89 protein-coding genes and 5 pseudogenes (2 of these 94 only partly in view) are annotated in these 115,343 nt (G+C 46.2%); 52 read left to right on the plus strand and 42 right to left on the minus strand.

Annotated features, from left to right (window positions below):
• From IPJ02_02320 to smpB, 7 genes and pseudogenes are all read left to right on the plus strand, one after another.
• On the plus strand, positions 1-194 hold the final stretch of the coding sequence (locus IPJ02_02320; protein MBK7374428.1) for a pyridoxal-phosphate dependent enzyme. It extends 1,180 nt beyond the left edge of the window; only the last 194 of its 1,374 coding nucleotides appear in the window; its start codon lies off the left edge, out of view; its stop codon occupies positions 192-194.
• A 1,101-nt stretch (positions 195-1,295) separates the two neighbouring features.
• Positions 1,296-2,354: a class I fructose-bisphosphate aldolase gene (locus tag IPJ02_02325; protein ID MBK7374429.1), complete on the plus strand. Its 1,059-nt coding sequence runs from the start codon at positions 1,296-1,298 to the stop codon at positions 2,352-2,354.
• Positions 2,355-2,462: 108 nt separating this feature from the next.
• A pseudogene (locus IPJ02_02330) lies at positions 2,463-3,373 on the plus strand (acetyl-CoA carboxylase carboxyltransferase subunit beta).
• Between the two features lie 68 nt (positions 3,374-3,441).
• Positions 3,442-5,043 carry a PKD domain-containing protein gene (locus tag IPJ02_02335; protein MBK7374430.1) on the plus strand — a complete coding sequence of 534 codons (1,602 nt, stop codon included), beginning with the start codon at positions 3,442-3,444 and terminating at the stop codon, positions 5,041-5,043.
• 23 nt (positions 5,044-5,066) lie between these two features.
• Positions 5,067-5,744 (plus strand): gliding motility-associated C-terminal domain-containing protein, encoded by a 678-nt coding sequence (locus IPJ02_02340; protein MBK7374431.1) that lies wholly within the window; start codon positions 5,067-5,069, stop codon positions 5,742-5,744.
• A gap of 158 nt (positions 5,745-5,902) precedes the next feature.
• Entirely contained in the window at positions 5,903-6,268 is a 366-nt protein-coding gene (locus IPJ02_02345; GenBank protein MBK7374432.1) for a glyoxalase, read from the plus strand.
• 80 nt (positions 6,269-6,348) lie between these two features.
• Positions 6,349-6,804 carry an SsrA-binding protein SmpB gene (gene smpB / locus IPJ02_02350; GenBank protein ID MBK7374433.1) on the plus strand — a complete coding sequence of 152 codons (456 nt, stop codon included), beginning with the start codon at positions 6,349-6,351 and terminating at the stop codon, positions 6,802-6,804.
• 92 nt (positions 6,805-6,896) lie between these two features.
• Here smpB and IPJ02_02355 read toward each other — a convergent pair whose 3' ends face one another.
• The 3 genes from IPJ02_02355 to IPJ02_02365 are packed head-to-tail and all read right to left on the minus strand — an operon-like array spanning position 6,897 to position 9,203.
• Positions 6,897-8,336 carry an L-serine ammonia-lyase gene (locus tag IPJ02_02355; GenBank protein ID MBK7374434.1) on the minus strand — a complete coding sequence of 480 codons (1,440 nt, stop codon included), beginning with the start codon at positions 8,334-8,336 and terminating at the stop codon, positions 6,897-6,899.
• A gap of 15 nt (positions 8,337-8,351) precedes the next feature.
• Positions 8,352-8,846 (minus strand): FKBP-type peptidyl-prolyl cis-trans isomerase, encoded by a 495-nt coding sequence (locus IPJ02_02360; GenBank protein MBK7374435.1) that lies wholly within the window; start codon positions 8,844-8,846, stop codon positions 8,352-8,354.
• 18 nt (positions 8,847-8,864) lie between these two features.
• The gene (locus IPJ02_02365) at positions 8,865-9,203 is read right to left on the minus strand and encodes a hypothetical protein (GenBank protein ID MBK7374436.1); all 339 of its coding nucleotides are present in this window, start codon (positions 9,201-9,203) and stop codon (positions 8,865-8,867) included.
• A gap of 344 nt (positions 9,204-9,547) precedes the next feature.
• Here IPJ02_02365 and IPJ02_02370 point away from each other — a divergent pair, with 344 nt between their 5' ends.
• From IPJ02_02370 to IPJ02_02395, 6 genes are all read left to right on the plus strand, one after another.
• Positions 9,548-10,459, plus strand: a complete 912-nt coding sequence (locus IPJ02_02370) for a hypothetical protein (protein MBK7374437.1) — start codon at positions 9,548-9,550, stop codon at positions 10,457-10,459.
• Between the two features lie 22 nt (positions 10,460-10,481).
• Positions 10,482-11,156: a lysoplasmalogenase gene (locus IPJ02_02375; protein ID MBK7374438.1), complete on the plus strand. Its 675-nt coding sequence runs from the start codon at positions 10,482-10,484 to the stop codon at positions 11,154-11,156.
• Positions 11,153-11,563 (plus strand): SET domain-containing protein-lysine N-methyltransferase, encoded by a 411-nt coding sequence (locus IPJ02_02380; protein ID MBK7374439.1) that lies wholly within the window; start codon positions 11,153-11,155, stop codon positions 11,561-11,563. Before IPJ02_02375 ends, IPJ02_02380 begins: the two co-directional genes overlap by 4 nt.
• Before the next feature lie 50 nt (positions 11,564-11,613).
• Complete coding sequence (locus IPJ02_02385; GenBank protein MBK7374440.1) at positions 11,614-12,642, plus strand: hypothetical protein; 1,029 nt, start codon at positions 11,614-11,616, stop codon at positions 12,640-12,642.
• A gap of 167 nt (positions 12,643-12,809) precedes the next feature.
• Entirely contained in the window at positions 12,810-13,247 is a 438-nt protein-coding gene (locus tag IPJ02_02390) for a hypothetical protein (protein MBK7374441.1), read from the plus strand.
• Positions 13,229-13,537 carry a cyclase gene (locus tag IPJ02_02395; GenBank protein MBK7374442.1) on the plus strand — a complete coding sequence of 103 codons (309 nt, stop codon included), beginning with the start codon at positions 13,229-13,231 and terminating at the stop codon, positions 13,535-13,537. The genes IPJ02_02390 and IPJ02_02395 overlap by 19 nt, the downstream gene beginning before the upstream one ends.
• A 33-nt stretch (positions 13,538-13,570) precedes the next feature.
• Here IPJ02_02395 and IPJ02_02400 read toward each other — a convergent pair whose 3' ends face one another.
• From IPJ02_02400 to IPJ02_02415, 4 genes are all read right to left on the minus strand, one after another.
• Positions 13,571-14,284: a CPBP family intramembrane metalloprotease gene (locus IPJ02_02400; protein MBK7374443.1), complete on the minus strand. Its 714-nt coding sequence runs from the start codon at positions 14,282-14,284 to the stop codon at positions 13,571-13,573.
• A 361-nt stretch (positions 14,285-14,645) separates the two neighbouring features.
• Positions 14,646-16,283: a chaperonin GroEL gene (gene groL, locus IPJ02_02405; protein MBK7374444.1), complete on the minus strand. Its 1,638-nt coding sequence runs from the start codon at positions 16,281-16,283 to the stop codon at positions 14,646-14,648.
• A 125-nt stretch (positions 16,284-16,408) separates the two neighbouring features.
• Entirely contained in the window at positions 16,409-16,714 is a 306-nt protein-coding gene (locus tag IPJ02_02410; GenBank protein ID MBK7374445.1) for a co-chaperone GroES, read from the minus strand.
• 228 nt (positions 16,715-16,942) lie between these two features.
• A complete protein-coding gene (locus IPJ02_02415; GenBank protein ID MBK7374446.1) occupies positions 16,943-17,095 on the minus strand; it encodes a T9SS type A sorting domain-containing protein in 153 nt (50 codons plus the stop codon).
• 3,042 nt (positions 17,096-20,137) lie between these two features.
• On the opposite strand from IPJ02_02415, the gene nusB reads away from it, so the two are divergent.
• The 5 genes from nusB (at position 20,138) to IPJ02_02440 (ending at position 23,219) form a co-directional block, all read left to right on the plus strand.
• Positions 20,138-21,070 (plus strand): transcription antitermination factor NusB, encoded by a 933-nt coding sequence (gene nusB / locus IPJ02_02420; protein MBK7374447.1) that lies wholly within the window; start codon positions 20,138-20,140, stop codon positions 21,068-21,070.
• Positions 21,071-21,093: 23 nt separating this feature from the next.
• Positions 21,094-21,531, plus strand: a complete 438-nt coding sequence (locus IPJ02_02425; GenBank protein ID MBK7374448.1) for a DUF1573 domain-containing protein — start codon at positions 21,094-21,096, stop codon at positions 21,529-21,531.
• Positions 21,532-21,587: 56 nt separating this feature from the next.
• Complete coding sequence (gene yajC, locus IPJ02_02430) at positions 21,588-21,911, plus strand: preprotein translocase subunit YajC (protein MBK7374449.1); 324 nt, start codon at positions 21,588-21,590, stop codon at positions 21,909-21,911.
• A gap of 246 nt (positions 21,912-22,157) precedes the next feature.
• Complete coding sequence (locus IPJ02_02435; protein MBK7374450.1) at positions 22,158-22,754, plus strand: dephospho-CoA kinase; 597 nt, start codon at positions 22,158-22,160, stop codon at positions 22,752-22,754.
• A gap of 105 nt (positions 22,755-22,859) precedes the next feature.
• Positions 22,860-23,219 (plus strand): cupin domain-containing protein, encoded by a 360-nt coding sequence (locus IPJ02_02440; protein MBK7374451.1) that lies wholly within the window; start codon positions 22,860-22,862, stop codon positions 23,217-23,219.
• A 165-nt stretch (positions 23,220-23,384) separates the two neighbouring features.
• Here IPJ02_02440 and IPJ02_02445 read toward each other — a convergent pair whose 3' ends face one another.
• Together IPJ02_02445 and IPJ02_02450 are read right to left on the minus strand one after the other, a co-directional pair.
• A complete protein-coding gene (locus IPJ02_02445; protein MBK7374452.1) occupies positions 23,385-26,516 on the minus strand; it encodes an FG-GAP repeat protein in 3,132 nt (1,043 codons plus the stop codon).
• Complete coding sequence (locus IPJ02_02450) at positions 26,513-27,430, minus strand: FG-GAP repeat protein (GenBank protein ID MBK7374453.1); 918 nt, start codon at positions 27,428-27,430, stop codon at positions 26,513-26,515. The genes IPJ02_02445 and IPJ02_02450 overlap by 4 nt, the downstream gene beginning before the upstream one ends.
• Before the next feature lie 495 nt (positions 27,431-27,925).
• On the opposite strand from IPJ02_02450, the gene IPJ02_02455 reads away from it, so the two are divergent.
• From IPJ02_02455 to IPJ02_02470, 4 genes are all read left to right on the plus strand, one after another.
• Positions 27,926-29,425, plus strand: coding sequence for an NAD(P)H-hydrate dehydratase (locus IPJ02_02455; protein MBK7374454.1), 1,500 nt, complete (start codon positions 27,926-27,928; stop codon positions 29,423-29,425).
• Positions 29,426-29,539: 114 nt separating this feature from the next.
• Complete coding sequence (locus IPJ02_02460) at positions 29,540-31,957, plus strand: sodium-translocating pyrophosphatase (protein MBK7374455.1); 2,418 nt, start codon at positions 29,540-29,542, stop codon at positions 31,955-31,957.
• Between the two features lie 384 nt (positions 31,958-32,341).
• Positions 32,342-32,728, plus strand: coding sequence for a BlaI/MecI/CopY family transcriptional regulator (locus tag IPJ02_02465; protein ID MBK7374456.1), 387 nt, complete (start codon positions 32,342-32,344; stop codon positions 32,726-32,728).
• Positions 32,729-32,763: 35 nt separating this feature from the next.
• Positions 32,764-34,215, plus strand: a complete 1,452-nt coding sequence (locus IPJ02_02470; protein MBK7374457.1) for a M56 family metallopeptidase — start codon at positions 32,764-32,766, stop codon at positions 34,213-34,215.
• 84 nt (positions 34,216-34,299) lie between these two features.
• On the opposite strand, the gene IPJ02_02475 is transcribed toward IPJ02_02470, so the two are convergent.
• The gene (locus tag IPJ02_02475; GenBank protein ID MBK7374458.1) at positions 34,300-35,334 is read right to left on the minus strand and encodes a type IX secretion system membrane protein PorP/SprF; all 1,035 of its coding nucleotides are present in this window, start codon (positions 35,332-35,334) and stop codon (positions 34,300-34,302) included.
• 93 nt (positions 35,335-35,427) lie between these two features.
• Positions 35,428-41,793 (minus strand): PKD domain-containing protein, encoded by a 6,366-nt coding sequence (locus tag IPJ02_02480; GenBank protein MBK7374459.1) that lies wholly within the window; start codon positions 41,791-41,793, stop codon positions 35,428-35,430.
• Between the two features lie 783 nt (positions 41,794-42,576).
• Here IPJ02_02480 and IPJ02_02485 point away from each other — a divergent pair.
• Positions 42,577-43,047: a hypothetical protein gene (locus IPJ02_02485; protein MBK7374460.1), complete on the plus strand. Its 471-nt coding sequence runs from the start codon at positions 42,577-42,579 to the stop codon at positions 43,045-43,047.
• Between the two features lie 329 nt (positions 43,048-43,376).
• Positions 43,377-44,408: a T9SS type A sorting domain-containing protein gene (locus tag IPJ02_02490; GenBank protein MBK7374461.1), complete on the plus strand. Its 1,032-nt coding sequence runs from the start codon at positions 43,377-43,379 to the stop codon at positions 44,406-44,408.
• 263 nt (positions 44,409-44,671) lie between these two features.
• On the opposite strand, the gene IPJ02_02495 is transcribed toward IPJ02_02490, so the two are convergent.
• Together IPJ02_02495 and IPJ02_02500 are read right to left on the minus strand one after the other, a co-directional pair.
• On the minus strand, positions 44,672-45,055 hold the full coding sequence (locus IPJ02_02495; protein ID MBK7374462.1) for a hypothetical protein: 384 nt from the start codon (positions 45,053-45,055) through the stop codon (positions 44,672-44,674).
• 129 nt (positions 45,056-45,184) lie between these two features.
• Positions 45,185-46,465, minus strand: coding sequence for a T9SS type A sorting domain-containing protein (locus IPJ02_02500; GenBank protein MBK7374463.1), 1,281 nt, complete (start codon positions 46,463-46,465; stop codon positions 45,185-45,187).
• A 946-nt stretch (positions 46,466-47,411) separates the two neighbouring features.
• On the opposite strand from IPJ02_02500, the gene IPJ02_02505 reads away from it, so the two are divergent.
• Positions 47,412-47,873, plus strand: a complete 462-nt coding sequence (locus IPJ02_02505; protein MBK7374464.1) for an LEA type 2 family protein — start codon at positions 47,412-47,414, stop codon at positions 47,871-47,873.
• A 34-nt stretch (positions 47,874-47,907) separates the two neighbouring features.
• Here IPJ02_02505 and IPJ02_02510 read toward each other — a convergent pair whose 3' ends face one another.
• On the minus strand, positions 47,908-48,288 hold the full coding sequence (locus IPJ02_02510) for a copper chaperone (GenBank protein MBK7374465.1): 381 nt from the start codon (positions 48,286-48,288) through the stop codon (positions 47,908-47,910).
• A 20-nt stretch (positions 48,289-48,308) separates the two neighbouring features.
• Positions 48,309-48,944 carry an orotate phosphoribosyltransferase gene (locus IPJ02_02515; protein ID MBK7374466.1) on the minus strand — a complete coding sequence of 212 codons (636 nt, stop codon included), beginning with the start codon at positions 48,942-48,944 and terminating at the stop codon, positions 48,309-48,311.
• Positions 48,945-48,987: 43 nt separating this feature from the next.
• Here IPJ02_02515 and IPJ02_02520 point away from each other — a divergent pair, with 43 nt between their 5' ends.
• Positions 48,988-49,617, plus strand: coding sequence for an NUDIX domain-containing protein (locus IPJ02_02520; GenBank protein MBK7374467.1), 630 nt, complete (start codon positions 48,988-48,990; stop codon positions 49,615-49,617).
• 42 nt (positions 49,618-49,659) lie between these two features.
• Here the strand turns inward: IPJ02_02520 and IPJ02_02525 are convergent, their stop codons facing one another.
• The 10 genes from IPJ02_02525 to prfB all read right to left on the minus strand — a co-directional run bounded on the left by IPJ02_02525 (position 49,660) and on the right by prfB (position 58,049).
• Positions 49,660-50,094 carry a hotdog fold thioesterase gene (locus tag IPJ02_02525; protein MBK7374468.1) on the minus strand — a complete coding sequence of 145 codons (435 nt, stop codon included), beginning with the start codon at positions 50,092-50,094 and terminating at the stop codon, positions 49,660-49,662.
• Between the two features lie 18 nt (positions 50,095-50,112).
• Positions 50,113-50,589: a pantetheine-phosphate adenylyltransferase gene (gene coaD / locus IPJ02_02530; GenBank protein MBK7374469.1), complete on the minus strand. Its 477-nt coding sequence runs from the start codon at positions 50,587-50,589 to the stop codon at positions 50,113-50,115.
• Positions 50,590-50,713: 124 nt separating this feature from the next.
• The gene (locus tag IPJ02_02535) at positions 50,714-51,643 is read right to left on the minus strand and encodes an aspartate carbamoyltransferase catalytic subunit (protein ID MBK7374470.1); all 930 of its coding nucleotides are present in this window, start codon (positions 51,641-51,643) and stop codon (positions 50,714-50,716) included.
• Positions 51,644-51,808: 165 nt separating this feature from the next.
• Positions 51,809-52,318 carry a bifunctional pyr operon transcriptional regulator/uracil phosphoribosyltransferase PyrR gene (pyrR, locus tag IPJ02_02540; GenBank protein ID MBK7374471.1) on the minus strand — a complete coding sequence of 170 codons (510 nt, stop codon included), beginning with the start codon at positions 52,316-52,318 and terminating at the stop codon, positions 51,809-51,811.
• Positions 52,319-52,408: 90 nt separating this feature from the next.
• A complete protein-coding gene (locus IPJ02_02545) occupies positions 52,409-52,612 on the minus strand; it encodes a hypothetical protein (protein ID MBK7374472.1) in 204 nt (67 codons plus the stop codon).
• Positions 52,603-53,013, minus strand: coding sequence for an isoamylase early set domain-containing protein (locus IPJ02_02550; protein MBK7374473.1), 411 nt, complete (start codon positions 53,011-53,013; stop codon positions 52,603-52,605). Before IPJ02_02550 ends, IPJ02_02545 begins: the two co-directional genes overlap by 10 nt.
• Positions 53,014-53,030: 17 nt before the next feature.
• Positions 53,031-54,665 carry an L-glutamate gamma-semialdehyde dehydrogenase gene (gene pruA / locus IPJ02_02555; GenBank protein ID MBK7374474.1) on the minus strand — a complete coding sequence of 545 codons (1,635 nt, stop codon included), beginning with the start codon at positions 54,663-54,665 and terminating at the stop codon, positions 53,031-53,033.
• A 60-nt stretch (positions 54,666-54,725) separates the two neighbouring features.
• Positions 54,726-55,724: a hypothetical protein gene (locus IPJ02_02560; protein ID MBK7374475.1), complete on the minus strand. Its 999-nt coding sequence runs from the start codon at positions 55,722-55,724 to the stop codon at positions 54,726-54,728.
• Between the two features lie 183 nt (positions 55,725-55,907).
• A complete protein-coding gene (locus IPJ02_02565; protein MBK7374476.1) occupies positions 55,908-56,852 on the minus strand; it encodes a hypothetical protein in 945 nt (314 codons plus the stop codon).
• 107 nt (positions 56,853-56,959) lie between these two features.
• Positions 56,960-58,049, minus strand: a protein-coding gene (gene prfB / locus IPJ02_02570) for a peptide chain release factor 2 (GenBank protein ID MBK7374477.1) whose coding sequence is annotated in 2 segments (ribosomal slippage) — positions 56,960-57,988 and positions 57,990-58,049 — 1,089 coding nt in all. Because the reading frame shifts where the segments join, the coding sequence is not laid out codon by codon here.
• 207 nt (positions 58,050-58,256) lie between these two features.
• Here prfB and IPJ02_02575 point away from each other — a divergent pair.
• Together IPJ02_02575 and IPJ02_02580 are read left to right on the plus strand one after the other, a co-directional pair.
• Positions 58,257-60,704: a gliding motility-associated C-terminal domain-containing protein gene (locus tag IPJ02_02575; protein MBK7374478.1), complete on the plus strand. Its 2,448-nt coding sequence runs from the start codon at positions 58,257-58,259 to the stop codon at positions 60,702-60,704.
• A 409-nt stretch (positions 60,705-61,113) separates the two neighbouring features.
• Positions 61,114-61,380 carry a hypothetical protein gene (locus IPJ02_02580; protein MBK7374479.1) on the plus strand — a complete coding sequence of 89 codons (267 nt, stop codon included), beginning with the start codon at positions 61,114-61,116 and terminating at the stop codon, positions 61,378-61,380.
• 73 nt (positions 61,381-61,453) lie between these two features.
• Here the strand turns inward: IPJ02_02580 and IPJ02_02585 are convergent, their stop codons facing one another.
• Positions 61,454-61,996, minus strand: coding sequence for a YceI family protein (locus IPJ02_02585; protein MBK7374480.1), 543 nt, complete (start codon positions 61,994-61,996; stop codon positions 61,454-61,456).
• Positions 61,997-62,022: 26 nt separating this feature from the next.
• A complete protein-coding gene (locus IPJ02_02590; protein ID MBK7374481.1) occupies positions 62,023-62,481 on the minus strand; it encodes a hypothetical protein in 459 nt (152 codons plus the stop codon).
• A 311-nt stretch (positions 62,482-62,792) separates the two neighbouring features.
• Here IPJ02_02590 and IPJ02_02595 point away from each other — a divergent pair, with 311 nt between their 5' ends.
• The 3 genes from IPJ02_02595 to IPJ02_02605 all read left to right on the plus strand — a co-directional run bounded on the left by IPJ02_02595 (position 62,793) and on the right by IPJ02_02605 (position 65,249).
• Positions 62,793-63,611, plus strand: a complete 819-nt coding sequence (locus IPJ02_02595) for a hypothetical protein (protein ID MBK7374482.1) — start codon at positions 62,793-62,795, stop codon at positions 63,609-63,611.
• Positions 63,601-64,206, plus strand: coding sequence for a hypothetical protein (locus IPJ02_02600; protein MBK7374483.1), 606 nt, complete (start codon positions 63,601-63,603; stop codon positions 64,204-64,206). Before IPJ02_02595 ends, IPJ02_02600 begins: the two co-directional genes overlap by 11 nt.
• 65 nt (positions 64,207-64,271) lie before the next feature.
• On the plus strand, positions 64,272-65,249 hold the full coding sequence (locus tag IPJ02_02605) for a YitT family protein (GenBank protein ID MBK7374484.1): 978 nt from the start codon (positions 64,272-64,274) through the stop codon (positions 65,247-65,249).
• 1 nt (position 65,250) lies between these two features.
• On the opposite strand, the gene IPJ02_02610 is transcribed toward IPJ02_02605, so the two are convergent.
• The 4 genes and pseudogenes from IPJ02_02610 to rnr all read right to left on the minus strand — a co-directional run bounded on the left by IPJ02_02610 (position 65,251) and on the right by rnr (position 71,879).
• Positions 65,251-65,877, minus strand: coding sequence for a LysE family translocator (locus IPJ02_02610; GenBank protein ID MBK7374485.1), 627 nt, complete (start codon positions 65,875-65,877; stop codon positions 65,251-65,253).
• Between the two features lie 15 nt (positions 65,878-65,892).
• Positions 65,893-66,910, minus strand: a pseudogene (locus IPJ02_02615) (Smr/MutS family protein).
• Between the two features lie 206 nt (positions 66,911-67,116).
• A complete protein-coding gene (locus IPJ02_02620) occupies positions 67,117-69,057 on the minus strand; it encodes an amino acid permease (GenBank protein ID MBK7374486.1) in 1,941 nt (646 codons plus the stop codon).
• Between the two features lie 762 nt (positions 69,058-69,819).
• A pseudogene (gene rnr, locus IPJ02_02625) lies at positions 69,820-71,879 on the minus strand (ribonuclease R).
• A gap of 217 nt (positions 71,880-72,096) precedes the next feature.
• Here rnr and IPJ02_02630 point away from each other — a divergent pair.
• The 10 genes and pseudogenes from IPJ02_02630 (at position 72,097) to IPJ02_02675 (ending at position 82,517) form a co-directional block, all read left to right on the plus strand.
• Positions 72,097-73,353, plus strand: coding sequence for an MFS transporter (locus IPJ02_02630; protein MBK7374487.1), 1,257 nt, complete (start codon positions 72,097-72,099; stop codon positions 73,351-73,353).
• Positions 73,354-73,371: 18 nt separating this feature from the next.
• Positions 73,372-73,677 carry a phosphoribosylpyrophosphate synthetase gene (locus IPJ02_02635; protein ID MBK7374488.1) on the plus strand — a complete coding sequence of 102 codons (306 nt, stop codon included), beginning with the start codon at positions 73,372-73,374 and terminating at the stop codon, positions 73,675-73,677.
• A gap of 29 nt (positions 73,678-73,706) precedes the next feature.
• Positions 73,707-75,095, plus strand: coding sequence for a Gfo/Idh/MocA family oxidoreductase (locus IPJ02_02640; protein ID MBK7374489.1), 1,389 nt, complete (start codon positions 73,707-73,709; stop codon positions 75,093-75,095).
• An 89-nt stretch (positions 75,096-75,184) separates the two neighbouring features.
• Entirely contained in the window at positions 75,185-76,219 is a 1,035-nt protein-coding gene (locus IPJ02_02645) for a N(4)-(beta-N-acetylglucosaminyl)-L-asparaginase (protein ID MBK7374490.1), read from the plus strand.
• Between the two features lie 90 nt (positions 76,220-76,309).
• Entirely contained in the window at positions 76,310-77,047 is a 738-nt protein-coding gene (locus IPJ02_02650; GenBank protein ID MBK7374491.1) for a copper homeostasis protein CutC, read from the plus strand.
• Between the two features lie 140 nt (positions 77,048-77,187).
• Positions 77,188-77,528, plus strand: a pseudogene (locus IPJ02_02655) (GIY-YIG nuclease family protein).
• Positions 77,529-77,607: 79 nt separating this feature from the next.
• The gene (locus IPJ02_02660; GenBank protein ID MBK7374492.1) at positions 77,608-78,246 is read left to right on the plus strand and encodes a hypothetical protein; all 639 of its coding nucleotides are present in this window, start codon (positions 77,608-77,610) and stop codon (positions 78,244-78,246) included.
• On the plus strand, positions 78,195-79,571 hold the full coding sequence (locus IPJ02_02665) for a hypothetical protein (GenBank protein MBK7374493.1): 1,377 nt from the start codon (positions 78,195-78,197) through the stop codon (positions 79,569-79,571). The genes IPJ02_02660 and IPJ02_02665 overlap by 52 nt, the downstream gene beginning before the upstream one ends.
• A 59-nt stretch (positions 79,572-79,630) precedes the next feature.
• The gene (locus IPJ02_02670) at positions 79,631-81,433 is read left to right on the plus strand and encodes a beta-galactosidase (protein MBK7374494.1); all 1,803 of its coding nucleotides are present in this window, start codon (positions 79,631-79,633) and stop codon (positions 81,431-81,433) included.
• A gap of 1 nt (position 81,434) precedes the next feature.
• Entirely contained in the window at positions 81,435-82,517 is a 1,083-nt protein-coding gene (locus IPJ02_02675; GenBank protein ID MBK7374495.1) for a phosphoglyceromutase, read from the plus strand.
• Positions 82,518-82,542: 25 nt separating this feature from the next.
• On the opposite strand, the gene IPJ02_02680 is transcribed toward IPJ02_02675, so the two are convergent.
• Complete coding sequence (locus IPJ02_02680) at positions 82,543-83,571, minus strand: aminoglycoside phosphotransferase family protein (GenBank protein ID MBK7374496.1); 1,029 nt, start codon at positions 83,569-83,571, stop codon at positions 82,543-82,545.
• A 51-nt stretch (positions 83,572-83,622) separates the two neighbouring features.
• Here IPJ02_02680 and IPJ02_02685 point away from each other — a divergent pair, with 51 nt between their 5' ends.
• Positions 83,623-84,141, plus strand: coding sequence for a hypothetical protein (locus IPJ02_02685; GenBank protein MBK7374497.1), 519 nt, complete (start codon positions 83,623-83,625; stop codon positions 84,139-84,141).
• Here the strand turns inward: IPJ02_02685 and IPJ02_02690 are convergent.
• The 5 genes from IPJ02_02690 to IPJ02_02710 all read right to left on the minus strand — a co-directional run bounded on the left by IPJ02_02690 (position 84,136) and on the right by IPJ02_02710 (position 90,321).
• Positions 84,136-84,849, minus strand: coding sequence for a DUF2071 domain-containing protein (locus IPJ02_02690; GenBank protein ID MBK7374498.1), 714 nt, complete (start codon positions 84,847-84,849; stop codon positions 84,136-84,138). The two genes, IPJ02_02685 and IPJ02_02690, sit on opposite strands and share 6 nt — an antisense overlap.
• The gene (locus IPJ02_02695; protein MBK7374499.1) at positions 84,850-86,124 is read right to left on the minus strand and encodes an NAD(P)/FAD-dependent oxidoreductase; all 1,275 of its coding nucleotides are present in this window, start codon (positions 86,122-86,124) and stop codon (positions 84,850-84,852) included.
• A 138-nt stretch (positions 86,125-86,262) separates the two neighbouring features.
• Entirely contained in the window at positions 86,263-87,162 is a 900-nt protein-coding gene (locus tag IPJ02_02700; protein MBK7374500.1) for a PorP/SprF family type IX secretion system membrane protein, read from the minus strand.
• A gap of 19 nt (positions 87,163-87,181) precedes the next feature.
• Entirely contained in the window at positions 87,182-89,251 is a 2,070-nt protein-coding gene (locus IPJ02_02705; GenBank protein MBK7374501.1) for a gliding motility-associated C-terminal domain-containing protein, read from the minus strand.
• The gene (locus IPJ02_02710; protein ID MBK7374502.1) at positions 89,248-90,321 is read right to left on the minus strand and encodes a hypothetical protein; all 1,074 of its coding nucleotides are present in this window, start codon (positions 90,319-90,321) and stop codon (positions 89,248-89,250) included. Before IPJ02_02710 ends, IPJ02_02705 begins: the two co-directional genes overlap by 4 nt.
• Before the next feature lie 174 nt (positions 90,322-90,495).
• Between IPJ02_02710 and IPJ02_02715 the strand changes: the two genes are divergently transcribed.
• The 3 genes from IPJ02_02715 to IPJ02_02725 are packed head-to-tail and all read left to right on the plus strand — an operon-like array spanning position 90,496 to position 97,406.
• Positions 90,496-93,561: a gliding motility-associated C-terminal domain-containing protein gene (locus IPJ02_02715; protein MBK7374503.1), complete on the plus strand. Its 3,066-nt coding sequence runs from the start codon at positions 90,496-90,498 to the stop codon at positions 93,559-93,561.
• Positions 93,562-93,618: 57 nt separating this feature from the next.
• Positions 93,619-94,254, plus strand: coding sequence for a response regulator transcription factor (locus IPJ02_02720; protein MBK7374504.1), 636 nt, complete (start codon positions 93,619-93,621; stop codon positions 94,252-94,254).
• Between the two features lie 35 nt (positions 94,255-94,289).
• On the plus strand, positions 94,290-97,406 hold the full coding sequence (locus tag IPJ02_02725; GenBank protein ID MBK7374505.1) for a HAMP domain-containing histidine kinase: 3,117 nt from the start codon (positions 94,290-94,292) through the stop codon (positions 97,404-97,406).
• Here the strand turns inward: IPJ02_02725 and serA are convergent.
• Positions 97,384-98,622 (minus strand): phosphoglycerate dehydrogenase, encoded by a 1,239-nt coding sequence (gene serA, locus IPJ02_02730; GenBank protein MBK7374506.1) that lies wholly within the window; start codon positions 98,620-98,622, stop codon positions 97,384-97,386. The genes IPJ02_02725 and serA overlap by 23 nt on opposite strands.
• Positions 98,623-98,674: 52 nt before the next feature.
• Here serA and IPJ02_02735 point away from each other — a divergent pair, with 52 nt between their 5' ends.
• From IPJ02_02735 to IPJ02_02755, 5 genes are all read left to right on the plus strand, one after another.
• Entirely contained in the window at positions 98,675-99,943 is a 1,269-nt protein-coding gene (locus IPJ02_02735) for a beta-lactamase family protein (protein MBK7374507.1), read from the plus strand.
• Between the two features lie 410 nt (positions 99,944-100,353).
• A complete protein-coding gene (locus tag IPJ02_02740; GenBank protein MBK7374508.1) occupies positions 100,354-101,199 on the plus strand; it encodes a TonB-dependent receptor plug domain-containing protein in 846 nt (281 codons plus the stop codon).
• The gene (locus IPJ02_02745; GenBank protein ID MBK7374509.1) at positions 101,187-103,553 is read left to right on the plus strand and encodes a TonB-dependent receptor; all 2,367 of its coding nucleotides are present in this window, start codon (positions 101,187-101,189) and stop codon (positions 103,551-103,553) included. Before IPJ02_02740 ends, IPJ02_02745 begins: the two co-directional genes overlap by 13 nt.
• A gap of 25 nt (positions 103,554-103,578) precedes the next feature.
• Entirely contained in the window at positions 103,579-105,207 is a 1,629-nt protein-coding gene (locus IPJ02_02750) for a SusD/RagB family nutrient-binding outer membrane lipoprotein (protein MBK7374510.1), read from the plus strand.
• A gap of 20 nt (positions 105,208-105,227) precedes the next feature.
• Complete coding sequence (locus tag IPJ02_02755; protein ID MBK7374511.1) at positions 105,228-106,001, plus strand: DUF4397 domain-containing protein; 774 nt, start codon at positions 105,228-105,230, stop codon at positions 105,999-106,001.
• 145 nt (positions 106,002-106,146) lie between these two features.
• Here the strand turns inward: IPJ02_02755 and IPJ02_02760 are convergent, their stop codons facing one another.
• Positions 106,147-107,421 (minus strand): spore maturation protein, encoded by a 1,275-nt coding sequence (locus IPJ02_02760; protein ID MBK7374512.1) that lies wholly within the window; start codon positions 107,419-107,421, stop codon positions 106,147-106,149.
• A gap of 195 nt (positions 107,422-107,616) precedes the next feature.
• On the opposite strand from IPJ02_02760, the gene ychF reads away from it, so the two are divergent.
• Together ychF and IPJ02_02770 are read left to right on the plus strand one after the other, a co-directional pair.
• Positions 107,617-108,714: a redox-regulated ATPase YchF gene (gene ychF, locus IPJ02_02765; GenBank protein ID MBK7374513.1), complete on the plus strand. Its 1,098-nt coding sequence runs from the start codon at positions 107,617-107,619 to the stop codon at positions 108,712-108,714.
• Between the two features lie 131 nt (positions 108,715-108,845).
• Positions 108,846-110,023 (plus strand): annotated as a pseudogene (locus IPJ02_02770) (MFS transporter).
• 124 nt (positions 110,024-110,147) lie between these two features.
• On the opposite strand, the gene IPJ02_02775 reads toward IPJ02_02770, so the two are convergent.
• The 3 genes from IPJ02_02775 to IPJ02_02785 form a co-directional block, all read right to left on the minus strand.
• Positions 110,148-112,370: a CRTAC1 family protein gene (locus IPJ02_02775; GenBank protein ID MBK7374514.1), complete on the minus strand. Its 2,223-nt coding sequence runs from the start codon at positions 112,368-112,370 to the stop codon at positions 110,148-110,150.
• A 194-nt stretch (positions 112,371-112,564) separates the two neighbouring features.
• Positions 112,565-113,821: a fasciclin domain-containing protein gene (locus IPJ02_02780; GenBank protein ID MBK7374515.1), complete on the minus strand. Its 1,257-nt coding sequence runs from the start codon at positions 113,819-113,821 to the stop codon at positions 112,565-112,567.
• Between the two features lie 40 nt (positions 113,822-113,861).
• On the minus strand, positions 113,862-115,343 hold the 3' portion of the coding sequence (locus IPJ02_02785) for a TonB-dependent receptor (protein MBK7374516.1). The gene runs 1,290 nt beyond the window's last position; the window shows 1,482 of its 2,772 coding nt (coding positions 1,291-2,772); its start codon lies off the right edge, out of view — the gene reads right to left on this strand; the stop codon is at positions 113,862-113,864.

The raw sequence follows: 115,343 nt of genomic DNA on the forward strand, positions 1-115,343 counted from the left end.
ACAACCCCGACATTAAAACACAAACCGTTGGCTCCGTCATGGAAAAAGCATACCCCGAAGTGGCTTTTGAGACCCCGGTGGAGCGGTTAAGCACCTATATCACCAGGGAGAACGGGGCGGTTTTGAGCAAGGATGAAAGCGGGGCTTTTCACATTGTTACCAAATACGACATCATCCAGAGCCTGAGCAAATAAACGGGCCCGGGATTTTACGATAGGTTCAAACCCTTTACAGTGCTGCATCTGACCGGTGCAGCACTTTTCATATGTAAAAATACCACCATCCCTGGTTCGTAGAACTACGATTCATTTTTTAGTAGCTATCCCACCCGGGAAAATGAATATATACGATTGCGACAGTAATTATATAGGCCTGAAAAAAGAGCAATACCGCTCTAGTACGGGAAAACTATCTGTTGCATCTTTGTATCAGAAGTTGATTGATAAGATTAAATATCAATCGTTATCCAAGATCCTGACTAAAGCCAAAGAATTCTATCCAATACTTGTAAAAAACCACAAACGATCCAGTATCAGTCAACTTCTTTTAAATTTTAAAACCAAGATCTTTAAAACCAATATTCGCTTTAAGTTCTTTATCCCGATGAAAGACCACAGGTTTCTAAGTATTTGAAAAAACCAATATCCACTGCCTATGCTGTAAAAAGCGACGATGGCAAAGAAAGACCGAAAGAAACCAGTATCCACCGCCACTGCCGTAAAAAGCAATGGTAGAAAAACCAAAGAAAAACCAATATCCAGCCTATGCCGTAAAAAGCGATGATGGCTAATTTGAAGAACACTGAAACCAGGATTAAATTATTACGGAGCCACTGCTAAAATAAGGTAACCCCCTTAAGGAAGCAGATCCAATGAAATCCTGATGAAAACCAACTACCGTGCTTGGTTGGTTTAACAAATTAAACTTCCACAGTTATTTGATACGTCAAAAGGCTGTGGAAGTTTTTTTATTCCCCAGACTTCCCTTCCTGGTTTTACAGCATGATCCTTAGTAATACACCTGCCCCGGATTATATTACCAAAAGAATCATTTCGCTGGTACTGTAGCAGGCTGCTGGATGCTCCTGCTTATTTCTAAAAACTCATTGAAAGCTGTTTTGAACTAATGCACCCTTGAACCACATAGGACATAGGTAACATAGAACAACACAAGCTGGTCAATATAAACCTATGGGTTCTATGTTGCTATGTGGTTCAAAATGATAAATACCTAATTTTCCCGATACTTCTCATTAAGCACATTTTATATTAAATTTGCCCAAAACCAAAACTTATATGGCTAATAAAAAAATCATTGAACTACTGGGCAACCAGGCCGATTCATTGCTGAATCATGAATGCAAGACCATTACCAGTAAAGAGATATCCTCCCCCGGCCCGGATCATGTGGATGAGACCTGGAGCCTGAGCAACCGGAACAATCAAACCCTTAAGAGTTTACAGAACATTTTAAATACCGGCCGTCTTGGCGGAACAGGATATGTTTCTATTTTACCCGTAGACCAGGGAATAGAGCACAGTGCAGGCGCTTCTTTTGCACCCAACCCCGTTTATTTTGACCCGGAGAATATTGTGAAACTGGCTATAGAAGGCGGATGCAATGCCGTTGCTTCCACCTTCGGTGTGCTGGGCATCGTAAGCCGCAAATACGCCCATAAGATCCCGATGATGGTGAAGATAAACCACAACGAATTCCTGAGCCTGCCCAATAAATTCGACCAGATCATGTTCGGCAAAGTAAAAGATGCCTGGAACATGGGTGCAACAGCCGTGGGCGCCACCATTTATTTCGGCAGTGCGGAAAGCACCCGCCAGATCCAGGAAGTAGCCACCGCTTTTGAAATGGCTCATGAACTGGGTATGACAACCGTTCTCTGGTGCTACCTGCGCAACAACGGGTTTAAAGTGGATGGCGTGGATTATCATACCGCAGCCGACCTCACCAGCCAGGCCAATCACCTGGGTGTTACCATACAGGCCGATATCATCAAACAGAAATTGCCAACCAATAACGGGGGGTATAATGCCACCAAACACGGTAAGACATCTCCCCTTGTTTATTCTAAATTAACCACCGATCACCCGATCGACCTTGCCCGTTACCAGGTAGCCGGTTGCTACATGGGCCGCGTGGGCCTTATTAACAGTGGCGGTGAAAGCAAAGGCGCCACCGACCTGGCTGAAGCAGTCACCACAGCCGTGATCAACAAACGTGCAGGGGGCATGGGATTGATCAGCGGACGTAAAGCCTTCCAGAAGCCGATGAAAGACGGTGTTGAGTTGCTGAATAACATACAGGATGTATATTTGGATAAGAGTATCACCATTGCATAAGCATATCATGGTCGTTTAAGTCGTTTCAAATCGTTGCAGCGTTAAATGACTTAAACAGCTTTAACGCCTGAAACGTATTAAACGGTTTTAAACGATTTAAACGGTTTTATGAAAAAAGAAGAAGACTTTGATGCCAGCCTTGCCGGTGAAGAGGGATCTGCGGAGGAGAACAAGAGCAACTGGTTCAAAAGAATGAAAAAAGGTATTCTAACGTCAACCAAAGATAAAAAAGATGCTCCCGAGGGTTGTGGTCCAAATGCCCATCCTGCAAATATACCTGTACCGTTTCTGAATTGAGGGAAAATAAATTCGTATGTCCCAAATGCGAATACCACCACCGCATCGGCAGTGAAGAATATTTTGAGATCCTGTTCGATAACAACGAATACACCGAACTCTTTGCCAACATCCGGTCAAAGGACTTCCTTCATTTTGTTGACCTTAAGCCCTACGATAAGCGGCTGGAGGAAACCTACGCCAAAACGGGTATCCATGATTCCATGACCGTGGCACATGGTAAAATTGGCGGTCATGACCTGGTGGTTGCCTGCATGGATTTTGAATTCATCGGCGGAAGCCTGGGAAGTGTGATGGGTGAAAAGATAAGCCGGGGATGCGATTATTCCATGCAACATAAGATCCCGTTCATGATCATCAACAAAAGCGGCGGTGCCCGAATGATGGAAAGCGCTTTTTCACTGATGCAACTGGCAAAAACATCCGGTAAATTATCGCAGCTGAGCGATGCCAGAATACCCTATATCTCTTTATGTACCGATCCGACCTTTGGTGGCACCACCGCCTCCTTTGCCATGCTGGGTGATGTGATCTGTGCCGAACCCAGCGCCCTCATTGGTTTTGCCGGCCCGCGGGTAATTAAAGAAACCATCAAAAAAGACCTGCCCGAAGGTTTCCAGCGCAGCGAATTCTTACTGGAACACGGCTTTCTTGACTTTATCATTCAACGCAAAGACCTGAAAGAGAAATTGGCTAACTTGTTGCTGCTCTTTAAAGGATGACCGGTACCTGCAGCCGGTAATATGGATCGGGAAAAAACGTTTAACTGCAGTAGCCCATACCTGAAAATATGCTGCTGAAAAAAATCCTCATACCTGTATTTCTTGTTCTGATCCCGGCAGGTAAGCTATATGCACAAACACCCTGCACTACCCTGGGCCAAAATCCCTCAACGGCGTTTCCGGTATGCGGCACATCCACCTTTTTCCAGGACAGCGTACCCATCTGCAGTTCCAATAGCCTGTATGTTCCCGGTTGCTCGGTTTGGGGAGATTCATCTACCATTTATCAAAATAAAAATCCCTATTGGTATAAGTTCACCTGCTTTCAAAGCGGCACGCTTCATTTTTTAATAACGCCCAACGATCCCAATGAGGATTACGACTGGCAGTTGTATGATGTAACAGGACACAATCCGGATGATGTTTACACAGATACTACCTTGATCGTTTCCGGCAACTGGTCGGGTACCTATGGACCAACAGGCGCCAATGATACCGGGCTTAACTACATCGCCTGCGCTTCTTTGCCGGAAGCCCTGTTTTCAACATTTGCATTAAGCCCGGATCTCATCCAGGGACATAATTATCTTTTACTCGTCAGTCATTTTTCAGATACGCAACAGGGATACTCCCTTTCCTTTGGCGGGGGCACTGCCGTTATTACGGATACCATTCCGCCGAATGTGGTAAATGCCAACCGGGCCAGTTGCGATGCAACGCAACTCATGGTAAAGCTGAATAAGAAAATGAAATGCAGCAGCCTGGCAGCGAACGGCTCCGATTTTGTCATCACTCCTCCTTTGGCAAACCTGGTCTCCGCAACAGGCATCGGATGTACAAATGGATTTGACATGGATTCTGTTTTGCTGACTTTCAACCAGCCACTTCCCTTTGGCAACTACAACCTGGTTGTGCAAAACGGGAACGATGGAAATACAATACTCGACATATGCGATAATGGTGTTCCGGTGGGCGGGATCATTCCTTTTACGATCCTGTCGCCCCTGCCTGTTCCATTAGACAGCCTTCAGCATAACCCGTGCAGCACCGATTCATTGATATTGATACTGCCCGATTCTGTTCAGTGCAGTTCCGTTGCTGCGGATGGTTCCGACTTTTTTATCACCGGCAGCTACCCGGTGAACAGCATCAATGCCGTTCCGCTTTACTGTGCAAATGGATTAACAACCCGGATCATCATCCGCCTTTCTGCCCTGATGCTGCAACCCGGCAATTTCCAGGTTGTGTTGCAGGCGGGCAGCGACGGAAATACATTGCTCAGTAAATGCGATACCCCATCGGTTGCAGGGTCATTCGTTCCTTTCAGCATCTTACCAAAACCGGTCGCAAACTTCGCCATACCCGGTTCTGTTTGCCTGCCCGATGCTTTTGCAAACTTTACAAACCTTTCTACCATTGCGGATGGGACCGAGAACCTGTTTCAATACCTCTGGGATTTTGGTGACCCTGCAAGTGGCGTAAACAATTCATCAACAATCAGAGACCCAATACACCGGTATAACGCAGTTGGCCCTTACATTGTGAACTTACGGGTAACCAGCAATGGCAGCTGTATAAAGATACCAGCATTGTTTTCAATACTATTCATCCGCAACCCAAAACCAATTTCGGTTTCAGCAAACCTGCCATTTGTATCGGGGATGCTATAACCATAACCGATTCAACAAACAGCATGGATGGCATCACCGTTCAATGGAACTGGGACCTGGGAGATGGATCAATAAGAAATACACAAAACGTTACGTACACGTATCCATTGCAACAAACATATACGGTAACATTACACAGCATGAACAGTCATGGTTGCTATAGCGATACGTTATCCAGGTCAATAACGGTTTATCCTTATCCAACCGTAAATGCAGGTCCCGACAGGGTTGTATTAGCCGGCGGACAGATCACCCTTCTCTCCCGGTCAACCGGCAATGACCTGCAATACCTGTGGACACCCGCCACGTATCTGAGCAGCCAGACCATACCCGATCCAAGATGCATTGCCCCGCTTAATGATATGACGTATACACTCACCGTAGTATCTGCCGGCGGATGTACTGCTTCGGATGATGTATTTGTAAAAGTGCTGAAGATGCCGAGGATACCCAACACGTTCACGCCAAACAACGACGGCATCAATGACCTTTGGGTTATACAGTATTTAGAAGATTATCCCAACAACCACCTGCAGGTATTCACCCGGGCCGGCCAGTTGGTATTTGAAAGCCGTGGTTATTACAAAGCATGGAACGGAACCTACAAAGGCAAGCCACTCCCTCACGATACCTATTATTATAGACTGGAGCCGGGAAGCGGAAGGGAACCGGTGACGGGATATGTGACGATCATTAAATAGATTTGCCCGGACCTTTATCGATCATCCGTATTAAATGGGAAAAAAAGCAAAAGACATAACAAAATTTCTCCGCCCCGGTTTGTGAACCACGAACCGGAAAAAAAATGAAATGGTTCGTGAAGACAGGAATCAAGACAAGGAAAATAAAACTACACAACATGCAACACAAAGCCATATCGATCCGCCCATTCATCGGAGCCGAAAACTTTGAACTGTCCAGAAGTTTCTACCGAGACCTGGGTTTCGAGGAAATCGTTTTGTTTCATAACATGTCTTATTTCAAAACGCAGGGATTAGGCTTTTATTTGCAGGATGCTTATGTGAAGGACTGGATAGATAACACGATGGTCTTTCTGGAAGTTGAAAATGCAGAACAGTATTGGAATGAACTTTTAGCGTTGGATCTAACGAATAAATATAAGGGAGTCAGGTTAACTCCTCTACGGCATGAAGCCTGGGGAAAAGAGTGTTTCCTGCACGACCCATCCGGAATTCTCTGGCACGTTGGCGAATTTACCAGGTAAGCGAACTCCGCCGTTGTTGGACAGTGAGCGTAGCCAGACTACCGGCCCGCAACCGGCAGCATTGCTACAAACATGTACCTTTGCACAAAAACACCCCATTGGAAATTTCGAACCGGAAGGCATACCATGATTACTTTTTTGAAGCTACGTATACGGCCGGGCTGGTACTTTCCGGTACCGAGATAAAATCATTACGGGCAGGCAAAGCCAGTTTTAACGACAGCTATTGCGTTTTTAATAAAGGCGAGCTGTTTGTAAAAAGCCTGCACATATCTGAATATGCATTCGGCACCTATACCAACCACGAACCCATGCAGGAACGGAAACTGCTGCTGAACAAACGGGAACTGCAGCGGCTGGAAGCAAAAACAAAAGAAAAGGGATACTCCATCATACCGCTCCGGATCTTTCTTGCTGAATCAGGTTATTTTAAAATGGAGATCGGACTGGGCAAGGGCAAAAAGAACTACGATAAACGGGAATCCATCAAGGAACGGGAAACGGACAGGGATATCAAGAGGAAGTACGGAGTGTAGGCCCGGTTTGAGGTTTGTGGTTTGTGGTTGGGTGTATGCAGGTTATACAGCTTTTCAATTCATTTTACTCTTTTCAACCACAAACCACAAATCTAGCATTCCGATAAACTCAACGGCACATTCACCGCCAGTCCCCCATCGGCCGTTTCCTTGTATTTGCTGTTCATATCAAGCGCTGTTTCCCACATGGTCTTTATAACGCCGTCTAAACTTACTTTGGCATAATCGGGCGTGCTTTGCAAAGCCAGCTGGCTTGCCGTGATCGCTTTTATGGCACCCATCGTATTCCGTTCAATGCAGGGAACCTGCACCAGCCCGCCTATGGGATCGCAGGTCATGCCCAGGTGATGTTCCATGGCGATCTCGGCAGCCATCAGCGCCTGCCGTTGTGTGCCGCCCATGCATTCGGTAAGCGCTGCGGCGGCCATGGCACTGCTCACGCCGATCTCGGCCTGGCAACCACCCATGGCAGCAGAAATGGTGGCTCCCTTTTTAAATATGCTGCCCACTTCGGCCGCCGTCAGCAAGAACTGGATGATCCTATCGTCTGTGTTCTCCCGGTTGCTATCCGGACAGAAAGCAATATAATACTGAAGTACAGCCGGTATCACACCAGCAGCGCCGTTTGTTGGTGCGGTAACCACCCTTCCAAAACTGGCATTCTCCTCATTAACGGCAAGGGCAAAACAACTTACCCAGTCGAGTATATACGTGAAATCGTTCCCCCCTTCCTTTATGATCTTCAGCCAGCTGTCGTAATCAGCATAGGATCTTCCGGCCGTTAGTTTCTTATTCAACCCTGCCCCTCTCCGTTTTACCTGCAGGCCGCCGGGTAAAATGCCTTCGGCATGACAGCCCCGGTAAATACATTCCTTCATCACACGCCAGATGTTCAGCACGCCTTCCTTTGTTGCTTTCTCACCCCGCCATGCATGTTCATTCTCCATCACCACATCGCTGATGTTCAAACCGGTCTTCATACACCAGTGAAGCAATTCATCGGCGGTATTAACAGGAAAAGGAAGATGCACATCAGAACCTGGATGCTGGTCCTCTCCCTCCTTAACAACAAAACCACCTCCCACTGAATAATAGGTTTCTGCAAGGCATTCACCATTGGAAAAATTCACGAGAAAACTCAACCCATTGGGATGGAACGGCAATGATTCACCCATTAAGAACTCAATATCCTCTGCCGGGTCAAAATCAACCTCATGTTTTCCGGCCAGCACCAGTTTTTTCATATGCCGGATGTCGGAGATCTTTGCGTTGATATTGTTCACTTCAAAAGTAACAGGATCATCGCCACACAGGCCAAGCTGAACAGCTACGTCCGTTCCATGTCCCACGCCTGTCTTAGCCAGGGAACCATATAATATCACCCGCAGTTCTCTTACATCCTGCAGCGATCCCTTTTGCAGGAGGCTTTCTGTAAACCGTTGTGCAGCACGCCAGGGCCCGAGCGTATGGCTGCTGGAAGGCCCTACGCCAATCTTAAACATATCGAATACCGAAATGGCTTCGTGGCTCAAGGAAAAGGGATTTAATTATTGAACGTCCATTAATTGAATAACAAATACGAGGATTGAATTGCCGGGAACGCTTCCTGATCCCTGGCTGCCATATCCCAGGGAAGGAGGGATATAAAGGTTGATCGATCCTGTCTTCTGTATCAAAGGGATCCCTTTTTGCCAGCCGGGTATCAGTTGTCCCAGGATGAAAACAGCACCGTTCAGGTTTTCGTCAAATTTTGTTCCATTGGTAAGATAGCCTGAATATTTTACCATGATCCTTGAACAAAGCGAAGGATTTAGCCCGGAACCGGGGGCGGTAATCTCGTAGAAAAATCCACTGGGATGCTGTACCGCAGCCGGGTGATTGGCATTAACATAAGCCTGCAACGTGGCGATCTCTGATGCAGGGGCTACTATATTAGATCCCGCAAATCCGCAGCCGGTATTGTCATCAGTAGATTTTGAGCATCCTCCAAAAATAAAGGGCATGGCCAGTAAGGCAATCGTGTAAAGTTGTTTTCTGTTCATTGATTTTATTCTTTGTGATTATTTGTTTTCCGTTTCTTTTTCAGTTGCCCTGCTTTTCAGTTCCCGGTAAAGCTGTTCATTCGTCTCCCACTTATAATGCATACGGAAGTATGCAAAAAAAAGGATACAGATGAACAATGCGACCAGGATGGTCATGAATGTACCGGTTGATGTACCGGAGATCCGGGTATACCATTCCGGTAAAAATATGCGTACCGTAAAAATCAGTAATATGACCGGAAGGCTGAACATGATGGCCATGGGCAAACCAGTCAGCAGCTTGGATCGTACGCTGCTTAGTTTCTCTCTCTCCTGCTCCCAGTACACAATAAACTGTCTGTCCTTTTCCGTTATCATGCTGCAAAACTAATGCAATTTGGGTAATGAAACGGCTGGAACCACACAGGCACCAGCAATACATCGCTTTTAATTACCGCCTTTCGTGTTCTTCTGTGTTTCAACCTGAATTTGGGTAGTGTATCAGTTTGAAAAAATAAATGTCAGCCTTTGTCATCCTGAGCTTGTCGAAGGGTGTCGAAGGCGATTTATCAGTACGATCAGCTTCGACATCCCGATAGCTATCGGGACAGCCTGACAGGATTTGTGGTTCAATATTTTCAACCTGATACAGTACCTGAATTTGCAGTCGCTTTGATATGTAGCGAATATCTTGTAGGTTTGTTACGCTTAACTTTCTACCAATGAAGATAGAACAACTGCTGGTTCAGCATTTTTACAAACAACGGGAAGTCACGTTGCAGGGAATCGGCACGTTTACCCTCTCCCCCGACTTTGTGTTTCCCACGGAGAATGATAAAGATGCTGCTATTCCCGACAATGCCATTTCTTTCCGGTACAACTCCCGGGCAGCAGAAGATGACGGACTGATCAGTTATATCGTTGAGCAGACACGTAAGATGCGGCCACTGGCTGCTGCTGACCTTGATTCATACCTGGTACTTGGCAAACAGTTCCTGAACATCGGAAAACCTTTCAAGATCGAAGGACTTGGGTTATTGCTCAAAAACCAGCAGGGCGAATATGAATTTGCGCAGGGGCAGAGTATCCAGGCAAAAGCCGAAGAAGCGCCTGCTGCTGCACTGAAAGAGAAATTTGAAGAGGACGATATCTCATTCGCTTCCGAAAGCAAAAGATCACCCGTCAGTAAAAAAGGACTGATGATAGCAGCCATCATTGCAGTTGCCGGGATTGCCGGTGCGGCTGCATGGTATTTTTTCATGAGGGATACTGAACCGGCGGCCATCGAAACAGTAAAAGAAGAACCGGTTCTGAAACCGGAAACCGACACGGCTAAAACGGTTGCCTTTATACCTGATTCATCACTGGTAAAAAAAGACTCTGTCATTGCTGCTGTTCCCCCCCCGGTATCGAATGACGGGTATGCGTTCAAAGTGGTGTTCCGGGTGATGAGCAGGACCGGCGCCCTTAAAAAGAAGGACGAACTGAAGAAAGCCAATGTGATCATGTACACAACCGACTCTGTTCATTATAAACTGGCCGAAGGTTTTAACCGTCCGCTCAGCGATACCACCAGGGTAAAGGATTCACTCAGGATATTTTATGCCTTCCGGACCTTCATCGAATTAAAATAGCCAACCCCGTGAATCCCAGATAATGCATCAGCCCATTCAAAAAAAAATAACGCTTGCTTTCGGGGTGCTTGCCCTGATGGACATCACCGGCATACTCATTGGGTCAGAACGCCTGCATTTCGTTGCAAAACCCCTGCTCATTCCCGCCTTGCTGCTGTTGCTTTATTTTACCAAAAACCCGGCAGGACGAAAAGGTCTTTTAATGACCGGGCTTGTATTTTCCTGGATGGGTGATGTGCTGCTGATGTTTGAATCAAGAGATGCCCTGTTCTTTATCTTCGGGTTGGTCTGTTTTTTGACCACCCATATTTTCTATATCATTTATTTTTTGCAGATCCGTTCTGCAAAAAATTCGTTGCTGAAAAAGCAACCGGTATTGATCCCGGTCGTTCTGGGGTATGGGATCACGCTTGTCTGGCAGTTGTATCCACACCTGGGCGACCTGAAACTTCCGGTCATGGTTTATGCAGCCGTCATATGCAGCATGCTGCTCTGCAGCCTGCATGTTTTTTTGAAAGTGAACCGGAAAGCCGCCTGGTATTACCTGGCCGGCGCCACATCCTTTGTTGTATCCGACTCCTTACTGGCAGTAAATAAATTCTACCAGCCCTTTGCATACGCCGGCGTTTTCATCATGCTTACCTATTGTGCGGCCCAATATCTTATTGTACGGGGATATATCGAACAGAAATCATGACCAAACAGGAATTACTCCACGAACTTTCAGCCAATACCTGGGTGATGCTGAAACCCTCCCCCATTGAAGGCATCGGTGTATTTGCCATACGGGATATTCCCAAAGGCTGCCGGGATATGTTTGGCAAACCCGACGCAGCCGGTGAATGGATGACCGTAGCCAAAAAGGAGATCGAAGACCTGCCCGTACATGCGCAATTCCTGGTAAGCAATTATTGCCTCTACGATGCGGAGAATTATTTCATACCGGCCAATGGATTCAAGAAAATGGATGTTTCCCTTTTCATGAATCACAGCGATACCCCCAATATCATCTCCATCAACGATGGCGAATTCTTTGAAGCCATCCGGGACATCAGGCAGGACGAAGAACTGGTGATTGATTACGGAGAAATCGTGGAGGGATAGTGACTGCGAGGCAATGTTGAACAAGTAACTGTTAACTGCCCATTTATGAAATGAGACCATCAGCAAAAAACATATTACTGGCTGTTATTTCACTTGGAGGGGCTGCGGTTATCTGCCAGTTCCGGGGCGATGCCTTGGAAGAAAAACTGAGGCAGTCGCTGTACCGGTTAACAAATGATTCAATACCCAATTATGCAAAAACACTTGTGGATGAAAAAGGGATCCCCTATGTTCATTATGCCGGCAATAAGGAAATAAACCCCGGCAAGCAGTACAATCCCACGATCGTCGGCAATTATGCCATTGATTATTATGAATCGCTGCTAAAGAAAAAAGATCCGGTCACCGAAGAGCAGTTCATCCATTGCATAAATTGGCTGCTTGGCAATATCCGTATAAAGGGAAACTATGCATTGTATGAATTCAACTGGAAACAGCCATTTTATGATTCCGTGGCTGTGCCATGGACATCGGGCATGACATCGGGCCGTGCCATCGAGGCATTTACAGCCGCCTATGCACGTTACAGGAAACAGGAATACCTGGATGCAGCCAATTTGCTGCTAAGGGGATTCTATCAACCCATCCGGTCCGGCGGGTTTACCTACAAAGAGCCGCCGGGCTGGTGGTATGAAGAGTTTGCAGACAGCAACATGCACACCCCGCGAATACTGGATGGGCATATCTATGCACTGACAGGCGTGTACAAATTCTGGCAGCTGACCAAAAAGGATTCAGCCTGGTTCGTGGTGCAACAGGGTATCCTCGCTTTAAAACATAACCTGCCGGCTTATGATGCCGGGAACGGCTGGAGTTATTACGATCGTTATCATGCTGTTTCCGATAAGACCTACCACATACTGCTTACCGGCCAGATGAAACAGCTTTGGGAAATTACAAAAGATCCGCTTTTTGCCCATTATTACCATGCCTGGCAAAAGCCACTCAACAAGCCATATGTTTACCGCATCATCAGCGAAAAGAACCGCTCCGGGCTTATCCTGTACTTTCTGCTGGGCAGCCTGCTTTTTACTGTTTTGTATTTCCTGTACCAACGGATAATAAAGCGGGATACATAAAGTAAAGTGGATCCGGTGGCCATTCATCCTCTCACCGTTCATTAATTCCTGGTTCCCGGCGCTGTTAATTTTGAATTCACTGGCATTCGTTTTATATTTAAGGTCACTAACCCCTTCCTTTTACTCCGCCCCTTTATTATTTTATCAAAATCAAAACAGTAAAAAAAATGAAGCAATTCAAGTTTTTGATGCCGCTTGCTGTTGGAGTAAGCATGACGGCTCTTCTTTTCTCCTGCAATCCGGGAGAAGAAAAAAAAGCAGAAGAACAAGCAAAGGATACCACTTCAGCCAAAGCTCCTGAACCACCCGCTGCGCCAGCCAAGCCGGTTAATCTAATGACCGTTATTGCCAAAGTAGCGAATTTTCAAAAATGGCTGCCCGACTATGAGTCACACGATTCCATACGTCAGTCTTTTGGTCTGCATAATTTCAGTATTGCAAGAGGTGTAAAAGACAGCAACATGGTAATGGTTGTTTTAAGAATGGATGACGCAGTCAAAGCAAAAGAATTTGCCGCCTCTCCCGACCTGAAAGCAAGGATGAAAAAGGAGGCGTGGTTGGTGCGCCTGAACTCAGCTTCCTCGACATGCAGATGCTGGATATGACCCCTTCCACAAGTACACGGGTGCTGGTAAAGCATAAGATTAAAGACTGGGATGCATGGAAAAAAGTATTTGATGCCGACAAACCTAACAGAACCAATGCCGGCCTTACTGACCGTGCACTCGGATATGAAGCAGGTGACAACCACATGGTATCAATGGTATTCCTTGTTTCGGATATGAAAAAGGCCGATGACTTCTCCAAATCAGAAGCACTTAAAAAGAAAATGGAAGAAGCCGGCGTGGAAGGCCCTCCAACTTTCTTCTATTATAACCAGGTTAAAAAATATTGAGGCTTTGGTATCTGTCAATGAAAGCTGTTGGTTTTAGCCAGCAGCTTTTTTATTATCCGGGGTAGCCTGTTTCATCCGCCTCAACAGGAAAAAATTGATCAGCATGGCGCTCAGCATAGGAAGGAGCAAGATGCAGAAATAAACAAAATAACCAACCGAAACCTCCGGCACCGGTTTTACCTGCACCAGCAACTGGTTGCCGATAATGGTCTCAGAAAAGACCACACTTCTTGTCAGGTTCCAGCCAAGGTGAATGGCAATGGGGAAATACAGCGAGAAGGTCTTTGCATATGCATAGGCATACAATAAACCCATGACCCCGGTAGTAATAAAAACGATCAGCATCTGTACGGGGTTACCGAATACCTCAAACGAGAACCAATGGTAGATACCGAAGGAAATTGCCGAGATGATGATGGCCTTTGCGGCACCCAGTTTTTTGACCAGGATATACATCAGTGCCCCGCGGAAGATGAACTCTTCAAACAGAACCGATTTAATATTCCACCAAATACCGTTGAAGATAAGGGCAGCACTAAGCGCTGGATTCAGTTGCCATTGCTGCCTGGCAAAAAGCATCCGCATTAAAAAATCAGAGGCACAGCACAGGGCAGTAATGATGAATAACAGGGCAAAACCGGTCAACCGGCTCCGGGTGGGATAAAATCCCAATACGCCCAGCCCTTTTTTCTCAAAAAGCCAGATGAGCAGCCAGGAAACGAGAAGCTGAATGATGATGCCGAGCATGATACCGGGGGTTTACTGCAGGTGAAAATAATAAAATATGCCCGGTTCATATTTACGAATGGCCAGGCGGGGGCGCCAGACAAAAAAGATCCCCCTTGCATTTTACAAGAGGGCTCTTCTTAAAGGACCACGAACGGGTTGTTATCCCAGTGGTCGTCAACCTTATACCCGAGTAATTTTCTGAAATAACGATACAAATGTTTCCAACTTACTTTCATAGGTTTTCATCATTTTAATGTTAAACAATATACCCTAAGAATTTACATCAAAAGCCCCTCCTGCACTGCTGCAGGAGGGACTTTATATTTTGAGGTTCGACCCCTTTCAACGATTTGAACGGGTTCAACGTTTTAAACGTTGCTTAATATCCTCCCATTCCGCCCATATCCGGTGCACCATGGCTGTGCGGCGCTTCTTCTTTTGGCTTATCGGCTATTACACATTCTGTTGTTAACAGCATGCCGGCAATAGAAGCTGCATTTTCCAAAGCTACCCGGCTTACTTTGGTCGGGTCAATTACGCCCGCCTTGAATAAGTTCTCGTATACTTCGGTCCTTGCATTAAAACCAAAATCCCCTTTACCTTCCTTGATCTTCTGTACCACGATGGAACCATCAATGCCTGCATTGGAAGTGAGGCAACGGATGGGCTCTTCCAAAGCACGGCGAACGATTGCCATACCGGTTTGCTCATCAGCGATCTGTCCTTTTACTTTTGGTTCCAGGCTTGCAACGGCACGGATATAAGCAACACCGCCTCCGGGAACAATGCCTTCTTCCACAGCTGCCCTTGTTGCATGCAGCGCATCGTCAACACGGTCTTTCTTTTCTTTCATTTCTGTTTCAGTGGCAGCGCCAATGTACAATACAGCAACTCCGCCGGCCAGTTTGGCCAACCGCTCCTGCAGTTTTTCCTTATCATAATCAGACGTGGTGGTTTTGATCTGTGCTTTGATCTGTTCAACACGGCCAACGATGGCTTTCTTTTCTCCTTTACCGCCTACTATGGTCGTATTATCCTTATCAATGGTTACGGATGAAGCCTGGCCCAATGCGTTCAACTGAACGTCTTCTAATTTGTTACCCAGTTCTTCGCTGATCACATCACCCCCGGTAAGGATCGCAATATCGGTAAGCATTTCTTTCCGGCGGTCACCAAAGCCCGGCGCTTTAACGGCAGCCACTTTAATAGTGCCACGCAGTTTATTTACAACGAGGGTTGCCAGTGCCTCCCCTTCCAGGTCTTCGGAAATGATCAGCAACGGCCGGCCGCTTTTTGCAACAGCTTCCAAAACCGGGAGTATATCCTTCATCGTGGAAATCTTTTTATCATAGATCAGGATGTAGGGATTCTGCAGTTCAGCCTGCATCTTCTCACTGTTGGTCACAAAGTAAGGACTGATATAACCACGGTCGAACTGCATGCCTTCCACGATATCAGAAGTGGTATCCGTTCCCTTGGCTTCTTCTACGGTAATAACACCTTCCTTACCCACTTTACCAAAGGCCTCTGCGATCAGTTTACCGATGGTCTCATCGTTGTTGGCAGAGATCGTTGCTACCTGCTGGATCTTCTTACTGTCATTTCCAACAGCCTGGCTTTGTTCTTTCAAACTTGCCACAACAAGACTTACCGCCTTGTCGATACCCCTTTTAAGGTCCATGGGATTTGCACCCGCAGCAACCATTTTCAGGCCTTCGCTGATGATACTTTGCGCAAGGACGGTAGCAGTGGTAGTACCATCGCCCGCCTGGTCAGCTGTTTTAGAAGCCACTTCCTTTACCATCTGGGCACCCATGTTCTCAATGGGGTCTTCCAGTTCAATTTCTTTGGCAACGGTAACGCCGTCCTTGGTTACAGTGGGTGCACCAAATTTGCGTTCCAGCACTACGTTACGGCCTTTGGGGCCCAGGGTTACTTTTACGGCATTGGCCAGCGTATCAACGCCTTTCTTCATTTTATTCCTTGCTTCAATATCGAAGAATATCATTTTAGACATAGTAGATCATTTTGAGTTTTTAGTTAATTGAGATTTGATTCATGATGCAGGATACATGATACCGGATGGCTCTTTTAAATTTCAGGGCCTTACCCTGTATCCGGTATCCCGGATCGGTTTTACTATCAGCCCACCTTCATCAAAATATCAGAAGAGCGCATCATTAAGAGATCCTCTCCTTCCAACGTGATTTCTGTGCCGGCATATTTTCCATATAATACAACGTCACCGGCCTTCTGCTTGACAGGAATGATATTCCCTGTTTGCTCTGCATATTTCCCGGGTCCAACTGCAACAACGGTCCCTTTTTGTGGTTTCTCTTTAGCAGAATCAGGAATAATAATACCACCAGCTGTTTTTGTTTCTGCAGCAGCAGGTTTTACGAGCACCCTGTCATCGTACAACTCGTAATGAGCATTTTTTTTAGCCATAAATGTATAGTTTGATTTTGTTTAAAAATAAGACAGCCGTTTTTTAACGGGTGGCAAAGGTACAGCCATTTTTGTACCAAATGAACTAATTGGCACTTATGTCAGTATTCCTTTCCTGCTGTCAGGTAGCGGGTAATTAAAGCAGACAATTTTTCACTTCCCAGGATCTTAATAAAAAGGGCCACCCATACTGGCGGCCCTGGCAAAAATGGCACTGGTTTAAGAACATTATTCCTTTAATACCCTGCCGGTATATTTCTTTCCATTGATCAGCGCCTCCAGGATGTAGATCCCCTTGCTTAATTTTCCTGCAGGTAACATGAACCGTACCTGCTGCTGCCCGGCATTGAATTTCTGTACCGCCATAAGCCGGCCCGACATATCAAGCAATCGCAATTCTCCGCCGGTATCGGGTACCCGTACAAACCGTACCGGATGTCATTCCTGAACGGGTTGCCCATTACCAGCATATCCTGCTGCAGGCCCGGTGGCTTAATGAGTACAATATTACTGAGCCTGGCCTGGCCGTCCATATCAACACTCCGCAGCCTGTAATAATTCTTTTCTGTCAAGGGCTCCCTGTCCAGGTAACTATACTGCCGCTGTTCCGAACTGTAGCCTGCTGCAGGCAGGGTGGCGATTTTCCTGAAACCGATCCCGTCCAATGATTTCTGCAGTTCAAACTGTTTGCTGTTTAATTCTGCAGAAGTGCTCCATTGCAATAAAGCATTTTTGCCCTGGAGTGTTCCTTTGAATTCTGTAAGCGTTATGGGTACTACACCTAAACTCAAAAAAGTTGACCACATAGCATAGCCATGCGTACCAACCAACAGTTTGCCGTCAGACGTACGTAAAGCCATACTGGTCACTACCGCATTCCCTATCTCGGAGGCCGCTTCCTGTGTCCAGCCCGGCGTACCGGGAAATGAACTTCCTGCCATGTATAGCCCAACGGAAGTGCCGACATAATATTCCGCCGGCAAATTGGGTGCAGCATGTATTATGGAACTTCTGAATGAAGGCAAAGTAAGGGTTCCTTCCACATTGGTCCAGGTTGGTACAGCAGCGTTGGCATTGCCCGTCCACCATACATTTCCTGTAATACTATAATTTGATAACGTAACCAGAACCGTATCATCATTACGCGGATTCACAGCAATACTACTGATATTACCTGCCGGGAATGATCCGCCGGTAATATCAACCGGGGCCGTACCAGCGGCTACACCCGTGGGGTCATCAAGCCTGAAAACCCGTCCGTTTGATGTGCCAAAGAACAGGCTGGAGGTAGATGCACTATAAGTACCCCTGGTAAGCGCTATTGCCGTAATGTCGTTGGCAGCTCCAACAGCAGTAGCTATGCCTGTCATGGAGGTCCACGTACCGGATGTTACCGTAGAAGCAGAAGTGGTCCGGTACAATGCATTGTCGTTGGCATAGTACAATCGCTGCGTATTATCGGGGTCAAGTTTGAAAAGGGTAACAAATAATCCTGAATTAGTTTCCCCGGTCGGCGTGATGGCAGCATCCACGGATCCAATGGCAGTTGTGGATGCCCTCCGGTTGATAAACCCGGATTGTGATCCTACATATTCATATTGAGTTCCGGAGATCAGGTCTGTAAGCCCCACCGACACTCCATCGCCACCCCATGCCATTTCATAACTCGTTCCTGTGCCGCCAATATTTCTTGTTGAGCCGTTGTCCTGGGCGCCGCCAATGACCTTTGTATTGCCCAGCCGGGGATCAACATCCACATAATAATATTGATAGGTGCGGTAACCGATATTGATTTGTGTCCATACCACCGTGCCTGCAGTAACATCAGTAGTACGTTGAATACCGCCATCATTGCCGCAAAGCATGATCAAAGGGCTTCCGGGTTGAAAAGTAAACGAATGGATATCCGGGTGAGAAGCCGAATACAACGCATAATTGGCCGAACTTGCATATCCCCCGATCCTTGTCCAGGTAAGCCCGGCATCGGTTGACCTGTAGGCATTGGTACCGCCAATAAAAACAGTACCCGAAGCATCTGGTTTTACTGCCACCACCAGGTCGTACCCTCCCTGCACCGCAAAGGGATCATTACCGGCAAGGCAGCCGGCATCATTGGGTAATGTGGCTGAAAGGTTGGTCCATGTTCCGCCTATGTCATCCCAGCGGAATAATTCTGCCTCAACCGCTGCACCCGGGCATCCAGGACTACCAGTAGTATAATAAAGTGCATAAACCAGGTTTTCGCTGCTGGGAGCAATACCCAGCACCACCCTGCCATAAGCCCCTTCTGCATTCCATCCTGCCGGTGATCCCCCGGCACCGGCACCGGCGATCTGCGTCCAGGCCCCAACATCTCCGGATGTTGGTCCGGGAGGAGATGCCCAAACCCCATCAACCGTGGCAGAGTTTGTTCCGCCAAATGCAGCATACAACCTGCCGGTACTTGTAACCGCAATATCTGTGAACTGCCCCGATGATGCCAGGGTTCCCGATAAAACGGTTGTCCAGGTAGTTCCCCCGTCCACAGAACGCCTTATTGTAGCAGGACAGGCTATATAAACATTGCCGTCTGTAGGATCCACGATTACTTTATTTATGAAATCCTGGGCCACCGAAAATGTTTCCAATGCAGACGTATTGGAACTGGCAAGCCTGGTCCATGTTTCACCATTATCGGTGGATTTATATACGCCATTACCCGAATAAAAAGCGCCGCTGGCCCCCGCAGAATTACCCGATGCTTCACCCACCCCATAATACCAGGTGTCCTGGAAACCAACACGGGTATCCTGGGCCAGGCTGGTACAACTGAAATGCTCGCCTGTAGGGCTTTTCCGTACCCATGTAGCGCCGTTATCGGTTGATTTATAAACACCCCCGCTAACTCCGCCTGCCAGGATAACCTGGTTGGAGGTACCATTATACCTTACGTCATAGGCAATGGTCCGGGTACGCCCCCCCAGGTTCTCAGGCCCCTGGAAGCTGTATGTATTAAGGGCTATGATCCCATTTAACTGTTGGTTGGCCAATATCGCCCTTGCCTGTTCCCGTTCGGCTTCATAAATACCTTCAGGAATTGTGCCGGTGACCGGGTTCTTTACCATATTGAATTCATACAGCATCGCCCCTTCATAGTCGGTGTATGCATTTTCCAGGTTTACGTTTTGGTTACTATTGGCTATATCTTTTGTATTGTTCTGGCAGGAAGCCAATAACAGCATGACTGGTAATACCAGGACCATTATTTTAAATTCAGTTCTGTAAAAATGAATTTTCATAGCTGGGTGTATTAGGTGAACGAAAGGAATATCAATCAAATTAAGAAAAAAAGCCATCAACAGCAACAGGCAGGGCCAAAAGATTGTCACATTTTATTCTCTTCAAATTTCACTTATCTTCGCTGCTTTAAACCAGTTCTTGATCATGATCAGCAGAAGAAATATCCGGGTAAAAGTGATGCAGACCCTGTACAGCATCGACAGCATGAACGGAGAAGTGAAACCCGGAGAAGAGGTTGCCATCCTCACCAAAAAAATTGAACAGAGCCGCCAGCTTTTTACCTACCTTCTTTATTTTATCACGGAAGTGGCCCGCTATTCCGAGACCGATGCCCGCCAGAAAGCTTCCAAACACCTGCCTACAGCGCAGGACCTGAACGTAAATACCAAGATCGCCGGCAACGAACTGCTGTGGAAGATCCTCGAAGAACCCTCTTACAAAAAAGCGGTGACGGAACTGAAGCCCGGTAATATCGTAGATGCCGAACTGCTTAAGAAGATATACCAGCAACTGGTGGCCTCCCCCGAATATGCCGGATACATAGAGCAGCAGAGCCGGGATAAGAAGCCGGAAAAGGAGATACTGGAATTCATCTTCACCAACCTGATGCTCCCCAACGAAGATTTCATCAGTCACGTGGAGGAACATTTCATAAACTGGGATGATGATGCAGAGATGATGAACCAGCTGGTGCTTAATTACCTGCAGAAACCGCCGCATTATAACATCACGGAAATGCTCAGTGCCGATAAATGGGAATTTGCCAAAGGGCTGCTGCAGACCGTGCTGGATAAAAAAGACCTGAGCATGGAGCTGATTAAGCCCAAGCTCAAGAACTGGGATGCCGACCGGATCGCTGCACTGGACCTTATCATACTGCAGATGGGCGTGTGCGAATTCTTATTCTTTGAAACCATCCCCACCAAGGTCACCATCAACGAATACATAGACCTTGCCAAAGAATACAGTACGGTGCAAAGCGGGCAGTTTGTGAACGGGCTGCTGGATAACATACACAAGGAACTCACCGCCCAGGATAAAATACAAAAGAAGAGTTTTAAAAACAGTACTTTATAAAATACATTTGCAATAAAACGGAGATGAAAAAAATCTTACTGGTCATATGTTGCGGGCTGATCCTGCTGTCCTGTGATTTTCGCCGCAAGGACAAGATCGCCGACGACAGCGCAAAACTTACCGAACAGGCGCTGAAGGATTCCACCACGGTTCAGATCATTGACTCTTCCTATAATTTTGGCACGGTTACCGACGGGGAAAAAGTGGAATACAGTTACCGGTTCAAAAACACCGGGACCAAACCACTGGTCATTATCAATGCTACTGCCAGTTGCGGTTGCACAGTACCCCAAAAACCCGAAAAACCGATCCTGCCCGGTGAAACAGGTTTTATTAAAGTGGTCTTCGACAGCAAGGGAAGGGTTGGGCAGGCACATAAGACCATTACCGTAACTTCCAATGCAAACCCCGGTTTCCCCGAACTGCAGCTTAGCGGCGACGTGCTGGGCAAGATGAAATAAAAAATAACTTTTAAATCAAATAAACAAACAACATGCAACTATTAAGTATTTTACTGATGACACCGGATCCGAGCGGGAAAGGAAGCAGTATGAGCACCATTATCATGATGGGATTGATGATCCTGGTATTCTGGCTGTTCATGATCAGGCCGCAGGCTAAAAAAGCAAAGAAGCAAAAAGAATTCATCAACAACCTGCAAAAGGGCGATAAGATAGTGACCATTGCCGGCATTCACGGCACCGTGAACAAGATCAACGACGATGGTACCACCCTGGTACTGGAAACCAGTCCCGGCAGCTACATCAAAATAGAACGCAGCGCCATCAGTATGGAATGGACGGCCAATATTAACAAGCCGGCTGCTGAAGAAAAGAAATAGGCCGCAGATTAATACATCTTTTCCGGAATTGAAGTTTAACTTCGGTTCCGGATTTTTTGATACCGGATACCGGATACCGGATACCGGATACCGGATACGGGATGCAGGATACTGGATCAACCAATTAACGGATTAACCAATTAACGGATTAACGGATAACAGATACCCAACTAACAGATTAACGGATAACAGATAACCAACTAACAGATTAACGGATAACAGATAACCAATTAACAGATTAACAATATGCTTCGTATAGGCCTCACAGGCGGCATCGGCAGTGGTAAAAGTACAGTAGCCCGGGTATTTGAAGTACTGGGTGTGCCGGTTTACTATGCCGATGATGCTGCTAAAAGGATGATGAACGAAGATGAAGAACTGAAAGAAAAGATACGGCAGCAGTTTGGCGAAGCTGTTTATACAGATGGGAAACTGAACCGGAAACTGCTGGCAGAGATCGTCTTTAATGCGCCTGAAAAACTGAACCAGCTGAATGCCCTCACGCATCCTGCCACCATTGCCGATGCAGAACGCTGGATGCAAAGCCAAACAATGCCTTATTGCATAAAAGAAGCAGCGCTCATTTTTGAAAGCGGCGCCCAGGAACATCTTGACCATGTGATCGGCGTTACTGCCCCTGCCCCGTTGCGCATACAACGTACCATGCTCCGTGACGGGATCACCCGGGAAGAAGTGATGGCAAGAATGGATAAGCAAATGGACGAATCCATCAAGATGAGGCTTTGCAGGTTCGTACTGGTGAATGATGAACAGCAACTGCTGCTGCCACAGGTGCTGGAACTACATGAAAAATTATTATTATTGGAAAAGAAAGATAAATGATTTTAAAAAGACCTTCAAAACTTAAGGGTACCGGCCCTTCTCCTTTGGAGTTCCTTGCAAAGGAACGAGCGATAGCTCTTGGGGTGAGATCTAAAAACAAGTAAGATGGAAAAGGTAAACCTGGCTGAAAAATTCAGCCTGATCAGCGATTACTGCAATCCCCGCATCATTGGTGAACTGAATGGACAGCATGTGAAAGCGGTAAAATTAAAAGGAGAATTTGTATGGCACAGTCATGAACAAGAGGATGAATTATTCCTGGTTGTAAAAGGTACATTCAATATGGAACTTCGGGATAAGACCGTTACCATCCATGAAGGAGAATTCTTTATTGTACCCAGGGGTGTTGAACACCGGCCCGTGGCTGAGGAAGAAGTGCATATTCTCTTATTTGAACCGGCAGGCACGGTCAATACCGGCGAAGTGGAGAATGAACTGACAAGGACGAAGCTGGAAAGGATATAGTAAATGAATAACGAACAAGGAACAAGGAATGACGAATGTTGAAGTGATCCCGTTCCTTGCCTGCCTGCCGGTAGGCAGGTTCAACATTCACCCTCTGCCTCGTCCCGGTCTCTGACCGGGATGCCCTGGTCCTGAGTTTTAAACTCAGCAAAACTGTTCAGTTTTTTACTGAATCACCAGCCGGTAGCTCTCCTTCGCTCCATCTCCCGACAGACTCACTACATACATTCCTCTTGCAAGGTCCTTAGTTGAAAGCAGAACCTGGTTACGCCCGTTTTGCAATATTCTGTTCACGTTAAGCACAAGCTGGCCCTGCATATTGTAAATACTTATCGCCACACTGATGTTATTTGCTGAAGCATGAATATTCAACCCGGCATCTGCACCAGCCATCACCGGGTTAGGTGCAATAAAGGATCTTACTATTTTACTTCTGCTGAGTGTGATCGTTTTAGTATAAGACAGATCTCCGCTTATTTCTTTCAATTTCAACCGATAGTAGAGCAGTTCGTGCTGTACATTTTTATCCATGAATGAGTAATCAGCCCGGCTGCTTCCAATACCTTTTGCTGCCAAATCTCCGGCTTCGGTAAAGTTTATTCCGTCCGTACTTCTTTCCACAATGAAGGTCTGCATGTTCACTTCGTTGCTTGTGATCCATTTCAACTGCACATCAGCTGCATTGATGAACTGTCCATTGAATGAAATAAGTGTGATGGGCAATGGCACCGAGTTCATACCATAAGCGCCCATGGTATACCCGGCCGGGTAGCGCCAGGGGCCGTACACCTGGCCAGTGATGGCCGTTGCCTTATCGTATTCCACCCTTGTCCGGACCTTATTGTTTCTGCTGCCCACTTTCTGCACATTGCTTTTCAGTTCAACACCAGCAATGCCAAGGTCTGAAAACGATGACTGTTTATCCAAAAAGGCCGTGCTGTTGGTAATGGGGCTACCACTGAAGGGTACACCTTGCTTCTTTACCTCCCAAACCAGTCTGCCTTTTACCCTGCCTAAGGGCGCTTTTGTATATAATCCTGTTCCAAATAAATTGGGTTCAGTAATATTAAAATGTTGAATGGGTGTAACTAAATCGGTATTATATAACCGGAGATTATTTCTTTTGCCCCCTCCATTATTACCGGGAAATACAAAAGTGGTGCCCTGTCCCCCCAGGTCGTTGTTATAAAGATATGCTCCCACAATGACATCGCTATATCCATCCCCATTTACATCTCCTGCCCCCGCTACTGAATAGCCCATATTAGCATAGTTTAGATTCCCTTCCAATTGTGTTTGAATGGTTGTTCCGATGCCTGCAGGACTGCCGTGGAATAAAAAGGCGGCTCCCTCATCTGTTTGTCCATTTACAAAAAAGTTTGCTCCGACAATAACATCGCTATATCCGTCTCCATTCACATCTCCTGCCGAAGCCACAGAAATACCCATTTGGGTGGAACTTTGACCATTTTCTAATTGAGCTTGCCTAGTTGTATTTATACCGGTAGTGCTGCCATGAAAGATAAAGACAGCTCCTAAATTAATTGCCCCTACAATAACATCGCTATAACCATCCCCGTTCACATCGCCGGCTGAACTTACACATTGACCCATTTGAGCCAAAACCTGATTACCCTCTAATTGGGCTTTTACCGTAGTAGAAATACCAGCAGCGCTACCATGGTATACAAAGGCTGCGCCTTCGTCAGATTGTCCATTGTCAAACCAATTTGCTCCAACAATCACATCACCAAATCCATCGCCATTTACATCACCAGCACCTGCTACACTAAGTCCAAAATGAGCACCGGCCTGGTTAATTTCTAATTGGGTCTGAATAGTAGTAGTAATACCAGTAGCGCTGCCATGGTAAACAAAAGCGCCTCCTTCCTGGCTTTGCCCGTTAGTAAAATAAAACTCACCCAGAATCACATCACTGTAACCATCCCCATTTACATCTCCCGCTGATGCCACGTCAAGGTTAATTATCCATGAACCAAATACATTTGTTAGCTGAGTTTGAACTGCATTGACCACACCAGCAGCACTGCCATGAAAAACATAGGCGGCACACCCTCCCGGAGTAGCTTGGGGTGCTGAGACAATCACATCACTGTAGCCATCTCCATTTACATCCCCGGCAGATGCAACACTTGATCCAAAAAATGCATTTGCCACATTAATTTCCAGGGTTGATTGTATAGTACTATTTAAGCCAGTAGCGCTACCATGATACACAAAAGCTACACCTTCATTTGTTTGCCCGTTAGTAAAATAGCGGGCTCCTACAATTACATCACTATATCCATCAGCATTTACATCTCCTGCGGACGCCACAGAATATCCTGTTTGTGAGATTTGATTATTTTCTAATTGTGCCTGCAAAGTTATACTAAGCCCACTTGGGTTGCCGTGGTAAACAAAAGCGGCACCCTCGTTAGGATTGCCATTGTCATAGTTGGGTGCACCAACAATCACATCGCTATACCCGTCACCATTCACGTCGCCAGCAGAAGCCACAGAATTTCCAAACTGAGCGTCTATTTGGTTACTTTCTAATTGCGCTTGTATAATATTCGTAATCCCGGTAGCGCTTCCAAAATAAACAAATGCGGCCCCTTCATTCGATTGTCCGTTGTCATATTGAAAGGCTCCCACAATCACATCGCTGTAACCATCGCCATTCACATCGCCTGCACATGCTACTGACTTTCCTAATCTTGCATCAGCCTGATTCAATTCTATCTGAGTTTGTATAGTTGTGATAATTCCAGTAACTGAGCCGTGAAAAATAAATACAGAGCCTTCATTACTTTGCCCGTTGCTGTAATAATCAGCACCAGCAATTACATCACTATAACCATCTCCATTTACATCGCCTGCGGATGCAACGGATTGACCCATATGAGCAAAAACATTATTACTCTCTAAAATTGTTTGTATAACAGTAGTAATGCCTGTGGCACTACCATGGAATATGAATGCGGCCCCTTCATTAGCTTGTCCATTGTCATATGACCATACTCCAACAATGGCATCACTATAACCATCGCCATTCACATCGCCTGCACAGGCAACAGAAGTGCCCATATCATCACCAGCATTATTGCTTTCCAACACCGTTTGTACGGCAGGAATAATACCTGCAGCACTGCCATGATAAACAAAAGCAGCGCCTTCATCACTCTGGCCATTATCAAAACCAACTGCTCCTATTATTATATCACTATAACCATCCCCATTTACATCACCTGCGGATGCCACTGATCTGCCCATGGCTGCTAACGACTGATTCATTTCCAATTGCGCCTGAATGGCAGTATTAATACCGGTTGAAGAACCATGAAAGACAAAAGCGGCTCCTTCCTGACTCTGACCATTTGTATAATTGTCGGCCCTACAATAACATCACTGTAACCATCCTTATTTACATCCCCTGCCGATGCAACTGATATACCGAAATTAGATTGAGTGGTTTGATCACATTTCAGGTATGCCTGTACTGTGGTACTAATCCCGGTAGCCGAACCATGAAAAATAAAAGCTGCGCCGGGTTGAAATGGCGGTACCGGATTGGAATATAAATATGCCCCTACAATCACATCGCTGTAGCCATCCCCATTCACATCTCCAGCAGAAGCTACTGAATAACCCAAAAAGGCGTTTGTTTGATTAATTTCTAATTGTGTTGATGCTGTTGTGCTTAAAGGGTCAATGGTAATTGGATAGGCTGCATCTTTAGCATTCACTTCAATTTCAAAACCATCATGCTTTTTATTTACCGCAAACCTTGCAGCCAGCTCTTTATTATTAGCATCCCAAACCTTTAAACCATTATAGGTAATTTTTTTATCATGCCCGTTCCGGGTTGCTTTGGCGAAATGGATTTCTTTATCATGAACCTTATTAATAAACCAGCCGGGAGAGGTTTGAAGTTTAAGGTTTAAGGTTTGAGGTTCATCCTTTTGAATTTTACCTTTTGAATTTTGAATTACCGGTTCTTTGTTGATGATGAAGTTTTGCCGTATACCTTCGGAAGTATTGATATATTCACTCTTAAAATCATTGTTATGGTTGAACTGAACCGTCTTTTGGTTAAGAGAAACAATGGCATCGTTTGAAGGTGAATATACCTGCTTATTATTGACAAAAACACCGAGTGTTTTTAGTTCCAGCCTCCACTTACCGGCGCTGACGTTTCGTGGCGCCAATGTAAATGTGTTGGGTGTATAAAAAGAACGCAGGTTGTTTCTGCGGTTGGGAGATGCATAGGTTTTGGTAGCTTCATCATATTTGATTTCGTATTCCATTTCCTCAATACCCTTCATTGCCTGGGCATACCAGTTGCTTTGCTTTAAAGCGGCCGTATCGGATGATATATCTGTTGGCTTGCCCTTTTCCCCAAAAGGAGTTGTTTGCCTGTCAAAATGAAAAAATGCCTTGGGGATACAGTTCCACTGCAGGCAATAAACAACTGTCAGAAACGGGAATAGCCGCAAGTAGTAAAACACCTGCCAGTAAAAATCTATACTGCATGGCGCCCTGTTTGTACGATGAAGAAAGTAATCTGAGGATAATGGAAAAAAACTGTTCCTAAGATAAACAATTACTTACAAAAGTAAAAGTTATTTTTAAGAAGAGCTGTACCTCTCGTACTCAGCGGACAAATTGTGCAATAAAACTCTTTAGTTTCGTAACTTTAATACATGAAAATCTTTTCCGCCGGGCAGATAAAAAAATGGGATGCCTATACCATCGCCCATGAGCCCGTTGCCTCCATCAACCTGATGGAACGGGCTGCCAGCGCCTGCTGCAAATGGCTGATCGGGAAAAATTTTGGGCTGTTTCATTTCCGCATCTTCTGCGGCAAGGGCAATAATGGCGGCGATGGACTGGCCATCGCCCGGATGCTGCTGGAACATCATTGCAACGTAACGGTCTATATCCTTGAATTTGGCAAATCGGGTACGGATGATTTCCAGACAAACCTGGAAAGGCTGCACGGGGTAAGCACCGATATTCACTTTATACAATCCGCAGAATTTTTTCCCGCAATAAATAATACAGACATTGTTATTGATGCCCTCTTTGGCACCGGCCTGAATAAACCACCGGAAGGAATAAGCAAGGAACTGGTGGAGCATATCAATCGCAGTAATGCCAGCATCGTTTCCATCGACCTGCCATCGGGTTTGTTTGCCGACAAAAGTTCAAAAGGCAATGCCGTTATCAACGCCACCATCACCCTCTCCTTTCAAAATCTTAAGCTGGCTTTTCTGTTACCGGAGAATGAAGACCATTGCGGTGAAGTGCACCTGCTGCATATCGGCCTGCACAATGATTTTGAAAACACAGAGCCCGCTGTTTTTGAATGGGTGGATAAACCGATGGTTCAGTCCATTTACAAACCAAGAAAGAAATTCGCCCACAAAGGCACATTCGGCCATGCCGCCCTGTTATGCGGTTCTTATGGAATGATGGGTGCAGCTGTATTAAGCGCCAAAGCCTGTTTGAGAAGCGGGGTTGGCAAACTCACCGTTATTATTCCTGAATGCGGGTATGATATCCTGCAAACAGCAGTGCCGGAAGCCATGTGCATGGTGGAAGATGAAAAATATCTTTTGTCGGCGCCCGGCATTGATAAATACAATGCCGTTGGTATTGGCCCTGGTATTGGGATACATCCCACCCACGCCAATTTACTGAAAGAAGTTTTTCAAAAACTGAACAAACCCATCGTGATCGATGCGGATGCACTGAATGTGATCGCAGAAAACAAGCCCTTGCTGAATTCGATTCCGCCATTGTCCATCATCACCCCACACCCCAAAGAATTTGAAAAGCTGTTTGGTAAAACAGAAAATGATTTTGACCGGCTGAAACTGGCATTGCAAAAATCTAAAGAGCATAATATCTATATAATCCTGAAAGGCCACAACAGTTTTATAAGTACTCCTGTTGGAAAAGGTTATTTCAACAGCACGGGTAACCCGGGTATGGCCACTGCCGGCAGCGGCGATGTACTTACAGGAATACTTACCGGATTGCTGGCGCAGGGTTATTATCCTCATAATGCCGCATTATTTGGCGTTTACCTGCATGGGCTGGCAGGAGATATCGCAGCAGAAAAATATGGCCAGGAGGCGATGATCGCTGGGGATATACCCGATTGCCTGGGAAGCGCATTTGACCAGCTAAAAGGATAACCTGCCCGGAAACTGCTTTCCCGCTGTAATTCATTGCAATAAAACCACCTATTCTGTGTGTTTTTGCCCCTTTTACCCTATTTTTGCCGTCCAAAATTCAGAACAACTATACTTATGGACAATTTGATTTACCTGGTTCCGGCAATGGGTGTTTTAGGCCTGTTGTACACATTTGTAAAATTCATGTGGGTATCCAAACAGGATGCAGGCACCCCCCGTATGCAAGAGATCAGCAATTACATTGCAGAAGGTGCAATGGCTTTCCTGAAAGCTGAATGGAAGGTTTTAGGCTATTTTGTTGTGATCGTAGGCATCCTGTTAGCCGTAATGGCGCAGGCAAACCCTCACTCCCATTGGAGTATAGCCGTGGCATTTGTAATTGGTGCAGTACTGAGCGCTACCGCAGGTTATATCGGGATGAAGGCAGCTACCAAAGCAAACGTACGCACAGCACAGGCAGCACGTACCAGCCTCAGCAAAGCACTGAATGTATCCTTTACAGGCGGTGCCGTAATGGGTGTTGGTGTTGCAGGCCTGGCCGTACTTGGACTGGGTGGATTATACATTGTATTGAAACAGATCTTTGCTCCGCACGCAGCAATGGGCGACAAAGAAATGCTGCAAACCATAGAAATATTGACCGGTTTTTCATTGGGCGCCGAATCCATCGCTTTATTTGCCCGTGTGGGTGGTGGCATTTACACCAAGGCTGCCGACGTAGGTGCCGATCTTGTTGGTAAAGTAGAAGCAGGTATCCCGGAAGATGATCCCCGTAATCCTGCAACCATTGCAGATAATGTGGGTGATAATGTGGGAGACGTTGCAGGCATGGGTGCCGATCTGTTCGGTTCATACGTAGCAACCGTGCTGGCCACCATTGTTCTTGGTCAGCAGACCGTAGTAGTTGGCACGGATGTACTGGGTGGGTTCTCTCCTATTGTTCTGCCAATGCTTATCGCCGGTGTAGGTATTTTATTTTCGATCGCTGGTACCTTGTTTGTCCGTATCAGCGATAGCGCAGGGATCAATACAAACTCCGTCCAGAAAGCGCTGAACATGGGTAACTGGGGCTCCATGATCTTAACGGCCTTTGCCGCTGCAGGATTGGTATACTGGTTACTTCCCGAACAAATGAGCTTACGTGGAGTTCCATTCACCAAATGGGGTGTATTGGGTGCAATTGGTGTTGGTTTATTAGTAGGTGCATTAATGAGTGTTATCACTGAATATTATACAGCCATGGGCAAGCGCCCGGTGTTGAGTATCATCCGCCAGTCTTCTACCGGTCACGCCACCAATGTGATCGGCGGTTTAGCCATCGGCATGGAATCTACTTTCCTGCCGATATTGGTATTGGCAGGCGGTATCTGGGGCTCGTATGAATGTGCCGGTTTATACGGTGTGGCAATTGCAGCCGCAGGTATGATGGCAACTACGGCCATGCAACTGGCCATTGATGCATTCGGGCCTATTGCAGATAATGCAGGTGGTATTGCTGAGATGAGCGAATTACCGGCTGATGTTCGTGAAAAGACCGACGTACTGGATGCCGTAGGAAATACAACAGCAGCAAGTGGTAAAGGATTTGCCATTGCTTCGGCTGCTCTTACAGCGCTGGCATTGTTTGCGGCCTTTGTAGGCGTGGCAGGTATCAGCGGTATTGATATTTATAAAGCAAATGTTCTTGCCTGCTTATTTGTGGGTGGAATGATCCCTTTCATATTTTCCTCCCTTGCTATACGTGCAGTGGGTGAAGCAGCCATGGCAATGGTGGAAGAAGTCCGCCGCCAGTTCCGCACGATCCCGGGTATCATGGAAGGAACAGGAAAACCTGAATACGATAAATGTGTGGCCATCTCTACTCAGGCTTCTATCAAAAAGATGATGTTGCCCGGCGCTATTGCGATCATTTCTCCCCTGATCATTGGGTTTATGCCGGGCCTGGGTGCAGAAGCATTGGGCGGTTTTCTTGCAGGCGCTACTGTCAGTGGTGTATTGATGGGAATGTTCCAGAACAACGCCGGTGGTGCATGGGATAATGCAAAAAAATCTTTTGAAAAAGGGGTGGAAATAAATGGCCAGATGTACTATAAAAAATCAGAGCCGCACAAAGCGTCTGTAACGGGCGATACCGTGGGCGATCCCTTTAAAGATACATCAGGCCCGTCCATGAACATCCTGATCAAATTAATGAGTATAGTGAGCCTGGTCATTGCCCCTACCCTGGCTGGTATGAATGATAAAACTGCATCGCATGATAACAGGACCCAGGTGATCAGGGAAGTTTCCATTGTAAAAGGAGACAGTACTCAAACAATGACGGTTACTGCAGATGCAATGCCGGCTGATAAATTGGTTGATGCCCTGGCAGCTGATAAGCTGATCGAGAAAGATAATTTTTCCCTTTCCTTATCAAAAGGCAAATTAACCCTGAATGATAAAGAACAAACAGAAGAAGTTACTGCCAAATACAAGGCATTGATCGATGCGCTGGGTGGTGCTGAGCTGAATATCAAAAACACCAGAAAGTAAGTTCAACAACATGATTAATGGAGCCCTGCTGTAAAACAGCAGGGTTTTTCATTTTAAGAATGATCCGGGATACAAGATGCAGGATGCACTCAGTAATTTGAAGGTATCTTTGAAGATTATATTCAGTATTCAGTATTCAGTATTCAGTATTCAGTATTCAGTATTCAGTATTCAGTATTCAGTATTCAGTATTCAGTATTCAATATTCAATATTCAGGATACAGTATCCAGCATCCTGTATCCTGCATCTTGTATCCTGTATCCTGTATCCTGCTTCCTGCTTCCCGCATCCTGCTTCAAAAGTTAATTCCCCCTAAAAATTACACAAGCGGATTTGGTAATTACAAGTAAATTCGTACATTGCCTTACGAAAATACTCGTACTATGACATTGATCAAGAATACAAAGCCCACCGAAAGCGAACTGGAGATACTCCAGGTATTGTGGAATGAAAAGGCAGCCACGGTGCGTACGGTGCACGAAGAATTGTCAAAAACAAAGGATTCGGGGTATACCACTACCCTCAAACTCATGCAGATCATGTTTGAGAAAGGCCTGGTTACCAGGGACGACAGCAGCAAAACACATATTTACCAGCCTGCTGTAAGCCGTGAAAAGACCCAGAAACAGTTCCTGAACAAAATGATCGACACCCTGTTTTCAGGATCATCTTCCGACCTGGTAATGCAGGCTTTGGGAGGACATGATGCCAGTGCCGAAGAGCTGGAAAAGATCCAGCAACTGATAAACCAGCTCAAAAAAGAGAAATAAGTTTAAACACCTAAACGATAAAACTGCTTCCGGTTATGGCCCAGTTTTCTTACAGTTTCTGCATGGCAATGTTGCACAGTCTCTGGCAGGCTGCACTGCTGATGCTCTTGTACCTGGTTGCAGATAAAGTACTGCTGCGGAATAATTCCCCGCTTGCAAAAAGAAATTTCCTGTTTGGCATTCTTCTTTCACAGTTATTGCTGTTTGTGATCAGCTTTTTCATCTACTATACCGGCAACAGCAGTTACGGTACTTTTTCGGAGATCACAAACAGGATCACGGCATTGGCCGGTACCGGGAATATGAAATTACTTACCCCCTGGATCTTCAGCCTCTACCTGCTGGTGACCGTGTATAAACTGGTAAGGTCCATTTATTCATGGTTCAGTTTCAAACAACGGTATCACTCCGGGCTGCAACGGCCAACAGTTGATCTGAAACTTTTCACCGAAATGAGAGCGCAGCAGTTTGGCATTAAGAAGAAAGTAAAACTCTGGTTCAGCACAACGATCAATACACCGGTCACTTTTGGATTCTTTAAACCGGTCATTTTATTGCCGGTTGCCCTGGTCAGCAACATCAGCATACAACAGGCGGAAACGCTTATCCTGCATGAGCTGACACATATCCGCACAAACGACTACCTCTTCAACTGGCTTTTGATATTTGTAAATACCCTCTTCTTTTACAACCCCATTATTACAGGACTGTGTAACCGGATACGGATGGAAAGGGAAAAGAACTGTGATATGAATGTGATGGCTTTTGAATATTCACCTGTACTTTATGCCGAAACCCTGTTGCAGGCAGAAAGGATCAGGCAAGGGGTACCTGTGTTTCAGCTGGCAGCGGTAAACCGGAAAGAACATTTGCTTGAACGCATCCGGTTTTTTTCCCGGGAAGTGGATTTTAACCGGTCCATGCGCTTTAACATCATCACGCCGATAACGGGTTTGCTGCTGCTGATCTTCTTTTCATCAGCTGTATTATTCCGGTCAGGCAATACCCCGGAAGACAATCCGTCATTCAATACGGTTACCTACCTGCCGTTCAACAGCATGGAACTGGCAGGCACTGAATATACAAATAACCCCGTTATCGCTGCCGGTGATCTGCAGGCGTTGATGAACGAAACGGAAAAGCAAAAGCCGGCTATTGAGAAAAGGATAAAAGAAAATGAATCACTCACCCGGTCCATTCAAAAAGAAACAGAGGCATTGGTTACAAAGCAGGCCGCACAGGATCTTATTATACCCGTTTCAGTAACGGATAATGACGGCTCCAAGCATATAATCATTACAGAAGAAAGTTCAGGCGCTGATAAAACAGCCTCCATGAGAACGTACAGCCTGCGTTTTGAGAACGGGGAATGGATCCTGGAGCCCGAATGGAATATTTCGGCCAAAGAGATCCCCGAAGATTCGCTTATCAAAAAGATGGACAGCAGCGGCGGCAAGATGAAAAGGATATTACCTGCACAACAATAATAAGTAGGGAAAATAAATTAATGAAGAAGCCGTAGTTAAAAACCACGGCTTTCTTTTTTATTGTAAGGCAGATCTGAATTCCATTTACCATGCACAGCGTGGGCAGGTCTCTTTGTATTTGTTCCCCAGGATGAAGCCGATCATCACTTCATGCGTACCCTTGGTATAGGTTTGCAGGCGTGACGTGGTTGCGTGCTCGTACGCATAGCTGATGTTGAACGTATTGGAAACATTCACACCGATCATACCGGAATAGCCGGCCACCAGGTCGGCAAAGCGGTAACTGCCCCCTATCCACAAAAAATCCTCGTACTGTAGTTTTACATTGGCGTGAAGGCCCAGCAACTGCGGCTCCCAGTACTGCACCATTACAGAAGGCATGGCCGTGATCTGTTCGGTGAGTGCAAACTTATAACCGGCTGTTCCAAAATAATTCAGTGTGTAACTGGAACCATATTTATCATTGGTAACAAATCTTGCCTTTCCGGGTATGATGTTTAGAACGGATACCCCTATAAAATAACGGGCAGAATACAACCAAAGCCCGGCCCCTATCTCAGGCTTTATCTTTTTTATTTCACCATTACTTATTCCAATGGCAGGATCATTGGGATCCAGGTTTCCCCATTCAATTTTTGAACGGTCTAAATTAACACTGGTGATCCCTGCGCTGAGGCCGGCCGACAAACTTGTTTTTGCCGTTAACGGCCTGTGGTATGCATAGTTGGCGGCAATGGACCAGCGGTTGATATACCCGGTCTTGTCGTTGATGGCAGTAAGGCCAATGCCATGGTGCGGCTGCGATACAGCATACTCATCCCAGGCCTTGGGCCCGGCAGGGTTTTGTCCTGGCATGGCATAGGAATTGGCTCCCGTACGGAAATCCCGTTTACCCAACGGGCCATGAATGCTTAAATACGTAGTTACCGGTGCGCCGGTGATCCCCGCCCACTGGTTGCGGTAGCTCAGTTTTACATCGGTATAATTCTCTATACCGGCAATGGCGGGATTAAGAATATAATTGTTCAGGATATACTGTGTATAGAATGGTTTGGCCTGTGCTGAAGCCACGTGGTTTCCCAGGCAAACAATGATCAGTATGAGTAAAATTTTCTTCATGGCTTTCAGTTTATTTTCACGTTGGTCGCTTTATACTTTATTTGATAAAGATGATCATGCAGCAAAACAGGGTTTCGCTGCATGATCAGTTTGCTACTTGATGATCGTTACATAGCCGGTGAGCGGGTCACGGCCATTGCCTGGTTCGATAATGTAATAGTATGTATCAAATGGCAATGGTTTTCCCTTAATGGTCCCATCCCATGGCGTGTTGTACCCTCTTGATTCAAACACCAACTGCCCGGTCCGCGTGAATACCTGCACCCGGTTATCCGGGTATGTATTCAGGTAATCGATGCGCCATGTATCGTTGATACCGTCATTGTTTGGCGTAAACGTGTTTGGTATTTTCGGGAACTTCAGCAGTTTCACAAACACATCATCGCTCCGCGAACATCCTCCCCTGGCTGTTACCATAAGGGTATAGGTCATATCCGTAAGTGGTTTGATCACCTTAACCTTTTCGATCCGGTTATCCTGCAAATACTGGTTCGGTGTCCACAGGAACTGCATATCGTTGCCCCATACAACAGGTGAAAGTACGATCTGCCCGCCTTCCAGTACATACCGGTCGGGACCTGCATTAACATGTGGATACGGGTACACGGTGAACTGTTTGGAAACCGTATCACTGTTGCAACCCTGGCTGTTTATGGAGTACATGACCACGGTATACGTAATGGTATCCGTATACGTGTAGGTTACCGTATTGGTGGTCCGTATCGATCCGTCTCCCATATCCCAATGCCATTGGTTTACGATGCCGTCTTTACCATCGGTGATGTCGGTGAACGTAACATTATCACCGATACAAACACCCGGCTTATTGATCGTGAAGTCGGCCTTGGGCTGCGGATGAATGTTGTTGACCACGATGACCGTATCATGAGCACAACCAATACCCGAAGGGGTAAGTGCTGCCGTACTTGTTACCGTTAGTCTTACATTGAACGGACCAGTACCTGAATACCAGTGACTCGGGTTGACACCGGTTGATGTATTGGCAGCCCCGCTTAATGGCTCATCAAAGTTCCATAAGTAGGTCATGCCACTGCCATCCGGCATCACAGAACTGTTGTTGAATGTTACGATGGCGTTCGGTATACAATAGCCGGGTTTGTCAACTGCAAAATTCGGAACCGGGTATGGGTTCGATTTGATCGATCCGGCAGCATTCGCTGTTAAGCAACCATTGCCCGTGGTGATGATGGAATAGTTGAATGTGGGTCCTCCAACCGTTGTGGTTGGTGTTCCGCTGATGGTCAGTGTATTTCCGGTAACGGTATATGTTACACCGGCAGGAAGACCTGTTACAGTTGCACCGTTGGCGCCCCCGCCTAATGTATAGGTGATGGGTGCAATGGCACTGTTCACGCAAACGGATTGATTGGTGTTGCTGCCGGTATTCAATGAAATGGTATGATCGGGCTGAACTGTAATGGAACCACTTGCATTGGCCACTATACAGGTATTACCGGTTGTTACAATATTGAATGCAAAAGGCGATCCTGTTGTTGTGGTTGGTGTTCCGCTGATGGTCAGCGTAGTACCCGCCACCGCATAGTTAACTCCTGCCGGCAAACCGGTAACCGTGGCGCCCGTAGCACCACCACCCAATGTATATATTATCGGGGCCAGGGCAGTATTGATACAAACCGACTGGTTATCGTTGGCTGAAGTTAATGTGATGATATGATCCGGGTTAACCGTTACAACCTGCGAAGTACTCCTGCTGTTGCAACCATAGGCCGATACATTATACATGGTCACCGTATAGTTGCCTGGCGCCGGGAACAGGTGCGTGAATGTAGAACCCGGTGCATGGTTCTCAATGGGTGAGCCATCTCCAAAATCCCATACGGTATTGGCAAGCACCACGGTAGCAGGCGCTGTAGATATATCCGTGAAGGAAGCCGGAGTGGTTTCACATGCAGGTGATACATAGGTGAAGTTAGCAATCGCCGTGTCCAGTACCCGGATGGTATTGCTCATCGTATCCACACAACCACCCGTTGCAGATGTATACGTATAAAGGATCGTATGAACGCCGATACCGGCTGCAGCAGGATCGAATATACCTGTTGCAGAAACACCCGGGCCGCTGAATACGCCTGTACCCGGTACACCGCCTGTTTCGCTGGCCTGTGTTATCTGGAACGGTGGTACAAAATAACAGGCATCCGGCATGGCATTGAACTGAACCAATGGCGCCGCATTGACCGTTATGTTTGCAAGCCGGTCATTTACACACACACCTCCTGAATATGCCCGGTACCGGATGGTGAATACCCTCGTTAAAGGCGCCTGGAAATTTGGATACAGGTGCCGGTAAACCTTACCGGTGAACGGACTGTTATCAACATCGAATACAGCCGGGAAGTTCACATTATCCCAGTAGATCTCGATCTTGGTGATCACGCCCGGGAAAACGGTAGATGCCTCAACTATAGCCACTGAATCATTGGCACACAACGTAGTTGGATTATTAACAGTGAAGTTTGCTACCGGGAAGCTTCCGTTCACGGTCAACACCTGCATGATCGTATCCCGGCAACCCAGTGCACTGGTAACGATCAGTTCCACATTATAACTACCAACAGCGGTATAACTGTGCTGCGGATTTTGTAAAGTGGATGTATTCAATGGGCCGGAACCCGGGTCACCGAAATTCCAGTTCCAGGCGGTTATGGTTCCGGCAGCAATTTTACTGGTATCTATGAACTGTGCATAGGTATCGCTCAAACAAACTTCTGGTAAAATAAATCCTGCTTCTGGCCGGTCGTTGATCGTTACGGGAATATTTGCTACCGGGTTGCTTACACAACCATTATCGGTAGTAACGCTGAGTGTTACATTATACGTTCCCGCAGCGGCAAATACATGCGTCGGGTTCTGTAAAGCTGATGTATTCAAAGGTCCTGATCCGGGGTCTCCGAAATTCCAGGCCCAGGCATTTATGGCCCCTGCATTGGCAACGGAGCCGTCTGTAAATGTAATGGTCCTTGTTTCACAACTTGGCGTGGTGAACGTGAAGTTTGGTGTTGGTAATGGATGAACGATCACAACCGCAGAACCCGTTTGTGCCTGGCTGCAGGTTTCAGGTGTTCCATCCTGCACCCCAACCAGGTTATAGGTGAACGTACCGGCAACATTCGTAGGTACTGCAACCGTTACCGAATTACTGGCAACCGTGGTTACTGTTTGAACCGGGCCGCCATTGATCGTATAACTGAATGTATAGGGCGCTGAAGTATTTGCACCCGTAAATGTAATGTTGGGCGAGGGTGCATTTAAACATACGGCTGTTGTTCCGCTGATCGTTGCAGTAGGTAATTGGTTTACGGTCACCACGGCTGTACCCGCTTGTGCCTGGCTGCATGCGTTGGCGCTTCCTTCCTGTACACTCACCAGTGAATACGTGAATGTGCCCGCAACGTTTGTCGGAACAGGAACTGTTACCGAATTACCGGCTACGGTGGTAACAACCTGGTTTGGCCCGCCGTTAATTGTATACGTGAATGTGTATGGCGCTGTTCCTACAGCTCCCGTGAACGTAATATTTGGTGAAGCCGCATTCAGGCAAACGGTGGTGGTACCGGCAATGGTTGCAGTAGGCAATGGATCTACCGTTACCACCGCAGAGCCCGTTTGGGCCTGGCTGCAGGTGGTGCTGCTGCCATCCTGTACACTTACCAGGGCGTACGTGAATGTACCCACTACAGTTGTAGGTACGGCAACCGTTACCGAGTTACCGGCAACCGTGGTTACTGTTTGGATCGGGCCGCCATTGATCGTATAACTGAATGTATATGGCGCAGTGGCATTTGCACCCGTAAATGTTATGTTCGGTGAAGGGCCGTTCAAACAAACCGTGGTCGTTCCGCTGATCGTTGCTGTGGGCAAAGGATTTACGGTTACCACCACAGAGCCTGTTTGCGCCTGGCTGCAGGTGGTGCTGCTGCCATCCTGCACACTTACCAGGGTATAGGTGAATGTACCAACAGTACCTGTAGGTACGGCAACCGTTACGGAGTTTCCGGCAACGGTAGTTACCGTTTGAACCGGGCCGCCATTGATCGTATAACTGAATGTGTAGGGCGCAGTGGCATTTGCTCCCGTAAATGTAATATCTGGCGAAGCTGCATTCTGACAGACCGAAGTAGTGCCACTTATACTTGCTGTTGGCAATGGATTAACTGTAACCACTGCTGAACCGGTTTGTGCCTGGCTGCAGGCCGTACTGCTTCCATCCTGTACGCTTACCAATGTATACGTGAATACTCCAACCGTGTTGGTGGGAACTGCAACAGTAACTGAATTACCAGCTACCGTAGTAACCGTTTGAACCGGGCCACCGTTTATTGTATAACTGAACGTATAAGGCGCTGTTCCGGTTGCACCGGTAAACGTAATATTGGGTGAGGCGGCATTCTGGCATACGGCCGTAGTGCCGCTTATGTTTGCCGTGGGCAATGGATTTACGGTTATGGTAACCTGTTGACCTGTTACCGTATTTACACACAAGGCAGACCCGGTAGTTCTCACACTGTCCAGCGTATAAACAAATATACCGGCTGCAGTGGTGGGCGCAGTGATCGTTGCTGATGTACCACTTGGGCCTGGGCTGCTGACATTTAAAGCAGGTCCCCCATTTATGTTGTAATAAAAAGTATAAGGTGCCGTGCTGGCCGAACCGGTAAATACAATGACCGGATCAGGGGTTGAGTTCTGGCATACAGCAATGCTTCCATCAATGATCGCAGATGGCAATGGTAATACGGTTACCTGGTGAGAGACTGTATCCGTTAAACAACCCGGTGTTGTAATAGCAGTATATCTTACCGTGTACGTTCCGGGTGCTGTAAATGTATGCAGCGGGTTTCTCACTATAGAATTATTTGCAGCTCCGCTGGCAGGGTCGCCAAAATCCCACCAGAAAGCATAGGTTGCCTTGGGGATCTGCGGGGTGGTTTCCGTGAACTGGTAAGGTTCGGCTACGCATTTGCCTGCTGTCCAGTTGAAGTCGGGTACCGGTGGAGATGATATCTGCAGATCAAAATCAATATCCTGTGCATTACCGCAACCATCGGGGTTTGCACTGTTATAAGCAGTGATGGTAACAGGATATGTTCCCACAACTGCAAAATTATACAAAGTAGGAAGTGAATACCAGTAAATGGTCTTTCCGCCAACCACCGTTGTTGAATCGGGGCCTCCCACACCGGGTACACAGGTGCTATATATCTGCGTGGGTGGCGTTGCTGGCGGACCAGGAAGCTGGCTTAGATTCCATTGAATGGAATCTGCACAATAAGGCAGTGATACCTTAAAGCGGAATGGCGCTCCTGTGCATACAGAAGGGGTCTGTTCAATTCCATACTGTGTTTGAACCAATATCTGCTGGTAAAGGTCTTTAATGTTTGTACCCGCGTTATACCCGTAAGACTCCGCATTGCCAAAACCATAGGCGATGGCATTGAAGCCTGAATCGGAACGTATGATATGTGCACCGGGTACAACATTGAGCCGGAGATAAGAATAATTAGGATCCTGGGGATGGGGCACAAAACCGCCCCAGGGAATGCCGTCAAATGTAAATGAACTGATTCCCGTTCCCCCGGTGGGGATCACCACGTTGACCCAGTGCGTGGAGATACCGAAATTCGGTGTGGCATTCCATAATACGGTGTTTATATTCTGTTCAACAGCGCTCAGGTAGATCACTTCAGGATCGCCGGGGTTTCCGTTTCCGCATGCCCCCTGCGAAGTAAAATACTGGGCCACCATGATCGGCTTATCGGCCTCGATCATCTGCGGCTGGTTGGTGGCTGCTATCTCATAATAGAACCCTGGAATTATTGTAGGAATTCCATTGATCAGCACATTGGTGGTTGGGTCAGGCACACATATCCGGTAAATATTATTTGCCTGGTTCCCCCCTGCCGGTGCAGTAAGGTATTTTTTACCCCATGCTGATTTGGGTACCGATTGTACCATATAGTTATCGGAAGAAGAACTGTTGGCATTACAGGTGATACTGATCCGGCCACTGCCTGAGAATACAGCTATTCTTTTACAACCATTACCCGTGCTTACGCTCCTGATGGCTGACCCGGTAAGATCCACTGCCGTAAAAGGATTGGTATTTGGTGGTGGGCCGCCACCGGTGAGCACACCCATTACATTATAGATCTGGCCCTGTGTCAGGGTTACTGTATAGGTAGTTCCCGCTACCCATCCCCCGGTGGTAACAACCCCCGCAATATTAGCCTGGGGGGTGATCTCGACCGTGGTGGTGCCGGTATCGGTGGCAATCACATAAAACCAGCAATTCGCATTGTTGGAATTTGACCAGTTCTTATAATTGACCGAATAATATTCTTTGCCCAGTGTATTGGTGGGATACAAGATAGTGGCGCCGGATACACTCTGGTTGTAGTTATGCGCATAAGCTACCATTGGTTTATCGCTTGTAACATGTATGCCGTTATTAGAAATACCCTCAGTGAGTAGTCGTGCATCCTGAGCCGGAGCCTTTGGGATTGGTGCTGAGGGCGTAACATTGTTACCTGCTCCTGTTGTGAGGCTTTGTGTATACCCAAGAGCAGGAATAGAGATTGTAATATTTGTGACCTGGTCTGTAGCAAAGTACAAAACCATATCCTGACACCCCCCCGGTATCGGAGTTCCGGTTTGAGGGCAATTCCCTGTATTTGTCATTTGCTGGTGATAACCATAGCCAAGCCAAAAATCTTTTCCCTTATTACTAAAGTCCTGAGCCGAGGCATAAAAAGCAAAAATTATGGGTAAAGAGAGAAGTACAATTTTTCTCATGTTGTTTGGTATAAAATGAGTTATAATAAAAATCTGACCCGTTTACGGGATGCTTACCTGGGGGGAAATGTTGCCTACGTAGGATATTAGAAATTAACAGGTTTTACACAGGGAGGATTGTCAAATATAAGCAAAAACTACATAAATAAAAACAAATCAATCCTAAAATTGGGGTTTATTTTAAGTTTTTATGGATAAGCTAATAGCCTAAAAGTCTGTACTTAAGGATGTATTTCTAAAAGCCTGTCACATCCTTAATTTTGGGAATTTAGTCTCTCTCCATTTCATTTATGCCCTCGTCTCATTTACAGTTTCGGGGATGATAATAGAAGATAATATTTGTATACATTAAAAAATATCGTTACTTTAATATTTTAAGAAATTTTTTATACTCCAAATAAAACAGTTATGAAAAAAGTCACTTTGATTTTTATGACCCTGATTTTCTTTCAACTTTCCTATCCACAAAATTTAAAACGAATGACTGCTTCAGTTGGTACAACCAATGGAGCAGGACTGTGGACGGTTGATGTTGAGCAAATACCTGATGAAAATGCAAGAGTAATTGCCTACAACTATGTCTACTATTCTACGGATTCTGTAAAAGTATCCCTTGTAAAATTTGATCAAAATGGTAATATCCTTTTTAATAAAAGTTTTTCATTGCCATCTGCAAGTATATATTGCCAGCAAATTTTGTATTACAATAACGAAATAAATGTATTGTTTTGTGTCAGGGATAATCCAACTACACCTTTAATCTATAAAACTGTAGTCGCGAAAATAAACAAGACCACAGGAAATCTCATTTCAGCAGAATTATACGCCGGTTTTTTTGATAATTCTGTTAATCATACCCTTGCACTGCATTTGAAGTAAGTGCCAGTTCTGTTGGAATTATTGGCTATGGTTATACTAATGATAATGGGCTAAATGTTCAAGGGAAAGCATATTTTATTTTTAAAAATACACAAGCATCAGGTTTTTATAAAGCATGGCAGCTGCACAAGCCCATTAAGCCTACTTCCATTTTTTATCCAACAAACATAGGCATTTGCCATTCGTTATATGATCCGAATAATGGATCGCCGATTAATAACATAGATTTTGATTTTACAGGTATTTACGAAGAATTGGATGACAATAGCTCACGAAAAGGATATTACAATTATCACCAGCAAACAAATTCATCTACATCAGATTCAAGAATGGCATTTAAAGTTGATAATACTTCTCCTTTAAATGTACATATAGGTTATTGGGATGGAATTCTCTATTGTTGGGGTCAAAACTTTAATAATTACCCTACTGTAGGATTTGGAGATCTTTTTTATGGAAGATTTGCATGGAATAGCACATCTACATTTAAAACTTACCACAATCCATACTTTGAGTTTTTAACCTCTACAAAAGGAACCTATTGGAGCAATCCTGGAGACAATTTTTTCCCCTTTTGTGGCGGATATGAACCAGCAGATCCCAATCAGGCTGGCTATGTAAACGGAAAGCTAGGATATAATACTAACCCGGAAGAAATGATTGAGAACTCAAAATACCATTTAAATGTTGATTATTTCCAACCCAATTATCATGTTGGAATTGATAAATATACTTCTTCTGGCAAAATTTCAGGGATAGCCAATAGAGTGGGAAATACTGCTGACAAGTTCTACTATTTTTATGAAAATGATGAAATTTGTAGCGACCCGATTTTATTTGATGAGGATGATAAAGTGTTTGAAAGCAATGTTGATAATTCTTTCCGTGTTTCCGAAATGCCTCTTACTATAACTTCTTTTTCAATTGAAGTATCTAATGGTCCAACTCTTTCTGCAGAAGATATTTGTTTTGACACATATTTAATTAAAAACGGTGTAGCTCAGAATCATTATTCAGATCTAAGTTATTTACGACCTGAATTACCTATTAACATAAATTCATGGGAAAATAATGATTACCAAGATAAATTAATATCAGTGATTACTAAGCCACAAAGCATCGTTTTACCCCAAAGTAAACTATATCCAAACCCCACTTCTGATAAAATTCTTTTAGAATCTGGAAAAGAAATGATAAATATGTTTCAAATCATTGATTCAAAGGGGAAAATCATTGTAGCTAAAAGCAATATAAATAAAACCTCGATAAGCATCGATATGAGAAATTTTAGCAAAGGCATCTACTTTGTAAGATATTCTATTAGTGGTGCTATTAAATCAGAGAAAATAATATACCAATAATTTTTTTCTTGACGAGTTTTTCTTATGGATGACTCCATCCTTTTATGGGCCATAATATGCAATTAGTAAGTACTGGTTTTGTTTAACTGATCAATAATTGACAGGGTATTAAGACTTATTTAGGTATAAAAACAAAAAAGCCGCATAGAAATGCGGCCTTTGTTAAGAATCTTTCGATTCTGTAACCCCCAAAGAAAACTTCGTAAACCAAGCACTAATGTTTATCTGCCGGGGGCAGGCTTTAAACGTGGTTCAGGGCTTTATTATTTTGTTGCGGTTAAAAATTCGGTGTTTATTTCTTTTTCACTCCTGTCAACCGGGATCAACCGGTAACCCAGGTTCGACTCTCCCCTTTTTCTCATCTTGGCCTTGTACTGGTACCGGTTTGCACCCTGGCGGGGATCAGGACCCAATACGAGGGCAATGGTCTTATACCGGCTCCCATCCTCACTGCGCTGTACCTGCCAGTAATTTGCTTCCACCAGTCCATCGGTCTGCCAGTCAATAATAAGTTGTTCGTTCTTTTCATATACGCTGAAATTGGTAATGGTTATTTTTGAATTGGCTGCTGCAGGCTGGGCCTGTGTTTTACCAAACACCAGGGCAGTGATCATAAGCAGGCAGGTTATTCTTTTTATCGTTTTCATTGTGTAACATTTTATACTTTTCAAATGCCATAGGATAAATGCTTTACAACGAATAGTGGATCTTTAAAAATGGAAGCTGACAGTTGAACACCACCAGCTTCCGGAAAACTGGTTTAGGGTACGGGGTACTTAGTTCCTGATAACACGCTGGTTATCGATCACGGTACCATTCATGACCAGCTGGGCAATGTACATTCCCGCAGCCAGTCCATTAAGGCCATCAACCTGTATGTTGTTGTAGCCCTTACTTATTGCAGATTGTTTGGATAACAAAGTTTGACCCTGGTTGTTGATGATGCGGATCTGTGCGGTGCCGGATCCCGTTGCATTGAAACGGACATTCAGATTCGCAACGAATGGGTTGGGAGATACCTGCATGGTTACCCCGGCCTTTGCCTGCAGTTTCACCGCCAGCACTTTGCTGTAGGTTGCTTTCCCGTCCAGGTCTATCTGTTTCAGGCGGTAATAGGCCACCGGTTTCCCATCCAGGTCCGATGTAAGATCCTTGAACTGGTAGCTCTTACCGGTTCCGTTCACCGGGAATCCATCCAGCGCCAGCCCGATCGTTTTGTACGTATTCATGTCCAATGACCGCTCCACTTCAAAATGGCTGTTGTTGACCTCATTGGCAGTGATCCACTTAAGTAAAACGGATTTATCGTTCACCACTGCATCAAAAGAAAGGTAGTTTACCGGCAAGGTTCCGCCGTTTGGCATGGTAATATTTGCAAAATAACCACAGGAATACCTGTTCTTAAAATCATGGGTGGCGTCAACCCTTGTACCGATCCTTACTTCATTGACCTTATCCTTATTGATAAACCTGAAATTAATATTGGTATTATACGCACTTGTATCCAGGCCCGCGTAATCCGGCAAAGCCCCGGTGGCCTGTGTAAATCCGCCACCGCCGGTCTGGGATATGGTAAGGGAAGTATTACCGGAAACAGTATAACTGTCAAAGTCCTTTGTTGCCACAAATTCCCGGATATGTTCCCCATCACCGTCAATATCGATGAACGATAACTGGAAGCAGGGATATTGATGTGCTTTATTATCAATGGAATCTTTGAATTCGATCTTAAAACTTATATATGCATCTGCAGCTACCTGGGTGGAAGGCGTTTTTACCACCGGCTGCCATGCTGCACTATAGCCATAGGTAAGGTCATCCACGCTGGTAAGTGTGGAACCGCTGACCTTGGCAATAAGCGTTACAAAGGCATTCACGCCCGGTGTTACAGATGGAAATTTATATACGGCATTTACCTGTCCTGCTGTCCCACTGACCAAACTTACGTTCTTCCATGACATTGCCGGAGCCGTGCATTGAGCTTTTGCTGAATTATAGTTTGAGATACAGAGTACAATAGACAATACTGTACAGGCTAGTGTAGAAATCCGTTTCATTTTCTTGTGTTTGAGGTTTCAGAAGTGGTTCTGACAGGATCTTTGACGTAGGGACGAGGCCCGGACCAAAATTGGATGGTCTTACAGAGGAGTGACTGGAGTTTTGGTTTTGAAACCAGGACAACCGAGGTAATGGCCGTTTCTGATTTCACTGCAAACATACAGCGATTTTCGGAAAACGCAAATATTTCTGACCGTAATTTTACCATCATTGTGGTAAAAACCCGCAGACAAGTGGTTTTATTGGATACTGTTCAACTGGTTTAGCATAATCATCAATATACTTTCTAACATTATAGCAAATAATTTAGATATTTTTTTTTTACAAAAGCTATTCGCATGCATAAATATGAATGAATGAACCATTTTACCGAATTGTATATAGTGTGCCAATTGGTTCATACTTAATCCGGGCTCACTTATACTTGATAAGCCAATATGGCATCATTTAAAATATGCCTGGCTCGAAATTCAAAATTCCAAACTTTATTATACTAACCTGGTTTGATGGCGCCGGGCCAAACTACAATCCAGAACTTAAGAAATGACTTTTCAAAATTTCATGGTATCTGGTTTTAAGCTAACATTACAAAATATAGAATTTTAAATTACCGTTGAATCTCATAATTTAATGATATTCTACTTTTAAGATAAAATTAAAGCAATATCTACAAATTAAATCTTCATTATCACCAAAATGGCATATTTATCAATTTAATTTCCAAAATAAATAATATTTTAAATACAAGTTAATAGCCATAAAATATTGTTTTACTATTAATTAATATCATTTTATAAATACTAATTTAAGTAGCCGAACTTCGAGAGCTAATTTTTATCGATCTGAATTATATTGCTAATTAATTTACGTGGACAATTCATATCATATGCTGAAGCAGTTTTGTCCGTTCAAAGATCTTACCCTAATTTCATGAAAATTTTGCTGATGAAATGCAGGTCCCTGCCCTACCCGATGCTTATTGTATTTATGATCTTTTTTGCGCCATCATGTCAGGCTCCAAAAGAATTGCTGTACAGGGATTTCAAGAACCTGCAGGTGGAAAAACTGGGTTTTGGATCCTCTACCCTTAAAATGGATGTAATCTATTACAACCCAAATAATTTTGGATTGCAACTAAAATATACCGACCTGGACATTTTCATAGACAGCAATTACCTGGGACATAGCTCACAGGATTACCAGATAACCATACCCCGGTTATCTGTATTTACATTGCCCCTCCAGATCGACCTGGATATGCAAAACCTGCTTAAAAATGCCCTGCCTGCTTTTTTGGGAAAGGAAGTACTTGTGAAAATTACCGGGAAAGTAAAGTTGGGGAAGGCCAATGTATACAAAACATTCCCAGTAAGCTATGAGGCCAAAAAACGGTTTACCATTTATTAAAAACCGGGAATTCCCGGAGCTTACAGTGCCAGGTCTATTGCTTTGTAGCGGGAGTTGGTGGAGCGTTTAAGATGGCCCTGTGCAGCCTGCAATCCTTCGGAAGCCTTTTGACGGCCGATTCTTCTGCCTCGATATCATCTGCTTCAAAACCCTGGTTGGCGATCGCTACCTTGATATTCTCAAGGGTGGTACGGTCATTAAGCCAGGTTACGGTGGTGGTTTTCTGTTTAATATTTACCTTAACCGAAGTGACGCCATATTCCCTGCCTATGAAGAATTCTACCCGGTCCTTACACACATCACATTGTACGGTGGGGGTTTTGATAACGGCCTTTCCCGAAACCTTTTGCTGTTGGGCAAACCCCGCAGAAACGGTGAAAAACAGGGCAACCAGGCTTTGTGTAATTGTCTTCATACTGCAGAATTTTTCTAAAATTAAGGATTCTGCATCCAATTTGACGGGTCAGATCTCCAGTTTAACAGGGTGTTTTGAGCATCAGGACTTACAATTCCCTTTTCTAAGGCCAGGGCAATAAGGGTCTGGTAATCCGTAAGGGAATGATAAGGGATCCCGGCAGCTTTAAATGCGTTTTCGGCTACCGGGAATCCGTAAGTAAAGATCGAAACCATCCCTATAACATCGGCCCCAACAGCTTTAAGCACATCGCAAACCTGCAAACTGCTCTTACCGGTGGAGATCAGGTCCTCGATAACCAGAACCTTCTGCCCTTTTTCCAAAACCCCCTCGATCTGGTTGCCCATACCATGCTCTTTGGGCTTGGGACGAACATAGATATAGGGCAGTTTAAGCTGGTCGGATGCCATAGCCCCCCAGGCAATACCCGCTGTTGCCACCCCTGCCAGGACCTCTGAATCGGGGAATCTTTCAAAGATCACACTGCACATCTCACTTTTAATGAAATCCCGCACGTAGGGAAAGGACAATACTTTACGGTTATCACAATAAATGGGGCTTTTCCAACCGCTGGCCCAGGTAAAGGGTTGTTGCGGACTCAATTTAATTGCATTAATTTGTAACAGCTTTTCAGCCACGGCTTTTTCATTTGTCATGGCACAAATTTGACCATTGCCGGTTGAAAACTGAAATTTATTTATGTACATCAAGATCTACTTCGGTGATAAACCGGTTATCCTTTGCGATGAGATAGACAAGGAACTCAATGAGATCCTGCATCACCCCGATGCGGTCTTTGTGGATGAGATATCGGGCCGGGCCCTGAAATCAATGCTGCATGAAATAAAAAAAGAAGAATTTCATGCAGGCGTCATCTGGCACCCCCAACTGGAAGCGTTGAAAAAAGCCTTCTTCAAAAATTTCACTGTTATTGAAGCCGCCGGGGGGATCGTTCAAAACGATAAAAAGGAACTGCTTTTTATCCTGCGCCTCGGTAAATGGGACCTGCCCAAGGGAAAAATGGAAAAAAAAGAGAAGCCGGAGGATTGCGCCTTGCGGGAAGTAACAGAAGAGACCGGTGTAAAAGATTTAACCCTTCGGAAAAAAGTGGGAGAAACCTACCACGTGTATGATGAATTTGGAAAACATTTCTTAAAGATATCTCACTGGTTCTACATCACCTGCTCATCCAACCAGCAATTGACCCCGCAAACAGAAGAGCATATCACGGAAATAAAATGGGTAACAACAAGGGACATCAAAGAGCCGATAAAAAACACGTACCCTTCCATTAAAGATATATTGGGTAAATTTTTTGATACGCCGTGAACGGATGCAGGATACCGGATACCGGATGCGGGAAACCGGATGCTAGGCAGCAGGCTTTTTAAGGATGGCTACGGTGAGGCGGCTGATGCAAACCAGTTTTCCCCGCTCATCATGGATTTTTATATCCCACACATGCGTGGATGCCCCGATATGCAGGGGTGTACAGGTAGCCGTTACATATCCCTTTCTTGCACTGCGCACATGGTTGGCATTGATATCCAGTCCAACACAAATGAATTTATCCGTATCGATCACAAAACTCGATGCCACACTTCCTACCGTTTCAGCCAGTGCACAACTGGCGCCCCCGTGCAATAATCCGTACGGTTGCCGGGTCCGGTCATCTACCGGCATTTTCATCCTGATAAAATCATCACCAATATCCACCCATTCCATACCCAGGTATTCAGCCATGGTATTCGGCCCAAGCGGAGCCAGGTCCGGCAGGGTGAGATCTTTATTGAACCAGATAGACATAATGAAAATTACCGTTGGTTATTTCTTTTTTACAATGGACCGCCGGACCACTTCCGGCAGGAACTGGGATACATCCCCCCCATTGCGAAGCACATCTCTTACCAGGGTGGAGGCTATTGAAGTAAATTGCGGTAAACAGGTCAGAAATACCGTTTCAATATCGGTGTCAATACTCCTGTTCATGTCTGCGATGGCCTTCTCGTATTCGAAATCGTTTACGTAACGTATGCCCCGTAAGATAAATTTTGCACCCACTTTTTTGCAGCAGTCAACCGTCAGTCCATCATAAGCCAATGCCTCTATCTTCGGGTTGTTCTTATAAATTTCCCGTACCCATTTTAAACGTTGCCTTTCGCTGAACATTGGTTTTTTATTACTGTTGCGGCCAAGACCGATCACCAGTTTATCAAACAATGGCAGGGCCCTGTCAATGATATCGGTATGACCCAGTGTTAGCGGATCGAATGTTCCGGGGAATAAACAGATTCTTGGCATGACACGAAGCTAATTAAGAATTTAGAATTAAGAATTAAAAATGAAGAATTAAAAATGAAATTTTTTGCAAGCATGGTACCGTATTGATGTGGAAGCCATTTTAGTTTGAGGAATTTTTAATTACTCATTTTAAATCCCGGCCGGCTAAAAGATATAAAGCCGCCATCCGCACTGCCACCCCGTTCTCCACCTGCTGTAAGATGATCGACTGTTTGCTGTCTGCCACGTCACTGTCGATCTCCACACCCCGGTTTATGGGGCCGGGATGCATGATCACGATCTCTTTTTTCAAACCATCCAGTAGTTTCCTGCTCACCCCATAGGCAAGATTGTATTCCCGTAACGAGGAGAACAACACCTGGTTTTGTCTTTCCAACTGGATACGAAGCACATTGGCCACATCACACCATTCCAATGCTTTCTTTAAGCTGTATTCCACTTTTACATGGAGCGCTTCTGCAATATATTTCGGTATCAGCGTTGGCGGACCGGCCACCATCACTTCTGCCCCCATTTTATTCAAAAGGTAAATATTGCTCAGCGCAACCCTCGAATGCATGATATCGCCAACCAGCACGATCTTCTTCCCGGCAAGTGATCCCAGTTTTTCCTGTATGGACAATGCATCCAGCAATGCCTGCGTGGGGTGTTCGTTGATGCCATCACCTGCGTTGATAATCGCTGCAGGAACATGCTTAGACAGAAAATGCGGCGCCCCGCTGGCGCTGTGCCGCATCACCACCATATCCACTTTCATGCTCAGGATATTATTCACCGTGTCCAGCAAAGTCTCCCCTTTGGATACGGATGAGGCGGAAGCAGTGAAATTAATGGTATCGGCACTCAGTCTTTTTTCGGCCAGTTCAAACGATATCCTTGTACGGGTGGAATTTTCGTAAAACAGGTTCACTATGGTCACATCCCGCAAAGAAGGAACTTTTTTCACCGATCGCTGTAAAACTTCCTTGAACTGGGTGGCGGTGGATAAAATGAGAGAAATGTCTTGTTCGGTGAGATCTTTAATGCCCAATAGATGTTTGGTAGATAGTTGCATTAAGCAGCAAAGCTAAGAGAAAAAAACAAGAAAACTAAAAAAGCAGCCGGGAAATAGCTGCAAGGGGAATAGCTGCAAGGGATAAGCCAGTAAATAAGAGGACCGGATAAATAAAAGAACCACCAAATTTAAGGATAACCCCCCTTGAGGCTTGTTACTTGCAACTTAGTACAACATCACTTCCTCCCTGTCCCATTCCACTTTTACTTTCTGCGAGATCATGGAATCAATGGCTTTGCCGCAATAATCCGGCTGGATGGGAAGCTCCCGGTTGAAGCGCCGGTCTACCAGCACGCATAATTCCACTTTCTGCGGACGGCCAAAATCCTGGATGGCATCCAGCGCAGCCCGGATCGTTCTGCCGGTATAAAGCACATCATCGATCAGTACAACTTTCTTATCTTCTATCGAGAACGGGATATCCGTCTTGTTGGCAACATGCAGTTCATCCCGTATATCGTCGCGGTAAAAAGTTATGTCCAGCAGTCCGTACTGCAGCTTTTCGCCGGGGCAAAGTTCACGGATGCACTCCACCAGCCTGGATGCAACTTTTACACCACGGGGTTGTATGCCAATGAACACCACTTCATCCAGGTCCAGGTGATTTTCCATTAACTGGTGGGCCAGTCGTAACAGGGTAAGATGCAATTGTTGTTTATCCAGGATCGTTTTCAAATCATTTCGTTTACAAAGCGAATTTATCTTTTATTGGCCGATAAAAAAAGCCCCTGTTTGCAGGGGTTCTTATTGACGTGGTGGAGGATTTTATTTTCCACCCTTCAGTTCTTTCTGCAGGCCTTCCAGTTCTTCCCACTTCCCATCTGCAGCAAGCCTGGCCTGTTTGGGCCAGCTGGCAGGATCATGGATATTGAACCTGCTGCCGGCAGTTGCCAGTATTTCCTTTAGTTTTTTGATGGAGGTCTTTGAAAGTTGTTTGTGGGTAAGGATACCGTTCCTGTTCAGAAGCAATGCGGTCTTCTTACCGATGCCCTCGATCTTTGACAGGTCATCCTTTGCAATTTCTTTTTTTGTTTGGAAACTGCTTTTACTTTCCTTATTTTTTTCTCCACGGGCTTTGCATCCGCTTCGGGGATCCGTACCATGCAATTCTCCACCGGGTATCCATAAAATTCAGCCATTACTTTCTCGCTGTTGTCGTTCACCCAGCGGCCATTGCTGAGCAGGTAGCGGTACTGGTATTCTTTTCCTGCAGGCAGTTCAACCTCTGCATGCAGGGAACCATCTTCCTTCCATTGTAAGGCAATGCCCTCTTCCGGGTTCCAGTTATTGAATTCTCCTACTAAAATACATTCCGATGCATCCATAAGATTGGATGCCGGTAATGTAAACCGAACTTTTGTTGTCATCATTGATATATTTGTTTATGTTATTTTTCCTGCATGAACGGATAGCGGTAATCCGTTGGTGAGTTAAAGGTTTCTTTGATCGTCCGGGCGCTTAACCAGCGGTATAAATTCAAAATAGAACCTGCCTTATCATTGGTGCCGCTTCCCCTTGCGCCGCCAAAAGGCTGCTGCCCCACTACCGCACCGGTAGGTTTATCGTTGATGTAAAAATTACCGGCGCTGTTACGCAACCTGTTTGTGGCCAGTTCCACCGCAAAACGGTCCTGGGCGATCACAGCACCCGTGAGTGCATAATCAGAAGTACTGTCTACCAGCCTGAGTGTCTCTTCATATTTATCCGCATCATACACATATACCGTAAGCACCGGCCCGAACAGTTCTTCGCACATGGTAACATAATAGGGGTCGGTTGCTTCAATGATGGTTGGCTCAATGAAGAAGCCCTCTGTTTTATCACACTTGCCTCCCACCCATATTTTTGCACCACTGTCTCTTTTTCTTGAATTCCGGATATATCCTTCCAGTTTATCAAAACTCTTTTCATCGATCACGGCATTGATGAAATTGGTGAAATCCTCCACCGTTCCCATCTTCATGCTCTTCACCGCATCCACCAGTTTCTTTTTTATTTCTGCAGCCAGGTTGGATGGGATATACGCCCTGGAAGCCGCCGAACATTTTTGTCCCTGGTATTCGAATGCGCCTCTTGCCAAGGCAGTAACGACCACATCCGGGTCGGCACTCTTGTGTGCGATCACAAAATCCTTGCCGCCTGTTTCACCAACGATTCGTGGATAAGAACGGTACATCGCCATATTCTTCCCGATGGTCTCCCACATCTTATTGAATACGCCGGTACTACCTGTAAAATGGATGCCTGCAAAATCGCGGTGGTTGAAAACAACTTCGCCGATCGTCGGGCCATCAATGAATACCAGGTTGATCACACCATCCGGCAGACCGGCTTCTTTTAAGATACGCATGAACATCTGTGCACTGTACACCTGGGTGTTGGCGCATTTCCAGATCACCACATTGCCGCACATGGCAGCAGAAGTGGGCAGGTTGCCTCCGATGGCAGTAAAGTTGAACGGCGTTAATGCAAATACAAAGCCTTCCAGCGGGCGGTATTCCATCCGGTTATTCATGCTGGGGCCACTGATGGGTTGCTGGCGGTAAATATCACTTAAGAAATGAACATTGAACCGCAGGAAGTCGATCAGTTCACAGGCAGCATCGATCTCGGCCTGGAACGCATTTTTGCTCTGTCCCAGCATGGTGGTACCATTGATATACGGACGATACTTTCCGGCTAACAGATCTGCAGCTTTTAAAAAAATATTGGCCCTGTTCTCCCAGCTCATATTGGCCCACTTGTCTTTTACTTTCATGGCTGCATTGATCGCTTTGGTAACATGCTTTGCCTCGCCCACATGAAAATGCCCGAGCAGATGTTTACGCTCATGGGGCGGACGAAGTTCAACCGTTTTACCGGTCCTCACTTCCTCTCCGCCGATATACATCGGTACGTCGATCTTTGTGCTTTTTAATTCTTTTAATGCGGCTTTAAGTGCTGCTTTTTCTTTACTGCCTGGAGCATAAGAAAGGACAGGCTCATTGGCCGGCATCGGGTAATAAAAGTCTCCGTATTGCATATTTCTTGATTTAGAAATGCAAAGATACATTCAAACCGGCCGGCGAAAAAATCTCATCCTTTATCGGATCTGGTACCATAAAGTAGTGCTTGCTTGCAGGGTTATGCTGCTGTTAGCCGGTATAGTTGTAACTGCTGTATTACTGAAATTGCGATAACTGCTGATTGTTTTGACAGATGGATTCTGATTAACGATCACATACTCCCGCCTCCAACTACTGGAAGCTACAGGTAAGGTTATAGTCAATGGTGAAGCTCCCACCGAACTGGATATGATGATCGTATGGTCACCCTGGTTAAGGGTGACATCTCCTGTAATTATCTGTATCGAATTTGCAAAAGAACCATCAACATCCAGAGTTGAATTAGGAGCAAAAGTAGTAATCCCAACTTTCCCATCCTTTTTAAACCACACCCTATTGTTATATCCTCCTGTTTGAAAAACAATTGAACTGTCAGCAGCAAATAAAATTCCACTTCTCGCGGAGGTCTGGGCATTACCCGATATTATTCCATTCCCATTTAAATCATTACTTGACAGCTGAATAAAAAACTGACCATCATCTTCAAAAGCGACCGCACTCTGTGAATTTATTGACCCTCCGGAAACTCCTCTTCTTACATGCAGTTTAGCGCCGGGTGTGATCGTTCCAATGCCCACATTTCCCAGCGTATCAATCACCATGCGGGTATTGCCGCCGGCAAAAGAGGACCCATAATTAAAAGCCAGTGACGTGTTCTGGTTCAGGCCCACATTCCATTGCCTGCCGGCGGGGAACAACGCATTCCGGAAAGAAACAGCAGCTTCCCCTACCGTTGCAATCGGCGAAGTACTCTCCACCATGATACCCTGTGCCCAGCCGCCATCATTGGGATTGGTATTCACCACGTGCAGGGAATGCACCGGCTTGGTGGTTCCAATGCCCACATTCACATCGGCTGTGGCGCCGTTTATACCGTTGATGCTTCCCAGGATCAGCGCATTATTGGTATCGGCCATGGCATAAGCACCCACGGTGGTGGTATTTGAATAATTGTTGTTCACGGTACCTGCACCCACGAAGGTATTGCGGCTTCCCGAAACATTGGTTCCACCGGAATAACTCCCGATGGCTGTATTACTGTTGCCGCTGATATTAGTATTCAGGCTGGTTTGGCCTATGGCCAGATTCGGAACAGAGATGCTGGTATCGTTATATAAAGAAAATAGCCTACCGCAATATGCCCGTTGCCTCTTGGTTATTCAATAGGAATATGCGCCAATTGCGGTGTTACCAATACCGGTCAGCTGGTTGCTTCCCGAAAGCATACCGATATAGGTGTTGCTGTACCCGGTAACAAGGTTGTATCCTGCCTGTACGCCAACCGCGGTATTGAATCCTCCATCAAAAGGCCCGCCAATATTCTGGCCGGCAAAGCGTAAGGAACCCATTCCAACTGCCGTATTATACTGGTGTGATCTGCCCTCATACAATGAATAAGCGCCCAAACCGGTATTCCAGAAACCCAGTGTGTCGTTTGTCAATGAATAGTATCCTGCAGAAAGATTCCAATAACCGTTCTTTGTATTAACCTGTGATTGATATCCCAAGGCCGTATTTCCATATCCGCTTAAATTATTCTCTAACGCATAAGCACCAAATGCCGAATTATACTGCTGGGTGACCCTTTTGAGCGCCCGGTAACCGAAAGCGGTATTTTCCCCCTGGCTGATAAGCGACGTAAGGCTGCTGTCCCCAAACGCGGTATTGGCTGTTCCGGTTGTGATACGCTGCCCGGTACCCCTGCCGATAAGATAATTCTGCCGGTTTGCATTGAACTGGCCGATCCACACGTTATTCTGTTTGAACCGTAAAGGCATGGCATCTTTTGTTCCGATAAAATGCCGGGCGGTATCGGTACCGGTATTGCCGCTGGTCTTCCACACAAGTGTATCCACAGCATTCATGAACGAAAGCCAGTTCCACCTGGTTCCGTCAAAGTAATGAAACCCGGTACTGTCGGGCGAGATCTGGTAGATCATTAAACCGGCTGCAGGCGAAGCAATGGCATTCTTCTGAGCCTTGGTCATCCGGGGAATGAGTATCCCCTTGTCGGTGCTTTTCACATCAAGTATAGAACTGCTGCTGGCAGTACTTCCATCGGTATTGATGGCAAAACTCTGGGCAGTGGTCTTTTGGAATGACACCAATGCAAGTGTAGTAAGGAGGAGGATGGCAAGGTTTCTTTCATGTCAAAAAAATTAGACATGAATATAAAATATTTATTTTTTCCCCGCAAGGCTGCCCGGGACCTTTATTCCGTTTCCTTCTCACTCATCAAATACGCCTTAATGAACCCATCCAGTTCGCCGTCCATCACCGGGCCCACATTGCCCACTTCATAATCGGTGCGGTGGTCCTTGATCATTTTGTATGGATGGAAAACATAGCTGCGTATCTGGCTGCCCCATTCGATCTTTTTCTTCTTGCTGTTGGCCGCATCTTTCAGCGCATTGCGTTTCTGCAGTTCTATTTCATACAGTCGGCTCTTCAGCATCTGCATGGCCAGTTCACGGTTTCCCAACTGGCTCCTGTCCTGCTGACACACCACTACAATGCCGGTGGGGATATGCGTTAACTGAACCTTTGTTTCTACTTTGTTTACGTTCTGTCCGCCGGCGCCGCCGCTCCGGGATGTTTCCATTTTCACATCAGCAGGGTTAATGTCGATCTGGATGGTATCATCCACCAACGGGTACACATTCACACTGGCAAAGGAAGTATGCCGCCGGGCATTGCTGTCGAAAGGAGAGATCCGTACCAGCCGGTGAACACCGTTTTCGCTTTTTAAGAATCCATAGGCAAAATCACCTTCAAACTCGTAGGTACATGTTTTAATACCGGCTCCATCGCCCCACTGCCAGTCGATCTCCGTAACTTTCCAGCCCTGCTTCTCGGCATACATGCGGTACATACGGGCCAACATCTCGGCCCAGTCCTGGCTTTCGGTACCACCGGCACCGCTGTTTATCTGGAGCACGGCAGGCAGTTCATCTTCCGGTTCGTTGAGGGTACTCTTGAATTCGGCTTCTTCGATCTTACTGATGGCCTCATCATAAGCTGCCTTCACTTCTTCTTCGGTGGCCTCGCCGGCCTTCCAGAATTCGAAGAGCACGGCAAAATCCTCCACGGCTGTATGCACAGCATGGTACAGGTTCATCCAGTACTCGTTTACTTTTATATCTTTCAGGATGGCAGTGGCACGGGCATTATCGTCCCAAAAACCCGGCGAAAGTGAAAGTTGTTTGTCGTTTGCAGTTTTGGCTTCCCTGTTAGCGACGTCAAAGAAACCTCCCCAAGACCAAAACACGGTCCCTCATAGATTTTAAATGCTCGATTGTCATGGCGCAAAGATAAGGATTTGGGGTTTAAAGCCTGCCTGTCCGGTAGGCAGGTTTGAAGTTTGAGGTTTTGCCTGGTCACAGGCAACTGTTTGAACAAGGGTTACGTTAGGATAAGGGCTAAAATCGTTTTCGAACCGTGCTTTTTTTAGTTTATCTTTAAGAGCATAATACTGACCCGGGAAAGATTTGATCAGCTTCCAAATCAAAATGCCGGCCTATCGTACCATATCAACCCTTTTGTTCACGGTTTTAACTGTATGTACGTTCAACCTTCATGCACAGCCGCCGGCCTGTCCCCCCAATATTGATTTTGAAAACGGCGGCTTCACCGGCTGGACATGTTATACCGGATCGGTGGCCTCGGTTGGCAATACCAATGTGATGACGTTCAACTCCCAGGGAGCGGCAGTTTATAACCGGCATACCATGCTCACATTCAACCCGGGTGATGGCCTGGATGAATACGGCAATTTTCCCAGGAACTGTCCCAACGGAAGCGGCCACTCCATACAGTTAGGTAACGACCAGGCAGGCACCGAGGCCGAGGGGATCTCTTACGACTTCACCATTCCTGCCAATGCAAATACATACAACCTCATTTACAATTATGCCGTGGTGTTCCAGGATCCCGGCCACCTGCCCAGCGAACAGCCAAGGATGGAAATCGAGATACGGAATATGACAACCGGCGATCTCATCTATTGTTCTTCGTTCACTTTTTTTGCCAATGGTTCACCATTGCCCGGCTTTGAACTATCGCCGATCGTAAAGGACAATACACCCATCTGGTTCAAAAGATGGTCAGCGGTATCCATCAACCTTGATAACCTGGCGGGTAACGAGATCAGGCTTTTCTTTAAAACGGCCGATTGTACATTCCGCAGGCATTTTGGTTATGCCTATATTGATGTGAACACGGAGTGCAGCGATAAATTTGTTGGCGCCAACTTTTGTCCCGATGATGCCGTTGTATTTGTAACGGCTCCCTACGGTTACCAGACATATACCTGGTACGACAGTACCTTCTCCCAGGTGCTGGGAAGAAACCAAACACTGGCCCTTGCACCCCCACCTCCCATGGGCACCACCGTTGCCGTAATACTGGTTCCTTACAACGGATACGGATGCCTGGATACTTTATATACCACGCTCACGGATACTCTGAGTTACCAGGCCGAAGCCGGTCCCGACCTCATCTCCTGCAACAAACGAACGGTGCAGATCGGTGTTCCGCCCAAGCCTGGCTGGTTCTATAACTGGGAACCGCCTACCGGCCTCAATGATCCCAATACCGCCAACCCCCTGGTGAATATTGATACCACCACCACCTATGTGCTTTATGTGATGCACAATGGCGGCGGCTGCCGCAGCACCGACACGGTAGAGGTAAAAGCTGTAACGCTTGACAATGCTCTTGAAGTGACCGGCAAAACATCCTGGTGCATTGGCAGTGGCGACAGTACCATACTAAGTGTGAAACCTGCCGACAGTATTCAATGGTATAAAGACGGCTTGCCCATAGCCGGTGCCAACCAGGCAAGCCTGCGGGTCACACAGTCGGGTTTGTATCATGCCGTTGTATCCAGCTTTGCCGGATGTGTTTTATCAACCGTTATCCAGGAAGTAAGCATTGCGTCGGTACCGCAGGCGGCTTTTACGGTCAATACAACCAACCAATGCCTGCTCAATAACCGATTTATTTTCACCAACAACAGCAGCAATGCCGTGGGCGCCATGCAGTTTCTCTGGAACCTGGGTGATGGGTTTACCGCCACATCCCGGAATCTTATATACAGTTACAAAACACCGGGTACCTATAAAGTCGTTTTGCTGGTGAGAAGCAACGCCACCTGTTACGACAGTGCAACCATTACCATCCAGGTATATCCCAATATAGCTGCCAGTTTTACGGTTGACCCCGTTTGTATAAACCTGCCCGTGTTGCCCGTTAACAATACCATTGATCCCGGCAACACCGTTGTTCACTACCTATGGGACCTGGGGAACGGTAACACATCCACCCTGCGCAACCCGCCGCCACAGGTTTACCCGGCTACCGGAAATTACGTGATGAGCCTTACGGTAAGTTCGGATCAATGCCCGAGCCCCAAGAGCATACAAAAAAGATTTGTGTATGTGGATGCACCAAAACCCGGCAAAAACAACCCCATGCAGGTGGCCGTGGTCAACCTGCCGCTGCCATTACAGGCCCGCAGTATTGGCGATGATGTATTGTGGACACCTGCTGCCAGTTTGGATAACCCACTTAGCTACACACCGGTATTTACAGGCGACAGGGAACAGACCTATATCATTGAACTGAAAACAAGTTCGGGTTGTATTACCATCGATACGCAGGTGGTGAAAGTAGTAAAAGACATCGCCATATACGTACCCAACAGTTTTACCCCCAACAACGATGGCCGCAATGATGTGCTGAAGCCGGTCATGTACGGCATTAAACAACTGATTTTTTTCCGTGTATACAACCGCTGGGGACAGCTCGTATTTGAAACCCACGATGCTGCAAAAGGATGGGATGGCCGTCAGAAGTCTGCACCTGCCGAAATGCAAACGGTGGTATGGATGCTGGAAGCCATGGGCGCTGATGGCAAAGTGTACAGGGCGAAGGGAACGACGGTGCTGATGCGGTGATGATTTTTTAATATAAGTTTTCTAAAATTTATTGTTGAATTTCACATCCAAAAAAACAACTGAATATTTTCTTAAAGACAACTTAAAGCGAAATCTGCTCTTAAATATCAATGGCTATACACAGTAGCTTCCTCCCTGCTGTTGTCTCACCGGCCGGAATGTTTTTTTTACAACACATACTCAGTACAAAAATTTCAACTAAACGTTTTAATAGGGTACAAAATAATCAGTTACCCCGGCACAACCGGTGACAGAAAATGAAAACGCTGCCTGCACAAGGACCTCTTCTTCAAAAAACTTTTCCACCAACCTGCCCGGATTGTGAAAATCTCATCAGCAAACGTGGATAAGTTGACAAACAGGTGATGGGCGAAAATGTTAAGTTTGTACAAACCCTACTGCCCATGGAATTAGATTTTATAAAAACATCCAGTTTACCAAGCTCATCAAAGTGGATGGACGATTGAAAGAATTCAATTTCCGCAAACCCAACAGCCGTCACGAAGGTACATTTACTGTAGATGTGATGGACGAGAACAACAACCGCATCATCTTCCGCATGGAGCTGATCGACAACAACTGGAAGATCGTGAGCCAGCAGTTATTGCCGCATTGGGTGGTGGAGAGCGAACCGGCTTTCAACCAGATGATCTACGAAGAATTCAAACTGAATTAACGTGAAAAGTTGCCATAAAAAAAAGCTTTTGTCCTGCCGGGCAAAAGCTTTTTCCATTTCGTATTTCCTGTAATTAAAATTCCGCTGTAACACGGATGGTTGGTTCTTTGGAGACCTTGCCGGCTGCAATGGCACCACCATTCACTCCAAAATCTTCCAGCCTGATCTTGAAATCAGACGTGGCGGTGATCTTTGAACCGCTCACCACAACAGAACCGGTTGATTCCATCGGGCGGGTAACGCCGTGAATGGTTATGTCGCCCAGCACCTGTACCGGGTAGGTTCCGTCCTTGCTGAAATTGATCGCTTTCAGGTTGGTGATATCTCCTTTAAAGGTTGCGGTGGGGAACTTGTCGCTGTTCATCCAGCCTTCGCCATTAAAATGGTCCTGGATGCGTGGGTTTGAAAAAGCAAAATTCTTTATCGTTACTTCAAATGCCAGCTTGCCGGTCTTGCTGTCGAGGGAAGCAATGGCTGTTTTATTATCGGCCCTGGGTAATTTGTCGATGGGTGTGGTTGCATCAAAACTGATGACAGCCGAAGTGGTCGTTTTCTTCTGGGCAAAAATTAAACCGGTTGCCAGTACCAGTGCAAGTGAAAGAATTGTTTTTTTCATTTGGTTGATTTTTGATTTTTGAAAAATTATTTATTGACAGTGCATCGTTTAAAGTCGATCTTCTCCACCTCCAGGATCTCACTGTAGTTTCCACCACTGCACGAGCCTTTGATGGAAACCTGCTGGCCCGTTTTCAATGCCCTTGCTTCGGCCATGTGCTGTTCCTGGAAAGCAAAGATGATGTAATCCCCGCTGTCCGGATCCGCCATGATGATATTGGTACTGCTGTCGGCATTCCTGATTTCAGAAACCGTGCCATTTACCACGATGATCTTTTCAGCATATTTTATATTGGCAGCTGCCTCGCCCTCCTTGAATTCTTTTATGAACTCCATAGCATTTACCGTATGATCGGCCTGCACTTTTTTTGTATCGTCAAACTTTTCAGTAAAGATGTACCATACGGCAGCGCCGCCGGCCAGCAACAGTATGAAGCACGCCAGCAACCATTTCTTCCAGGGCTTATTGATCTTTGTTGTCATCATGATTTTATCCGGGCAGAAGCCTTTTACAAATATACGTTGTTTAAACATCGAAAATGCCGGCAGCGGGTTCCTTTTATCCACAAAGGCGTTAAAGTTTACCTAAAGCCGCCCGGAACAGGCTTTTTCTTAAACAGGCACCAATTCATTATTGGTTATCTTTGGTGCAACCAATGAAATTCAAATTGAAGGATCGGTCAATATCCAGACAAAGTAAATACCGTACAGCTGTTCTGATCCCCTTCGTCACACTATTTTGCCTCCCCGGTCTTTGCAGTGCTAGTCCCTTTTATACACCGGTTAACAGGACAAACGTGACATCTACCCGTGAACAGGCCATTGCTTATGTAGATAAAATAAAAGAACTGGCCCCAAGCGTTTACTGGCCAAAGATCAAGCCTGCCTTATTTCTGCAGAACCTTAAAAAGAATATCCAGCATCCGCTGGGTATTTACCCGGGAAATGGCACCAATTTTTGCGGATATGGTGCATTAACCTACCTGTTCCTGCAGGATGACCCGTTGGGCTACGCAACATTACTGGTACAGTTATACCAGGAAGGGAAGGCCAGGTTCGGGAAAACCGATTTCAATCCCTCCCCCGCCATTAAAAAAGCAGCCGGGGTGCTCCGGTTCAAAGGGATCCTGGACATACACCACGCCGAGCAAATGTGGTTCCTTACCCTTGCGGGGCATTTTAAGGGATACCTGAACATATTTAACCGGAAATACGATCCCGGTGATGAAGACCGCTTCTGGGCTTCGGTGAATTATGCCAAGTTCAACCGAATGGTACGGAACCTGCTGAACTATAAAGTAAGGGCAAAGGGTGCCGACCTGGTGCGCCCGCGCATGGATGACCTGTACCGGTACATCCAGAAAAAAATGGAGACCGGAACGGTGATCTTATTCATCAATAACCGGATCGTGCATAAAAAAAATCACGTGACCATTAAACTGGGGGTTCCCACCCATTTTATCGTAGCAGAGAAGATCAGCATGGAAGAGGATGTCATCACATTGGTTTATTGGGATTATGGCCACCGGACCCTTTTACAATTATCGCCGGCATTTTTTAAGCGGATCCTGTTCGGGATCACCCATTGTACCAAAATAATAACCGATGCGGGGTAAACGGGTACAGGCCATATTGCTGACCGGCATTGCAGGGATGATGTTTTCCTGTTCGCCAAAGAATATTTCAACAAAATATTATTACCAGAATGAAAAAGTGCTGGACCGGATAGAAGAAAGGTATAAACAACTTTACCGGCAAATGCCGTTTACCATCGGCTTTACCGACCGGTGGTTTAAAACCGTTTCAGTTGAGATCATTACCGATTCGCTCAGCTACATTTATGAGTTTGAGGCAAATGAATCCAGGCTGGCCGATACCCTGGCCAAATACCATCCCAGCCCGGCAAAGGTTGTTGAACTGATCGGGCAGATGCAGTCGATCCGCTGCACCTGGATCAGGAACCTGGATTACTATGTGGATGAGAAAAAGAACTCACTCATTTTCATGTCGATAAAACCGGTGGCATTAAAAGCGCCGTTCTCCTACAACAAATATTATGTACTCACTTATTTTCAGCAGCCACAATATTTCGACAGTGAGGGACGGTTGCTCGACAAAAGAAGGCTCCGCCGGCTCCGGAAAATAAACGGGGAGATATTTAAAAGAATAAATGATAAAGTCTGCTATACCATTTCCGGGAACTTCAGGTGATGTTTGTTTCTTCCTGAACCGAAGCGCAACGCATCCGTAAAAAATAAAGAGTATCTTCGGGACACATGAACCCGTTGTTATCCAGAATCATAAAAAGGTCGGTACTGCGTCATAAAAAAGGCACAAGGGGCAGGCACCAGGAATTTACGGCCTATGAAATGGCCATGGGCTTCCGGGAATTAAAGATCACGGTATTACGCACTGCCCGGGATATCTTCCTGATCACGCTGGGAATTTTTTCTGCCGCATTTGGCCTGGAAGGCTTTTTACTGCCCAGCAATTTTATTGATGGCGGCGCAACAGGTATCTCCCTGCTCATCAGTGAACTGGCAGGTGTGCCCCTGTACTTTTTGCTGATCGCTGTAAACATACCCTTTGTGCTGCTCGGGTTTAAGACCATCGGCCAGCAGTTTGCCATCAAAACAGGGCTTGCCATCATCGGCCTTGCCCTTTGCGTGGCTTTTGTTCACTTTCCGGAAGTTACATACGATAAACTGCTGGTGGCAGTATTCGGCGGTTTTTTCCTGGGGGCCGGTATCGGCCTTGCCGTTCGGGGCGGTTCGGTGATCGACGGAACCGAAGTGCTTGCCATTTACCTGAGCCGGAAATTGGGCACCACCATCGGCGACATCATCATCGGCATCAACATCATTGTTTTTTCGGCAGCCGCCTATTTTATTTCCATTGAAACGGCGCTTTATGCCATGATCACTTACCTGTCGGCATCCAAAACCCTCGACTTCATCATTGAGGGCATCGAAGAATATACATCCGTGACCATCATCTCATCGCACAGCGAACAGATACGGGATATGATCATCAATAAAATGGGAAGGGGGGTAACGCTGTACAGCGGTAAAAGCGGTTTTGGCAAAAGCGGCGAGACCAGGAACGTGGATATTGTTTTCACCGTTATTACAAGACTGGAACTGAATAAACTGAAGACCGAACTGGTGAAGATAGACCCCAATGCATTTATTGTGATGAGCAGCGTGAAAGACACCCGGGGCGGCATGATAAAGAAACGCCGGCTGAAACATTAAGTTACTGCATCTTAAAGAAAAGCATCTTCACGGCGAACAATACGATCAAAGCGCTCATTACGTAACGCAAACGCTGCTGGTATGTATCATTCTTAAGGAAGGTACCGGTCGCATATCCTGCAAAATAAATGATGGTACAGTTGGTGATAAAACTTCCCAGCATCTGCAAACCGCCCAGCATAAGGTTTTGCGTAAGTACAGAGCCCCTTTCCGGGTGAATGAATTGCGGCAGGATCGAAAAGTACAGGAACAACGAACCCGGGTTAAGGAGGTTGCCAATGAACCCATCCACATAAAACCGCCGCAGGCCGCTGTCTTTCTTTGTTACACCCCGTTCATTCCACGCCACCGTTCCCAGGTTTTTGACAGCGAGATAGAAAAGATATGCAATACCCAGGTAACGCAATACCTCCAGTGCATGGGGCATGGCAACCAACAGCGCTGTAAGCCCGAATACGACCGCAGTAACATGTATCACAAAGGAACTAACAATACCTGCAGCAGTTGCCCATCCTGCTTTGCGCCCGTATTCAAACGTGTAGGCCAGGTAAAGCATCATATTAGGGCCGGGGGTGAGTGCGAAGACAACCACGAAACCAATAAAAACAACCAGTTCATTGAGTGGCATGGGTGTCTGTACTTTTTATTTGTATTCAAAGAAGATCTCTGTTGCCCCGTACCCGTATGAATGGTGATACTGGTTCACAAAAGATTTCACTTCTTTTTTCAGCCGCAGGATATCGTGTATCTCGTCCCGCAGTTTTCCCTCTCCTACTCCGTGAATAACGGTCAGCGACGGCTGGTAATGTGCCACGGCCAGCTGGTAATATTTTTCAAAGGCCTTCAGCTGCAGGCTGAGTATCTCGAAATTACTGAGATGTTTCCAGCTGTCGGTAAGCTTTTCAATGTGCAGGTCAACTACGCTACGGGGTGGTTCCAGGTGATGCCTGATCTTTGACGCATCGTAAATGCGGTAGCCGTTTTTGCCGAGTTTATCCAGGTCGGGTTTTTCTTCTTCGACCCGGTCCGGGTAGTTCTCAAAAAGTACATAACTGAACCCGGGCTCATTTTTAAGCTGTATCTCCTCTATCTTTTTGAACAACTGCTTTGCCTTCAGTTTCAATGAAGCCTCGTAATGCGTCGCTTTCCGTTTATCGGGTTCCTTGAGTGAGAATTCAAATTCAAAACGGGGACTGTCGCTCAGGTCTTCGAACTTTACGTCATGCAGGTAGAAATCGCTCAGCGGCTCCACGGTGTTCTTTAACTGGAAATCACTCCGGCCGCCGATCATCAGGTTATACGTGAAGGCGTAAGCCGTTTCATCCTGGTTAACGAGGTAGAGCCTGAATTTCTCCACCACATCGTCGTCAAAAACATCCTTGTCAAATACCGGGAAGAAGGATAGCTTCACGCCGTTGCCTTCCTTTTTCTTCGGAATGGCCTTTTCTTTCTGCACCTGGTCTATGAATACTTTCTTCTTCTCCGCCTTTCTCTTTTCCGTGAACATCTTAAAGTAGGGAAAGTCGATCTGGTCAGTATAGGCCGGGAACCGAACGCCCTTTACTTCGATCATCACCATTTTTTTCATTCATCACCTCTACTACCTTGCCTTCTTCTTCGGTAAGCCGCACAATTATTTTATCGCCTGGTTCAAATTTCATTTTATGATGGATATAAAAACGGCACAAAGTTAAAGTACCTGTGCCGTTAAAGAATATTTGTTTTCTTTCTGGTAGTGGTACAGTTTGAAATTAATCCAGGTTGAATGCCAGGCTGAGCTTGTCGAAGCCATTTGGATCGTTCATCCTAAGCTGCCTTCGACAAGCTCAGGCTGACAATATTTCAAACTGTACCACTACATTCTTTCTTACCCTGTCCCGGTAGCCAGTTTGCTTTTCTTATTCCCATATAAAAAATAGATCCCTATTCCTACCAACAGCCAGGCAATGAACCATACCCAGTTGCTCTTTGACATTCCCGTGAGCAGGTACATACAGGTTATCACCCCCATCAGCGGTATCAGGGAATATTTTTTAATGAATGCCAGTATAGCAAGCAGCACAGCGCTTATCCAGAAAACGATCAGTGAAATATTGGGTGTGGCCAGGTCCATGAAACTTTTCTTCCCGCCCGTATATTCTTCATTTGCGCTGTAATCAAAATGGAAGAGATCGGTAAAATAGGTTTTGGATAATGACCATGCCATGATGAAAGATGCCGCTACTATCAAAGGGAAGATGAACTGCCCGTTTATATACGGGAGATGAAAACGCCCGCCCACTTTCTCTTTCCGCGGGATCAATAATACGCCGCCGCAAACCAATACAAAGGCAAACAGGGTGGCAATACTGGTAAAATCCAGCACAAATGTTTTATCCGTAAACAAAATGGGAACTCCTACCACCAGGCCGGTAACAATGGTTGCAAAGGATGGGGTCTTGAATTTTTTATGGATCTTCTGAAATACCGGTGGCAATAAACCGTCCCTGCTCATGCTCATCCATATACGCGGCTGGCCCATCTGGAAAACCAGCAATACACTCGTCATGGCTATTACGGCAACAACGGCAACAAGAAACTGCATCCATCCCACATCCAGGTTTTGCGGTTCAAAAATAAAGGCAAGCGGGTCACCCACCCCGTCAAAATTGCGGTAATTGACCGCACCGGTCAACACAAGGGTCAGCAGGATATAGATGACCGTACAGATCACCAGCGACAGGATCATACCCCTCGGCAGGTCCCGCTGGGGATTCTTACTTTCTTCTGCCAGCACACTCACCGCATCAAAACCGATATAGGCAAAGAATACACTGGCTACGGCCAGCATCACACCGCCAAAACCATTCGGCATAAAGGACTTCACCCCTGCATCGTTTGCCGGTAACCAGTTTGCAGAAAGCCCATTTGAAAAGACCAGGTACCCGCCAACAAGGATGATCAGTCCTACAACAGCTATTTTCAGGATCACCATCACGTTACTGAAATTCCTGCTTTCCTTTATGCCCCGGTACACCAGGTAGGTGATCAGAAAGTTGATGATCAATGCGGGCAGATCCAGGATGATCCTCAATCCCCCGATAACGGGTGCATTATTCCAGGCTGCCAGTTCATCCGCATTGGTGCTGCCACGCTCAATGGCATGCTTTGCTTCCATATAGCTGGTACACAGGTATTCAGGTATATGCACATTCATCTTGCCCATCAGGGAAGTAAAATAATCACTCCAGCTATACGCCACATAAATATTACCGATGGAATATTCCATGATCAGTGCCCAGCCGATTATCCAGGCAAACAGTTCACCAAAACTTGCGTATGCATAGGTATAGGCACTGCCGGCCACCGGTATGCGGCTGGCAAATTCTGAATAACACAGGGCAGTGAATGCACAGGCAATGCCGGTGATCACAAACAAGATCACCACGCCCGGTCCTCCATGAAATACGGCAAAACCAAGGCTGCTGAAACTGCCGGCCCCCAGGATGGCTGCAATGCCAAAAAAAGTAAGGTCACGGACAGTAAGTACCCGCTTTAACCCCCCGCCTCCATGAGTATCATTGCTTCCCTCAGCTAAAATATTCTCTATTTTTAGGGGTTTTTTACGGGAAGAGATCACCGCGGTGTCTTCCAGATGTTTCAGGGCGGTTTGCAGGTATTTATGCTGCAGTTCTTTGGCCCATGCGTCTGCCTGGCAATCCCGGAATATCTTCAGCACTTTTTCCACTTTATCCGGCGTATTTCCCTGAAGCAGTTTTTTTAATTCAGCAAGATTGCCGGGTGAAGCCGTTTCAAAGGCATGGATCATCAAAAAGGTCTTTTTATTGGCCAGGATATCGCCGCCTACTGTTTTGCCGAATTTCTCGGGATTGCCAAAGGCATCCAGGTAATCATCCTGCACCTGGAAGGCAATGCCCAGGTTCTTACCAAACTCATACAGGTGTTTTTGGTTCCCTTCCCCTGCCCCGCCCAGGATGGCGCCCAGTTGCAGGCTTGCCGCAACCAACACAGAGGTTTTCAAGGTGATCATGTTCAGGTATTCATCAAAATGCACCATTTCCCTTTGTTCAAAATCCATATCCAGTTGTTGTCCTTCACAAACCTGGCTGGCGGTAATATTGAACAGGTGCAATACTTTCTGCAGGTTGGCCGGCTGTATCTTATTCAGGTTCTCATAGGCTTTTACAAACATCACATCGCCGGCCAGTATGGCAGTTGGTTCTCCGTACCGGGTATGCACCGTAGCCATGCCCCGACGCACCGGGGCCTTGTCCATAATATCATCGTGTATCAGACTGAAATTGTGGAACAGTTCAATGGCTGCAGCGGCATGGTATGCATCCGCACCCGGTTCTTCAAACAACTGGTTTCCCATCAGTACACAAACAGGGCGTATCCTTTTACCGCCGATCATCAGAATGTATTGGGCAGGGTCGTACAATGTTTCCGGCTGCAGTGGAAACTGGCGGGTGTTGAATTTCTCTTCAAACAGTTGTAACAGTTCTGTAAAAGAATGCATGGTCATCGGTTCAAACTATAAACTTGATCGGGTATTTGTTTTTTGCTGATTTTATTTTTTCTTTTTCCCGGGCTTTGTTGATCTATGCTTCTGAACAGGTTTATCCTTCTTACCCAATTCCAAACCTTGCCAGCCGGCAGTCAGGTTACCAATTCCTTTCTTCACAGGTACCCATTCATAATCCAGTTGCCGCTTACTTAAATTGGCAGCCACCACTTTTATCTTTACCAGGTCTCCCATCCTGAACTTGTGTTTGGTACGCATCCCTACCAGGGCATAATCGGCTTCATCCAGCCTGAAATCGTCGTATGCACCCAGGTCCCTTACCGTAACCATCCCCTCGCATTTATGTTCAACTGTTTCCACAAAAAAACCAAAGGAGGCCACACCGCTGATGATGCCGTCAAACTCCTGTCCCAGGTAATTTTTCATGAACTCCACCTGCTTGTATTTATTTCCGGCACGTTCTGCTTCCATGGCCTTGCGTTCCCGGTCGCTGCAGTGCTTACACTTATCCTCCATCTTTTTGTCGGGCTTCAGGTTCTTATCCAGGCATTCCTGCAGGATACGGTGTACCATCACATCGGGATAGCGGCGGATGGGAGATGTAAAATGACAGTAATGTTCAAACCCCAGTCCGTAATGACCTATATTCTCAGAAGTATACACGGCCTTGGCCATGGTGCGGATGCCCAGTTGCTCCAGCACATGCTGCTCGGGCTTGCCCTGCACATCCTTCAGCAGCTTGTTAAAGGAGGAAGCAACGGCATTCTCATCATGCATGTCAAACGTGTAACCGAACTTACGGGCAAATGCCACAAAGGGTTTCAGCTTTTCATCATCCGGTGTATCGTGTATGCGGTAAGGGAACGGAATGGGTTCCTTGTTGATCTTTATCTTTGAGATATAAGCAGCGATGGTCGGTTTGCCAGCAGCATGAACTCTTCGATCAGCTTATGGGCATCTTTGCTTTCTTTGATGATGATACCAAGCGGCCGGCCTTTTTCATCCAGCTGAAAACGTACTTCCTGCGATGAAAAATTGATCGCCCCGTTCCGGAACCGGTCTTTCCTGAACTTTTGTGCCAGGTCATTCAGCAAGATGATGGGCTTGAAATGCAGTCCTTCCTTTTTTTCTATGATCTCCTGTACTTCTTCATAGCTGAACCGGTGGTTGCTGTGTATGACCGTTCTGCCGATCCAGCTGTGTTTTATTTCTGCCCGGTTCGTGATCTGGAAAATGGCGGAGAATGTGAACTTGTCTTCATGTGGCCTCAATGAACAAAGTTCATTGGAGATTTTTTCAGGCAGCATGGGATTCACCCGGTCAGGTAAGTACACACTCGTAGCCCTTTCATAGGCGATCTTATCCAATAAAGTGCCGGGCTTCACAAAATGACTGACATCGGCGATATGAACACCGATCTCGTAGTTGCCGTTATCCAGATTGCGGATTGAGATGGCATCATCAAAATCTTTTGCATCCACCGGGTCAATGGTAAAGGTGAGGATGTCCCGGCAGTCTTTTCTTTTCCTTAATTCCTCCCTTGAAATATCGGGCTGCAGTTTTTTTACTTCCTGCAATACTTCCTTATCAAATTCCAGCGGGAAGCCGGCTTCTATCAGTATCTCCTTCATGGCGGCATCATTCTCGTCTTCCGACTTAAGTATCGACACCACTTCTCCCACCGGCTTTTTTTCATCTTTACCCCAGCTCAGCAGTTTTACGATCACCCGCTCATTATCCTTTGCCCCGTTCAGTTTGTCATCGGCAATATAAAAATCGGGTATGGGCTTTTCCGAAGCCGGAATGAAAAAAGCGAAATTCTTGCTCAACTGGATATTCCCGATGAATTCGGTCTGCTTCCGTTCGGCCACGTCAACGATCTTTCCCTCGGCCCTTTTATCTTTTGAAATACCTTTATTCACATGTACCCTCACCAGGTCGCCGTGAAAGGCCCGGTTAAAATCATGGGGCCGCACCAGGATGTCTTTTTCAACACCATCGGCGATCACGTAGCCCATGCCGCTTCTCGAAAGATCCAGCCTGCCTTTAATGATTTCTACCTGTGAGGAATTCTTTTTGTCTTTGTTCTTTTTTTTCTTACTCATATAGTTTATTAAACATCCGGGTACCACAAGCAATCCGGGACTATGTCTTAGCAGCCGTCTAAAAATGAAAATTTCGTTTACCATTTTGCGGTTGGTGGGAACAGCAACCGCGGCGAACTGCCGTGGCTGCTGTCCTCACCGGCCACTTTTGCAATCATAAGAATCCCTATACATCATTTTCAGACTGCTTTTTAGCAGCAGATATACTGGTTATTTTATGCTGCAATGTACCAACAAATTGCTACATTCGGCTAAACCAAGCATTGTGCAGCCGCTCACAAATTCTCCACAAAGGATCATTACCAGGACAATATGGATGCTGTCGCTGGTAAGTTTATTCACCGACCTGGCCAGTGAAATGCTTTACCCGGTCATGCCTCTATTCCTTAAACATATTGGTTACTCGGCCATTTTTATTGGCGTACTGGAAGGCATTGCCGAGGCCGTGGCGGGCCTGAGTAAAAGTTATTTTGGCAAATGGAGCGATCTAAGCGGCAAGCGGCTGCCCTTTGTACAGTTGGGATATGCATTCAGCGCCATCAGCAAACCCATGCTTGCCATCCTTACTTATCCCTGGTGGATATTCTTGTCCAGAACGGTTGACCGGCTGGGTAAAGGCATCCGCACCGGCGCCAGGGATGCCATGCTGAGTGATGAATGCACCAAAGAAAATAAAGGGCGGGTTTTTGGTTTTCACCGCAGCATGGATACGTTTGGCGCCGTACTGGGGCCCGTGGCAGCACTAACCTACCTGTACTTTTATCCAGATGATTACAAAACACTTTTTCTCATTGCCTTTATTCCGGGATTGCTGGCCATTATTACCACCCTGCTCATTAAAGAAAAGAGAAGACCTGCAACTACAAACCACAAATCACAAACCACAAACTTCTTCACATTCTTCAGCTATTGGAAAACCAGTTCCCCTGAATATAAAAGACTGTTGACGGGACTATTGCTGTTTGCACTGTTCAACAGCTCAGACGTTTTTCTTTTACTCAGGATGAAGGAAAGCGGGTTACCGGATACGGCCATCATCGGCACCTATGTCTTTTACAACCTGGTGTATGCCCTGCTGGCTTACCCGGTAGGTATCCTGGCCGACAGGATCGGATTAAAACGGATCTTTATCACCGGGCTGTTTGTATTTGCCTTCGTTTACCTTGGCTTTGCATTAAACAACAACAGCATCGTTTTCATCTTCCTGTTCCTGCTGTACGGTTTATATGCTGCCGCCACCGAAGGCGTATCCAAAGCATGGATAAGCAATATTGTTGATAAAAGCGAAACTGCCACGGCCATCGGCACCTATTCCGGGTTTCAAAGCATTTGCGCCCTTATTGCCAGCAGCCTCTGCGGCCTGCTCTGGTACAATTTTGGTTCGATGGTCACCTTTCTTGTTACGGTAGTGATGACAGTAGTGGTGATCATTTATTTATCCCTTTTTAAAAGAACTGACAGCGCCGATTCGTAACTTTAAAAAAAATATCATATGCAAGCATACGATACGGTGGTAGAATCCATAAACGGGTTAAAAGAAAGAGGGTTTGCCGTGAATTTCAACATCGCCTTCGACAAACTGATCTGTACGGATAACAAGATCCTGCTGAAACCGGAGGAATTTGAAATTGTTGAAGTATACCGTTTTGAAGGGGATACCAATCCCAGCGATGAGGATGTGGTTTATGCCATTGAATCAAAGGACGGGAAAGTAAAGGGCATACTTACCAGCGCTTTCGGTATGTATGCCGACAGTGTCTCTACCGAATTGCTTAAAAAACTTACGATCCACAAATAGTTTTACATTTATTCCCTAAACGATCGCATATGCCCTCTTCACTTAACCGAAGAAACTTCATTAAAGCATCGGCATTGACCGGTGCGGCAGTAACACTTACCAATTCCATCAAGGCATTCTCTCCCCAGAAAAAAGACAAAGTACGCATCGGCATCATCGGTGCTGGCCTGCGTTCGCATGAGCACATGGGAAATTTTTTACAACGGGATGATGTAGAGATCACCGCCATTGCCGATCCGCAGCAACGGAGTGTGGAAGAAGCCATGGCCATCTTCAAACAGTACAACCGGCCGCTACCGGTCGTTTTCAAAGAGGGCAATTATGATTACCGGAATTTATTGAAAAAAGATTATGTGGATGCCGTGGTCATCTGCTCTCCCTGGGAGTGGCACAGCATACAGGCCATTGATGCCATGAATGCCGGGAAAATAGTGGGCGCAGAAGTCTGCGGCGCCGTTAAACTGCAGGAATGCTGGGATGTGGTGAATACTTCGGAAAGAACAAAGATCCCGTTGATGATGATGGAAAATGTCTGTTACCGCCGGGATGTGATGGCGGTACTGAACATGGTGCGTAAAGGAATGTTCGGCGAACTGATCCATGGGCAGGGCGGGTATGAACATGACCTGCGAGGGGTACTTTTCAACGACGGGAAAACAGCGTACAACAGCGGGGTGGATTTTGGCCCCAACGCTTACAGCGAAGCACAATGGCGCACCCGGCACAATTTAGAACGCAACGGGGAGCTGTACCCGACCCATGGATTGGGACCTGTTGCTGTGATGATGGACATCAACCGGGGCAACCGCATGACAAAGCTTTCTTCGATTGCCTCCAAAGCAAGGGGACTGCAAAAATATATTGTGGATCATCCCAAAGGCGGGAAAGACCATCCCAATGCCAAACTGAATTTCAAATGCGGCGATATTGTGAATACACAGATACAATGCGCCCATGGTGAGACCATATTGTTAACGCATGATGTTTCCTCTCCCCGCCCTTACAATTTAGGATTCCGGGTACAGGGTACCGAAGGGCTTTGGCAGGACCATGGAAGCGGCGGGAACAAACAGGGCTTTATTTATTTCCAGAAAGAAATGAAACACAACCACCGCTGGGACAATACCGAAAAATGGCTTACCGAACACGATCACCCGCTATGGAAAAAGTATGGTGCACAGGCCGAAGGCGCCGGACACGGCGGCATGGATTTTTTTGTTGACCACGCATTCATTGAATGCATTAAGCGGGGCGTTGAATTTCCATTGGATGTATATGATTATGCAAGCTGGTATGCCATTACACCGCTCAGTGAAAAAAGTATAATAGAAGGTGGCCAGGTACAGAATATTCCGGATTTTACAAGGGGTAAATGGAAAACGAGAAAACAGGTATTTGCGTTGAATGATGATTATTAATACAAGAACCTGCTAAGAGGACAAAAGAGAAAAAGAGACGATCAGGTCAACCCTTTTCCTCTTTTGACCTCTTAGCCCAAAAAATAAATATGAACCGTAGAAAATTCTTACAGCTCTCTGCGCTGACTGCACCATTGCTTTCCGCAAAAAACTCCATAGCAGGAAATGCTGACCAGGCAACCAAACCCATTGTAGTATCCACCTGGGACAGCGGTATGGCCGTGAATGCCGAAGCATGGAAAATATTATCGGCAAAAGGAACGGCCCTGGATGCGGTGGAAGCAGGGGCCATTCATATTGAGAACGAGATCAACTGCTGCGTTGGGCTGGGCGGATATCCCGACCGGGACGGCATTGTAACACTGGACAGCTGCATCATGGACCATCATGCCAATTGCGGTGCCGTAGCCGGAATAGAACGGATCAAGCACCCGGTTTCGGTGGCAAGAAAAGTGATGGAAAAAACACCGCATGTGATCCTCGTAGGTGCCGGCGCACAACAGTTTGCCGTGGAGAATGGATTTAAGTTAGAAAGTGGTGAGCTATCAGAGAGTGCTAAAGAAGCATATAAGGAATGGCTTAAGAAGAGTGAATACAAACCCGTCATTAATATCGAGAACCTGCCTGCCGGACAGGCAGGCAAAAAGCAGAACGGGCCCTTTGCCCCTAACTTTTTTGATGATGGCACGCTCAATCATGATACCATGGGCCTGGTGGCAATGGATATAACCGGGGATCTATCCGGTGCCGTAACCACCAGCGGCATGGCATATAAACTGCATGGGCGTGTGGGAGATTCTCCCATCATCGGTGCCGGTTTGTTTGTGGATAATGAAGCGGGCGCAGCCACCAGCAGCGGAACGGGTGAAGAAGTGATCCGCATTTGCGGAACACACCTCGTGGTGGAATTCATGCGGCAGGGCTATTCACCGGAAATGGCATGTAAAAAAGCAGTGGAACGGATCGTGAAAAGGGATAAGGCTAAAGCAAAAACGTTGCAGGTTGGATTCCTGGCGCTGAATAAAAAAGGACAATATGGTGCGTATGCCATACAAAAAGGATTTGTGTTCAGTGTGAAGAGCGGTAAAGAGAACCAGGTTCATCAATCGAAATACCTGATTTAAGAAATAATCAATATACAATGTTCAATACCCAATATTCAACGGGATCCAACTTGAGAATTGAACATTGAAAATTGAATATTGAACATTATCATGAATTTCAAACTCGAAGTAATTGGCTTTACCATTGAAGGCTGTGCAATAGCTCAGTCAGCCGGCGCCCACCGTATTGAACTATGCGATAACCCCGGAGAGGGCGGTACTACCCCATCCCATGGTTTCATTAAAGCAGCAAGGGAGAAACTGAAGATCGGCCTCTTCCCCATCATCCGCCCGCGTGGCGGGGATTTTTTTTACAGCGATGCTGAATTTGAGATAATGAAGACCGATGTTAAACTCTGCAAGCAACTGGGCTGCGATGGTGTGGTGATCGGGATGCTGCATGCCGGTGGAACAGTAGATAAAAGAAGAAATGCTGCCCTGGTTGAGTTGGCTTACCCGTTGGGCGTAACATTTCACCGGGCCTTCGACCGGACGGCAGATCCCTTTGAAGCAATGGAAGATATTATAGAGATCGGTTGTGAGCGGATCCTTACCTCCGGGCAACGGCCAAATGCGCTGGAGGGAGCAGACCTGATCGCTCAATTGACAGAACAGGCCGGTGAACGGATCATCATCATGCCGGGCAGCGGTGTACGTTCAGATAATATCATTGAACTGGCTAAAAAGACCGGTGCCACGGAATTTCATACATCAGCAAGAATAGAAATAGCAAGTAAAATAAATTATACAAACCCCTCAATGAAGGAAAGTTTAAGATCAGTTTCTGTTGATGAAATTGAAGTAAAGAAAATAATTGATACCCTCAGCAAACTGGTTGAGCACAATTAAACCCCTGCCCTGTCATGCTGAGGCACGAAGCATCCAGTTCGCTTAGATGAAACATGAAAGACAAAGAAAAGTTACCTATTAATTAAACCCTTGCTTCTGTCATGCTGAGGCACGAAGCATCCAGTTCGCTTAGATAAACCATGAAAGTCAACGAAAAGTCATACTATGTTTATATCTTGACCAATAAAATAAAGACCGTATTATACACAGGAATGACCAATGCGCTTGAACAAAGATTGATTGAACATTACATAGACAGGATTGAGCGAAAGACATTTACAGGAAAATACAATTGTCATTTCCTCATATACTATGAAAGCTACCGGTATGTGAACGATGCTATTGCCAGGGAAAAGGAAATAAAAGGATGCTACGGATAAAGAAAGAAGCACTTATTCAAAATTTTAACCCGGAATGGAAATTTTTGAATGAAGAATTATTGGGGGAATGGCCTCCTTCAACTATTTATCATAGAAAATAGTGCGACTGGGATGCTTCGTACCTCAGCATGACAGAACAAAGAGTATAGGTCACAGGAAAAAAGTAAAAGAAAAAGAAAAATGAGAATCTGCATACTATATTCAATCCTCTTAATCCTTATAATCAACCTCATCCCCGTTCAGACAACTGCCCAGGACATCTCCATCGAACTGAACAAAAACTGCTACCATGCCACCGTACCCGGTACGGTGCATACCGATCTCCTCGCCAACAAACTCATCCCCGATCCCTATTACCGGGATAATGAAAGCAAACTGCAGTGGATCGACAAAGCAGACTGGGAATACAAAACCGTTTTTGAAACAGGTGCAGAAATTTTCAAAAAGAAAAATATAGAACTGGTCTTTGACGGCCTGGATACTTATGCAACTGTTTACCTGAATGGGAAATTGATCCTGAAGGCTGACAATATGTTCCGCGGCTGGACCATAAATGTGAAACCATTCCTTAAAAAGAAAAATAATGAACTCCTGATAAAATTCTGGTCGGCACAAACTAAGGTGGACAGCATTGCCAAAGCCAGGTTACCACTGATCTTGCCGGACAACAACCGGGTTTATGTCCGTAAAGCTCAGTTCCAGTTTGGCTGGGACTGGGGGCCAAAATTCATTGGTTGCGGGATCTGGAAAGGGATACGATTAGAAGGATGGAATGGAGTAAGGATCTTACCAACCATTGCCATCGAAAAAATAATGTGAAGCTCATCCGGCAAAAAGACCCTATCGGTACTTCCTTCTACTTTGAAAAAGAAGGTAAGCCTGTTTATATGAAAGGCGCCAACTGGATCCCGGCCGATGTTTTCTTACCCAGGGTTACAAAAGATGAATACCGGAAACTCCTGTTGATGGCCAAAGAAGCCAACATGAACATGCTCCGTGTGTGGGGTGGCGGAATTTATGAGTCGGATGATTTTTATGATCTCTGTGATTCATTAAGCATCATGGTCTGGCAGGATTTTATGTTTGCCGGTGGTATGTACCCTGGTGACGAGGCATTCATGAATAATGTGCGGGAAGAAGTAAAATACCAGGTCCAGCGATTAAGGCAACACCCCTGCATTGTGCTCTGGTGCGGCAATAATGAAATTGATGAAGCATGGAAGAACTGGGGCTGGCAGAAACAGTTCGGTCTGCATGGAGCAGATTCTGCCAACGTATGGAATGATTACAAACGCCTGTTTGAAGACAGCCTGAAAAAATGGGTGGATGAATTTGATGGTACGAGGCCATATGTTTCCACATCACCAAAGAATGGCTGGGGACATAAAGAGAGTTTTACCGAAGGCGACAGTCATTACTGGGGGCTATGGTGGGGACTGGAGGACTGGGAGGTCTTTGAAAACAAAACGGGCCGGTTCGTCAGCGAGTATGGCATGCAGGCCATGCCCAACTGGAATACCATTACCGGTTTTACCGACAGCAGCGACCGGTATTTGTATTCACCGGTTATCCAATCACACCAGAAAGCAAATGACGGTTTTAAAAAGCTCAATCATTATTTGACACGATATTTCATCGACTCTGTAAAACTCAGCAGGCTGACGCTGGAAAAATATACTTATCTAACGCAATGCCTGCAATATTATGTTTTAAGGAACAGCATTGCAATTCACAGGAGTAAGTTTCCAACAAATATGGGCACTTTGCTATGGCAATTAAATGATTGCTGGCCGGTAGCAAGCTGGAGCATTACCGATTACAGCCGCCAGCCAAAGGCAGCCTGGTATGCTGTTAAAGAAGTTTACCGGGATGATGTAACGCCCGCTTCGGAGTCCGGATATCCAAAAGACCTGAAATTGCAGAAACCCGATTATGTCGTTATGGCCACGGGCAATACGCTTTCCATCACGTGCAATGTAAATGCGAAGTATGTTTTCCTGTCATCAGAAGACAAGGAACTGGTTTTTGATGTCAATTATCTTGATCTTTATGCAGGCTTTACAGAAAAAATAAGCGCCAACAAGACCATTGACCTCAAAAAGATCAGGGTGATCTCTTTATATGATGTACTGTACCGCCAATAAGAACGTCATGGCAGGGAGGTACGTCAGGAAGCATCATCTTCATCCACTAATCAACGTTTATGAAACATCTGCTCATTATTTTACTTGTCCTGGTCTGCGGACACAGGGGCCTAAGCCAAACACATAATTTCACTTTAGGCAAAACTGGTTTTTTACTGGACGGCAAACCCTTCCAGATTATCAGCGGTGAGATGCACCCGGCAAGGATACCCAGGGAATACTGGCAGCACCGCATCCGGATGGCGAAAGCGATGGGTTGCAATACCATTGCTGCATACGTCTTCTGGAACTATCATGAAACAAAGGAAGGCGCATTCGATTTCAAAAGCGGGAACAGGGATATTGCGGAGTTCATAAAGATCTGCCAGCAGGAAAAGATGTGGGTACTGCTCCGGCCCGGACCCTATGTTTGTGCGGAGTGGGATTTTGGCGGCCTGCCTCCTTACCTGTTAAAATATCCCGACATCAGGATCCGGTGCATGGATACAAGGTATATGGCAGCTGCAGAAAGGTACATCAGCAAACTGGCAAAAGAAGTGGTGTCGCTGCAATGCATGAATGGAGGCCCCATACTGATGGTACAGATAGAAAATGAATACGGCAGCTATGGCAATGATAAAACATATTTAGAGGCATTACGAAAAGCCTGGCTGAGGAACGCGATCAACGTACCGTTCTTCACTGCCGATGGCCCCACCCCCTACATGCTGGAAGCCGGGCACATCAAAGGGACAGCGATCGGGTTGGACAGCGGCGGCAGCGATGCCGATTTTGACCAGGCTAAAAAAGCCGATCCCGATGTTCCTTCCTTCAGCAGCGAAACATACCCCGGCTGGTTAACACACTGGTATGAAAAATGGCAGCGGCCGGATACCAATTCCTTGAAAAAAGAAATGGAATATCTGTTAAAAAATAAAAAGTCATTTAACCTTTACGTGATCCATGGCGGAACAAATTTTGGTTTTACTGCCGGCGCCAATGCCTTCTCACCCACCCAGTACCAGCCCGATATCACCAGTTACGATTACGATGCACCCATCAATGAACAGGGGCAGCCCACGGCAAAATATTTCATGCTCCGGAATATGATCGCAAAATATGCTGATCACAAAATTCCGGATCTGCCGGCACCGGTCTCAAGCATCGGGATCCCTGCGATAACCATGAGTTACATGACCTCCGTCTGGGATCATTTGCCCTCACCAATTATCAGTGCACAACCCAAACCCATGGAGGACTTTAACCAGAACCAGGGCCTGATGTTGTACCGTACAAAACTGATCGGGCACAAAAGCGGCAAATTGAAAATATGGGAACCGCATGATTATGCACTGGTTTTCCTGGATGGAAAATTCATTGATACGGTTTACCGGGATGGCGGCAACTGGACCGTTGATCTCCCCAAAACAGATGTGAAGGATCCAACACTCGATATTTTAGTGGAAGGAATGGGCCATATCAACTTTGCCCAGTTCATGATCGACCGGAAAGGAATTACGGATAGAGTTACCCTGAATGGAATGACGTTGATGAACTGGGAAATATATCCCCTCCCGATGAATCCTGAATTTGTAACTGCGGTCTCAGTTCCTGGCCGGGGAATGGATGACAGAAGGGGCATGTTTTTCAAAGGAAATTTTTCGCTGACCGAAACAGGAGATACGTATTTTGATCTCAGTGCTTACAGCAAGGGAATGGTTTACGTGAACGGGCATAACCTTGGCCGCCACTGGAATGTTGGCCCCCAGCAAAGATTATACTGCCCGGCCGGCTGGCTGAAGAAAGTTAACAATGAAATAATTGTTTTTGACCTGCTGCAAACGGAAGCAAAACCTATTTTGGCATATAAAACACTGGACTAACATGAAAAAACTATGGACCATCCTTTTGCTGTTCAGTCTTACAACCACTTTTGCACAAACGGCAGAGAACATCATCATCATCACCACCGACGGGCTCCGCTGGCAGGAGGTCTTTGCCGGCATGGACAGCGCTATTGCCAATGATGAAAAATTCAACCAGGGTGACAGCGCCGGTATCTACAAAAAATTCTGGGCGCCGGATGCAGGGGAACGAAGAAAGAAGGTCATGCCTTTTTTGTGGAGCACCATTCAATCCCATGGACAGGTATACGGCAACCGGGACCTGGGAAACAAAGTGGACAATGCAAACCCTTACTGGTTCTCGTACCCGGGCTACAATGAGATTTTCACGGGCTACCCCGATACGGCCATCAACAGCAATTCATATCCACCCAACCCGCATACAACATTGCTGGAGTTTTTGAACAAACAGGCAAAATATAAAAATAAAGTGGCTGCTTTTGGCGCCTGGGATGCATTTGACCGGATACTGAATGAAGGAAGAAGCAAGGTCCCGGTTTTTTCTGCCTTTGATGCGTTCGGTGGGAAAGCGCCGGATGCCAATGAAAAAATCATCAATGCGATGAAGAAAGACTCCTATAAGCCATTTGATGAAGCGGAGTGCCTGGATGTGTTCACGCATTACGCCGCCCTGAATTACCTGCAGACCAGGAAACCAAAAGTGTTGTACATATCATACGGCGAAACGGATGAATGGGCACACAGTGGCCGCTATAAGGATTACCTGAACGCAGCGAATATGGTTGACAAATGGATACAGGATATCTGGAACTATGTACAGAACGATCCCTTCTATAAGAACAAAACAGCCCTTTTCTTTACCACCGACCATGGGCGGGGCGATACGGTTAAAAAAGAATGGACCAGTCATTGGAGCGATATAAAAGGTGCTCACCAGATCTGGTTTGCAGCCATGGGGCCGGGTATAAAAAATAAAGGAGAAGTGAAGACCACGCAGCAGTTATATCAAAAGCAATTTGCCCAAACCATGGCTTCGCTGCTTGGACTGAAATTTGTTGCCGAACACCCGGTGGGAGAAAAGATCGAACTTAATAAGGAATAAATTTAATAAACCGTCTTCGATGAACTCAGACTGACATTCCGTTGGGATTGAATTCCATCAGCCGCTGCAATAAAGTGACCTGGTTAATGGCGCGGACAAAGTTATGGCCTTCATATTTTGCCCCGTAATAGACATCGTTATTCAGGTGATCGGACAGGAAACGGATCGCCTGCATATAGATCATATATTTACCGGCGAAGTGAAAAAGGTTTTTCTCATCAGCAGATAACTCCTCTCTCATCTCTGAAAGATATCCTACTTCAATTGCGTTATAAAACTCTTTCCGGATGCAGATCTTTGAGAGATCCTTCTCCTCCTCACTTACCGGGCATAGATACGTACGCATCATATCTCCCACATCGCTGATGAAATAACCGGGCATTACGGTATCCAGGTCGATCACGCAAAGCCCCTTTCCTGCCGGATCAAATAACACGTTGCTGATCTTTGTATCGTGGTGGGTACAGCGGATCCTGAGACCGGGCCTGCTTTGTTCAAATTCATCAACAATATTCCTGTTTGCCTTAAGGAGATCGATCAATGCTTCTGATTCCTTTATCCTTCCTGCATTACCCCTTACCAGGGCTTCTTCAAATTGCCGGTAGCGTAAACCAAGATCATGAAAGTAGGGCAATGTGATCCTGAGTTGTCCTGCATCAAGTCCGGATAACACCCTTGTAAACCTTCCAAACTGCCTGGCAGCCTCATAAGCCTGTTCCGGACCTTCAACCACATCAATGGTATGCGAATTATCCACAAAGGGGAAAAGACGAAAAAATCCATTCCCGGACTTAACCAGGTCTTCTCCTGATAAGGCTGGTACGGGAGCAATAAATAAATAATCCGGGGCCACTTGTTTCAAATGATCTGCCAGCAGCCGGATATTAAATGCAATGTCTTCCGGGGATCTGAAAACAGTATGATTGATCCTTTGCAGCACAAATTTCCCTTGGGCCGTTTCAATAAACCATGTACTGTTGATAAGGCCATTCCCCAGGGGCTGTATGGAACAACTGCTTTCTGAAAAACCATATTGCCGTAAAACATCCTGCATAAAAGCTAAATTCGTGTAACCTGCCTGCCGGCAGGCAGATTCGTTTAACAAGTGAAATTAAGACAAGAAATATTAAGGGAACACTCCAAAGCCCAATGTGCAAAGATCGTAAAATGGGTGGGCAGTAACCAGCAGCGCTTTGATGAACTGTTCAGCCTGTTCTTAACCGATGAATACCGGGTTGCGCAGCGGGCTGCCTGGCCGGTGAGTTATTGTGTGATGGCATATCCGTCATTGATAAATAAACACTGGAAACAGTTTATTAAAAACTTAAAGAAACCAGGGCTGCATGATTCGGTAAAACGAAACAGCGTGCGCCTGATGCAGGACATCATTATCCCCGGGAAATACCAGGGAGAAGTGATGGATATCTGTTTCAGGTACCTGGGGTCCCCTTCAGAACCACTCGCTGTAAAGGTCTTTTCCATGTCGGTATTGGCCAACCTGGCAAAAGCGTACCCGGAAATAAAAGGGGAACTGAAACTGGTCATTGAAGACCAGTTACCCCACCAGACAGCGGGATTCAAAAGCAGGGCAAAGAAAGTATTGAAACAATTATCACAGCTATAATTTCCGCTTTTTTAAAACGGAGACTGCAGATCCTTCTGCCATAAAAACAGAATTGGGCCTGGTTGTCTGCAACCCGGAAAAATCAGCCCCATACAAAGAACCAAAATCACAATCAATGCAATGATCCTTTACGTTGAATACCCGCCAGGCCGGGTGCTGAACATTGTATTCAAACGTGGTATCCGCATCATATCCTGAGTAGCCCCAATAATGTTCTGCTATGAATGCCTCTTCACTTCCGGGCTGCATCGGCCATGCAATGCTTTCTGTCGTTGCTTCGATCTTATTCCACCTGTTTTGATGTTTCCAGTGATACCCGGCTGAAAGTTCATTTCCCCTGTCAATAAAAAAATGACTCATCTTTTTGGTATCGTATTTTTCATGATAAACCGTATTGGCAATAAAACTGATGGCTGGCTTTGGCACGATCTCTTTGATGAACACGGTTCCCCGCTTCCATTCTCCCTGGTCATTGTACCGCACATAAAACCGGAGATTCACTTCCTCAAAATTCTCATGACAAGGGATCCTGACCCCCATCAGCCGGGTATTTGTGAACATGAACCCAACCAGGCTCACATAAACGTTCCCATTAAAGACATCCGGTTCCGTTTTAGCCGGCAGGTATGGTTTGAGCAGGGAAGGATCAACAATGTAATTTGCCATGATGAGGTTCTTCCATACAGCAGTAAGAAAAGTAGAGGGCATCTATGCAGTTTTATTTTTATTCTCCCGGTAAAATTCTTTGAATATCAGCCGCAGGTTCTGGTCGTAGGTAAGATAATTATACAACCAGTTGCTGAATACAAAGAAGCGGTTCTTCACACCCAGTATCAGCATCAGGTGCAGCCCCATCCATATCATCCAGGCAAAGAACCCGCCGAAGTGCAGTTTAGGCCTGGGCACATCCACCACTGCCAGGTTCCGGCCAACGGTTGCCATGCTTCCTTTATCCTTGTAAGTAAATTCTTTCTTTTGTTTACCCCCGTTGCCCATCCTAAAATTCTTTACCAGCAGGTCCGCCATCTGCATGGCAACCGGCGCTACCTGCGGATGACCATCGGGCCAGGCCGGTTCTTCCATAAACGCTACATCGCCGATGGCATAAATATCTTCAAAACCATTTACCTGGCAATACCTGTTCACTTTGATACGGTTGCCCCTGGCGATCATATCTCCTTTAATTCCTTCAGGAACATTTCCTTTGATACCGGCCGCCCAGATCAGCATGGCCGTTTCAATGCTGTCTCCATTCTGAAGTATGGCTGTTTTACCATCGTACGATTTCAACAGGGTATTCGTTAAAACAGTAACTCCCAGGTTCTCCAGGTACTTCTGCGATTGCACACCCGACCGCTTACTCATGGCAGCCAGCGTCCGGCCCGTTCCTTCCAGCAGGTAGATATTCATCTTTGAAAAATCAAGTTCGGGATAGTCCTTTGGCAACACAAAACGTTTCATATCAGCAATGGCACCGCTCAGTTCCACGCCCGTTGGCCCGGCACCCACGATCACAATATTCATCAGCCGTTTCAATTCAATTCCGGAGTTCACGTGCAGGGCATCTTCAAAATTGTGTATCAGCCGGTGGCGCAGTTGCAGTGCTTCCACCGTACTCTTCATGGGAAATGCATTTTCCTTCAGCACGTCATTGCCGAAGAAATTGGTATCGGCCCCGGTGGCGATCACCAGCGCATCAAATTCAAAATCACCGGTATCGGTGATCACTTTTTTTTCGTCCGGTTTTATTGCCTGCACTTCCGCCATACGAAAACGGATGTTCCTGCTTTTCTGAAACACTTTCCGGAGTGGAAATGAGATATTGCTGGCATCCAGCCCGGCCGTAGCCACCTGGTAAAACAAGGGCTGAAACTGGTGGTAATTGAACCGGTCAATGAGGGTAATATCAAAACCGGGCTTATTGCTGAGTTTACGTGCCAGCCTTAGCCCGCCAAAGCCGCCACCCAATATTACAAGTTTCATGTGTTGCCATTTACGGTACAAATGTATGTATTTTCAATAATTTTTGAAAATTTAAGAAATTAAATTTTCACGGGCCGGGGAGCATAAAAAAAGCAGCTTACAAAGTAAGCTGCCCAACAAAAACTAAACGCCTGAGAATTATTTTTTAGAAAAATTGTAACGGAGCAATACCTCGTGGGCATCGGCACCGTTATCAAAACTGCTGATCGGGGAGATATAGTTATCATAGGCATAACCAAGGGTAAGTTTCTTACCAATGTTCACGCCGGCAGATAACATAAAACTCTGGTGGGACCGGTAACCCCCGCCAAACCAAAACAGTTCATTAAATTCCACCCGGGCGCCCAGTTGGTAATTCAAAGGAGCGTTAGGCAAATATATTAAGAGGACATTTGGAGTAATAACGGTTGTTCCGTCCACGTACCAGTTGTAGAGGCCATGCAGGTAATAATGCCTGTACAATCTTGCTTCTTCATTCCGGGTAAGGTTGCCGCTGTAAAAGTCCAGTTTCGACTGCACCAGCTGTGAAACTGAGGCGCCCACCTGAACTTTTTTGCTGGTATAGGAAAACCCAAAGCCGGCATCGTATTTAAAACGGTTATCGCTGGATCCCAGGACCGGGTCGGAACCCAGGGCTTCCGTAAGTTTTCCTTTATCAATGGCATATTGCTGGAGCCTGTTCTCAATGCCGATGGAAAACACACTTCCGTTATTACCACGGATATGTTTTGCCAGCATCAGTGAAATACCTGTCCTGGAAGTAGGCCCGGTCTTATCGTTATAAACAACGGCCCCCACCCCCATTCCAAACTTAGGTACATCAAATGAACCAAAAAGGGTGGCGGTCTTCGGGCTGCCGCTGATGCCTGACCACTGGCTGCGGTAACTCAGCCCGATGCTGCTGTTCTCCTGCGTTCCGGCCACAGAAGGGTTGTGGATCATCCCCTGCAGGTCGTACATGGATGATGTTTGTAACTGCTGTGCATTTGATACCGATGCAATACCGGCAAAAAAGGCGATCAATAATTTATATTTCATGATTATGGTTATTAATTAATTATCTTAAAATGGTTACATCTCCTTTTACCGGTATGGTATTGCCATTAATGAGGCGATACTGGATCGAATAGTAATAGGTGCCGTCCGGAACAGGTTTACCCTTGTACTTTCCATCCCAGTCGTTGTTATAATTCTCATTGCTGTATACCAGTTCGCCGTAACGGTTAAACACTTTTACAATGATCTGCTGGCTGCAGGATGCCCCGTTGGTAACCAGCCACCTGTCGTTGATGCCATCCCCGTTTGGTGTAAAGGCGCTCATCACTTTGATGCAATACGGGATCACGGTCACCAGGACATCATCGCTTCCGATACAACCATTGGCATCGGTAACGGTTAACGTGTAGTTTGTGGTAGCGGGAGGTTTAACCCATACGTTGTATGTACCGGCGCCATGCAAAACAGCCGGGGTCCATGCAATGGATGTTACGCTGCTTGCAGCGCTGCTTCCCTGCAGTAAAGCATCGTAACCCTGCACGATGGTCTTATCAGGTCCTGCATTAACAGAAGGCACAGGACGGACCGGAACGGTCACGGACTTTGTCATTATGCCGCAGAAGATATCCCGGATGGTTATTGTTTTAGCACCTGGTGTTAAACCTGTGAATGTATTGGATGACTGGAATGGTCCGCCATTGATGCTGTATGTATACGGTGCAATACCACCGGTTGCCTGGAGAGTGATGGAACCCTGTGCTGCGTTGGCACAGCTGGAAACAATTGTTTCGGTTGCATTCACATTAATATTTGCAGGATTGCCATACTCCATGATTGGGGCCCCCGTTATATTCACACCCGTAACAAATAATTTCCGGTTGGTAATAGATACCCCGGCAGGAACCGTTTTGGGGGCAAAGGCTGCGGTTTCAAATATACAACCGGTTGGCGGAGCCTCAAATGTCCAGGTGGCTCCTCCATTGGTGGTCTTAACCATAACACCCGGCGTCATGACATACCCATTATTCGCATCATGCATCACGATCGCGTTTAAGTTACCCACCCCCAATGCCGGGATATTCCCGGTAATATTTGTCCAGGTGGCACCGCCATCCGTGGTTTTAATTACTACTTTTCTTGGAAAACCATTACCTACCAGGAATACTGTGTTTGCATCCAGTGCGTACATATCCCGGTAAGAGATCTGGGGTGTTACACCCGGGCTTGGCAAGGGCAATTTATTCCAGGTTATCCCGCCATCGGTGGTCTTATAAATAGTATCCCTGCTGCCGGCTGCATAACCAACCAGGCGGGTAGGGAATTCAATATCAGAAATATTCGGAGCCAATGTTCCAACCGGGAAACCGCTGTAAACACTCCAGGTTGCCCCGGCATTAACGGACCGGAATATCTTGGAGGTCCTGGAGGCCGAGGGAACAGAAAAAGTACTATAACCAACTGCCCAGATACTGTCCCTGCCAACGGTGGCCAGGTCATTCATTTGTACAAGCGGATCTGTATAAATGGGATCTAATGTGGGCGTGGCAGGAGGCGCCACATTCATATCCGGAGAATAATATATGGTGCCGTTGCTTACGGCAAAGTAAGCCTGCGAAGGATTTGAATTCCGGTACGAAAACCCATTGATGCTGTAGAATGAATTGACGAAATCAAGCCGGGTCCTGTCCCACCAGGTCTTACCGCCGTCGGTTGTTACATTGATGTTTCCGCTCCCGGTGGCAACGCCATTATTACAATCGGCAAATTCCATTTTAGTAAACGCAGCGCCTAACGGAACCGTTACATAATTACTGTTCCACCCGGGGCCACCTGGCATGGAATCGGCAACAACACCCAGCGAACCCATTGATAAGAATTTACCGTTTGGAGCAATATCAAGTGCCCATACCCCATTATTGCTGTAATTCTTTCCGGGAGGCAGGCTTCTCGATTCCTTCCAGTTTCTGCCGGTGTCAACCGAGATCCACATCCGGGCAAAATTACCGTTTGCTACAAGCGTACCATTACTTGTTCTTCTGATCTGGTAAGGATTGGACGCCAATAAAACCTGCGGGTTAGGGATCGGTGGTCCGGCATTGGGCCCGCCGGTTGGCGGGAACGGATAATTCAACACTTCGTATTTTCCTTTTCCAGTGCACCCGATGCATTCACATTGGGTGTGTTATGCGAAACACCTGTTTGAACCCTTACCACGGTATTGTTATTGAACGACATCAACACTACCATCGTATCATTGATGATGTTCATGGCCCGGTATGTCTGGGCGGCAGGAGTAATGTTTCCGAACCCGGTGGTACAGGTAACCGTATTGGTATTTATCCCCGTATAGCCGATCCGTTCCTTGCTTATTGAATAGTCCGTTAAAATACCGTTTTGAAATTTCCACAGCAAAGCAGCGGTATGCGCCCCGGTGGTTAAGTTACCGGTGCTGGGTAAACAGGTAGCTGCAACAGCATTGGCACTCACCCGGGGAAATAAAGGGCTTCCCGTACCGCAGATATACCCGATGCCATTGGGTAAAAATTCGATCCGCTGAATTTCCTCCATTTTAGCATCTAATGGCAAAAGCACCGATGGAATATTTACATTGTTGATATAGCCGGCACGGGTTACCCCATTAACTGGCGGAGCAGCAATGGAATCCCAGGTAGAACCGCCATTCAGCGTAAAATACAGTTTGGGCAGCGAGTCAGTGGTATTGTTATATTGCCCGCCTATGTATCCTTTGTTTGCATCTACAAACCAGCAGGTATTTATATTTTTTGCATTGGCATAAAGCGGAGTGTTTACAAAACTCCAGGTAACACCAGCATCTGTGGTTTTAGCCATAACACCGGGGCTACCAACAGCATAAGCAATAGTGGATGTTACAAAATGTACATCCAGGAAACTGGCTTTAGCAGTTAACCCAGCCGGGTTTGTAAATGTAAATACACCATAGGTCCAGTTTAAACCGCCGTCCGTGGTTTTGGCAATACCCCCGTCCGATCCGACAGCAATCGCAGTATTATTATCAAAAAAATCCACATCCAGTACCGTAAACCCGAATTGCTGGGGGTTACTGAACTTCCAGTCTGTTGTATTGAATTTGCTGGTCTGTGCAAATGAGATCGTTGAAGAAATGGAGATCAATATTAAAAGGAGATAATACTGAAATTTCCCGCTGCAGTGCTTGTTCATTTTGGTTATCTTTTATGTTTTGCTATAAATGAGAGGGCAATGTTACTGCGATATGAAAGCAGCATTTGTAGAATTAATTCTATTCGCTTTGATCAGCGGGTTTCAGAATATTGTACCATGAAAGGAAGTATCTGCAACCGTCTGTTCGCATTCATAGCCTGTTTTTTTACTTGTTTGTCGTTAACTGCTCAGGATAAATCCAACAGGGGAAAAGAATTCTGGCTGGGATATGGATTTCACTGGATCTTCTTAAATTCTGATAACGGGGGGGTAATTCCACTCAATGGCCAGGATATGGCTCTTTATATAAGTGCAGAACAGGCCGCTGTTGTTACGGTCTCAATCAATGGAACTTCCTGGTCGCAAACCGTGAATATTCCCGCAAACAGTGTGGATGCATCCATTGTGATCCCTAAAGCAGGAGCCAATGATGCCCGTTTACTTACCGATGGATTATCTACGAAAGGAATTCATATAGTGAGCGATGTACCTGTGGCGGTATATGCACATGTTTACGTGACCCAGGGTTCAGGTGCCACGATGCTGATGCCGGTTGAAACCTATGGATACTCTTACTATTCCATCAATTACAGCCAGGCAACGTCCAATTCTCCGTTACCAATAATAAATCCTACCACAGCCAATGGCCCTGATTGGTATTCGTGGTTCTATGTAGTTGCCTCAGAAGATAATACGAGAGTGGAGATCGTACCCGCTGATTCAACCAAAAACGGATGGCTTCCCGGCCAAACGTATACGGTCAATCTTAACAAAGGGGAAATATATAACGTGTTCGGCAAAATGGTGGCCGGTAATAGCCAGGCCTGGGCCGCCAGTAAAGACATGACAGGAAGTAAAATAAAATCGGTTGTGGGAGCAGACGGCAACTGTCATCCCATCGCTTTTTTTTCCGGTTCTGGCGGCATCCGGATATGCCGGGGCGATGGCGGTGAATACATGCAGCAACAGGTATTTCCGGCGCAGGCATGGGGCACCCGGTACCTCACTTATCACACGATCAATAATACCAATACCGATATCCTGGAAACAAACCGAAATTATTACCGGGTCTGCGTTTCTGATCCATCGGCTGTTGTAAGAAGGAACGGAGTTGTACTTACGGGCCTGATCAAAAATTTCTATTACGAATTCCAGGATTCAACCGGGGGGGATTATATAGAATCGGATAAACCGGTATTGGTTTCCCAATACACAGTCAATGAAAATCAGTGCTGGAATTTTCCAACAACCACCCCAGCCCCACCCTCCAATGGTGATCCCGAAATGTTTTACCTGAGCCCGATCGAACAGGGTCAGAAATCAGTCCGGTTATTTGCCAGCAGGCAATCGCCTGCCATCGCGTATGTATATACAAACATAATTCTGCCAACAGCGGGTGTTGCTTCGTTAAGAGTGGATGGTGCCGCCCTCCCGGCGTCGCAAATAATTCCCCATCCCAATTACCCTTCTTATTCGGTTGCCCTTGCCCGGTTTATCGGACCGGCGGCACAACATACCATCACCAGTGATTCTGCATTGAATGCCACCATATATGGTTTGGGTAATTATGAAAGCTATGGATACAATGCAGGTACCCTTATCAATAACCTGAACCATTACAGTGCGATCAGGAACACATTCAATACTTCGGGCAATATCGATACATTCACCTGCCCAAAAACACCCGTACGGCTATTTGTAAAACTGGGTTACCAGGCTACGGCTATCAGCTGGAGACTGAGCCAGGTAACAGGTATCACGCCCAATACAGATTCCATTATCAACAATCCAGTGCCGTTTGCCACGGAACAGATCAATGGCCGGACCTACTATGTATATACTCTGCAGCAGGATTTTACTTTTGCTAACCCCGGAACATATAACATACCGGTAAGCTACTCGGCGGCTGTAATTGAAAATTGCAGCCAGACTGAATATGCATCTGTAAAAGTGGTGGTAAAAGCCGGGCCACTGGCCGATTTCACGATCCCGTCCGCCTGCCCCAATCAATCCATCGTGCTTACAGGAACATCCGTACCCGGTACATTTAATCTTACCAGCTACCTGTGGAATTTCCCCGATGGTACTACACAAACCACCGTTAATGCAACAAAATCATTCCCGGCAATTGGCAGTTATAATGTACGCTACCGTATCTATGCCGATAATGGTTGTGCAGGCGATACCACCAAAGCAGTGGTCATCGGCAGCCCCGTAAACCTGTCTGTTCAGGTTGCAGGAAAAGCCTGTGCAGATAGTGTGTTCACATTTACTTCATCTGTACCGCCAAATGCCGGTAATCCACCTGGCTGGTATTGGGATTTTGGAGATGGCAATTCAACCACAATCACCAACAACAACAGCGTTACACACAGTTATACGGCACTGGCAGCAACCAGAACAGTAAGACATGCAGTAAGTTTTACAACAGGATGCGGAACAGATACGGTTCAATACATCATCCCGGCCATTAATAACAACCCAGCCGCTTCCTTCAGTTTTCTGCCGGATACGCTTTGTGAAAATAAGCCGGTACAATTCAATTCAACGCTCACAGGCATCAGTTCCTGGCTATGGAATTTCGGGAACGGCAGCAGTATTGCAGCGCCGCCGCTGCAACATACTTTCAATGGTGCAGGGTCATTCAATGTGAGCCTGGTAGTGACAGATGCAAACGGATGCGGTTCCTTGCCGGCTACCGGTATCGTGGCCATTAATCCGGCACCGCCCATCAATGCAGGGCCGGATAAATATTTCCGCATCGGATCCTCGGTCACCTTGGATGCAACCATTTCCAACCCGGGGAATCATAGTTTTGTATGGACGCCGACCACATTCCTGAACCTGGCAAACATACTGAACCCCGTTGCCACCCCCGACAGGAAAATGACCTATACCGTACTGGCAAGGGATAACATGACCCATTGTTCGAACAGCGACAGCGTAGTGGTAAAGCCGATCGGTATTGTACAGATTCCAAATGCCTTCACACCAAATAATGATGGAAAGAATGACCTGTTCAAAGTACTGGGAACGGAACTGGTCACACAATTCAACCTGAAAATATTCAACCGCTATGGCCAGGTTGTTTTTGAAACCAGCGACAAGAACACCGGATGGGACGGGAAGGTAAAAGGCAATGAGATGCCCGGCGGGGGCTTCGTTTATATTCTTACCTACAGCGCACCCAATTACCCGGTCGTACAGGTTGAAAAAGGAAGTTTTGTACTGATCAGGTAGTTTTAAAAGGAGAATAAATTCTACAAACCACAGCAATAAATTACAGAACTTTACCAGTTGAACAAAGGAAACAGAGAAACAAGGATGCAACCAAAAATACTGATAGCAGACGATCACAGCATGATACGCAAAGGACTTAAACTGCACATGCAGCTTACCCTTGGCTATACCGATATTCATGAAGTAGCTACCTGCAATGACCTGATGAAGGAACTGGTAAAGAATAAATACACGCACCTGGTGCTGGATATTATTCTATCAGACGGAAGTACCCTGGAAGTGATCCCCAACATCCGCCGGGTATATCCCGACCTGCGCATCCTTATTTTTTCGATGCAGCCCGCCGAAATATACGGGGAGGCGCTGAAGCAATACGGGATCAATCACTACATGTCGAAAGCCATTGGCGAGGAAGAAATGATACAGGAACTGCAGAAGTTCCTGCACAATGAAGAACCGGTAAGGCGCAACAATATCCAGCACCACGACAATCCCTTTACCAGCCTGGCGCCGCGGGAACTGGAGATACTCCATTATATACTCAAAGGCATTGGCACCAAGGAAATTGCCGATACGCTCAACCTGAAGATGAACACCATCTCCACCATCAAAACCCGCATCTTCGAAAAAACAACGGCGGGCAACATCAAGGAACTGATGGAACTGGCCACCCTCTATAATGTGAATTATTGAGCAGGAAGCAGTAACTTGGTTATTGCAATATGCATATGCAAAAGCTACTGATCCTGGCCGCCTTCCTTCTTATTACCACTGTACCCGGTGCAGCCCAGCCTGCTATAAGCTCTCACATCCAGCAATACACTACCGATAACGGATTGCCCTCGAACGGGATCAAAGGCATGCAATGGGATGCCAAAACAGAGTTCCTGTGGATGGCCACCGAAGCAGGTATTGTACGTTTCAACGGGGTTGATTTTAAATCGTATACCAAGGAAAATATGCCTTCGATAGCATCGGAAAGGATGCTTTTTATAGTACAGAATAATAAGGGCAGGATCTACACGTCAGACCAGCCGGGGAATATATTCCTTATCGACCGGAGCAGGCCGATCTTCTGGAGAAGGTCTGCAACAAACAGCAGCATCAATCCCTATATCAGCCATTATTACCTGCTGGGTGTATCGGATACTTTTTTTACCAGGAATGCCGGAAACATAAAACCAACGGGGTTCTCATCCGGTTTCAGTAAAATAGTTGCCCTCAGTGATACTTCCTGTTTGATCCTTAACCAGGGAAGCCTGTTTTATTATTCCCTCAGTTTAAAAGACCCCGTTATCCGGTCTTATGGAAATGGAAATGTGAATACCATTTTTAAGATCAACGACCGGTATTTTATCATGGACAATAAAAAGGATATCTTTCTTCTCAATGTAAGTGAACAAAAACTGGTGCCGGTCCCTTTTTCGGGAAGCAACAATAACCGGTTAAGGGCAGTAGCCAACAACAGCACACTTTTCTGGCAAACAGGAATGAGCAACCCGGTACTGATCGACGGTGAAAATGCATGGTTGCTGACCTACGATGGCACAAGCCTTTCAGCAAAATTCATTTCAACGGGTATTCCGCCCGATTCCTATATCAAGTCGGTTCAATACAGTGAAAAAAATGATCTGCTTTTCATCGGAACCGAATCCAAAGGCCTTATTGTAATTAACCAGAACAGGGTACAGTCTAAAAGAAGAAATAACGTCAACTCAAAAAACCGGAACTCCTATTATTCGCAGATCGAACTTACGGATGGGAATATACTGACCAATGAAAGTGATATCATCGGCGACAAGCGGACCAATGAAAACACGCTGCCGGTTCGGGGAAAATTCTCATTCAATATTTCCCATACCGGTGAAAACTCCCTGTGGTATACACAAACAAACAGCAAGATCGGGTACAACTGCCTGTTTGAATATAACAAATCCACGGGCCGCACAAAAGCGTATCCTAAAATAAAGTGGGGCGATATTGTAACAGGATCCGGCGGTAAAATATATTTAGCCAACATGACCGGGTTGGGCATTCTTGATGAAGACAGCCTTCTGTTTCTTTACCGGTATCCCAAAACAATGGCAGGCACAACAACATTTGATTTTGCAGAGATAAGCCCCGGTATCCTGGCCGTTGCCACCTGTTCGGGGTTATTGCGTTTCAATACGGCAACCCGCAGGCTGGATACTATCTTTTCCAAAGAGAATATCTGTGTACGCAGTATCTGGAAATACAAAGACTATGTCTTCTTCGGCACATACGGTTCGGGCTTTTATATTTACAGGAACGGGATAATAAGATCCATGCCGCTTGACAAGAACAGGTATTTATTATACCCGCACTGTTTTGTGCCGGATGACGAAGGCTATTGCTGGATAAGCACCAACAGGGGACTATTCAAATCAAGTTTATCGGAACTTATTGATGCATTTGAAAACAACAGGCCATCGGTGTATTATCATTATTATGGTAAAAAGGACGGGATGGAAATGACCGAGCTGAATGGCGGGTGTACACCCTGCGCCCTGCGCCTGCGGGATAAAACAATTTCTTTTCCTTCCATGGATGGCCTGCTGTGGGTAAACCCCGGGAAGGCAACTCCCATTTTACCCTCGGGAGAAATTTTCATTGATGAAATGACGGCGGATAATAACCCGGTGAATGTTGACTCGCTTCCGCAAAAGAAGCTGCCCCCGCAGACACAGGAGATTATTATCCAGCTTGGCTTTTCCTCCTGGTGCAATAAGGAAAATATTTACATCGATTACCAGTTGAATGATACACTGAACTGGAAAACGGTGAATACCGGCAACGATGCGGTGATCCGGCTCGGCAACCTCAGTTCGGGAAATTATACCCTGCGCATAAGAAAACTGAACGGGTTTGGAATAAATAATTACACGTACAAGGTCATCCGTTTTACCATCAGCACGCCCTGGCATAAGCAATGGTGGTTCTATGCCCTGTGCCTTTTAGCCGTGCTGGGAATAACCATCCTCTTCTTCCACTTACGCACCCGGCAATATAAGATCAGGCAGCGCAGGCTGGAAAGGCAGGTGGCAGAAAAAACAAAGGAACTGCAGGAACAAAATGAGATACTGGAGAAGAACGATACCATCAAAACCCGGCTTATCTCCATCATCAGCCACGACATTGTTACCCCTCTGAAGTTTGTTACCGTGGCCGGGAAAAACCTGATCGAGAAAAGAAGCCTGATGCCGGAAGCATTGCAGGTGGAAACCATACAGGAGATGACCAACACGTCCCAGGAACTGCAATTGCTCTCCACCAACATCCTCAACTGGATAAAATACCAGAATGAGAACAGGCGGATGGCAAAAGAAACATTCAATTTACATGAACTGGTGAACCAGGTGACAGGTGTGCTTACTTCCCTGGCAAAGCAGAAGAAACTCAGCTTACACAACCGGGTGAACAACGACCTGGAGATTCACCAGTTCTTTGAGCCGTTGAAGATCCTGGTGTATAACCTCCTGACGAATGCGATCAATTTTTCTGAAAACGGCGCTGTGCTGATCGCAGCAGAACAGAAGGACGGGCTGGTGGTTGTAAGTGTAAGTGATGAGGGCGTAGGCATGACCCCCGAACAGATCAAGAACATCATGGCCGACCAGTTCATCATCTCCTCTGCCAATATTGATAACCGGAAAGGGAACGGGCTTGGTTACCTCATCATAAAAGACCTGGTGAAGATCATGGGAGCCACCCTGCACATTGAAAGTGAAAAAGCCCGCCCGGACGACCCGGTCGGACGGGGGAAGGGAACAACGATCTCGGTTGAATTGCCTTCGGTAAAACCTAATACAGCATCCTCACTTTAATGGTGGCCTTTACTTTACGCAGCAACTCCAATGCATTTCTGCTGATGTTCTTATCCACGTCAAGCACCACGTAACCGATCTCGTCGTTGGTCTTCAGATACTGCCCGAGGATATTTATTTTATTGCGGCTGAGCTGGGTGTTTATCTCTGAAAGCACACCCGGCACATTATTATGTATGTGCAGGATGCGGTGGGTGCCCTCCTGCGGCGGAAGCGCCAATCCGGGTATGCTGTGAGAGCCGGTGCTGATACCCTTTTCGAGGTAGTTGAATAATTTATTGCTCACATCATCGCCGATATTATGTTGCGCCTCCTGGGTGCTGCCGCCGATATGCGGAGTAAGCAGCACATTACTCAACCCCTGCAGCGGGGTATGGAAAGGATCGCCATTCTTTTCCGGCTCCACGGGAAAAACGTCTACGGCGGCGCCGCCCAGCAGCCCTTCCAGCAATGCTTTGCGCAATGCTTCCAGGTCAACCACTTCTCCCCTTGCATAATTTATCAGGATGCTTCCCTTTTTAAAATATTTAAGGCTGCTTTTATTCACCATGTTCTTTGTGGAAGGCAGTTCAGGTACATGCAAGGTAACAATGTCTGATTTGCTCACCACCTCCTTAAAACTTTTCCGGTCCTCGGCATTGCCCAGGGGTAATTTTATTTCGGTATCATAAAAAATAACTTTCATGCCCAGGCTTTCGGCCAGCACGCTCACCTGTTTGCCGATGTTCCCGTAACCAATGATGCCCAACGTTTTTCCCCGCAGTTCATAACTGCCGCTTGCATCTTTCATCCACCTGCCTTCATGGGCTGCCTTATTCTTATCAAGGATCTTACGGATGAGCATGATGGATGCCCCGATCACCAGTTCGGCCACACTCCTGGTATTGCTGTACGGGGCATTAAAAACAGCAACCCCGTTGCGGGTAGCTGTTCTCAGATCAACCTGGTTAACCCCGATACAAAAACAACCGATGGCCTGCAGTTTTTCAGCTGCTTCCAGCACCCGCTTTGTTACCTGGGTCTTGCTGCGGATCCCGAGCAGGTGTACATTTTTTACCGCTGCGATCAACTCCTCTTCACTCAATGCCCCGTTCAGTTTTTTTACATTGGTATAGCCGGCGGCATTAAAATGTTTTACCGCCACATCACTGATATTCTCTAAAAAAAGAATGTTTATTTTTTCTTTGGGATAACTGGTTATTTTATTTTCAGCCATGACGATAACAGCGTATTTTGCACAAATATATTCTATCTAAAGCTAGTATTGCATGCTATTGATAAACAGACGCTTTCTGAATGGCCTGGTAATTGCCCTGCCTGCCCTCCTTTTAATTGAATGCAATCCTTCGGGCAACAGCCAACATCATAAAAGTGACAGTTCCGCCAGCATCGAACTGCCCGCCCCGGTTCCGATCTCTGCCCTAGAAGCATCCGCATTAAAAGCCGCCTGTGAAGCCTGGTACGATTCTGCCCTTGCTCCCCGGGGTTTCAATGGCGGGATATTGGTGGCAAAGAACGGCAATATCGTTTTTGAAAAATATTCCGGCACAGCCCATATACCGGGTACCGATTCCATCAATGCGACGATGCCCCTGCACATTGCTTCTGTTACAAAAACGTTCACTGCCATGGCTGTTTTAAAACTATGGCAGGATGGGAAACTGAATATAGATGATGAATACAGCAAATACTTTCCGGCATTCAATTATCCCGGTGTGACGATACGAAGTTTATTGAACCACCGGAGTGGTCTGCCCAATTACACCCATTTCCTGGACAACCTGGGCTGGGATAAGAATAAAGTGGTCAGCAATGAAGATGTCCTGGATTTTTTAATAACCCGGAAAGCCGAACTGGTGGATATCAGTGCAGCAAACACCCACTTCACGTACTGCAATACCAACTATGCACTGCTTGCCTTACTTATTGAAAGGATCTCCGGCAGGAAATACGGGGATTTTATCAGCCAGGTTTTTTTCATCCCCCTGCAAATGAAGCACAGTTATGTGTTTACCGCTGCCGATACATCCAGGGCCATTCCCAGTTATAACTGGCGGGGTAAGATCGAACCGTTCAATTTCCTGGATATGGTTTATGGCGACAAAAACATTTACACCACCGTACGGGACCTGTTAACCTGGGACAGGGTCTTGTACACGAACCGGCTCTTCTCCCCCGAAACGCTGGCACAGGCTTATGCAGGTTACAGCAACGAAAGGCCGGGTATACGTAATTATGGACTGGGCTGGCGCATGTATGATCATCCGGATGGAAAAAAGATCATTTACCACAATGGCTGGTGGCATGGAAGCAATGCATCCTTCATACGGCTCATCAATGATTCAGCCACCATCATCGTTATAGGAAATAAATTCACCCGTGCCATTTATCATGCAAAAGCAATGGCTTCGGTTTTTGGAAATTACTCTGGCAGTTCCGATGAAGAGGATCCCGAACAGTCTTCAGGCCCGCATAAAACTTCCGGTCCAATGCTGAAAACATCCCTTCCCGCGATCAGTGGGAAAAGTAAAGAATAATAAAGCAACATTTCGCAAAAAAAGGGAAACCCGGATAACCAACTTCCCTGACTGATTCATCCTGTAAAACCGCATTATGGCAAAACCGTTATGCAGGTTTTTATACAGAATGTGCAATATTTTTAGTCAAAATATGCGCTTTTTTGCATTTTTAATACTAATTTGACCTGCAATAAAACTAAAGCTTAAGGAGAAATGCAGGTGTACAGGATATACCAGTTAAGTCTGTATAAAAAACCATTACAGGCTTATGTATTTGATTGTACAAAAGCCGTGACCAGCAACATTACGAAGCTGGTTTGCCGCCTCAACAAAATCCCTGATACCCTGTCATCCCCCCTTTACTCCGGCATTCCCCAGCAGTTAAAAACCAGGCAAGCTCTTTTTTTTCAAAACAAAAACACGACTATATGAGAAAATTTACAACCAGACTGATTTCTATTATGTTCTTACTGGTTCCTCTGATGTCCCAGGCACAAACAAGCATTTCCGGAAGGGTCGTCAATGAACGGGACGGCGCTGCAGTAGAAGGTGCTACGGTGATCCTTAAGGGAAAGAACACGGGAACCAAGACAGACGCCAATGGCAATTTCAGTATCTCTGCTGCCAAAGGAGACGTGCTGATCATAAGTTCGGTCAATTTTAAACAACAACAGGTTAAGATCGGTAGTTCAACTTCCATTACTGTACGGCTGGTTAGCAGCGACGGTACATTGGGTGAAGTAGTGGTAACTGCCATGGATATAAGAAGAAATCCCCGGGAATTGGGTTATGCTGTACAAAAAGTCGGCGGAGATGAGATCCAGGAAACGCAACGGGAAAACTTCCTGAATGCTTTGGGTGGAAGGGTATCCGGGGTAAGCCTTACTCCAACAAGTGGCAATGCCGGCGCCTCAACCAATATTGTACTTAGGGGCTATAATTCCCTGGCACTGAGCAATCAGCCTTTATTTATTGTAGACGGAACGATCGTAGATAACTCAGTACTTGATGAAAACAGTAATGGTGGCAGCGGGCTTGGTTTGGTAGAAAATCCTTCTAACGGAACAAGGCCTATTAACCAAACTACCAACAGGGGAAATGACTATACCAACCGGGTGGGCGATATGAACCCGAATGATATCGAATCGATCACCGTTTTGAAAGGCCCCGAAGCAACGGCGCTATATGGCAGCCAGGCAAGTTCAGGTGCTATTGTTATCACCACAAAAAAGGCCAAGGCATTTGAAGCAAAAAATTCAAATTGGGAGCTATAAATTATGATAATAGTTTCCGGCTTCAGTTTGTGGAAAGATTGCCCGAGTTATATACGGATTATGATATGGGCATCAATGGAAGACTCGATAGTAATTTTGCCTATTTCGGTCCCAAACTTGCTCCCGGTACAACCAGGAAGGACCAGGCTAAGGATTTCTTTAAGACCGGGTTTTCACAAACACATAACCTAACGGTTGATGTCGGTAACAAGAACATGAGCTTTAAGGTTTCCGGTTCAGCTTTTAACCAGTCTGGTACAGTTCCTGACAACAAGTATACCCGTTATACAATCCGGATCAGTAACACCACGCGGTTTAAAAAGCTGTTTGACATAACCCCTGCCTTCACGTATACACACAGTATCAATAAAAAACCGATCCGGAGTTCCAACGGTTTTCTAACCACGCTCATGCGCTGGCCGGTGAATGATAACCTGAATAATATTTATAATGCCGATAATACAAAGAGAGAGATCTATACCAAAAAGGATGCCAATGAGGAATTCGATAATCCCCTTTGGAATGTGCATAACAACCGGAGCTATGATAAACTGAACAAACAAAATGCAACCCTTGGGATAAATATATATCCATTGAAATGGCTCACGCTGGCGGGTCGGTTTGGATATGAGACCTACAAAAATGATGGCTGGACCTTTTATCATCCTGAAACCTATTTACTCACAAAAGCCACCCGTGGCTCACAGGATAATTACTACCGGAAATATGAAGGGTACAACCACACCATTACGGCCACTGCAAAGCACAGCCTGGGAAAGTTCAACGGAAGGCTGATGGTAGGTACCATGTGGCAGGATTATAAGACCAGCGCCTGGTCGGTTTTTGGAAACGGTATTGCCGATGCCACCACGTTCAAGTTTGATCCTTCGCGTATCGGGGACTCCTCAACCACTGCTGTCTCTTCCAGGAACTGGTTGTATCGTAATAAAACGTTCAACGATTTTAATTACAGGCAGATACGGCAACTGGCTTATTTTGGTGAAGTGGCCCTGAACTGGAACAATATTGTCTTCCTCAACTATACGCATCGTTTTGAAGAGGGTTCCACCCTGCCAAAAATAAACCGGAAAGTGAATTATCCTGCCGGAAGCGTCAGTGTGATATTCACAGACCTCATCAAACCGCTTAAGAATAGCAATTTCCTGACCTATGGCAAGATAAGGGCTTCGCTGGCAAGCACCGCTAAATCGAATAGCCCTTATTCCAATCAGTCATTTTTCATTTTGCAAACTTCCAGTGGCGGAGGTTTTGGATATGATTTCAATAATTCCAATTTCTTACTGGAACCCGAGAAGCAATCAACCTATGAAGTGGGGATGGAGCTTCGTTTCTTAAAGAGCAGGCTGAGCATTGATGCTACGTATTATAATACACTAAATACAGACCAGATCCTGGAACTGGTACGAACCAGTTATGGCACCGGATTTATTTTAAATACCTTAAACCTCAGCAGCACCCGCAACCGGGGCGTTGAGATCGCAGCCAGTTACCGGGTACTACAACAAACCGATCTTACCTGGAACCTGGGGCTGAACTTCACAAAAAGCTGGAACAAACTGCTGACCCTGCCTAGTAACCTGCCGGAATTCTATATTTCGGATACCTGGCTGTACGGCAATGCAAGGGCTGGTTTGCAAAGAGGTGGCCCCACTACCAGTATCACCTCCTATGGTTACCAGCGCAACAACAAAGGACAGATCCTGATCGAACAAACTTCCGGTCTTCCACTCACCGATAATAACTTTAAGGTCAGGGGTGACCGGAACCCGGATTTCACGCTGGGTGTGAATAACAATATCCGGTTTAAAAACTGGACAATCAGTATGCTCTGGGATATCAAAGTGGGTGGTGATGTATTTAATGGAAATGAATTATTTCTTACAACGATCGGAAGGAGCAGGTTGACCGCTGACCGGGAAACACCTAAAATTGTTCAGGGCGTGTTAAAAGACGGACTGGAGAATACGGCCAACCCTACACCCAATAACATCGTAATATACCCGTACCTCAATAATTCCTACTATACAGGTGCTGCAACAAGTGCCTTGTTCAATGAAGAGTATTTTATTGAAAAAGATGTAAACTACATGAGGATGAGGGATCTTACGGTCACTTATAATTTCAGGAATATGATCAAGAAATTAAAAGTATTTAAAACACTCAGTGTATTCATGACCGGCAATAACCTGATACTGATCTCAAATTACACCGGCGCCGACCCTGCTGTGAACGGTACCACACCGGGAACCCGGGGCGTGGGTGCTTTTGGTTTTGATTTTGCAACAGTACCTGAACCAATCAGTTTGAACTTTGGTCTGCGGGCAGGGTTTTAATAAATAAACTTTAAAAAAATAATTTATGAAATCAATAAAATATTTATTCATTTTATCGCTCGCAGGTTTTTGGATGGCATCCTGTACCAAAAAGCTGGATGAAGCCTACCTGAATCCGAATGCACCGGTGAAAGTAAAACCATCGGAGTTATTACCGCCTATCCACTACCAGATGGCGATCAACCTGCAGGAAGATTTCCTTTATCTTGGTACCACGGCCCAGGTATATGCATGCAGGTATACATTTGCCAATGTTCCTGCAGTTACCCGTGACAGAACGATCACCCGGCATGAAATGATGGGTTGGTTCCCGGGAGTGGATAACAGCGGCGCTATCTGGCGCATGAATTACTGGAACCTGGGTCCTAATCTTAATAAAATGATCGAATGGGCTGCCGAAGAAGATCAGTGGGATTATGTGGCTGCCGGTTACGCCCTGCAAGCCTGGAGCTGGCTGACCCTTACCGATTACCATGGTGAAGTGATCCTGGATGAAGCTTTTAATACCAGCCTGCTTGCTTTTAAATATAATACACAGGACAAGGTATACGACCATGTAAGGAACCTCTGTAAACAGGCTCTGGATAACTTTGACAGGGCTGGTACCGCAAGCGGTGACTTTGCTGCGGCCGACCAGTGGTTTTATGGCGGAGATCTTAATAAATGGAAAAAATTTGTGTACGGGATAATGGCCCGCAGCTATAACCATCTTTCCAATAAATCAACCTATAAGCCCGACTCGGTGATCTATTATTGCGACAAGGCCATGCAAATACCCGGGGAAGATGCCACATATAAATTCGTAGGTGGCACGGTTAACAACCAGAATAATTACTGGGGCAGGTTCAGGGCCAACAATACCACGCTTCGCCAGTCAAAGTATATTGTAGAATTAATGACGGGCACGCAAGGCGCTGGCAGTACTTTCGGAGGCGTGGATGATCCCCGCCGCTGGTATATGCTTTGCACCGGTACCGGTACAGAAGTGAACAACATGTATGGAATTACGGCGACCAAAGGTGAACTCCCCCTGGCCACCGCCCAGCGACCGACAAATTTCTGGGGCGCTACCATTGTCCCTACTGTTGATACCGCCCGGTTTATTTTCCGGGATAATGCCGAGTTCCCTTTCATGACATCGTCTGAGATCCAGTTCATGAAGGCCGAGGCAGCCTTCCGTAAAGGCGATAAACCACTTGCATTGGCTGCATACAGGCAAGGCATTTCGCAGCACTATGACATGCTGCTCAGCAGGTACAATGTGAACATCAGGCCGGCAAGAGTGATGACGGCAGGCACCCGGGATGCATTCCTTGCAAACCCCGCTGTTGTGCCCACTTCTGCCAACCTTAGTTTGAGTCATATCATGCAGCAGAAATATATTGCTCTCTGGGGTTATGGTATTTTAGAAGCCTGGACCGATCTGAGAAGATTTCACTATACCGACCTTGATCCAATGACCGGCAATCAGGTATTCTACTCTTTCACTCCCCCGCAGGGACTTGACCTTTGGCCGGATAATGGCGGTAAACTCAGCTACAGGGTAAGGCCACGGCACAATTCAGAATATGTGTGGAACATAGCGGAGCTTGCTGTGTTTGGTGGAGACCTTGCTGATTATCACACCAAAGAAATGTGGTTCTCGTTACCTTAACCTTAACTAAAAAGACAATTATGAAAAGGATACTATTTTCGGTTATTATTTCAGTACTGTTTTTGAGTGCCTGTCAGAAAAATGATCTTAATGAAAACAAGACCTGGGATTATGTTCCTACCGGTTCGGCGCTCTTAAAATTCCTGAATTCCTATACTGCATTAACACCGTCCCTTGGTACACCTGCCAATGGCCCAACGGTGGACTATTATGTAAACAATCAGAAGCTGAATGCCACAGCTATAGGCTATACAACCCTTTACCCGAATGTAAGCGGTGCATTTGCTGCAGCGCCCAACGGCGTGGTCAATATTAAAGCCGTGCTGAACCGCAGTACGGGAACCGGCCTGCCCAGCGACACGATCGCTAACTACAGTTTTACCCTGGCGCCGGAGAAGGCACACAGTGTGATACTGGTTGATCCCCTGCCAAATCCAACACCGGCCACCCCCAATCTAATGGTGGTACAGGAATCGGTTAGCATGCCCGCTTATGGAAAATATAAGATCCGTTTGCTGAACCTGGTTGTGAATACAGATCTTTATGAATTGTACAATTCCACCACCGCAACTATTCTTACGGCAGGCATTCCGTACAAAAATTTATCTGACTGGATTGAATTACCAATGACCACAACCAGCCAGGCTATCCAGTTAAGGAAAGTGGGAACTACAACCTCTCTTGGATCAATAAACCTGACTCCCGGCAACCAGCGTTCATACACGTTCTGGGCAAGGGGTAATACGGCTGTAACCGGAAGGGCGATCAGTTTAACCAGTTATATCACACAATAAACAGAACCTATTACAAACAAAAAAGGCTTTCCCCACCGGAAAGCCTTTTTTGTTTGTGTATTTAAAAATTTACCCTTTCAACCCTTCAACCTTTCAACCTTTCAACCCTTCAACCTTTCAACCTTTCAACCTTCAACCCTTCAACCTACCCAAAGAACAAATACGCCAGTATGATGGAGGTGATGATGCCCACCAGGTCGGCCAGCAGCATGGCGCCGATGGAGTAACGGGTGTTCTTGATGGATACAGAACCAAAATAAACTGCCACCACATAAAACGTGGTATCGGAAGTGCCCTGCAAAATCGCCGACAGGCGGCCGGCAAATGAATCAACCCCGTATGTGGTCATGGTACTCACCATCATGCCCCGGGCACCGCTGCCGCTCATGGGTTTTATCAGTGCCGTTGGAAGGCCATCCACAAAACGGGTATCGGCTCCCATCATGGCAAATAAATTCTTCATCCCATCAATGATCACATCAAAAGTGCCGCTGGTACGCAGCATACTGATGGCTACCAGCATCCCCACCAGGTAAGGAATGATTTTAACGGCTGTTTCAAATCCACCCTTCGCCCCTTCCACAAAAGCATCAAATACATTTATCTTTTTGTACAAAGCGCCCAGGACGATCAACAAAAAAATGAGCAGGATCAATCCATTGCTCAATACCCTGGAAAAGGATTGTACCCCATCGGCGTTCAATGAATGCAGGTAAATGACCAGCAATGCAATGATGGACGATATGCCAAGTACCCACAGCATGATCACGGGCTGGAACACTTTGATCCGTTGCCGGAAAGAAACGATCAGCATGGCGGCAATGGTGGCCACAAAAGTGGCGATCATACAGGGAATGAAAATATCGGTCGGGTTGGCTGCTTTCAGGGACGATCGCATGGCTATGATACTCACCGGTATCAGGGTAAGCCCCGAAGCATGCAGGCATAGGAACATGATCTGCGAATTGGAAGCCGTTGTCTTGTCCGGGTTCAGTTCCTGCAGGCTTTCCATTGCTTTTAAACCAAAGGGGGTGGCCGCATTGTCGAGCCCCAGCAGGTTGGCCGAAAAATTCATCATCATATGTCCGTGCGCAGGATGCCCTTTGGGTACATCCGGGAAAAGCCTGGAGAAGAAAGGCCCGATGATCCTCGATAATACCCGTATCCCTCCTGCCCGCTCGGCAATATTCATAAAACCCATGAAAAGGGCCATGATGCCGATGAGTTTTAAACTCAGGTTCACCGCCGTCCAGCAGGTTTCAATGATGCCGTCCATCTTCAGCGGGTTTGCAGGGTCATCGGCCTTACCCACCACCATCCAGCTGAAAATATCTGCATGGCCCGGAAAGAAGATACACTTGATACCGGCCACCAGTATTGCCACAATGATAAACCCCGACCATATCCTGCTTAATGCCATAGAAGTAATGAGTTAGAAGTTATAAGTTGTAAGTCTTAGGTAATAAGTAATGGATTACGGATTGAAAGTTAGTTAATTCTTTTAAAAGATATGTTCCATTTTAACCTCTAAACCCTTCAACCTTTCAACCCTTCAACCTTAATCCCTTACCTTTGCGCCGATTTTTATTTTTGACTTTTTAATTTTTAATTCAAGATGGCTTTAAAAGCAGGGATTGTGGGACTGCCCAATGTAGGAAAATCAACCTTATTCAATGCGGTGAGCAACAGCGCCAAGGCACAGGCGAGCAACTACCGGTTCTGTACCATCGAACCCAATACCGGCCTGGTGAATGTACCCGACCCCCGGCTGGATAAGCTGGCCGGACTGGTGAAGCCTGACCGGATCGTTCCAACGCAGATCGAGATCGTTGATATAGCGGGCCTGGTTCGTGGCGCCAGCAAGGGCGAAGGGCTGGGCAATAAATTCCTGGCCAATATACGGGAAGTGGATGCCATCATTCATGTGATACGCTGTTTTGAAGATGAGAATATATTAAGAGATGAAGGCCCCATCCACCCGGTGAGTGATAAGGAGATCATTGAGACCGAACTGCAGCTGAAAGACCTGGAAAGCGTGGAAAAGAAACTGCAGCGTACCGAAAAGCTGGCCAAGACCGACCCGAAGATGAAGGCCGAACTGGATGTACTGCTTCGTTGCAAAGAACACCTGGACAAAGGAAAGAATATCCTGTCACTCGGTTTAAGCAAAGAAGAAAAGACCGCCATTGCCGACCTCTTCCTGCTCACCGATAAACCCATTCTGTATGTGGCCAATGTGGATGAGGCAAGCATGCATACCGGCAATAAATTTTCGGCTGCACTCATTGAAGCGGTCAAGAACGAAGGCAATGAAGTGATCGTGATGACCAATGCCATTGAAGCACAGATCGCCGAGTTTGAGAACGCGGAGGACAAGGCCATGTTCATGGAGGAATACAAAATGGATGAACCGGCATTGGATCGCCTGATCCACTCCACCTATAAGCTTCTCAACCTCTCAACGTACTTCACTGCCGGTGTGCAGGAAGTACGGGCATGGACCATTCACAAGGGATGGAAAGCACCCCAGGCTGCCAGTGTGATCCATACCGATTTTGAAAAAGGATTCATCAAGGCCGAAGTGATCGCCTACGATGATTTTATTAAATACGGCTCCGAAGCTGCCTGCAGGGAGAATGGCCGCCTGCGCATAGAAGGAAAAGAATATTTGGTACAGGACGGTGACGTGATGCATTTCCGGTTCAATGTTTAAGTTTTAGTTTTACCGGAAAGCAATGTATTAGCATTGGCCTGCGAACCTATAACATGGCTTCTGGGTCCGGCCGTGAAACTGCAGGTTTTCGAAATGTATTAAGAAACAGAAACAAAAAACCCGGCATCCATATGCGTTATGCCTCTACCAGGAGATGGATCTTACCTGCAATTGTTGTTTCGCAATTCTTTTGTACTTCTTTATGGTTTGCAGGCAATGCGATCATGCCCGATCTCATTAGAAACACCGGGGTTCCTGAAAGTTTTTTAGCCAACCTCACCAGTGCGGTGCAATTTGGCTTCATAGCGGGTACGTTAATTTTTGCCATCTTTACCCTTGCCGACCGTTTTTCCCCTACCCGTGTCTTCTTCACCTGTTCCATCATTGCAGCGTTGTTCAACCTGGGAATGATCATTCGGGGTATTACACCGCAGATGCTGTTGTTGTTCCGGTTCTTAACCGGCTTTTTCCTGGCCGGTATTTATCCCGTTGGTATGAAGATAGCTGCCGATCATTTTCAGCAGGGGTTGGGAAGGTCACTGGGATTTTTAGTGGGTGCCCTTGTTTTGGGAACATCCTTTCCACACCTGGTAAAAAGTACCATGGCCGGTCTTAACTGGGAATACGTGATCTATTCCATCTCGCTGCTTTCCGTTGCTGGCGGGCTGATCATGCTGGTTACCGTACCCGACGGACCATTCAGGAAGCCGGGCAACAAATTAAAATTAACGGCTTTTACCGTGGCATTCAGGAATAAAAATTTCCGGTCGGCCGCTTTTGGATATTTTGGACATATGTGGGAGTTGTATGCCTTTTGGGCCTTTGTTCCGGTGATGCTGGCAGCAAATAAAGCACACTATCAAACAGGCATCGATATTTCTCTTCTGTCTTTTATGATCATTGCCTGTGGCGGGGCCGCATGTGTGCTGGGTGGCCTGGTCTCCCGGCATTTTGGAGCAAAGAAAATAGCCACGGTTTCACTGTTCTTATCCTGTACATGCTGTTTGCTTTCCCCGTTCTTCCTTTTCAGCAGTTCGAACCCGCTGTTGACAGGGTTTCTTCTTTTTGGGGATTGGTCGTCATTGCCGACTCTCCCATGTTCTCCACCCTGGTTGCACAAAATGTTGCCGGAGAATTAAAAGGAACAGCGCTTACCCTGGTGAACTGCATCGGTTTCTCCATTACCATCATCAGTATCCAGGTAATTAAGTCATTTGCTGCAGTCATTACTCCCCGGTACCTTTATATGCTGCTTGCCATTGGCCCTGTACTGGGCCTTATTGCTTTGTGTAAAAATAAAAGTGACTGATGTAATATTCAAAGTGCATTACCGCAGCGGTTTTTTTTAGCTTCTGCTAAAGCACAAGGAATAATCGATATCGAAAAGCCATTAACTTTTTAAGATAAAAGATCCGCTAAGAATTGAGTAGTCATTAATGCTTGTGCTGCACGGCCGGCGTTGCCATCCCTGTTGTTTTCAGTTTGATGGGCTTAATATTCAGCGTTTCTGTTTCCTGCCTGCCTTCCGTGATCTTAATAAACTGGTTGGGCTTTATATTCTTAAATACCTGCGTAGTACCGGAAGCAGGCCAAACGATCTTTATTTCATCAATAACCCTGGCAGTGCCAATGCCAATGCTCTGCCGCAAGGGAGAAGAACCGAAACTGCCGCCTGAGTTAGCTTCCCGGTAAATGATCCGCTTCCTGCCGTTCTCTGTGATGGTTACTGTGATCTTTGAACCGATGCCCTGCCTGTTCGATGTATTGCCTTCCAGTTTTAAACCGATCCAGTTGTTGTTCCCCTGGCCGGGATTATAAAACAATGCTGTGTGATAAGCATCACCGATATAAGCCCCACCCAGGTCTTCGATGATATCCTGCATTCCGTTATTATCTATATCTGCAAAAGAAACACCGTGGCCTTTCTGCAAATGACCCACCCGTGCCGCATTGGTCACGTCTGTGAAATCCTTTCCACCCAGGTTCTTATACAACCTGTTTGGAATAATGGATTTGTAACTGGGGTTTCCGGTACCCAAGTAAAAATCGAGGTACCCGTCATTATCTATGTCCCCGAAATTGGCCCCCATGGAAAAAGAGGTCTGGTTCATATCCATGGCAGAACTGACATTGGTAAAGGTTCCGTTACCATTATTCATGAACAGTTGCACTTTACCCGCAGGATCAGAAGAAGGATTCAGCGCTTCTTTGGCTGTATAAAAAGAAAGGGCCCGTTCAAATTCATAGCTGCACATGAAGATATCCAGCCAGCCATCATTATTAAAATCAAAGAACCAGGTGGGAAAAGTGCGGTTCTCAAAACCAGCAAAGCCGGCTTCATTCGTTACGTCTTTAAAATGCAGGCCCTGCCCTTTTCCGCCCTCGTTGTGCAGCAATACTTTTTGTCCCCCCAGGGTGGAAATAAAGATATCTGCCCATCCGTCGTTGTCATAATCACCCGAACTGACTCCTTTGGCATACACGGCTACTTTCATGCCGATACCTGCAGCCACGTTGGTAAAGGTCCCGTTCCGGTTATTGATATACAATTCACAGGGATGCAGTTTGGCAGGATCCATTGTTTCATTTCCAATGAAGAGATCGATCCATCCATCGTTATTGAAATCGTTCCAGGTACCTGTTTGTGTGGGATGTTCCGAAAAAATACCCGCCTGTATGGTAACATCGGTAAAGGTTCCGTCGCCGTTATTGCGTATAAGCGAATTGGGTTGTTCCAGTTCTGCCATTTGGCCCTGCCAACCACCCCGGAAAATAAAGATATCGATCCAGCCATCATTGTTATAATCGGTTTGAGTGATGTTAAGACCCCCTTTGAATTTGCTGATACGGGATCTCTCCGACACATCCGTAAATGTACCATCGCCATTATTCTTAAAGTAGTGCATCGGGTCATCCAGTCCCCAGGCCGAGCTGATAATGTCGAGGTTCCCGTCATTATTAAAGTCATCCACGATCATTCCGCCTGAGCGGTTTTTCAGGTCAAGCCCCAGGGTGCCGGCAATATCAGTAAACGGGTTTACATTCACTTTCGATCTTGCATCCAGTCCCGGAATGATCCATTCCCGGGGAACGTTGCCAGGATAACCTCCGGTAACCATATAAGCAATATTCAATAACCAGCGTGAATCAAGATCATCCGGATTTTCTTTCAATGCTGTCTCAAAAAGTTCAATTGCTTTTTCGGCAGGCTCTTTATCCCGGTGAATTCCCTTACCCTGTATGGGCGCAATGCAAGCCTCCGCTGAATGATAATTAACGCAGTTATTACGCTCTGCCAGCCGCATATAGGCAAGACCGAGTGCCGGGATAGCAAATCGTTTTGATGCCGGAACATCTTTTACAAAATCTGCGATCCTGCTGAACAGGTTAACCGCATCCTGTTCCCTTCCGGCTTCCAGGAAAGCATGCCCGAGCCGGAATGCCAGGTTCAGGTTTTCTGTCGGGTCTTTCGTTACCCGGAAAAGTGAATCCAGGTAAACGATCCTTACTTCCGAAGCAAACATGTTTTTGGGGTTGTAGAACTGTATCCGCAACTGCTCGAGGTAGTTAAGCATTCTTTTTTCCTGGTTCACCTCAACGTCTTTATTGACCCCCTGCTGGGCATTGGCGTGCATGCCGGTCAAAGTAAAAAACACAGCCAGTATTAGAAGGACCGATCCGGTTTGCTTTGTACTATACATATAACAAGGAATGATTGAAAACAGGGAATGCAGAATTATCCTGTTGTATTTACATCAGCGGCACATAAACCTGCTTTCTGTCCTGTTCAAAGTTAAAAACAAAAGGGCTTCAGAAACCTGAAGCCCTTTAACTATTTTATGAATTGAGATTATTGCGGAAGCAATACCCGGTCGATGATGTGATATACCCCGTTTACAGCATGTTTATCCATGGTAAGTACATTGGCTGCTGTGCCGCTGTAAGGCGCCCCGCCCGGAGGGAATGTGCCATAGCCTGTAAAGCGGGCGCTGGTTACGGCAGGCCCTAAATAAGTGGCAACGGCAGATACGCCCGGGTGAGCAGCAATACTTCCGTTGACCAGGGTCTTTACAAAAGCCGGTGTTGCCGGAATATTATTTGAGAATACCCGTATGTTAGGCTGGTAGGGTGTGGTGGTACTGCTTGTTAAAGATGCCAGCAGGTGATAAGCAACAATGCCTTTAACCAGGGCAGTGGATACATTGTTCGTACCTAAAAAAGCAGGGCCGGCTGCTACGGCCGCATTTGCCTGTGCAGTGGCAATGACAGTACTTCCGGTTGCAGCAAATACCTGTGCATATACCAGTCCGAAAACAAGGGTTTGAAAAGCGGCATCATTCGGTGCCAGTACCGTCATATTGGTAACGCCGTAATTAAGCAGGGAATCGAACTTTGATAAACCAACAGAACCACTGTCTGCACGGGCAACTGCCGCACGGAAATAAGATAATGTGGCTTCCCCGGCGATCATTGTTTTTAACGTAGCCGTAGGCGGAGCCGCTATGGAATACCCCGTATGAATGATCCCATTGGCTGCGGCCATATCCGTAGCGATCAACGGCAGGTTATTTACATAAGAGTAAGTGGTACCTCTTGCCGGGAAGATCGGCATCCGTACAAATGGCTGGTTTGGATCCAGGATTATCTGGCTGGTAAGCGGGTAGTTCGGGAAACCGTTACCGATGGAAGCAGCAGGAAATTTCTGACCGATGGTATTATACTGTACAATTCCTGCAGCGTTGGCAGCAGGTAAACTTCCATTAATAAATGCAAGAACAACACTGGCAGGTGCTGGGTATGGAACTGCCCCGCCTGATGCAGCAGTTGCAAATAAATTCATCCCGTTATTATCCGTTGCAAATAGTGTAAAAGACTTTGTAAGGTCGTTTAACGAGGCTGTCAATCCTCCCCGTGCTATCAACGCAGCGTAATTGCTGTAATTCGGATTGGCAGCCAGCGTGGCGGCAATACCACTACCGGTTGGATATACCGGCGTGGCTATAGGAGCCAGTTGCTCCAGGTCCTTATTGCAGGAAGCAGTTAACAGCGCCAGTGCGGTTAAAACAACCAGGTGAAAAGCCCTGAGTTTATGGATCATTGTTTTCATTATAGTCATTTTTAATTTTAAATTTTAGTTACCAAAGGGATCAATAAATGTTATATCCAAAACTTACATAGTATAACCCGCCGATCTGTGAGTTACCGATCGCATTATAATAATACTGGTTCAACAGGTTGGTTGCACCGATCTTTATGATTGATTTATTGGCCTTGGGTAATTTCAGGCTTACCTGGGCATCTAAATTATGCACAGCGGGTAAATTGCCGTTGGCAAAATCACCCTGGTAATAAAAACCATCCTGCCACCGCCATGCTACGCTGAACCCGAGTTTTTTACCGGGGCCGAATGCGGTATTGCCAAGGGTGAGGTTTGTTTTATACTTGGGCGCATTAAAATATGCCACAAAATTCGACGGCACATCTTTTAATATATCCGAAGCAACGTTGGCACTTACCACAAAGTTCAACGGCAATCGGTAATCAACACCCAGGCCAAAACCATAGGTCTTTACCTTGTCGGTTGTATTCAAAGGAACCGAGATATTTCTCCTCCGGGTGGGATTCGTAATATCTGCAGCATTTCCGGTAGTTGTCTGCATGGTGTTTATCCTTCCCAAAAAGTCTTTGTACTGTCCGTAATAACCATACACATCGATCAGTAATTTGCTTTGCATTAACAGGCCTTTATAACCCAGTTCAAATGAACTCACGGCCTCCGGTTTTACTTCCGTGGTGGTGTAAACGGTGGGAGTTCCGGCCAGCACACTGGCTGCATCATATAATGGGTTGCCTGAATAATTCAAATACGTGGCAAAAGACGGGTTGCTGCCAACAAGGCGGGTACTGCCCACCTGCAAATTGATGAACTGCTGCTGGTTGCTCGGGAAACGATATGCGGTCTGGAAAGACAAACGTACATTATTATCCTGCATGACCTTGAACAAGGCCGTTACTCTTGGTGTGAAACGGCCTTTGAAATTATCGGCCTTATCATACCTGCCGGAAACAGTCAGGTTCAGCCGGTCTATGATCTGGCGGCTGGCCTGTATATATCCTCCATATTGTGCCAGTCCGAAAGCGCCGGTTGAATCAGCAAATAAAGTGCCCTTGGAATTCAGTATGTATTTTTTATAGTTAGCCCCGATCATGATATCTGCAATGCTTTTTGTGAATGGGGTAAGGTTATAGTTCCCTTCCACCGCCCACAGGTCGGACTGGTCTAAAAGCAAACCACCATTTTGTGAGATCGGCCTTTTTCGGATCGCATCATATGCACTTACAAAGGGAGCAGAACCTGCAGCCGGTCTTCCTACGTCAGCAAGGGCCCTGGAAGCCTGGTGGGCATCGTATTGCGTCATGCCGTTCATCAGGTTGCTCAGGTAGGAAAAAGCATATTGAATGTACCAGTCTGTTGGTAATGGGGTTGGATTTCCGGCCGCATCAGTGGTAACTGATTTTTTCCATGATTCATTAAACAACCGGGTGGTGGCAGTGGCGTTGTAAGACTCGCCGGCATTCTCCTGTGTTGTATAAGCACGGAAGGACCAGTTGGGGTTGTTGATCTCCAG

Source organism: Chitinophagaceae bacterium (assembly GCA_016710165.1).
GTDB lineage: Bacteria > Bacteroidota > Bacteroidia > Chitinophagales > Chitinophagaceae > Ferruginibacter.

Bases quoted from the DNA above. Each gene is read 5' to 3' on its own strand.
- IPJ02_02325 (MBK7374429.1), top strand. From the start codon at position 1,296: ATGGCTAATAAAAAAATCATTGAACTACTGGGCAACCAGGCCGATTCA.
- IPJ02_02335 (MBK7374430.1), top strand. From the start codon at position 3,442: ATGCTGCTGAAAAAAATCCTCATACCTGTATTTCTTGTTCTGATCCCG.
- IPJ02_02340 (MBK7374431.1), top strand. From the start codon at position 5,067: ATGGATGGCATCACCGTTCAATGGAACTGGGACCTGGGAGATGGATCA.
- IPJ02_02345 (MBK7374432.1), top strand. From the start codon at position 5,903: ATGCAACACAAAGCCATATCGATCCGCCCATTCATCGGAGCCGAAAAC.
- IPJ02_02360 (MBK7374435.1), bottom strand. From the start codon at position 8,846: ATGAACAGAAAACAACTTTACACGATTGCCTTACTGGCCATGCCCTTT.
- IPJ02_02365 (MBK7374436.1), bottom strand. From the start codon at position 9,203: ATGATAACGGAAAAGGACAGACAGTTTATTGTGTACTGGGAGCAGGAG.
- IPJ02_02370 (MBK7374437.1), top strand. From the start codon at position 9,548: ATGAAGATAGAACAACTGCTGGTTCAGCATTTTTACAAACAACGGGAA.
- IPJ02_02375 (MBK7374438.1), top strand. From the start codon at position 10,482: ATGCATCAGCCCATTCAAAAAAAAATAACGCTTGCTTTCGGGGTGCTT.
- IPJ02_02380 (MBK7374439.1), top strand. From the start codon at position 11,153: ATGACCAAACAGGAATTACTCCACGAACTTTCAGCCAATACCTGGGTG.
- IPJ02_02385 (MBK7374440.1), top strand. From the start codon at position 11,614: ATGAGACCATCAGCAAAAAACATATTACTGGCTGTTATTTCACTTGGA.
- IPJ02_02390 (MBK7374441.1), top strand. From the start codon at position 12,810: ATGAAGCAATTCAAGTTTTTGATGCCGCTTGCTGTTGGAGTAAGCATG.
- IPJ02_02395 (MBK7374442.1), top strand. From the start codon at position 13,229: ATGCAGATGCTGGATATGACCCCTTCCACAAGTACACGGGTGCTGGTA.
- IPJ02_02400 (MBK7374443.1), bottom strand. From the start codon at position 14,284: ATGCTCGGCATCATCATTCAGCTTCTCGTTTCCTGGCTGCTCATCTGG.
- groL (MBK7374444.1), bottom strand. From the start codon at position 16,283: ATGTCTAAAATGATATTCTTCGATATTGAAGCAAGGAATAAAATGAAG.
- IPJ02_02410 (MBK7374445.1), bottom strand. From the start codon at position 16,714: ATGGCTAAAAAAAATGCTCATTACGAGTTGTACGATGACAGGGTGCTC.
- IPJ02_02415 (MBK7374446.1), bottom strand. From the start codon at position 17,095: ATGTCGGGCCGGCTTATGGCGGTACAGAAATTCAATGCCGGGCAGCAG.
- nusB (MBK7374447.1), top strand. From the start codon at position 20,138: ATGATCAGCAGAAGAAATATCCGGGTAAAAGTGATGCAGACCCTGTAC.
- IPJ02_02425 (MBK7374448.1), top strand. From the start codon at position 21,094: ATGAAAAAAATCTTACTGGTCATATGTTGCGGGCTGATCCTGCTGTCC.
- yajC (MBK7374449.1), top strand. From the start codon at position 21,588: ATGACACCGGATCCGAGCGGGAAAGGAAGCAGTATGAGCACCATTATC.
- IPJ02_02435 (MBK7374450.1), top strand. From the start codon at position 22,158: ATGCTTCGTATAGGCCTCACAGGCGGCATCGGCAGTGGTAAAAGTACA.
- IPJ02_02440 (MBK7374451.1), top strand. From the start codon at position 22,860: ATGGAAAAGGTAAACCTGGCTGAAAAATTCAGCCTGATCAGCGATTAC.
- IPJ02_02445 (MBK7374452.1), bottom strand. From the start codon at position 26,516: ATGAATCAGTCGTTAGCAGCCATGGGCAGATCAGTGGCATCCGCAGGT.
- IPJ02_02455 (MBK7374454.1), top strand. From the start codon at position 27,926: ATGAAAATCTTTTCCGCCGGGCAGATAAAAAAATGGGATGCCTATACC.
- IPJ02_02460 (MBK7374455.1), top strand. From the start codon at position 29,540: ATGGACAATTTGATTTACCTGGTTCCGGCAATGGGTGTTTTAGGCCTG.
- IPJ02_02465 (MBK7374456.1), top strand. From the start codon at position 32,342: ATGACATTGATCAAGAATACAAAGCCCACCGAAAGCGAACTGGAGATA.
- IPJ02_02470 (MBK7374457.1), top strand. From the start codon at position 32,764: ATGGCCCAGTTTTCTTACAGTTTCTGCATGGCAATGTTGCACAGTCTC.
- IPJ02_02475 (MBK7374458.1), bottom strand. From the start codon at position 35,334: ATGAAGAAAATTTTACTCATACTGATCATTGTTTGCCTGGGAAACCAC.
- IPJ02_02480 (MBK7374459.1), bottom strand. From the start codon at position 41,793: ATGGTAGCTTATGCGCATAACTACAACCAGAGTGTATCCGGCGCCACT.
- IPJ02_02485 (MBK7374460.1), top strand. From the start codon at position 42,577: ATGAAAAAAGTCACTTTGATTTTTATGACCCTGATTTTCTTTCAACTT.
- IPJ02_02490 (MBK7374461.1), top strand. From the start codon at position 43,377: ATGGCATTTAAAGTTGATAATACTTCTCCTTTAAATGTACATATAGGT.
- IPJ02_02495 (MBK7374462.1), bottom strand. From the start codon at position 45,055: ATGAAAACGATAAAAAGAATAACCTGCCTGCTTATGATCACTGCCCTG.
- IPJ02_02500 (MBK7374463.1), bottom strand. From the start codon at position 46,465: ATGAAACGGATTTCTACACTAGCCTGTACAGTATTGTCTATTGTACTC.
- IPJ02_02505 (MBK7374464.1), top strand. From the start codon at position 47,412: ATGAAATGCAGGTCCCTGCCCTACCCGATGCTTATTGTATTTATGATC.
- IPJ02_02510 (MBK7374465.1), bottom strand. From the start codon at position 48,288: ATGAAGACAATTACACAAAGCCTGGTTGCCCTGTTTTTCACCGTTTCT.
- IPJ02_02515 (MBK7374466.1), bottom strand. From the start codon at position 48,944: ATGACAAATGAAAAAGCCGTGGCTGAAAAGCTGTTACAAATTAATGCA.
- IPJ02_02520 (MBK7374467.1), top strand. From the start codon at position 48,988: ATGTACATCAAGATCTACTTCGGTGATAAACCGGTTATCCTTTGCGAT.
- IPJ02_02525 (MBK7374468.1), bottom strand. From the start codon at position 50,094: ATGTCTATCTGGTTCAATAAAGATCTCACCCTGCCGGACCTGGCTCCG.
- coaD (MBK7374469.1), bottom strand. From the start codon at position 50,589: ATGCCAAGAATCTGTTTATTCCCCGGAACATTCGATCCGCTAACACTG.
- IPJ02_02535 (MBK7374470.1), bottom strand. From the start codon at position 51,643: ATGCAACTATCTACCAAACATCTATTGGGCATTAAAGATCTCACCGAA.
- IPJ02_02550 (MBK7374473.1), bottom strand. From the start codon at position 53,013: ATGATGACAACAAAAGTTCGGTTTACATTACCGGCATCCAATCTTATG.
- pruA (MBK7374474.1), bottom strand. From the start codon at position 54,665: ATGCAATACGGAGACTTTTATTACCCGATGCCGGCCAATGAGCCTGTC.
- IPJ02_02575 (MBK7374478.1), top strand. From the start codon at position 58,257: ATGCCGGCCTATCGTACCATATCAACCCTTTTGTTCACGGTTTTAACT.
- IPJ02_02585 (MBK7374480.1), bottom strand. From the start codon at position 61,996: ATGAAAAAAACAATTCTTTCACTTGCACTGGTACTGGCAACCGGTTTA.
- IPJ02_02590 (MBK7374481.1), bottom strand. From the start codon at position 62,481: ATGATGACAACAAAGATCAATAAGCCCTGGAAGAAATGGTTGCTGGCG.
- IPJ02_02600 (MBK7374483.1), top strand. From the start codon at position 63,601: ATGCGGGGTAAACGGGTACAGGCCATATTGCTGACCGGCATTGCAGGG.
- IPJ02_02605 (MBK7374484.1), top strand. From the start codon at position 64,272: ATGAACCCGTTGTTATCCAGAATCATAAAAAGGTCGGTACTGCGTCAT.
- IPJ02_02610 (MBK7374485.1), bottom strand. From the start codon at position 65,877: ATGCCACTCAATGAACTGGTTGTTTTTATTGGTTTCGTGGTTGTCTTC.
- IPJ02_02620 (MBK7374486.1), bottom strand. From the start codon at position 69,057: ATGATCCATGCCTTTGAAACGGCTTCACCCGGCAATCTTGCTGAATTA.
- IPJ02_02630 (MBK7374487.1), top strand. From the start codon at position 72,097: ATGCTGCAATGTACCAACAAATTGCTACATTCGGCTAAACCAAGCATT.
- IPJ02_02635 (MBK7374488.1), top strand. From the start codon at position 73,372: ATGCAAGCATACGATACGGTGGTAGAATCCATAAACGGGTTAAAAGAA.
- IPJ02_02640 (MBK7374489.1), top strand. From the start codon at position 73,707: ATGCCCTCTTCACTTAACCGAAGAAACTTCATTAAAGCATCGGCATTG.
- IPJ02_02645 (MBK7374490.1), top strand. From the start codon at position 75,185: ATGAACCGTAGAAAATTCTTACAGCTCTCTGCGCTGACTGCACCATTG.
- IPJ02_02650 (MBK7374491.1), top strand. From the start codon at position 76,310: ATGAATTTCAAACTCGAAGTAATTGGCTTTACCATTGAAGGCTGTGCA.
- IPJ02_02660 (MBK7374492.1), top strand. From the start codon at position 77,608: ATGAGAATCTGCATACTATATTCAATCCTCTTAATCCTTATAATCAAC.
- IPJ02_02665 (MBK7374493.1), top strand. From the start codon at position 78,195: ATGGAATGGAGTAAGGATCTTACCAACCATTGCCATCGAAAAAATAAT.
- IPJ02_02670 (MBK7374494.1), top strand. From the start codon at position 79,631: ATGAAACATCTGCTCATTATTTTACTTGTCCTGGTCTGCGGACACAGG.
- IPJ02_02675 (MBK7374495.1), top strand. From the start codon at position 81,435: ATGAAAAAACTATGGACCATCCTTTTGCTGTTCAGTCTTACAACCACT.
- IPJ02_02680 (MBK7374496.1), bottom strand. From the start codon at position 83,571: ATGCAGGATGTTTTACGGCAATATGGTTTTTCAGAAAGCAGTTGTTCC.
- IPJ02_02690 (MBK7374498.1), bottom strand. From the start codon at position 84,849: ATGCCCTCTACTTTTCTTACTGCTGTATGGAAGAACCTCATCATGGCA.
- IPJ02_02695 (MBK7374499.1), bottom strand. From the start codon at position 86,124: ATGAAACTTGTAATATTGGGTGGCGGCTTTGGCGGGCTAAGGCTGGCA.
- IPJ02_02700 (MBK7374500.1), bottom strand. From the start codon at position 87,162: ATGAAATATAAATTATTGATCGCCTTTTTTGCCGGTATTGCATCGGTA.
- IPJ02_02710 (MBK7374502.1), bottom strand. From the start codon at position 90,321: ATGAACAAGCACTGCAGCGGGAAATTTCAGTATTATCTCCTTTTAATA.
- IPJ02_02725 (MBK7374505.1), top strand. From the start codon at position 94,290: ATGCAAAAGCTACTGATCCTGGCCGCCTTCCTTCTTATTACCACTGTA.
- serA (MBK7374506.1), bottom strand. From the start codon at position 98,622: ATGGCTGAAAATAAAATAACCAGTTATCCCAAAGAAAAAATAAACATT.
- IPJ02_02735 (MBK7374507.1), top strand. From the start codon at position 98,675: ATGCTATTGATAAACAGACGCTTTCTGAATGGCCTGGTAATTGCCCTG.
- IPJ02_02740 (MBK7374508.1), top strand. From the start codon at position 100,354: ATGAGAAAATTTACAACCAGACTGATTTCTATTATGTTCTTACTGGTT.
- IPJ02_02750 (MBK7374510.1), top strand. From the start codon at position 103,579: ATGAAATCAATAAAATATTTATTCATTTTATCGCTCGCAGGTTTTTGG.
- IPJ02_02755 (MBK7374511.1), top strand. From the start codon at position 105,228: ATGAAAAGGATACTATTTTCGGTTATTATTTCAGTACTGTTTTTGAGT.
- IPJ02_02760 (MBK7374512.1), bottom strand. From the start codon at position 107,421: ATGGCATTAAGCAGGATATGGTCGGGGTTTATCATTGTGGCAATACTG.
- ychF (MBK7374513.1), top strand. From the start codon at position 107,617: ATGGCTTTAAAAGCAGGGATTGTGGGACTGCCCAATGTAGGAAAATCA.
- IPJ02_02780 (MBK7374515.1), bottom strand. From the start codon at position 113,821: ATGAAAACAATGATCCATAAACTCAGGGCTTTTCACCTGGTTGTTTTA.